The 115,343-nt window shown below is 54.8% G+C and carries 104 protein-coding genes and 1 pseudogene (2 of these 105 running past the window's edge); 35 read left to right on the top strand and 70 right to left on the bottom strand.

Annotated features, from left to right (window positions below; genetic code table 11):
• The 5 genes from BN3277_RS07435 to BN3277_RS07415 all read right to left on the bottom strand — a co-directional run.
• Positions 1–338, bottom strand: the start of a protein-coding gene (locus BN3277_RS07435) for a Ger(x)C family spore germination protein (protein WP_059041619.1). 868 nt of this gene lie to the left of the window's left edge; 338 of the gene's 1,206 nt are visible here — the first part of the coding sequence; its start codon is at positions 336–338; its stop codon lies beyond the left edge, outside the window.
• 6 nt (positions 339–344) lie between these two features.
• On the bottom strand, positions 345–1,868 hold the full coding sequence (locus BN3277_RS07430; RefSeq protein WP_059041618.1) for a spore germination protein: 1,524 nt from the start codon (positions 1,866–1,868) through the stop codon (positions 345–347).
• A 131-nt stretch (positions 1,869–1,999) separates the two neighbouring features.
• The gene (locus BN3277_RS07425; protein WP_059041617.1) at positions 2,000–3,250 is read right to left on the bottom strand and encodes a methyl-accepting chemotaxis protein; all 1,251 of its coding nucleotides are present in this window, start codon (positions 3,248–3,250) and stop codon (positions 2,000–2,002) included.
• Between the two features lie 135 nt (positions 3,251–3,385).
• On the bottom strand, positions 3,386–4,201 hold the full coding sequence (locus BN3277_RS07420; RefSeq protein WP_449289969.1) for a winged helix-turn-helix transcriptional regulator: 816 nt from the start codon (positions 4,199–4,201) through the stop codon (positions 3,386–3,388).
• Entirely contained in the window at positions 4,183–4,572 is a 390-nt protein-coding gene (locus BN3277_RS07415; RefSeq protein WP_059041616.1) for a Fur family transcriptional regulator, read from the bottom strand. The genes BN3277_RS07420 and BN3277_RS07415 overlap by 19 nt, the downstream gene beginning before the upstream one ends.
• A gap of 133 nt (positions 4,573–4,705) precedes the next feature.
• Here BN3277_RS07415 and BN3277_RS07410 point away from each other — a divergent pair, with 133 nt between their 5' ends.
• A complete protein-coding gene (locus tag BN3277_RS07410; RefSeq protein ID WP_059041615.1) occupies positions 4,706–5,098 on the top strand; it encodes a YczF family membrane protein in 393 nt (130 codons plus the stop codon).
• On the opposite strand, the gene BN3277_RS07405 is transcribed toward BN3277_RS07410, so the two are convergent.
• Genes BN3277_RS07405 through BN3277_RS07395 form a run of 3 tightly spaced genes read right to left on the bottom strand, consistent with a single transcriptional unit; the run spans position 5,015 to position 8,995 of the window.
• Positions 5,015–6,118 (bottom strand): GerAB/ArcD/ProY family transporter, encoded by a 1,104-nt coding sequence (locus tag BN3277_RS07405; protein WP_059041614.1) that lies wholly within the window; start codon positions 6,116–6,118, stop codon positions 5,015–5,017. The genes BN3277_RS07410 and BN3277_RS07405 overlap by 84 nt on opposite strands.
• Before the next feature lie 14 nt (positions 6,119–6,132).
• Positions 6,133–7,344, bottom strand: coding sequence for a Ger(x)C family spore germination protein (locus tag BN3277_RS07400; protein ID WP_059041613.1), 1,212 nt, complete (start codon positions 7,342–7,344; stop codon positions 6,133–6,135).
• The gene (locus tag BN3277_RS07395) at positions 7,331–8,995 is read right to left on the bottom strand and encodes a spore germination protein (protein WP_059041612.1); all 1,665 of its coding nucleotides are present in this window, start codon (positions 8,993–8,995) and stop codon (positions 7,331–7,333) included. Before BN3277_RS07395 ends, BN3277_RS07400 begins: the two co-directional genes overlap by 14 nt.
• Positions 8,996–9,178: 183 nt before the next feature.
• Here BN3277_RS07395 and BN3277_RS07390 point away from each other — a divergent pair, with 183 nt between their 5' ends.
• The 4 genes from BN3277_RS07390 (at position 9,179) to BN3277_RS07375 (ending at position 12,844) form a co-directional block, all read left to right on the top strand.
• Positions 9,179–10,747: an FAD-dependent oxidoreductase gene (locus tag BN3277_RS07390; RefSeq protein ID WP_059041611.1), complete on the top strand. Its 1,569-nt coding sequence runs from the start codon at positions 9,179–9,181 to the stop codon at positions 10,745–10,747.
• Between the two features lie 191 nt (positions 10,748–10,938).
• Complete coding sequence (locus BN3277_RS07385) at positions 10,939–11,265, top strand: PadR family transcriptional regulator (RefSeq protein ID WP_059041610.1); 327 nt, start codon at positions 10,939–10,941, stop codon at positions 11,263–11,265.
• Positions 11,262–11,897 (top strand): HAAS signaling domain-containing protein, encoded by a 636-nt coding sequence (locus BN3277_RS07380; RefSeq protein ID WP_059041609.1) that lies wholly within the window; start codon positions 11,262–11,264, stop codon positions 11,895–11,897. Before BN3277_RS07385 ends, BN3277_RS07380 begins: the two co-directional genes overlap by 4 nt.
• Positions 11,894–12,844: a DUF4097 family beta strand repeat-containing protein gene (locus tag BN3277_RS07375; RefSeq protein WP_059041608.1), complete on the top strand. Its 951-nt coding sequence runs from the start codon at positions 11,894–11,896 to the stop codon at positions 12,842–12,844. Before BN3277_RS07380 ends, BN3277_RS07375 begins: the two co-directional genes overlap by 4 nt.
• Positions 12,845–12,891: 47 nt before the next feature.
• On the opposite strand, the gene BN3277_RS07370 is transcribed toward BN3277_RS07375, so the two are convergent.
• The 3 genes from BN3277_RS07370 to BN3277_RS07360 form a co-directional block, all read right to left on the bottom strand.
• On the bottom strand, positions 12,892–13,647 hold the full coding sequence (locus BN3277_RS07370; protein WP_059041607.1) for an amino acid ABC transporter ATP-binding protein: 756 nt from the start codon (positions 13,645–13,647) through the stop codon (positions 12,892–12,894).
• Between the two features lie 15 nt (positions 13,648–13,662).
• Complete coding sequence (locus tag BN3277_RS07365; RefSeq protein ID WP_059041606.1) at positions 13,663–14,331, bottom strand: amino acid ABC transporter permease; 669 nt, start codon at positions 14,329–14,331, stop codon at positions 13,663–13,665.
• Positions 14,332–14,393: 62 nt separating this feature from the next.
• The gene (locus BN3277_RS07360) at positions 14,394–15,248 is read right to left on the bottom strand and encodes an amino acid ABC transporter substrate-binding protein (protein WP_059041605.1); all 855 of its coding nucleotides are present in this window, start codon (positions 15,246–15,248) and stop codon (positions 14,394–14,396) included.
• A gap of 435 nt (positions 15,249–15,683) precedes the next feature.
• On the opposite strand from BN3277_RS07360, the gene abc-f reads away from it, so the two are divergent.
• Positions 15,684–17,318: a ribosomal protection-like ABC-F family protein gene (abc-f, locus tag BN3277_RS07355; RefSeq protein ID WP_059041604.1), complete on the top strand. Its 1,635-nt coding sequence runs from the start codon at positions 15,684–15,686 to the stop codon at positions 17,316–17,318.
• Between the two features lie 95 nt (positions 17,319–17,413).
• On the opposite strand, the gene BN3277_RS25485 is transcribed toward abc-f, so the two are convergent.
• Complete coding sequence (locus tag BN3277_RS25485) at positions 17,414–17,596, bottom strand: hypothetical protein (RefSeq protein ID WP_148500996.1); 183 nt, start codon at positions 17,594–17,596, stop codon at positions 17,414–17,416.
• Here BN3277_RS25485 and BN3277_RS07350 point away from each other — a divergent pair.
• From BN3277_RS07350 to BN3277_RS07330, 5 genes are all read left to right on the top strand, one after another.
• Positions 17,595–18,275, top strand: a complete 681-nt coding sequence (locus BN3277_RS07350; RefSeq protein WP_059041603.1) for a DNA-3-methyladenine glycosylase family protein — start codon at positions 17,595–17,597, stop codon at positions 18,273–18,275. The genes BN3277_RS25485 and BN3277_RS07350 overlap by 2 nt on opposite strands.
• 93 nt (positions 18,276–18,368) lie before the next feature.
• A complete protein-coding gene (locus tag BN3277_RS07345; RefSeq protein WP_059041602.1) occupies positions 18,369–19,667 on the top strand; it encodes an ArnT family glycosyltransferase in 1,299 nt (432 codons plus the stop codon).
• Positions 19,664–20,389: a glycosyltransferase family 2 protein gene (locus BN3277_RS07340; protein WP_059041601.1), complete on the top strand. Its 726-nt coding sequence runs from the start codon at positions 19,664–19,666 to the stop codon at positions 20,387–20,389. Before BN3277_RS07345 ends, BN3277_RS07340 begins: the two co-directional genes overlap by 4 nt.
• Positions 20,389–20,742: a DUF2304 domain-containing protein gene (locus BN3277_RS07335; RefSeq protein WP_059041600.1), complete on the top strand. Its 354-nt coding sequence runs from the start codon at positions 20,389–20,391 to the stop codon at positions 20,740–20,742. Before BN3277_RS07340 ends, BN3277_RS07335 begins: the two co-directional genes overlap by 1 nt.
• The gene (locus BN3277_RS07330; RefSeq protein WP_059041599.1) at positions 20,726–21,073 is read left to right on the top strand and encodes an EamA family transporter; all 348 of its coding nucleotides are present in this window, start codon (positions 20,726–20,728) and stop codon (positions 21,071–21,073) included. The genes BN3277_RS07335 and BN3277_RS07330 overlap by 17 nt, the downstream gene beginning before the upstream one ends.
• 52 nt (positions 21,074–21,125) lie before the next feature.
• Here the strand turns inward: BN3277_RS07330 and BN3277_RS07325 are convergent, their stop codons facing one another.
• Together BN3277_RS07325 and BN3277_RS07320 are read right to left on the bottom strand one after the other, a co-directional pair.
• Positions 21,126–22,622 (bottom strand): methyl-accepting chemotaxis protein, encoded by a 1,497-nt coding sequence (locus BN3277_RS07325; protein WP_059041598.1) that lies wholly within the window; start codon positions 22,620–22,622, stop codon positions 21,126–21,128.
• Positions 22,623–22,777: 155 nt separating this feature from the next.
• A complete protein-coding gene (locus BN3277_RS07320; RefSeq protein WP_089153317.1) occupies positions 22,778–23,230 on the bottom strand; it encodes a V4R domain-containing protein in 453 nt (150 codons plus the stop codon).
• Between the two features lie 192 nt (positions 23,231–23,422).
• On the opposite strand from BN3277_RS07320, the gene BN3277_RS07315 reads away from it, so the two are divergent.
• Positions 23,423–24,133: a Crp/Fnr family transcriptional regulator gene (locus BN3277_RS07315; RefSeq protein ID WP_059041597.1), complete on the top strand. Its 711-nt coding sequence runs from the start codon at positions 23,423–23,425 to the stop codon at positions 24,131–24,133.
• 636 nt (positions 24,134–24,769) lie between these two features.
• On the opposite strand, the gene BN3277_RS07310 is transcribed toward BN3277_RS07315, so the two are convergent.
• The 6 genes from BN3277_RS07310 to cidR form a co-directional block, all read right to left on the bottom strand.
• Positions 24,770–26,671 carry an ABC transporter ATP-binding protein gene (locus BN3277_RS07310; protein ID WP_059041596.1) on the bottom strand — a complete coding sequence of 634 codons (1,902 nt, stop codon included), beginning with the start codon at positions 26,669–26,671 and terminating at the stop codon, positions 24,770–24,772.
• Positions 26,668–28,395, bottom strand: coding sequence for an ABC transporter ATP-binding protein (locus BN3277_RS07305; protein WP_059041831.1), 1,728 nt, complete (start codon positions 28,393–28,395; stop codon positions 26,668–26,670). Before BN3277_RS07305 ends, BN3277_RS07310 begins: the two co-directional genes overlap by 4 nt.
• 31 nt (positions 28,396–28,426) lie before the next feature.
• On the bottom strand, positions 28,427–28,894 hold the full coding sequence (locus BN3277_RS07300; RefSeq protein WP_059041595.1) for a MarR family winged helix-turn-helix transcriptional regulator: 468 nt from the start codon (positions 28,892–28,894) through the stop codon (positions 28,427–28,429).
• A gap of 174 nt (positions 28,895–29,068) precedes the next feature.
• Positions 29,069–29,812: a delta-lactam-biosynthetic de-N-acetylase gene (gene pdaA, locus BN3277_RS07295; protein ID WP_059041830.1), complete on the bottom strand. Its 744-nt coding sequence runs from the start codon at positions 29,810–29,812 to the stop codon at positions 29,069–29,071.
• 219 nt (positions 29,813–30,031) lie between these two features.
• On the bottom strand, positions 30,032–31,426 hold the full coding sequence (locus BN3277_RS07290; protein WP_059041594.1) for a branched-chain amino acid transporter BcaP: 1,395 nt from the start codon (positions 31,424–31,426) through the stop codon (positions 30,032–30,034).
• 120 nt (positions 31,427–31,546) lie between these two features.
• Entirely contained in the window at positions 31,547–32,440 is an 894-nt protein-coding gene (cidR, locus tag BN3277_RS07285; RefSeq protein ID WP_082691359.1) for a cidABC operon transcriptional activator CidR, read from the bottom strand.
• Positions 32,441–32,581: 141 nt separating this feature from the next.
• Here cidR and BN3277_RS07280 point away from each other — a divergent pair, with 141 nt between their 5' ends.
• Positions 32,582–32,953 carry a CidA/LrgA family protein gene (locus BN3277_RS07280; RefSeq protein WP_059041828.1) on the top strand — a complete coding sequence of 124 codons (372 nt, stop codon included), beginning with the start codon at positions 32,582–32,584 and terminating at the stop codon, positions 32,951–32,953.
• Positions 32,953–33,633, top strand: a complete 681-nt coding sequence (locus BN3277_RS07275; RefSeq protein ID WP_059041827.1) for a CidB/LrgB family autolysis modulator — start codon at positions 32,953–32,955, stop codon at positions 33,631–33,633. The genes BN3277_RS07280 and BN3277_RS07275 overlap by 1 nt, the downstream gene beginning before the upstream one ends.
• Before the next feature lie 175 nt (positions 33,634–33,808).
• Here the strand turns inward: BN3277_RS07275 and BN3277_RS07270 are convergent, their stop codons facing one another.
• From BN3277_RS07270 to BN3277_RS07260, 3 genes are all read right to left on the bottom strand, one after another.
• The gene (locus tag BN3277_RS07270) at positions 33,809–34,543 is read right to left on the bottom strand and encodes a Crp/Fnr family transcriptional regulator (protein ID WP_059041593.1); all 735 of its coding nucleotides are present in this window, start codon (positions 34,541–34,543) and stop codon (positions 33,809–33,811) included.
• A gap of 12 nt (positions 34,544–34,555) precedes the next feature.
• On the bottom strand, positions 34,556–36,865 hold the full coding sequence (locus BN3277_RS07265; RefSeq protein WP_059041592.1) for a nitric-oxide reductase large subunit: 2,310 nt from the start codon (positions 36,863–36,865) through the stop codon (positions 34,556–34,558).
• 133 nt (positions 36,866–36,998) lie between these two features.
• Positions 36,999–37,976, bottom strand: coding sequence for a Gfo/Idh/MocA family protein (locus tag BN3277_RS07260; RefSeq protein WP_059041591.1), 978 nt, complete (start codon positions 37,974–37,976; stop codon positions 36,999–37,001).
• Positions 37,977–38,158: 182 nt separating this feature from the next.
• Here BN3277_RS07260 and BN3277_RS07255 point away from each other — a divergent pair, with 182 nt between their 5' ends.
• Both BN3277_RS07255 and gdhA read left to right on the top strand, forming a co-directional pair.
• Positions 38,159–38,809 (top strand): nitroreductase family protein, encoded by a 651-nt coding sequence (locus tag BN3277_RS07255; RefSeq protein WP_059041590.1) that lies wholly within the window; start codon positions 38,159–38,161, stop codon positions 38,807–38,809.
• Positions 38,810–39,083: 274 nt separating this feature from the next.
• Positions 39,084–40,460, top strand: coding sequence for an NADP-specific glutamate dehydrogenase (gdhA, locus tag BN3277_RS07250; RefSeq protein WP_059041589.1), 1,377 nt, complete (start codon positions 39,084–39,086; stop codon positions 40,458–40,460).
• Positions 40,461–40,551: 91 nt separating this feature from the next.
• On the opposite strand, the gene BN3277_RS07245 is transcribed toward gdhA, so the two are convergent.
• The 11 genes from BN3277_RS07245 to BN3277_RS07195 all read right to left on the bottom strand — a co-directional run bounded on the left by BN3277_RS07245 (position 40,552) and on the right by BN3277_RS07195 (position 54,641).
• Complete coding sequence (locus BN3277_RS07245; RefSeq protein WP_059041588.1) at positions 40,552–41,730, bottom strand: NAD(P)/FAD-dependent oxidoreductase; 1,179 nt, start codon at positions 41,728–41,730, stop codon at positions 40,552–40,554.
• 15 nt (positions 41,731–41,745) lie between these two features.
• Positions 41,746–42,186, bottom strand: coding sequence for a DUF1641 domain-containing protein (locus BN3277_RS07240; RefSeq protein ID WP_059041587.1), 441 nt, complete (start codon positions 42,184–42,186; stop codon positions 41,746–41,748).
• Between the two features lie 218 nt (positions 42,187–42,404).
• Positions 42,405–43,304, bottom strand: a complete 900-nt coding sequence (locus tag BN3277_RS07235; protein ID WP_059041586.1) for a glutamate biosynthesis transcriptional regulator GltC — start codon at positions 43,302–43,304, stop codon at positions 42,405–42,407.
• Positions 43,305–44,561: 1,257 nt separating this feature from the next.
• Complete coding sequence (locus BN3277_RS07230) at positions 44,562–45,884, bottom strand: amino acid ABC transporter ATP-binding/permease protein (RefSeq protein ID WP_059041585.1); 1,323 nt, start codon at positions 45,882–45,884, stop codon at positions 44,562–44,564.
• A complete protein-coding gene (gene cydD / locus BN3277_RS07225) occupies positions 45,881–47,626 on the bottom strand; it encodes a thiol reductant ABC exporter subunit CydD (protein ID WP_059041584.1) in 1,746 nt (581 codons plus the stop codon). The genes BN3277_RS07230 and cydD overlap by 4 nt, the downstream gene beginning before the upstream one ends.
• Complete coding sequence (gene cydB, locus BN3277_RS07220) at positions 47,626–48,642, bottom strand: cytochrome d ubiquinol oxidase subunit II (protein WP_059041826.1); 1,017 nt, start codon at positions 48,640–48,642, stop codon at positions 47,626–47,628. The genes cydD and cydB overlap by 1 nt, the downstream gene beginning before the upstream one ends.
• Positions 48,629–50,038: a cytochrome ubiquinol oxidase subunit I gene (locus tag BN3277_RS07215; RefSeq protein ID WP_392396621.1), complete on the bottom strand. Its 1,410-nt coding sequence runs from the start codon at positions 50,036–50,038 to the stop codon at positions 48,629–48,631. Before BN3277_RS07215 ends, cydB begins: the two co-directional genes overlap by 14 nt.
• 181 nt (positions 50,039–50,219) lie before the next feature.
• Positions 50,220–50,594, bottom strand: coding sequence for a nitrous oxide-stimulated promoter family protein (locus BN3277_RS07210; RefSeq protein WP_059041583.1), 375 nt, complete (start codon positions 50,592–50,594; stop codon positions 50,220–50,222).
• Positions 50,584–52,251: a hypothetical protein gene (locus BN3277_RS07205; protein WP_059041582.1), complete on the bottom strand. Its 1,668-nt coding sequence runs from the start codon at positions 52,249–52,251 to the stop codon at positions 50,584–50,586. The genes BN3277_RS07210 and BN3277_RS07205 overlap by 11 nt, the downstream gene beginning before the upstream one ends.
• 3 nt (positions 52,252–52,254) lie before the next feature.
• Entirely contained in the window at positions 52,255–53,043 is a 789-nt protein-coding gene (locus BN3277_RS07200) for an ABC transporter ATP-binding protein (protein WP_059041581.1), read from the bottom strand.
• 134 nt (positions 53,044–53,177) lie between these two features.
• Entirely contained in the window at positions 53,178–54,641 is a 1,464-nt protein-coding gene (locus BN3277_RS07195; protein ID WP_059041580.1) for a catalase, read from the bottom strand.
• Positions 54,642–54,924: 283 nt separating this feature from the next.
• Between BN3277_RS07195 and BN3277_RS07190 the strand changes: the two genes are divergently transcribed.
• Positions 54,925–55,749 carry an aldo/keto reductase gene (locus tag BN3277_RS07190; RefSeq protein ID WP_059041579.1) on the top strand — a complete coding sequence of 275 codons (825 nt, stop codon included), beginning with the start codon at positions 54,925–54,927 and terminating at the stop codon, positions 55,747–55,749.
• Between the two features lie 287 nt (positions 55,750–56,036).
• Here BN3277_RS07190 and BN3277_RS07185 read toward each other — a convergent pair whose 3' ends face one another.
• The 5 genes from BN3277_RS07185 to BN3277_RS07165 form a co-directional block, all read right to left on the bottom strand.
• A complete protein-coding gene (locus BN3277_RS07185; protein WP_059041824.1) occupies positions 56,037–57,023 on the bottom strand; it encodes a siderophore ABC transporter substrate-binding protein in 987 nt (328 codons plus the stop codon).
• Positions 57,024–57,076: 53 nt separating this feature from the next.
• Positions 57,077–57,841 carry an iron ABC transporter ATP-binding protein gene (locus BN3277_RS07180; protein ID WP_059041578.1) on the bottom strand — a complete coding sequence of 255 codons (765 nt, stop codon included), beginning with the start codon at positions 57,839–57,841 and terminating at the stop codon, positions 57,077–57,079.
• Positions 57,835–58,785 carry an iron chelate uptake ABC transporter family permease subunit gene (locus BN3277_RS07175; RefSeq protein ID WP_059041577.1) on the bottom strand — a complete coding sequence of 317 codons (951 nt, stop codon included), beginning with the start codon at positions 58,783–58,785 and terminating at the stop codon, positions 57,835–57,837. Before BN3277_RS07175 ends, BN3277_RS07180 begins: the two co-directional genes overlap by 7 nt.
• Positions 58,775–59,728, bottom strand: coding sequence for an ABC transporter permease (locus tag BN3277_RS07170; RefSeq protein WP_059041576.1), 954 nt, complete (start codon positions 59,726–59,728; stop codon positions 58,775–58,777). The genes BN3277_RS07175 and BN3277_RS07170 overlap by 11 nt, the downstream gene beginning before the upstream one ends.
• Before the next feature lie 249 nt (positions 59,729–59,977).
• Positions 59,978–60,985, bottom strand: a complete 1,008-nt coding sequence (locus tag BN3277_RS07165) for a Gfo/Idh/MocA family protein (RefSeq protein WP_059041575.1) — start codon at positions 60,983–60,985, stop codon at positions 59,978–59,980.
• A 181-nt stretch (positions 60,986–61,166) separates the two neighbouring features.
• Here BN3277_RS07165 and BN3277_RS24990 point away from each other — a divergent pair, with 181 nt between their 5' ends.
• Entirely contained in the window at positions 61,167–61,295 is a 129-nt protein-coding gene (locus BN3277_RS24990) for a DUF4023 family protein (protein WP_082691358.1), read from the top strand.
• Positions 61,296–61,351: 56 nt separating this feature from the next.
• On the opposite strand, the gene BN3277_RS07160 is transcribed toward BN3277_RS24990, so the two are convergent.
• Complete coding sequence (locus tag BN3277_RS07160) at positions 61,352–61,537, bottom strand: hypothetical protein (RefSeq protein WP_059041574.1); 186 nt, start codon at positions 61,535–61,537, stop codon at positions 61,352–61,354.
• 208 nt (positions 61,538–61,745) lie between these two features.
• On the opposite strand from BN3277_RS07160, the gene BN3277_RS07155 reads away from it, so the two are divergent.
• From BN3277_RS07155 to BN3277_RS07145, 3 genes are all read left to right on the top strand, one after another.
• On the top strand, positions 61,746–62,255 hold the full coding sequence (locus tag BN3277_RS07155) for a hypothetical protein (protein WP_187380041.1): 510 nt from the start codon (positions 61,746–61,748) through the stop codon (positions 62,253–62,255).
• Between the two features lie 170 nt (positions 62,256–62,425).
• Complete coding sequence (locus BN3277_RS07150; protein WP_059041573.1) at positions 62,426–62,629, top strand: helix-turn-helix transcriptional regulator; 204 nt, start codon at positions 62,426–62,428, stop codon at positions 62,627–62,629.
• Positions 62,626–62,838, top strand: a complete 213-nt coding sequence (locus BN3277_RS07145; RefSeq protein ID WP_187380040.1) for a hypothetical protein — start codon at positions 62,626–62,628, stop codon at positions 62,836–62,838. The genes BN3277_RS07150 and BN3277_RS07145 overlap by 4 nt, the downstream gene beginning before the upstream one ends.
• A 1-nt stretch (position 62,839) precedes the next feature.
• Here BN3277_RS07145 and BN3277_RS07140 read toward each other — a convergent pair whose 3' ends face one another.
• Positions 62,840–63,961 (bottom strand): Gfo/Idh/MocA family protein, encoded by a 1,122-nt coding sequence (locus BN3277_RS07140; protein WP_232436353.1) that lies wholly within the window; start codon positions 63,959–63,961, stop codon positions 62,840–62,842.
• 28 nt (positions 63,962–63,989) lie between these two features.
• A complete protein-coding gene (gene menA / locus BN3277_RS07135) occupies positions 63,990–64,937 on the bottom strand; it encodes a 1,4-dihydroxy-2-naphthoate polyprenyltransferase (RefSeq protein ID WP_059041572.1) in 948 nt (315 codons plus the stop codon).
• Between the two features lie 255 nt (positions 64,938–65,192).
• On the opposite strand from menA, the gene BN3277_RS07130 reads away from it, so the two are divergent.
• A complete protein-coding gene (locus BN3277_RS07130; protein ID WP_059041571.1) occupies positions 65,193–65,486 on the top strand; it encodes a hypothetical protein in 294 nt (97 codons plus the stop codon).
• On the opposite strand, the gene BN3277_RS07125 is transcribed toward BN3277_RS07130, so the two are convergent.
• From BN3277_RS07125 to BN3277_RS07060, 15 genes are all read right to left on the bottom strand, one after another.
• Entirely contained in the window at positions 65,487–66,878 is a 1,392-nt protein-coding gene (locus BN3277_RS07125; RefSeq protein ID WP_059041570.1) for a sensor domain-containing diguanylate cyclase, read from the bottom strand.
• 201 nt (positions 66,879–67,079) lie between these two features.
• Positions 67,080–67,631: a hypothetical protein gene (locus BN3277_RS07120; RefSeq protein ID WP_059041569.1), complete on the bottom strand. Its 552-nt coding sequence runs from the start codon at positions 67,629–67,631 to the stop codon at positions 67,080–67,082.
• A 148-nt stretch (positions 67,632–67,779) separates the two neighbouring features.
• Positions 67,780–69,069, bottom strand: a complete 1,290-nt coding sequence (locus BN3277_RS07115; RefSeq protein WP_059041568.1) for an NCS2 family permease — start codon at positions 69,067–69,069, stop codon at positions 67,780–67,782.
• A gap of 107 nt (positions 69,070–69,176) precedes the next feature.
• Positions 69,177–70,193, bottom strand: a complete 1,017-nt coding sequence (hemH, locus tag BN3277_RS07110) for a ferrochelatase (protein WP_082691356.1) — start codon at positions 70,191–70,193, stop codon at positions 69,177–69,179.
• A gap of 248 nt (positions 70,194–70,441) precedes the next feature.
• Positions 70,442–71,953, bottom strand: coding sequence for an MDR family MFS transporter (locus BN3277_RS07105; protein WP_059041567.1), 1,512 nt, complete (start codon positions 71,951–71,953; stop codon positions 70,442–70,444).
• A gap of 196 nt (positions 71,954–72,149) precedes the next feature.
• The gene (locus BN3277_RS07100; RefSeq protein WP_059041566.1) at positions 72,150–72,719 is read right to left on the bottom strand and encodes a TetR/AcrR family transcriptional regulator; all 570 of its coding nucleotides are present in this window, start codon (positions 72,717–72,719) and stop codon (positions 72,150–72,152) included.
• Between the two features lie 101 nt (positions 72,720–72,820).
• Positions 72,821–73,678 carry a GNAT family N-acetyltransferase gene (locus BN3277_RS07095; protein ID WP_059041565.1) on the bottom strand — a complete coding sequence of 286 codons (858 nt, stop codon included), beginning with the start codon at positions 73,676–73,678 and terminating at the stop codon, positions 72,821–72,823.
• 27 nt (positions 73,679–73,705) lie between these two features.
• Positions 73,706–74,689, bottom strand: a complete 984-nt coding sequence (locus tag BN3277_RS07090; RefSeq protein WP_059041564.1) for an aldo/keto reductase — start codon at positions 74,687–74,689, stop codon at positions 73,706–73,708.
• A gap of 119 nt (positions 74,690–74,808) precedes the next feature.
• Complete coding sequence (locus tag BN3277_RS24985; RefSeq protein ID WP_082691376.1) at positions 74,809–75,036, bottom strand: CGNR zinc finger domain-containing protein; 228 nt, start codon at positions 75,034–75,036, stop codon at positions 74,809–74,811.
• A 226-nt stretch (positions 75,037–75,262) separates the two neighbouring features.
• The gene (locus tag BN3277_RS07085) at positions 75,263–75,646 is read right to left on the bottom strand and encodes an ArsR/SmtB family transcription factor (RefSeq protein WP_059041563.1); all 384 of its coding nucleotides are present in this window, start codon (positions 75,644–75,646) and stop codon (positions 75,263–75,265) included.
• A gap of 3 nt (positions 75,647–75,649) precedes the next feature.
• Positions 75,650–76,075, bottom strand: a complete 426-nt coding sequence (locus BN3277_RS07080) for an SRPBCC family protein (RefSeq protein ID WP_059041562.1) — start codon at positions 76,073–76,075, stop codon at positions 75,650–75,652.
• Positions 76,076–76,411: 336 nt separating this feature from the next.
• A complete protein-coding gene (locus tag BN3277_RS07075; protein WP_059041561.1) occupies positions 76,412–78,511 on the bottom strand; it encodes a glycoside hydrolase family 36 protein in 2,100 nt (699 codons plus the stop codon).
• Positions 78,512–78,615: 104 nt separating this feature from the next.
• Entirely contained in the window at positions 78,616–79,938 is a 1,323-nt protein-coding gene (locus tag BN3277_RS07070) for an extracellular solute-binding protein (RefSeq protein ID WP_059041560.1), read from the bottom strand.
• 125 nt (positions 79,939–80,063) lie between these two features.
• Positions 80,064–81,713 (bottom strand): response regulator transcription factor, encoded by a 1,650-nt coding sequence (locus BN3277_RS07065; RefSeq protein WP_059041559.1) that lies wholly within the window; start codon positions 81,711–81,713, stop codon positions 80,064–80,066.
• Positions 81,706–83,535 carry a sensor histidine kinase gene (locus tag BN3277_RS07060; RefSeq protein WP_059041558.1) on the bottom strand — a complete coding sequence of 610 codons (1,830 nt, stop codon included), beginning with the start codon at positions 83,533–83,535 and terminating at the stop codon, positions 81,706–81,708. Before BN3277_RS07060 ends, BN3277_RS07065 begins: the two co-directional genes overlap by 8 nt.
• A 186-nt stretch (positions 83,536–83,721) precedes the next feature.
• On the opposite strand from BN3277_RS07060, the gene BN3277_RS07055 reads away from it, so the two are divergent.
• On the top strand, positions 83,722–84,609 hold the full coding sequence (locus BN3277_RS07055; protein WP_059041557.1) for a carbohydrate ABC transporter permease: 888 nt from the start codon (positions 83,722–83,724) through the stop codon (positions 84,607–84,609).
• Complete coding sequence (locus BN3277_RS07050; RefSeq protein ID WP_059041556.1) at positions 84,609–85,439, top strand: carbohydrate ABC transporter permease; 831 nt, start codon at positions 84,609–84,611, stop codon at positions 85,437–85,439. Before BN3277_RS07055 ends, BN3277_RS07050 begins: the two co-directional genes overlap by 1 nt.
• Positions 85,440–86,493: 1,054 nt before the next feature.
• Here BN3277_RS07050 and BN3277_RS25480 read toward each other — a convergent pair.
• The 3 genes from BN3277_RS25480 to BN3277_RS07040 form a co-directional block, all read right to left on the bottom strand.
• Positions 86,494–86,649: a hypothetical protein gene (locus BN3277_RS25480; RefSeq protein WP_157688697.1), complete on the bottom strand. Its 156-nt coding sequence runs from the start codon at positions 86,647–86,649 to the stop codon at positions 86,494–86,496.
• 644 nt (positions 86,650–87,293) lie between these two features.
• Complete coding sequence (locus BN3277_RS07045; RefSeq protein WP_059041555.1) at positions 87,294–88,028, bottom strand: AAA family ATPase; 735 nt, start codon at positions 88,026–88,028, stop codon at positions 87,294–87,296.
• 15 nt (positions 88,029–88,043) lie between these two features.
• Positions 88,044–89,651 (bottom strand): glycoside hydrolase family 43 protein, encoded by a 1,608-nt coding sequence (locus tag BN3277_RS07040; RefSeq protein ID WP_059041554.1) that lies wholly within the window; start codon positions 89,649–89,651, stop codon positions 88,044–88,046.
• 124 nt (positions 89,652–89,775) lie between these two features.
• Here BN3277_RS07040 and BN3277_RS07035 point away from each other — a divergent pair, with 124 nt between their 5' ends.
• A complete protein-coding gene (locus BN3277_RS07035) occupies positions 89,776–90,843 on the top strand; it encodes an LLM class flavin-dependent oxidoreductase (protein ID WP_059041553.1) in 1,068 nt (355 codons plus the stop codon).
• Here BN3277_RS07035 and BN3277_RS07030 read toward each other — a convergent pair.
• A complete protein-coding gene (locus BN3277_RS07030) occupies positions 90,798–92,333 on the bottom strand; it encodes a response regulator transcription factor (protein ID WP_059041552.1) in 1,536 nt (511 codons plus the stop codon). The genes BN3277_RS07035 and BN3277_RS07030 overlap by 46 nt on opposite strands.
• Positions 92,334–92,349: 16 nt before the next feature.
• Positions 92,350–94,110: a sensor histidine kinase gene (locus BN3277_RS07025; protein WP_059041551.1), complete on the bottom strand. Its 1,761-nt coding sequence runs from the start codon at positions 94,108–94,110 to the stop codon at positions 92,350–92,352.
• A gap of 210 nt (positions 94,111–94,320) precedes the next feature.
• On the opposite strand from BN3277_RS07025, the gene BN3277_RS07020 reads away from it, so the two are divergent.
• The 3 genes from BN3277_RS07020 to BN3277_RS07010 all read left to right on the top strand — a co-directional run bounded on the left by BN3277_RS07020 (position 94,321) and on the right by BN3277_RS07010 (position 97,433).
• Positions 94,321–95,646 carry an ABC transporter substrate-binding protein gene (locus tag BN3277_RS07020; protein WP_082691355.1) on the top strand — a complete coding sequence of 442 codons (1,326 nt, stop codon included), beginning with the start codon at positions 94,321–94,323 and terminating at the stop codon, positions 95,644–95,646.
• Positions 95,647–95,721: 75 nt separating this feature from the next.
• Complete coding sequence (locus BN3277_RS07015) at positions 95,722–96,603, top strand: carbohydrate ABC transporter permease (RefSeq protein WP_059041550.1); 882 nt, start codon at positions 95,722–95,724, stop codon at positions 96,601–96,603.
• Positions 96,603–97,433, top strand: coding sequence for a carbohydrate ABC transporter permease (locus BN3277_RS07010; protein WP_059041549.1), 831 nt, complete (start codon positions 96,603–96,605; stop codon positions 97,431–97,433). The genes BN3277_RS07015 and BN3277_RS07010 overlap by 1 nt, the downstream gene beginning before the upstream one ends.
• A gap of 847 nt (positions 97,434–98,280) precedes the next feature.
• Here the strand turns inward: BN3277_RS07010 and BN3277_RS07005 are convergent.
• Positions 98,281–99,429 (bottom strand): family 8 glycosyl hydrolase, encoded by a 1,149-nt coding sequence (locus tag BN3277_RS07005; protein WP_089153315.1) that lies wholly within the window; start codon positions 99,427–99,429, stop codon positions 98,281–98,283.
• A gap of 362 nt (positions 99,430–99,791) precedes the next feature.
• Between BN3277_RS07005 and BN3277_RS07000 the strand changes: the two genes are divergently transcribed.
• From BN3277_RS07000 to BN3277_RS06985, 5 genes are all read left to right on the top strand, one after another.
• Positions 99,792–100,475 (top strand): GntR family transcriptional regulator, encoded by a 684-nt coding sequence (locus BN3277_RS07000; protein WP_059041548.1) that lies wholly within the window; start codon positions 99,792–99,794, stop codon positions 100,473–100,475.
• Positions 100,476–100,508: 33 nt separating this feature from the next.
• Positions 100,509–101,582, top strand: coding sequence for a mannonate dehydratase (gene uxuA / locus BN3277_RS06995; protein WP_059041547.1), 1,074 nt, complete (start codon positions 100,509–100,511; stop codon positions 101,580–101,582).
• A 47-nt stretch (positions 101,583–101,629) separates the two neighbouring features.
• Positions 101,630–102,484 carry an SDR family oxidoreductase gene (locus BN3277_RS06990; RefSeq protein ID WP_059041546.1) on the top strand — a complete coding sequence of 285 codons (855 nt, stop codon included), beginning with the start codon at positions 101,630–101,632 and terminating at the stop codon, positions 102,482–102,484.
• Positions 102,485–102,487: 3 nt separating this feature from the next.
• The gene (locus tag BN3277_RS25475) at positions 102,488–102,712 is read left to right on the top strand and encodes a hypothetical protein (protein WP_148500994.1); all 225 of its coding nucleotides are present in this window, start codon (positions 102,488–102,490) and stop codon (positions 102,710–102,712) included.
• Between the two features lie 156 nt (positions 102,713–102,868).
• The gene (locus BN3277_RS06985) at positions 102,869–103,501 is read left to right on the top strand and encodes a polysaccharide deacetylase family protein (protein ID WP_059041545.1); all 633 of its coding nucleotides are present in this window, start codon (positions 102,869–102,871) and stop codon (positions 103,499–103,501) included.
• 1,294 nt (positions 103,502–104,795) lie between these two features.
• Here BN3277_RS06985 and BN3277_RS26405 read toward each other — a convergent pair.
• From BN3277_RS26405 to nirB, 4 genes and pseudogenes are all read right to left on the bottom strand, one after another.
• Positions 104,796–105,640 (bottom strand): annotated as a pseudogene (locus tag BN3277_RS26405) (uroporphyrinogen-III C-methyltransferase); the annotation flags it as partial.
• The gene (locus tag BN3277_RS06970; protein ID WP_059041544.1) at positions 105,637–106,509 is read right to left on the bottom strand and encodes a formate/nitrite transporter family protein; all 873 of its coding nucleotides are present in this window, start codon (positions 106,507–106,509) and stop codon (positions 105,637–105,639) included. The gene BN3277_RS06970 and the pseudogene BN3277_RS26405, both read right to left, overlap by 4 nt.
• Before the next feature lie 39 nt (positions 106,510–106,548).
• Positions 106,549–106,863 carry a nitrite reductase small subunit NirD gene (gene nirD, locus BN3277_RS06965; RefSeq protein WP_082691354.1) on the bottom strand — a complete coding sequence of 105 codons (315 nt, stop codon included), beginning with the start codon at positions 106,861–106,863 and terminating at the stop codon, positions 106,549–106,551.
• A 21-nt stretch (positions 106,864–106,884) separates the two neighbouring features.
• Positions 106,885–109,323 (bottom strand): nitrite reductase large subunit NirB, encoded by a 2,439-nt coding sequence (gene nirB, locus BN3277_RS06960; protein ID WP_059041543.1) that lies wholly within the window; start codon positions 109,321–109,323, stop codon positions 106,885–106,887.
• Positions 109,324–109,824: 501 nt separating this feature from the next.
• Between nirB and BN3277_RS06955 the strand changes: the two genes are divergently transcribed.
• Positions 109,825–110,430, top strand: coding sequence for an ANTAR domain-containing response regulator (locus tag BN3277_RS06955; protein WP_059041542.1), 606 nt, complete (start codon positions 109,825–109,827; stop codon positions 110,428–110,430).
• A 42-nt stretch (positions 110,431–110,472) separates the two neighbouring features.
• Positions 110,473–111,552 (top strand): anthranilate phosphoribosyltransferase, encoded by a 1,080-nt coding sequence (locus BN3277_RS06950; protein ID WP_059041541.1) that lies wholly within the window; start codon positions 110,473–110,475, stop codon positions 111,550–111,552.
• Positions 111,553–111,804: 252 nt separating this feature from the next.
• Here the strand turns inward: BN3277_RS06950 and BN3277_RS06945 are convergent, their stop codons facing one another.
• The 3 genes from BN3277_RS06945 to BN3277_RS06935 form a co-directional block, all read right to left on the bottom strand.
• Positions 111,805–112,788 carry an aldo/keto reductase gene (locus BN3277_RS06945; protein WP_059041540.1) on the bottom strand — a complete coding sequence of 328 codons (984 nt, stop codon included), beginning with the start codon at positions 112,786–112,788 and terminating at the stop codon, positions 111,805–111,807.
• Between the two features lie 166 nt (positions 112,789–112,954).
• A complete protein-coding gene (locus BN3277_RS06940) occupies positions 112,955–115,039 on the bottom strand; it encodes an alpha-glucuronidase family glycosyl hydrolase (protein ID WP_059041539.1) in 2,085 nt (694 codons plus the stop codon).
• A gap of 2 nt (positions 115,040–115,041) precedes the next feature.
• A protein-coding gene (locus BN3277_RS06935) for an endo-1,4-beta-xylanase (RefSeq protein ID WP_059041538.1) crosses the window boundary here: on the bottom strand, positions 115,042–115,343 show its 3' portion. The gene runs 721 nt beyond the window's last position; 302 of the gene's 1,023 nt are visible here — the last part of the coding sequence; the start codon falls outside the window, past its right edge — the gene reads right to left on this strand; it ends in the stop codon at positions 115,042–115,044.

Below are 115,343 nucleotides of genomic sequence, written 5' to 3'. Positions count from 1 at the left end.
ATAATCGTGACCCTCCGGTGTGAGAAGTTGATGATCCGGGATAATTTAGCCTGAATCTGCTTATTGGCCTGATAAGGCGAAGGCGCCGTTTGGGAAACCATCAAGTAGGTTTTGCTGCCCGAGGTTCCGCCTCCGCCCCCTTGACTGCCGGCCCCGCCCAACGAGCTGGGCAATGCGATTTGAGCGGTTGAACGAATTTCACCTTGCTCCATGTCGGTGGCGGAAGCCAGAACAAAAGCAACATCGTTCACTTCGATACGGTCCCAACAGCCCGTTAAGAGTAGGGGAAGCAGCAGAACTACGCCAAGGGCCCGGGCTTGGATTAATTTCGCTTGCACGAGCGCTCACCATCCTTCATTGGAGTCGCTTCCCATCGGGCGGGTTTTGCCGATTCGGCGAACATTGCCGCGGGTTGCGTCGGAAGGCCGCTTGTTCATCTTCCACATCGGCACCCTGCTGAAAATGTCCTTCATATCCGTTGCGTCGTAGGGGGCCACCCCGTTCATGTAAGGGACGCCAAACGATTTCAACTGCGTCAGATGAACGACGATCCAAATCGCCCCGATCACGATGCCAAACAATCCAAACGCGCTGGCCAGCAGCATGATCGGAAAACGCAGCATCCGAACCGTCACCGCAAGACTAAACCGGGGAATGGTAAAGGATGCAATCCCGGTCAGCGAGACGACGATGACCATCGGCGCGGAGACGATTCCGGCCTGGACCGCCGCTTGGCCGATGACCAGTGCGCCCAGGATACTCACCGCCTGCCCCACAGTCTTCGGCAGCCGGATGCCGGCTTCCCGCAACGCTTCAAAGGAAATTTCCATGATGAAGGCCTCCACCAAAGCGGGGAACGGAATCGCTTCCCGGGAGGCCGCGATGCTTAAAATGAGGGTCGAAGGCAGCATATCCTGGTGGAATGTCGTCACCGCAATGTACAAGCTGGGCAGAAACAAGGCCAAGAATAGGAAAAAGATGCGAATCCAGCGGATCATATTGCTGATAAAAAACCGTTCGTAATAATCCTCGCTTGCCTGCAGCAGTTGCCATAACGTTACCGGTGCGATCAGGACAAACGGCGTCCCGTCCACAAAAATGGCGATCCTTCCCTCCAACAGCTGCGCGGCGACCGAGTCGGGCCGCTCGGAGTATTGCATCTGCGGAAACGGGGAGGACGGGTTATCCTCAATCCATTCCTCAATGTAGCCGGACTCCAAGATTCCGTCGATATCGATGCTCTCCAGCCGGTCCTTCACATCATTAATCAGCTTTTCCTCGGCTACACCGTCGATGTAAGCCATCGCAACATCCGTCTTGGTCATCTTTCCGATGACCATATCGATTAGCTTCAGCTTCTCTGTTTTGATTTTGAACCGGACCAAGGCGGTATTAATCCGCAGTGATTCGGTGAAGCCTTCGCGCGGACCTCGGATCACCGCTTCGGTCTGCGGTTCCTGGACGCTTCGCCGCGAACCGCCCTTTACGCTAAACAGAAGCACCTCTTCCATGCCTTCCATAAAGATGGCGACGTTTGCCGTCAGCACCCCGTTAATCACCGTTGGCCAATCGGTAGTGGCCTGCGCTTGGCTTAGGGAGACCCTTGTGAACGATAATGGATAAATGTCCTGGCCGACTTCTTTTTGTTGGTCCAGTCCCTCAATCAACGGACGCAGGATGTGCTGCTGAACGTCCTCGACTTTAATGATCCCTTCGATATACACAAGCAGACCGCGGATTTCCTCGGTTAATTGGATCTCACGGTAAACGACATCGGAGCAGTCCTGGAATACGCTTTTTACTTGCTTGACGTTCTCCGCCAGATCACGGCTAATTTTGTTCTCTTCTTTTCGTTCTTTGGTCTTCATGGGAACACTCCTTGCCGCTCTGCCACTTCATGGTTGATATGATGTAGAATGTACCATTTTGGAAAATCTATGTAGACAAAATAAGCTCCCCGGCGTCAAGCCGGAGAGCTGAAGAGAACTCAGGTATGAAGTTAGTTCCGGTCCACTTGAAACTTGTCCACGATGGCTTTCATTTGCTCGGCCATCCGGGAAAAATCGGCTGCGGAGGTCGCGATCTGCTCAATCGAAGCGAGCTGTTCTTCGGCTGCCGCGGATACCGTCTGCGTTTGGCTGACAAGTTCTTCGGATAACCGTTGATTTTCCTTAATGGAATTCATAACGAGTTCAGTCCCGTGGGTCATCCCCTTCGCACTCGCCACGATCCCCTCCATCTTCTCAGCGGCGCTGCGCACCGCCTTGCGAATCCGTGAGAAGGAACGGCCGGAAGTATCGACGGCGAGAATTCCTTCATGCACACCTTGCTTGGCGTCCTCCATAGAAACGACCGCCCGCTCGACCTCGGCCTGCACGCTGCTGATCAATTCGGCAATCTGCTTCGCGGATTGCTCGGATCCCTCCGCCAGCTTGCGCACCTCCGACGCTACCACCGCAAACCCCCGGCCTTCCTCGCCGGCCCGTGCCGCTTCGATCGAGGCATTTAACGCCAGTAGATTGGTTTGCTGGGCGATGCCTGTAATGACTTCGACGATCCCTCCGATATTCGCGGTATGCTCACCCAACGTCTGGATCACCTCTCCCAGCTCATCCACCGTTTGCTGAATGCGTTCCATTTTCTCAACGACGCTCAACACGGAAGAGTTCCCTTCCTCGGCAGCAACCGTCGTTTTCTCCATCGTTTCGCTAACGGTATCCATTTGCTCCGCCATGATGCTCGCATGTTGGGACACCTCGCCCATACTATCGGCTCCGGCTTCAAGCTCCGCATGCTGACGTTCGCTGCCCGCTGCGATCTCCTGGATGGCTGTCGTCACTTGCTCAAGTGTTTGGGTCGTTTGTTCCGTTCCGGCCGTCAGCTGCTTGGATGAGGTGACGACCTGGTTCGTTGTATCCCGAACACTCACGATCATGCCTCGAAGCTCGTCCGCCATCCGCTGAATCTGGCTCGCCAACGCACCGATTTCATCCGGTCGGTTTAAGCCGTCAACCCGTTGAGTCAAATCCCCTTCACGGATTTGGCGAGTCGTTTCCGTGATGCGGTCCAGCGGGACGGCGAACATCCGAATCAATACCCAGGCTGCCAAGCCCCCTATCCCCATGGATATGCCCGTCATCAGGTACCAGGTTGGTCCGACTTCACCCTTCAGTGCCCCTTCTAGAATGCAGGGGATCAACGCCACAATTACCGTAGTCACGATCAGGGTTAGCCTTACGCGCTTTTTCATAGCAGACCCTTCCTTCTTTTCATATAATAATAGGTTTATAGCCTAAATTATACTCGGTCCTCCAAGAATTGAATATAGATGCAAAAAACCGTTTGTCGTATAGACAAACGGTTTTCCTTCAGGTTAGGGCACGGATTAATCGGCCAGCCGATACCCCACACCGCGAACGGTGGTAATGTATGTTGGGTTGGCCGCGTTGTCCCCCAACTTCTTGCGCAGACTCTTAATATGAACATCAACGACATTGCTGCCGCCCAGGAACGAAGTCCCCCATACCTCGGATAACAACTCTTCCCGAGACAACACGGTTCCTTCCTGCTCCAAAAGCTTGATCAGCAGCTCGTATTCCGTTTTGGTCAGTTCAATTTTGACGCCGCTCCGGTACACCGCCATCTTCTTGCGGTCGATCCATAAATCTTTGAAGATGGCTGGTGAAGTGCCGGCGAGCAACCGGGATGACAATGGCCGAGGCCCGCTGTTCCGGATAATTCGTTGCGCATGGTAAACAATCTCCATTGGCCGAGCCGGCCAAACCAAGAGTTCTTGATTCATCAGGCCGTGATCCAGCTGGCCCAACATGGATTCCTTCACAAGCAGGAGCGAAGGCGTTCCGCCAGTTTCCTGTCCCACCAGCGAACGAATCGCCGCCGTCTCCTCGCCTTCCCGGTAGGAGGTCAGATCAAAGATCAGCAAGTCCGCGGCCAGAGCGTTGCGAATGCCTTGCTCCAAATGGTGGAACACGAGGACGTCAAAACAGCTCTCCGACAAGTCGCGTACCAGTTCATGAACATCGCTGGGGAATGGACTGATCAGAATCACCCGCTGCGTCACCGGACAGGCGATCCTTCCTGCTTCCAGCTCCTCGTGCTCGGCAACTTCTACGCCGGGCGGCCGGCGAAAAGGCACGGTTGTCCCGGAAACCCCTTCTCGGATCACTTCTTCTGCTGACAAGTTGGACACACCCCCCCGAATACGACATGAGCATGATGGACATCGTAGCCCGTTTCCTTCGCTACAGTCCGGTTCCACTCCTCAGGCACATGAGACATCACCTCATCCACCCGTCCGCAAACCTCGCATAAGATATGCTGGTGATCATCCAGCTTCGCGTCATATCGGCTGGCCGCCTCGCCCAGCTTCAATTCGCGAATCAGCTCCTTATCGGTCAAATACCGCAGCGAATTGTAGACCGTGCCGTAAGCGAAGTTGTATCCTTGTTCCACCAGGCGGTTCATCACTTCCGCCGCCGTCGGATGATCGTTAGCATTGCGAACGACATCGTAAACCGCTTGACGTTGCGTCGTCAAATTTAAAGATTTCATCTATCATCAATCCCTGCAGTTGTTTTTAGAATTAGTATAAGTCTTATTTTATTATCCGTCAATTCCTTGGCATCCCGATTCCCTGCATGTTCCATCCGCCTTTCCCCCATAATATAGCAAGGAGGCGATTCCTTTGCTGATCCAAAAATATCTGATTACCCTCTTCATCGCCGCGCTCGCCATCGGGTATAACGTTGGGGTGGATTTGCTGATCGGGCTCCCTTGGAATAATTTCATGATTAACTGGAATTATTCACTGACTGATCCCTCCGAACAGATTGCGGCTTATCTCCTGGTTCTGTTGCTGGTAGCACCGGATCTTCTGCATCTCCTAAGCCACAAATCGAAGGGGAACGGGCAAAACTCCGGTAAAGGGCAGGCCTCTCATGGGGGGGCTCTGTCAACCACGACCGATACAGATTCCTCCACGGCTCTTGATGAATCAGGCTCCGGCCTGCCGACGGGAGCGCAATCGGTAAATCAAGGCGGCAACAATCAGGGCGGCGGGCAGAACAACGTAAAATAGAGGATCCATCATATACAGCACCTGTCCGCCTTTTTTTACATGTTCACTATAGTTTCGGGCGATGGTGAGGGAAGAGAAGAGCACGATCAAAGCCAGCGGGTACAGAATTTTCCGATAGGGGATGTTCATGAGGTCAGAGACGCTGATCACGGCCGCATAGAAGTAGACCGATATTTTAAAAAAGTCGCCGATGATCAGCACCATCACCACCAAGATGTCCATCCGTTGAATAAAATCAGCGATAGAAGCTTTTCCGACCATCGTTAATAACGGAAAAATCGAACGTTCGGCAATCTCCGCACCAAGCACCGAAATCGTAATCGCCATCGCTGCCGATAAAATGAGGCCGGATAGCAATACGGACATCAAACCAGCCCGAGTCCCCGCTTTCTGATTGTTCAAATACGGCATGAGCGCGGTGAAGCAGATGATTTCCCCAAACGGAAATTGATAATTTTGGCGATAGACGGATGTGAGCACCGGCTGAAATCCATGGCTCAGCACCGGCAATAGCCGGGTGAAGTCCATGATACCGGAGAACACCACCAGCAGCAAAATAATGATTCCGATCAGGACCACAACCCAGAGAAGGATAAATGCCGTTCGAGCCAGCACCTCGATCCCTTTGTGCAGCACGTAAACGATCGTCAGCATCATCATCATGTTCGTAATGAACAGCGGAGTTTCCTTCAGGGTCGAGGCAAGAACGAGCAACCCCCCGTCCATTAAATCGCGGGTGGCTTTATTCATAAAAAATGCTGTATAGGCGAAGCCGATCGCCCCGCCGACATATTTGCCGTACAGAATCCGACTGTATTGGCTAGGCAGCTTATCCGGGAAGGTATTGTAGAGGAAGGCGTAGCCCAGGTAGAGCACCGCCCCGATCACCATCCCGGACAGAACGGCGATCCAGGCATCCTTGCCCGCCTCCATTCCCAAATTGACAACCAGGGCGGTCCCAAGCTGAAACAAGACAAGCAGGGAGAAAAATTGCAGCGGACTGAGCTTTGTCGTTTCCATGCGGATCTAGCCTCCTATTCCTTTTTCATATCGTATTTGAAGGAACGGTCTCTCATTTGGGAGTTGCGGATAATCGAGTCCACGTGATACTCGACCTCCAGCTTGGGAAAAAGGTCGGGCCATTTCCCTTTTAAATGCTTCCATGCCTTTGGATGCTGGCGTTCCAGCGTTTGTCCGAAACCAAAGATGTCGCAGTTCAGGGACTGCGCCTTCTTAACAGACGACTTCATCCGTTTGAGAATTTCCTCGTTGACGTAAACCTCCAGCTCATTTAAAGCTTTCGGGTCACGCAAGTCGATGGTGCTGTTCATTTCTCGAACCGACAGCTGGGCCGTCACCTTCACGACGACAACGGGATGCTCCGGATCTTTGAGCACCACCTGTGTCGAGGTTTTGCTTCTACGCACGTCCAGCGAGAGTTCTCCCAGATCGTCCGGTGTGATCACGATAGACGTCTTGTCGAGGATGCCTTTGATCCAGATCAGCCCTAAGCTTTCCTCCTCATTTAGCCACCCCTTCAGCCGATCCCCTTTAAACAAAGCCATATTGGACATGCGAACAAGCCCAAGGTTGTCCGTCTTTTCCAGGTTGCTTTTCTTCCGAACCTCCTCGACGCTCCCCAAAATCTCAACACCGTTAATAATCGGTCCCGAATTAGGGACAAGGATATCCCGAATCAAGTCATCCACTTCCACAGGATAGTTGGCGCCGAACTCCTGAGAGGTCATTTCGGTTTTTTGGGCCAACGTATAAGCTGAAATTTTGCCCATGGCGGATAGCCCAGCCAAGATATCGTGAGCCTTAACCCCATTTTTTGCTACATAGATTCTGGCCGTAAGCCGAATATCCGAATCGCGATCCAAAAAATCAAGGATATCGGAAATCCCTTGCCGGGCCAGTTCCTCGGACATGACCACGATCCGTACATGGGCCGTCGACATCAGCCGCGGGACCAAAAGCGAAGCTTTGCGGATCGCCTCTATAATTGACCGCCCCCGAGCGGAGTAAACCATCGTCGGGGTAGCTCCCCTCCCGCTTTTCCCGGAAATCTCGTCGGCAATAATGACTTGAAAGGACACCAGGTAATCCTTCTTGTCCGGGGACAGATCGATTCCGATTCCGGAAACGACAGCCCGCCGGTTTAATTCTTCCGCATCCCAGCAGCCGGACAGGGGCAGGATGGCGCATAGCATCGCCAGCAGCAACATCCCCTTAACTTTCTTCATTGGGTTCCGCCTTCTTTCCCTGACCGGATTTGCCCCCGCCGCTTTGCTCTTGGCCCTCCTGCCCCTCGACGGACTGCCCCTGTGCCGATGGACCGGCACCCATCGGTTCGATTTCCCCTGTTTTCCTCATATCCCGTTGGCTTGAGGACATCAGCGGTTTCCAGCCGTGCATCCAGATCGGTAACCGCAGGATCGCATCCTTTTGAGCCTGTGGCACGAACGGGCTAAACGGGGACAGATAAGGAACACCAAAGGAACGAATACTGTTCATATGCGCAATCAACATGATCAACCCCAGCGTGATCCCATAAAAGCCAAACAACCCGGCTAGAAACAAAAAGTAGAATCGAAACAACCTGCCGGCGATCGATAGGTTATACGAGGGTAAGGCAAAGCTCGCGATTCCCGTCAGCGCCACAACGATGACCATGATCGGCGTGATGATCCCCGCTTCGACAACCGCCTGCCCCAGGATCAACGCGCCAACGATCGAGACGGTTTGACCGATCGCCCGCGGCATTCGCACCCCTGCCTCGCGTAAAATCTCAAAAACAACCTCCATAATTATAGCCTCCACAAACGCAGGAAACGGTACCCCCTCGCGCTGCGCCATTAAGCTGACCAACAGCAGCGTGGGAATCATTTCATAATGGAAGGTGGTCAGTGCCACATAGACCGCCGGACCCAACAGCAAGATGACAAAGCAGATATAACGGATGATGCGCATCAGAATGCTGATGTCAAAGCGTTGGGCGTAATCCTCCGGCGATTGCAAGAATTGGGCAAATACCGTCGGCAGAATCAGCGTGTACGGCGTACCGTCAACGAGGACCACCACTCGCCCTTCCAGCAGGTTCCCGGCGGCCACATCGGGCCGTTCCGTATTATAGACTGTTGGAAAAGGGGTAATCGTCTTGTCCTGAATAAACTCCTCGATATAGGCGGACTCCAAAACGCCGTCGATTTGGATCCCTTTGAGTCGGCGGCGGATCTCCGCTACCAGTTCCGGATCCGCACTGCCTTTCATATACATCATCGCGACATGGGTGTGGGTCACAGAGCCGATTTTCATCGATTCCAGCCATAGATCGGGGGATTTAATGCGCCGCCGAATCAGCGAGATGTTGGTCGCGATCGATTCCACGAAGCTGTCTTTGGGCCCGCGCACCACCAATTGCGAGGTTGGCTCGTTGACCGCCCTCCATTCCCCGCCCGCTGTACCGGAGACGATCCCTTGGTCGCTGCCCTCGACTAGCAGCACGGTGTCCCCCGATAGAACCGCCATCATGATATCGTTCCATTCCTTCACGACGGAGGTCTCTCCCAGGCTTAAGGCATCCTCGAGGATATATTTCATCAGGCGGTCGGGAGGATACTTGTTGACCTTATCGGGATCCAGCCCGATTAAGGGCTTAATGACGAAATTATTGATCATTTGCTGGTTGCTGAGCGCATTCAGGTAAACGATCGCCGCCTTGACGGGAGCCGGAACGGGGCCGCCGAGTTTGAGATGGCGAATCACGATATCGGGACTATGACCGGATTCCGCGACGATGCGCTCCAGCATTTGCTGCAAATCGCCAGTCATCTGTGGTTGTCCATTGCTCTTCTTCTGCCGGTCAGAGCGGCCTCGGGATGATTGGCGCAGCATGTCAGCAACTCCTGTTCTGCAGTTCTTGTCCCCATTATTTGCTTTTCTTGCCTTTTTCATGCGACATGAATCGACATCACCGCAAACGACAATCTTGTGGTTTTTCTGGTCTGGAGCGGGAAATAATGTATCTGACACGGCTCCCTAGTTTAAGGAAAAAAATAGGACAGGAGGAAGCCTAAAATGGAGGACAACCCCTTTATGTCCGGCGGACTTCCAAGGTTTCCGGAATCGATGTGGCGTCAAACGACATCGTTGCCGAACTTTGGCAAGTTGAACGAGGACATGGAGACAGAAGTCGCCGTGGTGGGCGCCGGGATTACCGGAATCACCACCGCTTATTTGTTGGCGCAAGCCGGAGTGAAGGTCACGATCCTGGAGGCGGGTACCATCTTGGACGGCACGACCGGGTATACGACGGCTAAAATCACCGCTCAACATGGGCTGATTTACGACAAGCTGATGAACCATTTTGGCGAGGAAGGCGCAAAGTTATATTTTGAAGCCAATGAAGAAGCGCTGCGTTGGATCGCTGAGACGGTAAAGGAACGCAAAATCGAGTGCCAGTTCCAACCGGAGGATGCTTATCTGTATGCCGATTCGGATGAGCAACTCCACAAGCTGGAGGCCGAGTGGCGAGCTTATGAGCGATTGGGGCTTCCTGCGGAGTGGCGGGACTCCCTCGATTTGCCGCTGCAAGCCAAAGGAGCCATTTTGATGAAAAATCAGGCCCAATTCCACCCGCTTCACTTCGTGACCGAATTGCTGGCCTATGTTACATCTCACGGAGGCGCCGCCTACGAGAAAACGACGCTGCAGGATGCCGCCGAACCGGAGCCGGACGGACGGCTTCGCCTAACCACGGAAGATGGCCGCCATATCGTATGCCGCCACGCGGTATCCGCCTCCCATTATCCGTTTTTTGACGGAAGGGGATTGTTTTTCACCCGGCTGCATGCCGAACGTTCGTATGTCGTTGCGATCGAGCCGGAGAAGGAATACCCCGGAGGGATGTATATTAACAGCGGTTCCCCAACGCGCTCTCTCCGTTCGGCAGAACTGAACGGGAAACAGGTGGTCCTTGTCGGCGGCGAGTCGCATAAAACCGGCAAAAACGACTGCACAATTCAGTCTTACGAAACCCTGGAGAAATTCGGACGGAACGTGCTGGGGATCCGATCGATTCCGTTCCGCTGGTCGGCCCAGGACCTAGTCACCCTCGACGGAGTTCCTTATATCGGCCGGATTACGTCAAACCATCCGAATATCTACCTTGCTACAGGGTTCTACAAGTGGGGGATGACGACCAGCGCGTTGTCCGCGATGATGATCCGCGATCTCATCCTGGAGAAGGAAAACCGCTATACCGAGCTGTTTACGCCTTCCCGGTTTAAAGCGGACCCTTCGATCAAGCATTTCGTGACGCAGAACGCGGACGTAGCTAAGGAGTTCGTGACCGGCAAAATTGAACTCGTCCATCTAAAACCGGAGGATCTGGTCCCCGGCCAAGGTGGTGTGGTGAAGCACCAAGGCAAACGCGCCGGAGCTTACCGCGACGAGGACGGCCTGCTCTATCTGGTGGATACGACCTGCACCCATATGGGCTGTGAGGTCAAATGGAACGAAGCCGAGCGCTCGTGGGACTGCCCATGCCACGGGTCCAGATTCGATTACAAGGGCGAAGTGATCGAAGGACCGGCCACCGAGTCGCTTCCTCGTCTTCGTCGCCAACCCGAGCAAGCGCCAAGTTGAGCAAGTTATTTAAGCGCATCTGTCCAACCTTTTTCCTTAAACCCGAGGAAGCAAGCTGGAACAGATGCCTTTTTTCATTCACTACCTTGCTTTGATCAGTACTGTGTGATATGATGCTTTCATTGATACTAATTAATGTTCAGTACTAGTGAGAATGTACCCCATTCCAGAAGAAACGAGGCGAAGCATGTTTGGATATCAGCATCCAGTTTAAAAAAGGCGCCTTGGAGCTATGCGTGCTGGTGTTGATCCAAGGCCGCGACCGCTACGGCTACGAGCTGGCTCAGTCGGTATCGAAGCACATCGAGGTGGCCGAAGGGGCCCTGTATCCCCTGCTGCGCCGACTGGTCAACGAAGGTTATTGCACGACCTACCTGCAGGAATCCACGGGCGGTCCCCCGCGCAAATACTACAAATTAACACCCGAAGGCGAAGCGTACACCCAGAAACTTGTCGTTGAGTGGAAGCAGTTCGTGCACAATGTTTCGACATTAATCGAGAAAGGAAGCCGTTTATGAATAAAAGCGAGTTTTTGGCGAATCTCCGGGCCCATTTGTCGGTTCTCCCACCGGAGGAGCAAAACGAATTGCTTGAGGATTATGAAGCCCACTTCGCATTTGGGCTGGAGAGCGGACGAACGGAGGAAGATATCGTTCTGGAGCTGGGCGATCCGGCGGAGCTGGCCAAGGAGGCGATCGGTAACCGCTATGTGCCTCGGGAGCATGTGTACTGGTTTGGCGGCGCGGAGCCCGCTCCGGTGCCGGACGCTCCGGCCCCCTCTGCTGCTGCAGGAGTTTACGGGAGCGAAGGCGACATGCGACGGCGCAACAGTTTTGCCAGCGTGATGGTTTACATCGGCCTGTTCTTTCTTAACATTGTCATCATCCCGCCGTTGATCTCCCTCTGGTCGGTTGTCTTCAGCCTAGCTGTTAGTGCTGCCGCCGGAATCCTAAGTCCCCTGCTCCTTGGTCTGGAGTATTTGTGGCATGGGGAAATTTTCACGGCAAAGATATTCGCTTCGGTTGCTGCCGTCGGAATGGGCATTCTGCTCGCCGTCGTCACGCGATATGCATATAAAGGAATGCTCCGGCTGAGCGTTGCTTACTTGCGCTGGAATGTCCGGATGGCAAAAGGGGGTCACCAAGCATGAATACGAAAAAATGGTCGTTTATTGGGATCCTGCTAATATTGGCGGGGTTCGCCGGCATGGCCTACCAGCATTATGATTTCGGCGATCAGTTGCCCGCCCATCAGCAGAAATGGACGTTTGAGCAAGGCGCCTTGAAGCAACTGCTCGTTGACAGCAACTATGACGTTGAACTGGAATTGATCGACAGTCCGGATGGGACGAACTACGTGGAAATCAACGGGAAAATGAATCGGAAAACGATCGACACGCTGAAAGCGACGAAGATGTCGGGAGATACGCTAACGCTGGACCTGCAGGAGGAGTTCGATTGGTCCTTCTTCTCGGTGAGCTTTCAGTCCACCAAGCAGCAAATCACTGTCGCACTTAGCGACAAGGGGGCACTGAACCGCATCGCTTACAAGTCCAGTTCCAGCAACGGGACGTTCCGCGGTCTTCGTGCCGGAGATATCGATTTGGCCATCGACTCAGGGAATCTTCGTGTGGAGAATGCCAGCGCGGAACAATTAAAATTAACTTCTACGTCTGGAAATATTACGGCCGAGAATATTCAGGGGAATACGGAGATCCAGCTGACTTCAGGCGGCATCCGCATCAATACGCTACAAGGCGACTTGATCGCGAAATCGACCTCCGGCAACATCACCGCCAAACAGGTCAAAGGGACCGTCCAAGCTATGGTTAGCTCCGGGAATATCCGGTTTGAACAGTTTACGGGCGACGGAAGCTTTAAGTCCACCTCAGGGAATATTACCTTGGCCGATCAACGCTCTGATAACCTGGACATTTACGTAGGCTCCGGCAATGCAACGTTGTCGACCGATGCCGAGTTCAAGGGTTACTATGACCTGCATACGGCTAGCGGAAGCACTACCGCGCCGGATTCGCCGCGACAAACGCAGGATCTGATCAAGGTCCGGGCGACTTCCGGTAACATTCGCATTCGCTAATACCATAAGAGGGGCCGGAGTTCTTGTGAACTCCGGCCCCTCTTGATTTATTCGATTTCCCGTTGCGTAATCCGGTTCAGGAACGACCGGGCCCGCTCGCTGGACGGATGATTCAGCACCTGGTCCGGCGTCCCTGATTCGATGATCTTCCCTTCGTCCATAAGCACCACCCGATCGGCCACCTCGGCCGCGAACTTCATCTCATGGGTAACGACAACCATCGTCCGCCCCTCGAGGGCGATCTCCTTCATCACCTTCAGCACCTCGCCGACCAACTCGGGATCCAGCGCCGAGGTGGGCTCGTCAAAGAGCAACACGTCCGGGCTCATGGCCATGGCCCGCGCAATCCCGACCCGCTGTTGTTGCCCGCCTGACAGCTGATGCGGATAGAAATCGGCCCGGTCGCCAAGCCCCACCTTATTCAACAGCTCCAAAGCAATTTGTCGCGCGTCGGTCTTGCTCTTTTTCAACACCTGGACCTGGGCTTCCATCACGTTCTGAAGCGCCGTCATATGCGGGAATAAATAATACGCCTGAAACACCATACCGGTCTTTTTGCGCAGAGCCAGCACTTCGCTTGGCTTCGGCTTTCGCCCATCCCTAAATTCCAGCTGAACATCGCGAATCCGGAGCGTTCCACTCGTTGGGGTCTCCAGCAAGTTTAAGCAGCGCAGCAGGGTGGTCTTCCCCGAGCCGGAAGGCCCGATGATCACCATCACTCGGCCTTGCTCAACCTCAAGATCCACCCCTTTTAACACTTCTTGTGTGCCAAACGATTTATGCAGATTGTGAACTCGTATCATGAATGCCAATCCTCCTTATCGGGCGGTGAAGCGGTCTAGCCGCTTCTCCAGTCGATTTTGCAGCGCCGATAGGATGGTGCTGAAGAATAGATAAATCAGGCCTGCCTCGGTATAAACAATCAACGGTTCATAGGTCGTTGACGTGATTTGTTGGGCGGTACGGAACATCTCGGTATACGTCACGGTAGCGGCCAGCGAGGTATCCTTAACCAGACTGATAAAGGAGTTGGCTAACGGCGGCACTGAAACCCGCGAAGCCTGCGGCAGGATGATGCGCCGCAGCGCCTGCAGCCGGGTCATGCCCAACGAATAAGCCGCTTCCCATTGACCTTCGTGAATCGACAGAATCGCCGCACGCACGATTTCCGAGCCATACGCGCCAACGCTGAGCGTAAAACCGATAACCGCCGCCGGGAACGGATCCAGAATAATCCCGATGGACGGAAGGCCGTAAAAGATAATAAAAAGCTGCACCAGCAGCGGCGTCCCGCGAATGATCCATACGTAGAATCTGGCGAGCTGCCGCAGTGGCCCGATGCTCGATAACCGCGCAAGGGCGGTCAGAACCGCCACCGCCAGCCCCAGCGCAAATGAGATTAAGGTCAATGGAACTGTAAAAGCCACCCCCGCTTTTAGCAGGGGCAGAAAAGAGTCCACGATAATATTCCAAATGCGTTCATCCATCGCTCAAGCATCCTTTTCCGAAGGAAGCGGCCCTCCCGGGCCGCCTCCGATAGTTGAAGTGCTTATTTCGATACGTCTTCCCCGAAATATTTCTCCGAGATTTTCAAGTAGGTCCCGTCGGACTTCATTGCCGACAGCGCCTCGTTCACCGCTTGTACCAGCTCTTCGTTGCCTTTGTTAAACAAAGCTGCGCTCTCCGCCGCATCCGGCATTTCGTCTACGACCTTCAGCTTCACGTCCGGTCTTTGCTTCTTCAAATCCAGGAAGGACAAACCGTCGTTGACCGTCGCGTCAATCCGTTTGGACAATAACAGGTCGATCGCCTGGTTAAAGCCTTCCGTCGCAACGATTTCCGCCCCGTTCTCCTTAGCGATATCCGTCAGGTTGCTAGTCAGCGATTGTCCGGCTTTCTTGCCTTTCAGGTCCGCGAAGACCTTGATGTCCTCGTTGTCTTCCGGCACGATCAGCACCGCACGAGATACGATATAAGAATCCGAGAAGTCGTATTTCTCCTTGCGGTCATCGCGGATCGTCACTTCGTTGAATACCGCGTCAAACCGCTTGGCATCCAGTCCGGCAAAAATGCCGTCCCACGGCGTCTCGATAAATTCAGCCTCCACGCCCAGGCGCTTCGCAACCTCTTCTGCGATCTCCACGTCGAAGCCGGTCAGCTTGCCGTCCTTATCATGGAACGTAAACGGTGCGTACGTGCCTTCCGTCCCAATCCGCAGCTTGCCGCTGGCTTTCACGGATTCTAGCAAATTGGACTCCGCCGGCTGCTCGTTGGCTGCATTCCCAGCACTTCCTTGGTCAGCGCCTGCATTGCCCGTCGCCTGATTATTTGAATTATTGTTGCCGCAAGCTGCAACCAGTACAGTCAGCACCAGCGTCAACAGCAGTAAACTCCATTTTTTCATTGAATCCATCCCCCGTCTATCTAATTGTTTTTAATTCCCTATAAAATCACTAGGTTTAATTGAATATTACACAGATCGCCATGGATCGTCAAATGTTTTTTTGTTCCTTTAGTATGCTCAATAGAGCAACACTTGATTTCCCAGAAATTAACGCATATAATTGTCGTAATTATTTCGTGAAGGAGGTGGGTAGAGTGGATCGCAAATTTGCGTGGAGTCGAGTGAGCCAACTGCCGATGGCAATGTTTGGCAATGTTCATGCAGCAGCCGACAACGGGAGAAGTCTGTCCTTTTTCGGAAACTCGATATCCAAACCAATTTGCGAAATGCCGCTCCTACCTTAACCTCACTTACGCGTGAGCTTTGAAGGCAGCAGGATTTCCTGCTGCCTTCTTTTTTTGTAGGATTGGCATGGGACTAAAGGAGAACGAAACCATGATGATCCAGGGTCAAAATATACAGAAGTATTACGGTGCCGAATTGGTGCTGAGCGATGTCACCTTTGAAATTAAGCCGGGCGAGACGGTTGGGCTGATCGGCCGCAACGGCGCAGGCAAGTCCACTCTGATGAAGCTGCTGGCCGGTATCGAGCGGCCGGACCAAGGGCAACTCGCGATACCCAAAAGCGCCCGAATCGGCAACCTGGCGCAAATCCCCGACTATATCCGGGAAGAAACGGTCTATGATGTGCTGCTTGCGGCCTTCGCGGATTTGCGTAGCCATGAGGCGGAGATGCGGCGGCTGGAAGCGGAAATGGCAGGAACCAACGAGGCGGACACGCTGGATGCGCTGCTTCGGCAATATGGCCGACTGCAGGAGGCGTTCGAGCGCGGCGGCGGCTACGAAATTGAAGCATCAATCGCGAGGGTTACCGACGGTCTCGGCATTCCGGAGGAGCAATTCATCCGCCCGTTCGCCTCGTTGTCCGGGGGTGAAAAAACAAAGGTAGGTTTGGCGGTGATTTTGCTGCGGGAGCCGGACCTGTTGCTGCTCGACGAACCCACCAACCATCTGGACATGGCGGCGACGGAGTGGCTTGAGGGATATGTCCGCGCCTTCTCGGGAACCTGCGTGATCATCTCCCATGACCGATATTTCTTGGATGCCGTTGTTGGCAGAATCATTGAGCTGGAGGACGGAGAAGCGTTCACGTACCACGGCAACTACAGCTATTACAAGGAAGAAAAGGAACGCCGGTTGCTGCAGCAGTTCGCCGATTACGAGGAGCAACAGAAGAAGATTAAGAAGATGCAGGAGACCATTAAGCAGCTGATCGAATGGGGCAACCGTTCCAACCCGCCGAATCCCGGCTTTCACCGGCGGGCGGCTTCGATGCAGAAGGCGCTGGATCGTATGGTCAAGCTCAAAAGGCCGATACTGGAACGTAAACGCATCGGTTTGGAGCTCGACCACACGGATCGCTCCGGCAAGGACGCCATCGTCTTGAAAGAGGTGGGCGATGCTCGCGGCGGGCGCCTCTTGTACCGCAGCCTGACCCATACGCTGCGCTATGGTGAGGCAGCCGTGCTGATCGGCGACAACGGTGCCGGCAAGAGCACCCTGCTCAAAAATATCCTGGGCCACGAGCCGCCGCAGGAAGGGGAAGTCCGGCTCGGCTCGCGGATCGAACCGGGCTACTTGGCCCAGCAGGCCGCCCCAGCCGATCATAACGAGACGGTCCTGCAGTATTTCCGCGACGAGATCGGACTCGAAGCGGGCGAAGCCCGCGGGCAGCTGGCCCGCTTCCTGTTCTACGGCGCCGACGTGTTCAAGAAGGTGAGCAGCCTGTCGGGCGGCGAGTGGACGCGGCTTCGGCTGGCGGTGCTGATGCACCGGAAGCCGAACCTGCTAGTGCTTGACGAGCCGACCAACCACCTCGACATCGATTCGCGCGAAGCGCTGGAGGAGGCGCTCGAGGACTACCCGGGCACGCTGCTCGCGGTGTCCCATGACCGCTACTTCATTAATAAAGTAGCGGGGCAGGTGTGGGCGCTGGCGGGCGGCCGCCTGACCGTCACCCTCGGCGGGTACGAGGATTACCGGGCGGAGCTCCCCCCTTGTCTTTTATAAAATTCAGTGGGTGTTAAAGACCGGCCTAGCGGTATTCGGGAGGGTTGTGAGTAACGCGTTGTCCGCCTTTTTTTTCTTTCAGTTCGGGGAAGCCCTTATGTACTCGTTTGCTTCCCGGCACGTTCGCGGCGATGCAGGCACCGGAGGTGGCCTGTGACGCCGCGCGGCTCGCGGAGCTGCAGGAGCGGCGTGACGCCCTGCAGCTCCGCGCCGACGAACTCCTCCAGCAGTACGTCACCCTGCTGGAGGAGCATCCAAACTAAAGGAGGTTGTCCCATGAAACTCGGGAAACCCGTATTCGAGCTGCACCCGAATGAGCCTCGGGTTCAGGCACTGGCCAGCGCCGATCCCCGGATGAGCCGGCTGATCGCCCTGATTGGAAGCCTTGCGACCAAACCGCAAGGCCCCTTGTTCACCGAGCTGGCCCGCTCCATCATCAGCCAGCAGATTTCGGTCAAGGCCGCCTCTACCATTCGCGGCCGGGTGATCGAGTTGGCCGGGGAGCTCGCCCCGGCCGCCCTCTTGGCCCAAAGCGACGCCGACCTGCGGGCCGCCGGGCTGTCCACTTCCAAGGTCGCTTACCTGAAGGATTTAAGCGACAAGGTATTGTCCGGACAGCTGGACCTCGACCGGCTGCAGGAGCTTACCGATGAGGAAGTCATCGCGAAGCTGATTTCCGTCAAAGGCATCGGCCGTTGGTCGGCGGAGATGTTCCTGATCTTCGCCCTGGGCCGGGAGCATGTCGTGTCATACGGCGATGCCGGTCTGCAGCGGGCGGCAAAATGGGTATACGACATGGAGGAGCGGGCCGACCGCAAGTATTTGCAGCAAGCCGCTGCGGGCTGGCCCTCCTATGGCTCGATCGCTTCGCTATATTTGTGGGAGTCCATCAATCAGGGCCATGTCGATTCGGGTGAGACCTTTACCGAACGGGCGGATCGCCTCAAAATAGATTAAGCTTGTCACAGGAATATATTGGATATAATATAAAATGGAAGGAGCTAGTGCCTATTTTTAGATAAAATATCCATGGAGTGGGGTTGAATCGCTGTGTTGTCGTTATCCGAAGTCCGTCGCCCGGTCAAGTGGTACCTGTTCGGTCTGATGGTATTTGTGGGGATTATATCGAGTCTCATCGTCCTGATCTACAACGATTACTTCCTCTTGGGCGACCCGGTCCGCCCGAACAATGATGACGTGAAGTATATTCAGTCCTCTCGTCTTTTGCTGAACGAAGGCGTCCTTGCTTACAATACCAAGGAGGAGCCTTCCGCCTTTATCATGCCCGGGCTGCCGCTGATGCTGTCCGGGTTTATGGCCGTTTTCGGCCAAGAGCAGGGCGGCATCGTCGCCTTCCGCCTCTTCCAGTGTCTTCTGCAAGCATTATGCATCTATCTGATCTTCTGGATCGGCCGGCGAATCTTCAATACTCGTGCGGCATTAATCGCCTGTACGGTGTCCGCCTTATATCCACCCGATTACTTTTCCTCCGGGGTGATCCTCTCAGAAACAACCTTCCGCACGTTGTTGTTGCTGCTCGTCTGCTGTACGATCTTAGCCCAAGAGCGCGGAGGACAAGCCCTGTACATCCTGATCGGCGTCCTTACCGCCGCTGCGGCCTATTTGAAGCCGCACGCCTCTCTATATCCGGCTGTTCTTCTCGTAATCTGGTTGCGGATGAAGCTTCCATGGCGGACGATGCTCAAATATACCCTGCTGATGGGGGTTACTTATGCCCTGTTGCTGACGCCTTGGTGGATCCGCAACTGGGTGACGTTTCATGAATTTATCCTTTTTACCAATTCCGGCGGAAGTCCGTTCCTGCTTGGCACACGTATCCGTTGGCAGCTGCCGCCGGCCGGCTTCTTCGAAGCTTACCCCCAGTACGATCCCAAAACGATATTCGAAGGCGCCGACGCAGCGGCCATCCACAAAGGATTGGACATCCTACGTTACGGTTTTACGCATGAGCCGATGAAATACTTGTATTGGTATACGTTGGGGAGATGGGTGGAGCTGTATTTCCATCCGTTTTATTCGCGTCCGTTTTGGCCGGTCAGCCGCCCGGTGATGAACGTTGCCCAGCAAGTGCTGATGTACGTCAACATGGCTGGCATCTTATGGGCTGTGACAAAGCACCGCCTGAAGCTAGACCGTTTGCTTCCGCTCTTGTTGGCGCTGGCGTATTTCACGCTGATCTACATTCCGTTCGTAGCGTTTAACCGTTACGGTTATCCCAATATGACGCTGCTGATCCTATTCGGATCGTTTTTGCTTGGAGACTTGGCTGCTCGATTCCAGCGCCGACCGCAGGAGCAGTCGACACGAAAGGGGGCGGCCGCCTCATGAATCCGGATCGGTTAAGCATTCTTGTCATTATACCGGCCTATAACGAGGAGGCCAGCATCGGCTTCGTGATTCGGGATGTGCGGAAGTTCGCGCCGGAAGCCGATATCCTCGTGATTAACGACGGATCCTCCGACCGCACGGAGAGCTGTGCCCGGGAAGCTGGAGCCAAGGTGTTGACGCTGCCTTACAATGTAGGCATTGGGGGAGGCATGCAGACCGGTTATCTCTATGCCAAGCAAATGGGCTATGACATCGCCATCCAAATGGACGCCGACGGCCAGCATCCGGCAGAAGAATTGCGCAAGCTGATTGCCGGAGTCGCGGAGCAGGACCTCGTGATCGGCTCCCGATTCCTGGAGACAACGTCCTTCCGGTCTTCCGCGGCGAGGCGGATGGGAATCGCCTTCTTCTCCCGGCTTGTCTCCTGGGTGACCGGCGAACGCTTCACCGATACGACCAGCGGCTTTCGGGCCGCTGGCCGCAAAGTCATCGAGCTGTATGCCTGGTATTATCCAACCGATTATCCCGAAGTGGAATCCATCGTCTACTTGAAACGCCAAGGCTGCAGGATTGCCGAAATCCCGGTTGAAATGCGCCCCCGCACAACCGGACGATCGTCGATCACCCCGTGGCGGTCCGCTTACTATATGGTGAAGGTGACGTTATCCGTACTTATGAGTGCGCTGCGTCGCCCACTTCGCAGGACGGCGGTGACGGAGTAATGGCGATATATGTTTTATCCGTGTTTATTGCCGCCTTGTTCCTCATCTTCGTCCTGGAATTGGTGCGCCGTCAAAAACTTCGAGAGCAGTACTCCCTGCTCTGGATCCTATTCAGCGTAGTTTTGCTGGTCTGCTCGATCAACGTGCATCTCGTCGAGTGGCTTGCCTCCAAGCTGGGCGTAAAATATGCCCCGGCGGTGCTGTTCCTGTTCGGCCTGCTCTTCTGCTTTGCCTTTATTCTACACCTGACGATCGTGATTACCCGATTGACGGCCCAAGTACTGCGCTTAACCCAGGAAATCGTCATCCTTAAAGAACGGGAGGCAGCCGGCGAACATGGACAAAACCATTAGTTATCTGATGCTGCTTGGCAACATCCTGCTGCTCGTAACCGGCCAAGTCCTGTTTAAGATCGGCCTGGGTCGATCCGGAGGACTGCATTGGGGTAAGCTGTTGACCTCGCCGGCGGTGATAAGCGGCGTCGCCTTGTACGGACTAGCTACATTGCTGTGGTTTGCCGTTTTATCCCGCCTTCCGCTGAGTGTCGCTTATCCGCTTCAGGCGTTAGCTTACGTTCTGGCGCTGGTTCCGGCCTACTTCCTGTTCCACGAATCCATCACGCTAACCAAATTAGCGGGTGTTGCCGTCATTTTACTCGGCGTATATCTACTGGCAAAATCCTAAATCATAAAAGGCCTGGTCCCTTGGACCAAGCCTTTTTATTCTAGATATCCTCTTAGGACTTTGCCTGCAATTTCATATCAACCAACTGCTTGACGGCCTGATCGGTTTCTTCGATCCGGCGGACCATCGGCAGGTTCTGTGAAGTCAATGTATCAACGGTAGCCAACAGTTCCTGCAGCGTCGCTGAAGACTGCTCCACCACGGTAACAAAGTCATTCACCGCCTGCTCGATCTCATTGGTTTTCTCCTGTACCGAGCCAGCCACGTCGGTCATGTCAACCGCCCCTTGCGCCAGGTCCTCAACATTAGCGTTGATCGACATAAACGCACCTTCTGTCTGCTTCACCAGTGCCAGGCTCTGTTCCATATCTTTAACGTTTTCCTCTAGCCGCACCTGAGATAAATCCGCCTGACGCGTAGCTTGGCCGACATTATCCGTAATCCGTTTCGCGGATTCGTTCGTTAAATCCGCCAGCTTACGGATTTCATGAGCCACCACCTCGAAACCACGTCCCTGCTCGCCCGCTCTAGCGGCTTCAATGCTTGCGTTGAGCGACAGCAGGCTGGTTTGTTCGGCGATTTCGCGAATGGAGGCGGTCAATTCGGCGATCAGGTGGATATTTCCGATCAATGCTCCGATATCCTCCTTCATCGCATTCATGTTCATATGGAAACGGTCGATTGTTCCCATCAATTGACCGATAACCGCCGCGCCTTCTCCGGAAGCTGCTTTCGTTTCGGATACCGTCTCAACCAGATCGTCAAGGGCGGTCGTCATCCGGCGGATATACCCGTTTGAGGTCACGATATGATCCGAGATTCCGCCGATCGTTTCCGTCTGCGCGGCCGCACCGGAAGCCATCTCCTGAAAGGCCGTCGCCATTTCTTGAAACGCATGGTAGTTGTCCTGACTGTTGCCGCGGATTTCCCCGATGCTAACCGCAATCGTCCGGGTCGCTTCGGACGTAACGTTCTCTCGCTCCAGCTCACGCGCCAAGAGCTCCGTTGTTTCCTTATTCATTCTTGCCGAGTTATCCAGCATTTTGCGTCCCAGTGAGGATTGGGCCAGCAGCACCCATGCGGTCACGGCAAAGAAATACAGCAGTACCGCAATATTGGAGCCTTCGCCGGCCGGGTCATGAAACGCCGTATATTTGATCAGAATCACCACCAAAGCCGCGACGAGTCCGGTCATGACCACCTTGAAATCATTATACATGATGCCGACGCTTAGAACGAAGAAAGCCGAAACGGCGCCGAGCGGTCCCCCGCCTCCTTGAAGAACGGTAATTATCGAAGTAATAAATATGCCCACGATAGCGATATAAGGGATCCAATTTTCTTTCTTTCGGGTCACGTATCCCCCCCAAACCAGCGACAAGATCAGTGCGTTCGGGATCACGATCAGCAAGGTCACCATGGCGCTCGTATGTAACCCTAGCAGAATGGCGAGGCTCAGAATAACCGTGGTCGTTAGAGTCAAACAGATTAACAGGTTTCTCTTTCGAAAATCCTTGTACAGAAAATCACTTACCTCATGCCCTGCCATTTCCATGACCTCCTGTGAATTTCACAAAAATAGTGACGTATGAGATCAATATCGGCAGAACATGTCGATTTTTGTAGAATTATTTACTAATGATTAACTAATTTTTCGACAAATTTTCACCAAGCCTCTCTTCCTTTCTATCCCTAGGGGCAACCTTACCCGTAAATCCGAATTTCGTACTCGCAATGCTCGTCACCGCAAACATTGCATTTCGTCTCCCGTACGTTGACTTTACGGTTCCACATTTTACCCAGCGCCCCTTCCAAAATCGCCCCTTCCAGGTCGCACACCTTCTTTTCCTCGATTTCCGGCAACCCTTTACAAAAGCAATCATCCACAGCGATCCGGATCAGCCGTTCACTTTGCTCTAAAACCCGCGGTAAACCGATTCGCAATTCCTCGAATATGCCAAGCAGTTCTTCCAACGTGGTCACGGGCAAGCTCTCGCCGATCTTCCGACCGATCGAAGCGGTTGTTGCTTTTCCGTCCAAAGGCAGCCCCTGCTGCATCCCGATGAGGCGAATTGCCCGGAACAATTCCAGCGGCACCTCATTTCCCAGTCGGGAGCGGTCGATTTGCCGCAGATCATCAAATGTAAAACTGTTCATTCTACTTCCTCCTATCATGTCCATCTGAAATTTGTTGTCGATAGGATTAATTTGCCATACTGGCAAGCAAAGAACCTTGATCCGGATCAAGAATTGGACAGAAATATTGTGATAATAATCACCACCTCCAATTCCCCTGGCTGTTACGGTAAAAGTAAATAACTCCGTCATTCTAGAAAGGAAGGGTCTCTGATGAATTCTTGCGATTGTCATGCCCGAGAAACGGCCCATGGACCATCCTGTCTCGCTCGCGTCCCGGTCTTTGCACAGCTGCGCGAAGCGGAAGTCGAGCTGCTTCATTCTGTTATGCGAACCTCGCAATACTCTAAAGGCGAGATCATCTTCCGTGAAGGCGACCGTTCGGATGCGCTGTTTGTAGTCAATCGCGGAATCATTAAGCTGACCAAGCTGGAGGATAACGGCAAAGAGCATATCGTACGCCTGTTGTTTCCCGGGGACTTCTTCGGCCAGTTCGCCCTGCTGCAGGAAAAACCTCACTATGCCAGCGCTATTGCCGCCGAGGCGACCGGCATCTGCCGGATTCTCCGCAGCGACTTTCTTGATATTTTGCGCCGCGATCCCGATACGGCGGCCCGGTTTATGACCGCGCTCAGCGCCCAACTGGAGGAGGCCGACGCCTGGGCGTCCGTGCTCACCCTGCTCGAAACCGATCGACGCCTAGCCAAGATGCTGTTGTACTTCCGCCGCAAAGCCATGCCAAACTCCCAAAAATTCACGCTACCTGTATCCAAAAAAGAATTCGCCGGCCTCATCGGCGCAACGCCGGAAACGCTCAGCCGCAAGCTGCGTCAACTCAGCGATGACGGTGTGCTCACCGTCTCAGGTCGGCAGCTGTTCATCCGCGATGAAGTAGCGTTGCAACGCCTCGCCGGAGAGGGCTAGAGGGGCGAACCTCTACTCTCCGTGTGTGCCTTTGCACGATTATCCCGTTGGCTCAGGACAATACCGAGTAGACCGAGTTGCCCCCCCCCCTTACTCTGCTATGCCTCCCCGGGGCGACCTAGGGGCCGAGCCTCTGCTGTCCGTACGCCCCTTTGCACGATTATCCCGTTGGCTCAGGTCAACACCGAGTATCTTCGCTACTTGCTTGTTGCGAGTTTGCTAAGTATGGTCCAACCAGTTGCTTGATTTCTCCCGCCATCTTCTTATCTCCCCATTCCCTGATCAAAGGGGATAATGGTGAAAAGGAGCTCCGGAGATGACCTCCAGCTCCCACCTACTTACTCCCTGATCAAAGGGGATATTGGTGCAAAGGAGCTGGGGGGACTCCCCCACCTCCCCCACCTATCTACTCCCTGAACAAAAGGGATAATGGTGCAAGGGGCCACAGAGACTACTCTCCCTATTCACCTACCTTCCCTGACCGAAAGGGATCATGGTGCGAAGACGCTCGGGAGACAATCAGCAACTCCCCATTCCTGCGGACCGACTCATGCCAAAAAGCCCCCGTAAGTACGGGAGCTTTTCCGGTGGCGTTCATATTTAACGATAAGTAGCGAGTTGAAACTCGGCTTCCTTTTATACCGCTTCCGGCTCGAAACCGCCTTTGGTGAACTGGCTGTTGTACAGATCGGCGTAAAAGCCGCCCAGCGACAGCAGTTCCTCGTGCGTGCCTTTCTCGATTACGGTGCCGTGGTTCATCACGAGGATGAGGTCCGCGTCCCGAATCGTCGACAGCCGGTGGGCGATGACGAAGCTTGTTCTGCCCTTCATCAACTCGTTCATCGCTTTCTGGATATGCACTTCGGTCCGGGTATCGACGCTGCTCGTGGCTTCGTCGAGAATGAGGATCGCCGGATCGGCGAGGATTGCCCGAGCGATTGTTAAGAGCTGCTTCTGGCCTTGCGAAATATTCGAAGCTTCCTCGTTCAGCACGGTGTTGTACCCGCCCGGCAGGGTGCGGATAAAGTGATCGGCATACGCCGTTTTGGCGGCGTTCACCACTTCTTCTTCCGTGGCGCCTTCACGGCCGTAAGCGATGTTGTCGCGGATCGTGCCGTTAAACAGCCATGTATCCTGCAGCACCATGCCAAACAGGCTGCGCAAGTCGCCGCGTTTCATCTCAGCGATGTTGACCCCATCCACCGTGATCGAACCGCCATTCACTTCGTAGAAGCGCATCAACAGGTTGATCAGCGTTGTTTTGCCGGCACCGGTTGGTCCGACGATCGCGATCGTTTGCCCCTGTTTCACATCGATGTTCATATCTTCGATGAGCAGATGCTCCGGATCGTAACCGAACTGAACGTGATTAAACGCTACATCGCCGCGAGGTTGTTCCAAGACGACCGGTTTGGCCGCTTCCGGCACCTGTTCTTCCTCATCCAGAATTTCAAACACCCGCTCCGCCGAAGCAACGGTCGACTGGATGACGTTGGCGATATTTGCCGTTTGCGTAATCGGCATCGTAAACTGGCGGGCGTATTGAATAAACGCTTGCACGTCCCCGATTTCGATCGTTCTCTTGGTGACGAGAATCCCGCCGACTACCGACACCAGCACATACCCGATGTTCCCGATAAAGCTCATGATCGGCATGATCACGCCGGAGATAAACTGTGCCTTCCAGCCGGCTTCATACAGCCGTTCGTTGATATGATCAAACTGCTCCAACGACTTCGTTTCGCGGCCAAACGCCTTGATGACCTTGTGGCCGGTATACATTTCCTCGACGTGGCCGTTAAGCTGGCCGAGTTCTTTTTGCTGGCGAACGAACTGCTTCTGCGAACGTTTAGCAATCGAGGTGATCGCCACGATGCTAAGCGGCAGCGTCAGCACGGCGATCAAAGTCATCAATGGGCTGATGGACAACATCATCGCAATGACGCCGATGATCGTCAGGATCGACGTGATCAGCTGCGTTAAGCTTTGCTGTAGCGTGCCAGCAATGTTGTCGACGTCGTTGGTAACCCGGCTCAAGATCTCCCCGTGCGTCCGGGCGTCGAAATATTTAAGCGGCAGCTTATTCAGCTTGGCATTCACGTCCTTCCGCAGGTCGTAGACCGTCTTCTGGGCGACGCCAGCCATCAAATATTGTTGCACATAACCAAACAGCGCGCTAAGCACGTACAGTCCAATCAGAATCAGGATAATATGCCAGACGTACTGGAAATCGATCTCCGCCCCGGGAACCCCCTGAATTTTGCCCATAATGCCTTCAAACAGCTTGGTGGTCGCTTTCCCCATCACCTTTGGGCTAAAGATACTGAACACGGTACTTAAAATCGCCATAACCAATACGGCGGCCAGTTGGTATTTGTGCGGTCTCAAATAGCGGATCAACCGCTTTAAGGTTCCTTTGAAATCCTTCGCTTTCTCTACCGGCATGCCCATGCCCGGACCTCCGGGTCCACCTGGGCCGCCATGCCCGCGGCGAGGGCCGCCGAATCCGCGTTTTTTGTCTGTTTGTTCCCGGCTCATGCGATCTCCTCCTCCGAAAGCTGCGAATACACGATTTCTTTATAGACATCGCAGGTCTCCATCAATTCCTGATGTGTGCCGATCCCCGCGATTTGGCTCTCATTCATGACGATGATTTGGTCGGCATCAAGCACGGTGCTGACCCGCTGAGCCACGATGATTACGGTGGACTCCTTCGTTTCTTGCTTCAAGGCTGCCCGTAGCTTCGCATCGGTCTTGAAGTCAAGCGCGGAGAAGCTGTCGTCGAAGATATAAATCTTCGCCGGCCGTACCAGTGCACGGGCAATCGACAGCCGCTGCTTCTGACCGCCCGACACGTTAGTGCCGCCTTGAGCGATCGGGGACTCAAAGCCTTGCTCCATTTTGCCGATGAAGTCGGACGCTTGAGCAATTTCCGCCGCCCGCCGCACTTCCTCGTCGGTGGCATCTTCCTTGCCGTAACGGATGTTCTCGTTGATTGTTCCGGAGAACAGCACCGCCATTTGCGGGACAAAGCCGATTTTATTCCGCAGCTCCTCCTGCGTCATATCGCGGACATCCACGCCGTCAACCCGTATGCTGCCTTCCTGCACGTCGTAGAACCGCGGGATCAAGCTGATCATCGTCGATTTCCCGGACCCCGTTCCGCCGATAATCGCCGTAACTTGTCCCGGCTTGGCAGTAAATGAAATATCCTGAACCGCCGGCTGTTCTGCACCTGGATAGCTGAAGGAGACGTTTTGGAACTCGACGAGTCCCTTGGCTTCCGTTGCCTTGCTGCCCATTGCCGAATCCTTGATCACCGGCTCCATATCCAGCACTTCATTAATCCGAATCGCCGAAGCCGATGCCCGCGGAATCATCACGAACATCATCGATACCATGACAAGCGAGAACATGATTTGCATGGCATACTGCAGGAACGCCATCAGGTCGCCGACCTGCATATCTCCCGCATCAATCCGCAGCCCGCCGTACCAGATGATCGCCACGGAGGACAAGTTCATCACCAGCATCATGATCGGCATCATAAAGGCCATGATTTTATTCACCTTAATCGACGTATCCGTCAAATCCAGGTTCGCTGCGTCGAACCGTTTGCTTTCATAGCCGGTCCGGTTAAACGAACGGATTACGCGAATCCCGGTTAAGCTTTCGCGCATGACGAGATTGAGTTTATCGATTTTTTTCTGAATCGCTTTAAATAAAGGCAGCCCTTTACGTGCAATCAGGAAAATGGCTCCGGCCAATACCGGAAGGATGACAACCAGAACTAACGATAGGGTGGCGTCCTTCGAGACGGCCATAATAATGCCGCCCAGACACATCATCGGCGCCATGACCATCATTCGCAACATCATGATCAACACCTGCTGCACTTGGGTAATGTCGTTGGTCGTGCGGGTAATCAGCGAGGCGGTGCCAATCGTGTCAAACTCCTCCAGCGAGAAGTTCGAGACATGCTTAAACACCTTGCCGCGAAGCAGCTTCCCAAAGCCCGTTGCCGCCCGGGAGGAGTAATAGCTGGCAGCGATCGAACAGGCCATCCCGCCGAGCGCGACCAGCAGCATCAGCCCGCCGATTCTCCAAATATAAGGTGTGTCCCCGTTGACGACGCCCTTGTCTACGATGTCTGCCATCAGCGTTGGTAAATACAACTCGGATAACGTCTGAAAGAAGACGAATACGAGCACCGCGGCCACAAGCCAGCGGTATGGTTTCAAATTGCGGAAAAGTTTGATCAATTCCATCATCTCCACATGTTCAATTCTTTCATTACTCTTGGCTTTTCTTTGTATTTAATTGCTCTTCCACATACTCATACACCTGCTCCAGCAACTCAATCAGCTGCCGGCTCTTCTCTTCACCTAAATACTCAACCAGCTCTTGAATTTGGGCGGAGCGCTTCCGGGCGATCTCCCGGATCTGATCCAGACCTTGCTCCGTCAGCTTGACTCGAACGGCTCGGCGGTCCTCCTTATCGTTGTAGCGCAAGACCAACCCATGCTCCTCCAGACTACGGACAAGCGGCGTTACGGTCGGAGAAGCGACCTCCATCATCGCGCTAAGCTCGGAAACGGTCACTCCACGCTCATCCAACTCCATGCCGCGCAAGATGATAAACATCAACCGCACTTCGCTTGGTTTAAACGCCGATGGCGTTAGTTTGCTGAGATCCAACCTCCGAAAGCGGTGAAAAGCCTTCAGCAGCCTATGCGCCTGCGGGTTATCACCGATAAACAAACCAATCCCCCCCCTATTTATTTTCACTATTTAATTATTAGCACTACTATTAATTCGCATGCCTAATTATAAGAGCCTGCAATAAGGAAGTCAAGCGCCGTCAAAATTCAGACAAATGAAGCAAAAAAAGACCGCACCATGCGGCTGATTCCCCCGCCTGAAACGGTCTGAAATTTAAGGTTGTGGAAGCGGTTGTCCCGGTTTCAACTCATCTAAGCTTTTGAATTCATAGCCCTGCCGGCGCGCTTCATCGATGATAGCTCCCAAGGCCGCTGCATTGTCCTTGGAAACGGAGTGCAGCAGGATCACCGCACCGGGATGCAGCTGAGAGACAACCTTCTGGTAGGCATATTCCGACCCGCGCTGGTCGTTCACGTCCCAGTCCTTATAGGCAACGGACCAAAAGACGTTGGTATACCCCAGTCCCTTTGTGACCCGCAAGGTTCGGTCGCTGAAGATGCCGCGAGGCGGGCGGAGATAGTCCATTTTGGACTGGCCCGTAACCTGCGCGGTCGCACTTTTGACCTTCTCCAGTTCTTCCCGGATTTGTGCATCGGAAATCGTCGTCATATCCGGGTGGCTCCAAGAGTGATTGCCGATTAGATGGCCTTCGGCGGCCATGCGCTTCATCAGTTCCGGCTGATCTTTGATGTAGTGACCGGTGACGAAGAAGATGGCCGGAACCTTCTTTGCTTTCAGCGTATCGAGGATCGGAGCCGTATACCCGTTCTCATAACCGTTGTCGAACGTCAGAAACAATTCCTTGCGTGAGGAATCGCCAAAGAATATCGCACCGTGCTTATCGATGATGTCTTTGAACCCTTCCTCGTTGATCGAGGGAAGCTGGCCACCCACGCTCTTCTTAAAGCCGAAATGATGAGCGACGTCCGCTTGGGCCGCCGTAACGGGAACCCCCATTCCGAACAGCAAGCCGGCCAGCAATGAACAGATTAAGGCAAACTTCACAGCGGTCTCTCCTTCGTTGCTTGTGGTTTAACATGTTTCGACACGCCCTTTACTATCTGCCGAATTCCCGGGAAATATGCAAAATCCCCCTTGGAAGCCAGCACGGACACTCCGCTGGTCCAAAGGGGAATATATGAATGAACCTTATTGCGATGCAAGCCTATCGCCGCGTTACCTTGAAAGCTCGCTATGTTTATACCCATAGGCAAAATAAACGGCCAACCCGAGGGCCATCCAGATCAGGAAAGCAATCCAGGTCACGGCCGGCAAACTGGTCAACAAATACCCGCAAGTCAGCACCGCCAGTGCCGGGATCCAAGGAACCAAAGGCACTTTGAACGTTCGGTTCAGATCCGGGCGGGACTTGCGCAGAATAATAATGCCCAGCGATACGGAAATAAACGCAAACAGGGTCCCGATGCTAACCAGATCGGCGAGCCTTCCGAGCGGGATCAATCCGGCAAAAATCGCGACGACCACACCGGTCACCCACGTGCTGTTCGCCGGGACACCGGTTTTGGGGTTCAACCGGGCCAACGGCTTCGGCAGCAAACCGTCTCGCCCGATGGCGTAAAGCAACCGCGATTGCCCAAACAGCAATACGAACAATACGGTCGTGATCCCAACGATCGCCCCTAGTGAGATAAAGCCGGCAACCCAATTCTGGTTGATATATTGCAAAGCGAAGGCTACGGGATTCTTTACATTTAACTCGGCAAAAGGAACGATCCCCGTCAGCACGGCTGTCACAAGAACATATAACAGGGAGCAGGTGACGAGGGACCATAATATCCCGCGCGGCAAATCTCGCTGCGGGTTCTTGACCTCCTCCGCAGCCGTAGCCACCGCATCAAACCCGATATAGGAGAGAAACGCCGTCGCCGCTCCGGTTACGACCCCGCTGAAGCCAAACGGCATAAACGGCGTCCAATTGCCCGGCTTGACGTAAAACGCGCCAACCACGATGAAGAGAAGGATCACGGCGATTTTGACGAGAACCATCAGCGAGTTCAGCCGGGAGGACTCCTTGGAGCCGCGGGAGACAATAAACGTCAACACCAGCACGATCAAGATGGCCGGAAGATCGACGTATGTACCATTCGCCGGGTCAAAAGCGCTGCTTAGCGCGGTGGGCAACTGAATCCCCATGCCGGAGATCATGCCTTGGAAATATCCCGACCATCCGCTGGCGACCATGGAAGCGGCAAAGCCGTATTCCAGGACCAGATCCCAGCCAAGAATCCAGGCGATTAACTCACCGAAGGTCGCGTAGCTGTAGGTGTAGGCGCTTCCCGATACCGGGACCATGGAGGCGAATTCCGCATAACACAACGCGCAGAAGGCGCAGACAATGCCGGCTAAAATAAAGGATAAGATCAGGCCCGGTCCGGCGTGTTGGGCGGCAGCTACTCCCGTGAGCACGAAGATGCCCGTCCCAACGATACAGCCGATGCCTAGCATGGCCAGATCAAAGACACCCAGCTCCTTTTTCATCCCGCCAACCCCGGAACCGGTCACTTTTTCTTGTAACATCGAAGCAATTGATTTTTTTCGCAACAAACTCATCTAAGCCCTGTCCCCTAGTCTCAATTTGTGAATCATTTCGCTATTATAGGTAGGCTTAACCGGTTACACAAGTAGCCCAGAGACGCTAAATTTGTCAGAACTCAGACATTTAGGGGATTTTCATCCAATCCGGGGTGTCAGCACTTCTTGGGCAAATCGAATCCATTCGCGGGTGGCGAAGGACAAGTACCGGTCATCGCGCCATACGATCCCGAGCTTCCACGGAATAACGGGCTTGACGAGCGGAATGATCCGTACACCTTCATCGTCGATCTCGCGGCAGATTGTTTCCGGCAGCAGTGTGATGCCGAGGCCAACGGCAACCATTTCGCTGATGAGGTCCCATTGCGAGCTCTCGTAGATCACGTGCGGCTGAAACCCGGCTTTGGCGCATTCCCCGATAATGCGGTCATGCAGCGTGAAGTCCTCGCGGAACAACACGAAGCCGTCCTGAGCCAGCTCGGCCAATTCCGCCGATTCCCGCTCTGCGAGCGGATGCGTAGGGTGCACCACCAGATTCAGCTTCTCCTCCACAAAAGGAAAACAGCTCAGCTCCGCCTCCACCGTCGGCAGCACCACCACCCCAACGTCCAGTGCTCCGCTGGCGACGTCCTGCTCAACTTTTTTGGCCCCGTCCTCAAACAGTTGGATGGTAATATCGGGATAACGTTGATGAAACTCCCCAATCACCTTTGGAAAAAAGCTCGCCCCCACCATCGGCGGAAGCCCGATGCGAAGATGCCCCTTCTTTAAATTACGCAAATCGTCGAGCTCCGCCATCAGATTCTGAAAGGACGTTACGATCTGCTGCGCCTGCGTGACGATGATTTGCCCCGCATCGGTCAATTCAATCTTCTTGCCGACCCGGTCGAACAACACGACGCCAAGCTCCTCCTCCATCGCCTTGATCGTTTTGCTGATGCTTGGTTGTGTAATATACAGCGCCTCGGCCGCCTTAGTGAAGCTCCGCAGCCGCGCAACCTCAATTAAAACCTGCATTTGTCGGATATCCAACAGCCTGCTCTCCTTTTCAGCGAATTATCTATAACCAAATGGAATGATCTACATTCAGTATATTCATTTTACTCATGAAAACAATCGGTGTAAAATTTCATTACCAACCAAAAACAGAAAGGAGCTGCTCAGATGAACAAGATGAAAGAAGTCGGCATAGGGGTCGTTCAAGTAGCCATCCTGTTCTTCGCCGCAATGGCCCTGAATAAGGTCGCAGAGCTGCTCCATTTACCCATTCCAGGTTCGATTCTCGGCATTGCTCTCTTGTTTACGTTATTGAAAACAGGCGTCGTCAAGCTGAAATGGATTGAACGGGGAGCCAATTGGCTGTTGGCCGAGCTGCTGCTCTTCTTCGTTCCTGCTGCCGTCGGCGTTATGCAATATATTCCCTTGCTTGAAAGTGAAGGCGTGCGGATTCTGATCGTAGTCATCCTCAGCACCGTGATCGTCATGGTGAGTTCCGGGCTCATCGCCTCGCGTATCGAAAAACGAAAGGAGGGCCGAGTCTCATGATGATTGGCATACTTTGCTTAGCAGCTACCTTAATCATTTACGGATTAACCAAACGGCTGTATCGGATTCGGCCAAGAGTATATTTATCCCCGCTGCTGATCACTCCGTTGATTCTGGTCATCGGCTTGCTGTGGGCGCAAATCCCATATGAAGCTTATCATTCCGGCGGCAAGTGGCTGAGCAGCCTGCTGCAGCCGGCCACGATCGCGTTTGCGATTCCGCTGTACAAATACTACAACGTGCTGAAAAAACATGCGGTAGAAATTCTCATCAGCGTACTGAGCGGCTCGGTGGTCGCGATGTTCTCCTCCGCGTTTCTGGCGGAATGGCTGCATCTCGACAATCAGCTGATCTCCAGCTTAATCCCCCGCTCGGTTACCACGCCGATTGCGATGAACGTGTCGCAGGTGATCGGCGGTGTTCCGAATATTACCGCAGTTTTCGTTATTCTGACCGGTTTGCTTGGCGCCATGCTTGGGCCGCTGGTCATGAAGCTGTTCCGCATTGAAGGAGAGGTTGCCCGCGGCGTACTGTTTGGGACAAGTGCCCACGGGACCGGGACGTCCAAAGCGTTCGAGCTGAGCTCTTTGACCGGGACCATCTCCAGTATCTCGATGATCCTGGCTGCCCTGATTACGTTAGGGGTTGCTCCGATGCTGATCACCGTGCTGCATTTTTAAGCCCCGGGGGTTGGCACTATTTACTATGAGGTTCCTCCTAATTTTTTATATGGATTGCTTTGGGCTCCGCCTCGGCGGAGCTGTTTTTTTGTGGGTTAGAATGAAGAAGCCGCTCGCCTTACGGCGAGCGGCTTATCATAGCTTAAGCGGGACAGCAACGCTGGTTCAACCTTTTCTACCCTTGCCTTACACCCTTCAGACTGCGGCAATGCGGGCAATTTTCTTTGACGCACACCTTTTCCTTCAAAGCCTGAAGATCCCGAACGACAAAGCCTTTGCGGCTGACCTGAACGATGCCTTCCTTGCGGAGACTGGTCAGAAGGCGGCTCACCGTTTCCCGTGCAAATCCGATCGTGCTGGCGAGCTCCTGATGCGTGACCGGGATCGGAACAACCACTTCCTCCCCCCGTTCCACTCCGAAATGCTCCGCTAAGTAAATCAGGAACGAAATCCCTCGGTCTTCTACGCTCCGTTGATTGAAATTCAACAGTTTGTCTTGAAGCTCGCGGATTTTGCTGCTCATGAGCCCCATCATCTTAAACGCCAGTTCCGGCGAGCTGGCCAGAAGCTGCTCGAAGGTGCGAAGCGGGATGGCGAGCAAGCTGGTTTCGACGACGGTTGAGGCGGTTACCGGCGAGACTTCCGCATCAAAGCGGCCTGTCAGCGGGAACATGTCGCCTTGCTTCAGGAACGAGAAGATCTGTTCATTGCCTTTCTCGTCGGTCCGGCTTGTTTTGATCAAACCGTTCGCCACAAAATAAATCGACTCCACCTCATCCCCCTCCCGGAATACCGCCGCCCTCCGCGGCAGCAGCCGGGGGACGGTGAGCCGGGCGATCCGGGCGACCTCCTCTGCGGGGAGCCCTTGAAATAAGGGGAAGGAGCGCAACAACTCGATGGAATGCGCCATACTCCCCGCCTCCTACTCGAAGCTTTCTTCTTCGGCGACGTTGGGTTTACGCAGGTGGAACATCGAACGGACGACGACGTACACCAGCGGCACAATCCCCGCCACGATAAAGATCGTGTCCGGAATCATCCGCAGCCACAACAGCAGGCTTACCGTATCCTGTTGATAGAAGGAGAAATCGCGCGCTGACCAGAAGCCAAAGTCAAACGAATGCTTCAACTGGATAAAGCCGACCGGCAGGAGGGTGATCACGATCATCCCTGTTAACCCGATGTTCAATCCCCAGCAGGAGATCCGCAGCAGCTTGTCGTTCCATTGCTCCGGCTTCACGATGTTGCGCATCGTGTACAGCAGCACCGCGATCGCAAACATGCCGTACACGCCCATCATCGATCCGTGCGCATGCGCCGTCGTCAGCGTGGAGCCGTGCATGAAATAGTTGACTGCAGGCAGGTTGATCAAGTAGCCCAGCACCCCTGCGCCAACCAAGTTCCAAATCGCCGTCGACACCAGGAATCGGAAGGCGGAGGTGTACGGGAACGTTTGGCCGCCATCCTTCATCATTTTGTATTGGTCGTAAGCCTCTAAGATCAACAGCGTCAGCGGAATAACTTCCAGCGCCGAGAATACCGCGCCCAAGGCAATCCAAATCTCCGCCGATCCGTTGTAGTAGTAGTGGTGTCCGATCCCGATCACGCCGCTGCCCAGCAGCAAAATCAGCTGGAACAATAACGAGCGCACCGTGGATTCCTTCGTCACCAGCTTCATACGCACCATCAGGAAGCCGATAACAACAACGGCAAAGACCTCAAAGATCCCTTCGACCCACAAATGGATGATCCACCACCGCCAATAATCGGCGTAAGTGAACGATGTCGTTGGATTAAAGAAGAAGGCAAAGATATAGAAGAACGGCACCGCGATCGCTGAATAAAACAGCAAATGCGTTAACCCGCCCTTATCGGTTTCCTTCCGCAGCGCGCTGCGGATGGCGCGGTACACGATATACAGCCAGATCGCCATGCCGACCACCAGCAGGATTTGCCAGAAGCGACCTAACTCCAGGTACTCCCAGCCTTGATGACCTAACCAGAACCACAGGTTGCCGAGGTAGCCTTTGGCGCCAAGCCATTCCCCGATCGTACTCCCCGCCGTGAGCGCGACCAGTGCCCAGAACAGGATGTCGACCAGCAGCCCCTGGCGTTTCGGCTCCTTCCCGCCGACGAGCGGAGCCACGTAAATCCCCATACCCAGCCACGCTGTCGCGACCCAAAGGATAACCAGCTGCAAATGATACGATTTGGCGATATTAAACGGGAACAGCTTAACGATCCAATCCAATCCGAAGAAGCCGTTAGGTTCAACGTAATAATGCGCCAGCAACGCCCCGAAACCAACCTGGATCAGGAATAGAAGCACAACGACGAGAAAGTATTTCGCCGTTTTGACCTGGCTTGCCGTCACCGGCATGCGGTTTAGATCCAATACCGGGAATTTGCCCGGCTCATAAGCTTCCTGCATATACAGCCGGTAGCGGTTGTAGAAATACAAGATTAATCCCAGCACGAGTATCAAAACCGTCATACTGACGCCGCTCCATAAAATAGCGGAATAACTCATCGTATTGCCAGCATCTTCGAAATACGGCCAGTTGTTCGTGTACGTAATCGTGTCGCCCGGCCGCTGCGTCCCGGACAGCCATGCGGTCCAGAAGAAGAAATCGGCGATTTGCTTGCGCATATCCCCCGGCGCCACATATGCGCGGCTTTCCTCCGGCATCGTCTCGTTTCCGAACAAATCAGGCTGAATGCCACGCCCGTCGCCTTCCGTGAAGACCTGATCATAATAGGCGCGAACCCGCTCCAAACCTTCCGCCTGGCCGTCCGTCAGAACCAAGGTTTTGGCGTTTTTGTCGTAGCGGTTCTGCTTCATTTCCGCCTTGACCTTCTCAAAAATCAACGTCTGCTGCTCCGAAGCCAGGTTGGCATAATCCACCCCGTACTCCGCTTGCGCATGCGTATCATGCATGGCATCCGTGATGATTTTGAGCGCCTGCGCCGTGTAATCCGGCCCCAAATAAGAACCATGCCCTAGCACGGTGGCGTAGTCCATCAGGCCATACTTCTGAAATACTGCTTGCCCCCCGGTAATTTGCTCCTGGGTCGTCAACACTTCACCTGAGCTATTCACGACCTTCAGCGGCGTAGGTGCCTGCGATTTAAAAATCCAATATCCTCCGGCAATCAGTACCGTAAAGCTCAGCAAAAGGACACAGATCAGAATTCCCTTCAAAAATGAATTTTGGGCTTGATTTCCCTTCATTCCCTCGTCTCTCCTTTCCTCTAGACAGACTCAGGATAAGATTTCAGAAGGAAGGGAATTGTGATTCGGATTACAAATCTGGATTTCTTTATCTTTCCACAACGAAAAAGATCACATATATTTCAAATTTTCCTTATTCTCCAACGCGTACCGGGTTCCCCGTCCGAGCCGACTCCAAGGCGGCGCAGGTGATCTGCTGGGTTCGCATGGCATCGGCGTAGTCCGACAAGATCCGCGAGGTATCGCCAGTACGCAGGGCATGGATAAACGCCTCCGTCTCCGCGAGGTAGGGATTATCTTGTCCCGTATAAACCGTCTTCGTCCCCGGCAGGTTGATCTCCAGCCGCTCCGGGCTCCAGGCCAGAATGCCGCCATCAGTGTACAATTGCAGCCCAACTTCGGATATGCCGCCCGGCAAAATGCAGGTATTGGAGATGGTGGCCACCGCTCCGCTCTGCAGCTTCATCGTGACGGTACCCACGTCCGGGACGGTCACGTTCTCGAAGCGTTCCTGCACGACCCGGTTTCCGTAGGCGGCGTACACCTCGCTGACCTCGCCAACCGTATAACGAAGCAGGTCAACGATGTGGGTCGTCTGCTCCACGAACTGCCCGCCGGACCCCTCCAGGCTACGCCACCAGGCCACTTGCGGCATGTCGCCCATCCAAGCGCCCAGGGCCATGCCGATCGTCCGACCTTCCAGGGATTCCTTCAGCTTACGAATCGATTCTTTATAACGAAAATGATAGCCTACCGCATGAACCAACGGTTTTTGCTGTAACCGTGCGAGAATCCGTTGAGGCGTCTCCAGATCTGCAGCCAGCGGCTTCTCCACGAAAAAGGGAATGCCCCGTTCGATCAACTCGGCTTCAATCTCCCCATGCGCTGCTGGCGGGATACAGAGATACACGGCATCGAGCTTCTGCGAGTCCAGCATATCCGTTAAGCTGCCGAAGCCAATAGCCCCCGGATAGCGGTCCGCCAAGGCCTGCGCTTTCGCCGCCGTCGTCCCTGTAACCGCTGCCACTCGAACGCCGTCCAAGCCCGCCAATATATCGCCATGCACCTTGCTGAACCACCCCGTACCCACGATTCCGATCTGCAATGTCATGTGAATCCCTCCCTGTATTTGAAAAATCGAAGTCGTTCAACTCCCTCTTTAAGATACTGGTTATCCTAAGGAACCACAAGTTTTTAACTTCCTGTCCCCATTAACTGTACTTGTAATCGTAACAGTTGAGGATTATACTGGTCACATACAGAAAACGAAATAGAAAGGGTGGAGCTGTTAAAATGAGCACGTTAAATCAAGTGGATTTAAATGATTTTTATACCGTCCTGAAGGAAAGACATTCCGTCCGCGCCTACGACCCGACGGTAAAAATCCCCCGCGAGGAACTCAAAGAAATCGTGGAGCTGTCCTTGTCCGCTCCATCCTCATCCAATTTGCAGCCTTGGCGGTTCCTGATCATCGATGAGCCGCAGTTAAAGGAGAAGCTGCTCCCGATCGCCAACAATCAGCAACAGGTTGTGGATTCGGCAGCCGTGATTGCCGTGTTGGGCGATCTTCGCTCGTACGAGCGCGCCGAAGAGATTTATGCCGAGGCGGTTCGGATTGGCGCCATGACGGAAGAGGTCAAAGCTAACTTTGTTGAGCGCCTACAAAAAGGTTATGGCAGCATGGGAACGGATCGTTTGTATCAAATCAGTCTGTTGGACGCCGGCCTGGTGTCGATGCAGCTGATGCTGATCGCCAAAGCTAAAGGTTATGACACCGTGCCGATGGGTGGATATAACGCCGAGCAATTCGCCGAGGCTTTCGAGGTACCGGAAACCTTGAAGCCGATCCTGTTAATCGCCATCGGCAAGGCCGCGAAACCGGCTCATGCGACGCCACGTCTGTCGGCGGACCGGGTGACTTATTTTAACGCCTTCCAGAAATAATTACCAGACCCCAAAAGAACGGTCCAAACCGCATCCAACACGCTTGCGGAGTGGGCCGTTTTTTTTCGTCTGAACCGCCTATTCCCGGACATAATACTCCTGATCCACCTTACCGCAAGGCCGATCTCCACTCCAGTTCATCTCATTCGATCATCAACTTGATCTCAAATTAGCTTTGTTAATAGCTTACATCAATATTACAATAGAGGTCATAAATATCGTGAAATGGTGAACGTACTCAATCGATTACGACACAAGAAAGGTGGAGTGGATCATGGCTTTAACACAGCAGCGCGAAGCAGGCCAAGAGGCAGCTCGCAAGTATGTCAATCAGGTATACGAAACCGTCCAACAACGCAATCCGGGGGAGCTTGAATTTCACCAAGCCGTCAAGGAAATCCTTGACTCGCTGGTTCCCGTGTTCGCCAAACATCCGAAATACCAGGAGCAGGGAATTCTCGAGCGGATCGTTGAGCCGGAAAGAATGATCAGCTTCCGCGTGCCTTGGGTGGATGATCAAGGCAAGGTGCAAGTCAACCGCGGTTTCCGCGTTCAATTCAACAGTGCGATTGGTCCTTATAAAGGCGGCCTCCGCTTCCACCCTTCCGTGAACGGCAGCATCATCAAATTCCTTGGGTTCGAGCAAATCTTCAAGAACTCCTTGACAGGGCAACCGATCGGCGGCGGCAAAGGCGGATCCGATTTCGACCCGAAAGGCAAATCCGACCTCGAAGTCATGCGTTTTACACAAAGCTTCATGACGGAGCTGTCCAAATATATCGGTCCGGATACGGACGTCCCTGCAGGTGATATAGGTGTGGGTGCCCGAGAGATCGGCTACATGTTTGGCCAATACAAACGGCTGTACGGCAATGAAACTGGGGTATTAACCGGTAAAGGCCTCACTTACGGAGGCAGCTTAACTCGAACCGAAGCCACGGGCTACGGACTGGTCTACTTCACCAGTGAAATGCTGGCGAGCCGCGGTGACAGCTTCGCAGGAAAGACCGTCGTCGTCTCTGGTTCCGGGAACGTATCGATCTATGCCATTGAGAAAGCACAACAGCTTGGCGCGAAAGTCGTGGCTTGCAGTGATTCGAACGGTTATATCTACGACAAGAGCGGAATTAACCTTGAAACCGTGAAGCGCTTGAAGGAAGTGGAGCGCAAACGGATCAAGGAATACGTGAACGAACATCCTACTGCGGAATATGTGGAAGGCTGCCAGAACATCTGGAATATCCCTTGCGACATCGCTTTGCCTTGTGCGACGCAAAACGAAATCAACGAAGCCGCAGCGAAGCAAATGGTCGCAAACGGCGTTAAATACGTGGCCGAAGGCGCGAACATGCCGTCTACCTTGGAGGCCATCGAGGTTTACTTGAACAACGGAATCTACTTCGGACCGGCCAAAGCGGCTAACGCTGGTGGGGTCGCCGTCTCCGCGCTGGAAATGGCGCAAAACAGCGCAAGACTTGCTTGGACGTTCGAGGAAGTAGACGCGAAGCTCAAAGACATCATGCACAACATCTACCAAAGCAGCGTGAATGCGGCAGAGGAGTTCGGCTATACCGACAACCTGGTCGTAGGTTCGAATATCGCCGGTTTCCTGAAGGTTGCGGATGCCATGCTAGCTCACGGGATCGTGTAAATCAGATCTATAGTAAAAAGAGTCGCCGGGAGGTTGATCCTCCCGGCGACTCTTTTGTATTTACAGGCTTTTTAGTTAGTGGCTATCCCGATTAATAAGCCAAAGCATCAAGCCCTTTGATATGGGACAAATACCGGATGTTGCTTGCTTCCTTCATCATCGTTGCTGGCAGACCACGCAGTTGGGTATTGCTTGCGCCAATCGTCGCCACGGCATCCTTGCGTCCGAGGGAGGCCAGCGTACCGGAGTTAACCGGGCTGAAGGTGTTCATTGGCTTGCCGCCCAGGTAAGCAAATAGATTGTAGCCGATCAGCTCGCCCATTTGCCATGCGATTTGCGCGGTTGGCGGGTAAGGACGACCGTCCGGTCCCATGTAGACAGCGCTGTCGCCGGCCACAAACACGTCCGGATGAGATACAGACTGCAGGAACTCATTAACCGAAGCGCGGCCGCGATTGACTTCCAAGCCCGATTCACCAACCAGCGGATTGCCTTGCACGCCACCCGTCCAAACGAAGGTGTTCGCCACGAGCTTTTGCCCGTCCTTCAGGTCGATCGTGTTGCCTTCCACATTCGTCACCGGCAGACCGGTCAGGAACTTCACGCCGCGTTTCTCAAGGCTGGCGGTGGCACGTTCAATCAACACGTCCGGCAGCACCGGCAAAATCTTCGGTCCCGCCTCAACCAGCATCAGCTTGATGTCGCCTTGCGGTACGCCGTACTTCTTCGTCAGCTCCGGCAGTTTATCCGCGATTTCCCCAACGAGCTCGACACCGGTTAATCCGCCGCCGCCGATCACAATCGCAGCGTCCGCTTCGTTGCCGGAGTTCGCATATTCACGAATGCGCGCTTCGATATGCTCATGGATCCGGTTAGCGTCGTCTGCCGACTTCAGCACCATGCTGTACTTCTCCAAGCCCGGAATGCCGAAATAAGCGGTGATGCTGCCCAGACCTACAACGAGGGCGTCATAAGACAAGACGGTGCCGTCGGAAAGTTTGACCTCTTTTTTATCTACCGAAAAATTCTCAACCTTCGCGATCCGCAGGTCGATGTCTTTGCCTTTGAACAGCTTCTCCAACGGCAGCGACACCGCACGTTCGGAAATACTGCCCGCCGCCAAGCGATGCAGCTCGGTGATGATCTGATGTGTTGGATATTGGTTCACTACCGTAATCCGAGCTTGCGATTTATCCATATACTTACGAGCCGACAAAGCGCTAAGCACGCCGCCGTAGCCGGCACCCAAAATCAAAATATGTTTAGACATAATCGTTTTCCTCCGTTAGTTTTGATGACGATCCCGTTCACCGGAAACCTGAAGATAAGCGTTCACGAACCGAAGCAGCTTTTGGGTTTGCGGATCCTTTAGCATCTTCATCAACCCAAACACCCCGATCACCTCTTGGCTATCCTCGGCACGGTCCTTCGCTTCGATCACGTTGGCGGCCAGGTGCTTCACTTTCCCCACAACCGGTCCCGCAATTTCCGAGATGGCGCCAACGGTGTCGCTCTTCAGAGTTTCATCGGAAGCCACTGTTTTGGCAAAATCATACGTTTTCGTCAAAGCCCCAACGAGTTCGTTTAATTTGGGAAGCTGCTCAACCAGCGCGGTCAGCGATTGCTGCACCTCCGGCTTCAAGAGCTGCTCCAGGAGCTCCTGCTGCCCGCTTGCGGCCGGGGCCGCGGTTTGCTCCGCCTTCGTTTCAGTAACTGTTTCTGACATATACGATTCTCCTTTGCGATAATCTGAGGACTACCCTGCCGAACTTCAGTTCATGCATAGTGTTCCTCCTTTGGATGCCTCTAACCGCATTAAGTTAGTGAAAATTTGCACATCTTAACCTTGAACAATCCGAATAAATTGTAACACATTTTCAACAAAAAAGGACCGTGCAAGTGACAATTTTCACGGCCCTGATTGATATCAATTTTCGATGAATTCTAAATTCCGTAAGAGGACGGTAATGTCTCCTTCAGAAAGTCATAAAAGAGTTTTTCCGTTGGTGCAAGCTCCCGATTGGCCGGAACAATCACCCCAACGTCCCGAGTTACCTGCGGCTCCATCATCGGCAGCGACACGATCGTGGACGGAATATGCTCGCCCAACGCGATTTCTGGAAGCAGCGTTAAGCCCAACCCGGCAGCCACCAGCCCTTTGATCGCATCGAGATCATCCCCTTCAAACGAAACCTTGGGCTGGAACCCGATTTTGTCGCAGGCTTCCACGACGATTTCCCTGAGAACAAAACCTTTCGGAAACAGTACGAATACGTCCTCCCTCAAGTCATCCAGCCCCACCGACTGGCGACTGGCCAGCCGATGTCCGGCAGGCAGCAGCACCTTGAACTTCTCACGGAACAACGCCTCGCCCGTCACCTGCACTTCTCCTTGAGGCACCGGGCCAATCATGGCCAAATTCATTACGCCGCCGCCGACCCAATCCAGCAGCTCCCGGTACGATCCATGCTGCAGCTGAAAATGCACCTCCGGATACCGACGCCGGAACGCCGACACGACCGTTGGGACCAGGTTGGCAGCCAGGCTGCTTGGAAACCCGATGCGAACCGTCCCGCGCTCCGGATCAAGATATTCGTTGATCTCTTGACGCGCCTGCTCGATCACCTTCATCATCTGCTCCATGTGCTGCAGGAACTGCCGGCCGATGGGCGTCAGCTTCACCTTCCGGCCTTCATGGACAAACAGATCGACGCCCAGCTCCGCCTCCAGCTTAAAGATTTGGCGGCTGACCGCCGACTGCGATACATGCAGTGCATACGACGCTTCCGTCACATGCTCCAGCTTCGCCGCCTCAATAAAGTATTGGATTTGCCTGAGCTCCATCCCCTCACCCCGTTCGCTGCATTTTTGTGGCTAAACCCGATTGGGTCAAAGTTTATAGCTTACACCTCATGTAAATATATTAAAAACCATTATATCGGCTCCCCCGCGAAAACGGAAGCACGAAAGGTATTTTCCTTAGGAAAGTTGAGGTTTCCTGCTGCTATAATGCCCGAAGTGGGGGAGGATGAGCCAAAAAGAGCGGGGAGGGGTGAGCGAGAACGGCTGATATTCGTAAGGCGAGATCAGGGATGGTCGAAGTAAGACTAGGGATGGGCTAGCTGGAGATGAGTTAGGGATGAGAGTAAGGAATGATGAGTAAGGAACGATGAGTAAGCAAGGTCGAGGAAGGCCGAAGCGAAGCCGCTGAAGCGAAAAGTGTGTTAAAGATGAGCGAAGCAGACTGCAGATGGTTGATTGAGAGTGTTGATGAATAAGGAGAGGTTACGGATAGGCAGAGTTGGCGGCAGAAAGTAAAGTGGACTGTTGATGAACAAAGGTGTAAAGCATGGTTCTGGTGCTCGAAGTAAGGCGATAGATGGACAAAGGTAGACTGCGGTTGGCGGATGAGTAAAACGTTACTGCAGATGGAAGAGTGAGGCTGTGGATGAACATGGTGAGCTACCGATGAGCAAGCGCAGATGGTAATTTGTTAAGTACAGATGAGTAAAGTAAAACCACTGATGACCCAAATGGCCCGCTGACTCCCCCTGATGACCCAAATGGCTCGCTGACTCCCTCTTCAAATGTAAAAGTGCAGTTCAACTCGACCGTTTCCGCCCAAAAAACGCAACTGAGATGTAAAAGTGCAGTTCATTTCGCCAATTTCGTGGTTCTGGGGCAAGATCGACTGAAATCAACTGCACTTTTGCAGCTTAACCGCCTAAATAGCCGATTTCCGCGAAAATGAAATGTACTTTTGCAGTTCAGCAACTTTGGAGGTGTCCAGCTACTTTGTGTCGTTATTCCGCTACCTTAGGGTGTCCAGTTACCTTCTGTCGTTATTCCGCTACCTCAGGGTGTCCAGTTACCTTGTGTCGTCATTCTGCTACTTTAGGGTGTCCAGTTACCTTCTGTCGTCATTCTGCTACCTTAGGGTGTCCAGTTACCTTGTGTCGTCATTTTGCTACTTTGGAGGTGTCCGACTAGCAACCTTTCTGCTGTCCATACAGCCCATCCCTTCTTCCCCTCAACCCCCGTGCATACACAAAACGGCGATGCCGGTTTCCCAGGCATCGCCGTCTAGCTTCAGTATGCGTCTTACTCCTCGGGGCAATCCAACTGGTACAAGTTGCGGTACCGCGGCTCGCGGGCCAGCAGTTCCGCATGGCTGCCGCGCATCACGATCCGTCCGCGCTCCATGAACACGATCTCGTCCATGCGTTCGGCGCCAACGAGGTGATGCGTCACCCAGATCAGCGACTTGCCTTGCGTCGTGCGGAAGATCGTCGCCAGCAGCTCGCGTTCGGTACGCGGATCGAGGCCGACGGTGGGCTCATCGAGGATGAGCACCGGCGTGTCCTGCAGGAGGATCCGCGCCAGGGCTACGCGCTGCCGTTCGCCGCCGGAGAACCGCCGACCCGTTTCACGCATCGGCGTGTTCATCCCCTGCGGCAGCGGCGCGTCGCCCCCCTCGCCCGAGATCCGGGCGAGCCGATCCAGCGACACGCGATACTGCGGCGTGCGCTCCACCGCTTCGGACACGGGCAGAAACGCGTCCGACAGCGGGAACACGATCAGGACGAACGCCGCAATCAGCGTGGCGTCCATCCGTCCGGCCGCCGCTTCGCCGCCGGCCCAATACACCATCGAGACGACGACAAGGCCCACGACGAAGTGGCCGATCAAGCTGCGCCAGCGGGCCCAGCTCCGCAGCTTGCGGTCCTTGCGAGCCACCGCGGCCTCATCCTCCGCATAGGAGGCCAAGAACTCCGCGGTCCGGCCGCTGATGACCCAATCGCCGATGCCCATCACCGCATCGGTCAGCTTCTGATACAACCCGTTCCGCTCGCGCTTCACTTCTTCGTTTGTCGCGCGCGTCAACCGCAGCGACAGGTACGGCAGCACCGCGACGAGCACGAAGATGTACGCGGCCAACAGCAACGCAAACGTCACATCGAACACGCCCATGGCAACCACCGCTGCCGCGTACAGAATCAGCGCTACGACGCTCGGGAACACAGTGCGGATATAAACGTTCTGCAGTTGCTCGATATCGTCGGCAAGCGCGCCGAGAATATCCCCCGTCCGGAACCGGGAACGGATGAATAACGCTTGCGGCTCCAGGACGCGGTATAGACGCACGCGCATTTTGGCCAGGATCCGCAGTACCGTATCATGGCCCACCAACCGCTCGACATAATGAATAACCGCCCGGCCGATCCCAAAGGTGCGCACGCCAACGATCGGAACGTAGACCAATAATATATTGTAGGGCTGCAGCGCCGACTTGGAGATCAGAAATCCGGAAGTAAACATCAGCATCCCTGCGGCAAGCAGCGTAAGCACGCCCAAAATCAGATATAAGACAAACCTTCCACTATACAACCGAAAATAGGGACGAATCCAGGACCCTTGCTTCATGTGATCTCCCCCCGCTGCGCCGACGCCAGCCGATAATAAGCTCCCCGCTTGGCCATCAGCTCGGCATGTGTCCCGGCTTCCGCCACTCGGCCCTGTTCCATCACCACGACGCGGTCCATTTCCCGCATCCAGTGCAGCCGATGAGTTGCCAGAATCACCAACTTCCCTTCAAACAGAGGCAGCATCGTATTCTTGAGCTCGTATTCCGTCTCGATATCCAAATGCGCCGTGGGCTCATCGAGCAAAATAATCGGCCGCCGGCTGAGCAACGCCCGGGCCAGCGCCACGCGCTGCTCCTGCCCCCCGCTTAACGGCCGACCGCCGCCGCCGATAAGCTCGTCTAGCCCGCCCGGCAAGCTGCGCATAAGCCCGTCCAGCCCGGCGGCCGCCGCGGCTCGCTTCACCTCTTCCCGCGTGGCTTCCGGCGCGTTAAAGCGGATATTGTCCGCCAAGGATCCGCTGAAAATATACGGATTCTGCGGGATATAGGTGATCTGCTCCCGCCAGCCCTGCGCGGTCAAATCCCCCAACTCCGTACCGTTCAGCATCACTCGACCCGAGGTCGGCCGCAGAAAGCCGCCCAGCACATCGATCAGCGTCGATTTGCCGGCTCCGCTTTCACCGATAATGCCGATCTTACCCATGCCGCCCAGCGTCAGGTTCACCTCGGCTAAGGAAGGCTTATTCGCGGCATTTACCTCCTCGTGGACGACGCCAATCCCGCGTAAGCTTAACGTGCTGTCCGGGGTCCACATCCAGCTTGTTCCTGGCGGAATCGGCGCAGCTTTCGCCGCCTCCTCTTCCGCAGCGGCGATAATCTCGTTCATCGCTTCGCCGGCGGCCTTGCCGTCCTGGGTCGCGTGAAAATCCGCGCCAACCATGCGAACCGGCAGGAAATATTCCGGCGCCAGGATGAGCACGGTCAACGCCGGAAGCAGCACCATTTCCCCATTCACCAACCGCAGCCCCAGGCTAACCGCCACCGAAGCGACGGACAACATCGTAAAGAAATCCAGGGCAAACGAGGACAGGAACGCCACTCGCAGCGTTCGCATCGTAGCTGAGCGGTAGGCGTCACTGACCCGTTCGATCGAGGAGACATGCGACTTGCTGCGCCCTAAAAATTTCAGCGTCTCCAGCCCGCGAAGCGAATCGACGAAATGATTGGATAACGTGCGGTAGGATTTGAGCTGCCGCTCCGTCTGCTTCCGCGCCGCAAGCCCAACCAGGATCATGAAGGCGATCAGAATCGGCATGGTGATCGTTAAAATAATCCCGGAAGCCAGATCCAGCTTCAATACATAAGCTAAAATCAAAATCGGCGTTAGGCCCGTTGCCAACATGCGCGGAATAAACAACTCCAAATAATTGCGGTATTTCGTTACGCCTTCGAGCACTAAGGTCACCAAATTCCCGGTGCCTTCGGTCCCGGCAAAACGCGGTCCCAGTTGAAACAGCTTCTCCAGCACCCGTTCCCGCAGGCTCCGCCCCGTCTCATCGGCGAAGGCGTAAGCCGTCTTCTGCTGCAGCATGCCGCAGCCCTGTCGCACGATAAAAGCAAGCAGGAACAAGCCGGCCCCACCGGCTTGTTCCTGCAGCTTGGCTCCGGCAAACAGAGCGGAGACGACCTCCGCCAGCCATTTGGCCTGCCAGATGATGGCAAAGCTCTGAACCAGGGTCAGCAAGGCCATGATCGCCATGACCGGCTTGATCCCCGCGATTTTCATCAATCCGCGTCCCATTAATATTCCAAATGCTCCTTCTCGTGTACGCGTTTATGGAAAACGAAATAACTCCAAATTTGATAACCCAGTACGAACGGCAGCAGGCTTAATGCCACGATCGTCATGACCTTCAACGAGTAGTGGCCGGAAGCGGCGTTATCGATCGTTAAGGAGAAGGCTTCGCTAATCGAGCTGACCATCACCCGCGGGAACAAGCCGATAAACACCGCGGCGATCGACAGCGCGATCATCGTGCCGGTCATGCCAAACGCCCAGCCGTCCTTTTGCTTCGAGATAAACCAGCCGGACAACACAAATGCGGCTACGCCCAGCACCGCCACCAGGCCGATCAGCACGCCGCGCACTTCGAATACATCCGTTTCGAAGACCGTCAGCACGCCGAAGATCACGAACAAAGCGGCGAGCGGAATCAACAGCTTGCGGGCCAGCTTGCGCGCCCGTTCCTGCAAGCTTCCAGTCGTCCGTAAGGACGCGAACAGCAAGCCATGCACCAGGCACAACATCACGACCGTGATGCCGCCAGCCAAAGTATACAGGTTGACCATATCAAACAACCCGGCTCTCATTTCCATATCTTCGCCGATCGGCAAGCCCTTCAGCAAGCCGGAGAAGACGACGCCCAGCAGAAACGGAGGCAGCAGGCTGCCGATGAAGATCGCCCAGTCCCACGTCGTTTTCCATTTCTCATGGCCTACTTTCCCGCGGAACTCGAAAGCGACGCCGCGCGCAATTAAAGCCAGAAGCAGGACAACAAGCGGGGTATAATAACCGCTGAACAGCGTGGCGTACCAGTTCGGGAACGCGGCGAACATCGCGCCGCCGGCCGTCAACAACCACACCTCATTCGCATCCCAGAACGGGCCGATCGAATTGATTAGAACCCGGCGTTCCATATCATTTTTGGCTAAAAACTTGGTACTCATTCCCACCCCGAAGTCAAAGCCTTCCAGGAAGAAGAAGCCAACAAACAACACCGCGACAAGGACAAACCAAAGTTCATTAAGAGACATGATATCCCTCCTTACCAAATGGATCCGCCAACTGCTCCGAGCCGGTGCTGGTGATCTCATTGGGTCCTTTCTTGATCACTTTCACGAACAGGTAAACCAATACGGCCCCAAGAACCGTATAAATCGCCGTAAAGGCAATCAGCGAGAACAGAATCTGTCCACCCGTTACGCTTGGGGATACGCTGTCCTTCGTTTGCATCAGGCCAAATACCGTCCACGGCTGACGTCCGAATTCGGTCATAACCCAACCGGACGTGTTGGCGATAAACGGCAACGAAATCGACCACAACATCACGCGATAGAACCAGTTGTTGTTCGGTTTTTCGAGTTTTTTGCGCCAAGCCAAATACGTGCCGTACAAAGCGAATACGATCATCAAGCAACCGGCGGCGATCATGATGCGGAAGCTCCAGAAGGTCGTCCGAACCGGAGGAATGTAGTCCCCGGGACCGTAAGTTTGTTCATATTCGGCTTGCAGCTCGTGCATGCCTTTCACCTCGCCGGAGAACTTACTGTAAGACAGGAAGCTCAGCAGGTAAGGAATTTTGATCTCAAAATTGTTCTTCTCGTCGTTCGAATCAATATGTGCATACAACGTCCAAGGTGCAGGGTCGCCCGATTTGCCCCAAAGACCCTCGGAGGCGGCCATTTTCATCGGCTGCGTCTTCACCAAATATTGCGCTTGTTGGTGACCAAACATCGCCGTCCCAAACGAAGCAAGCAAAGCGACGATGACGGCGATCGTAAACGATTTTTTGAAGAAAGCGAGATCTTGGCGTTTCAACATTTTATACGCGCTGACCCCGGCGATTAAGAAGGCCCCGGTTGCAAAAGCCCCCAGCACGGTATGCGGGAATTCCACCCACAGCTGGCCATTGCCGATCAAGGCGAAGAAGTCGTTCATCTCCGCACGTCCGTTATTGATCTCGAAGCCGACCGGACGCTGCATAAACGAGTTCGCGGCCAAAATCCAGAAAGCCGAAACCGTCGTTCCCAAAGCAACCAACCAAATGCACAACAGGTGGACTTTCTTGGACAAACGGTCCCAACCGAAAATCCAAAGTCCGATAAACGTGGACTCCATAAAGAAGGCAAACAGCGCTTCAACCGCCAGCGGCGCACCAAAGACGTCCCCGACGAATCGGGAGTAATCCGACCAGTTCATGCCGAACTGGAACTCCTGGAGAATCCCCGTCACGACCCCTACCGCGAAATTGATAAGGAACAGTTTCCCCCAGAACTTCGCCATTCGTTTGTATTCTTCCTTCCCCTTGGTCACATACATCGTTTCCATGATCGCGATGAGCAGCACCAGACCGATGGATACAGGGACGAAGAAGAAATGGAAAATCGTTGTGACTGCAAACTGAAGGCGAGCAAGCAGAATCGGATCCAGCATTTCTTTTCCCTACTTTCTAATAATTATTATCTAATGTGAATTCTATCACCGGATCATGAAAACGAACGGGGAAAAAATAATAATTTTGTGACAGAAATCACATGAGAAATGTCACAAGTATGTACACAAGGACCAAACCCGCGGCAAATCAGCTTTTTTTGAGGGTCAAAAAAATATGACATTACTGTGAATGGGACTTCTTGATTCCGTCGAGCAGGTGCAGCATTGTGAGGACGGGGTAATGCCACAGCATTCGAGGTCCGGCAAAAGCCATCACCCGGCGGATCTGCTCCCGCTGGTCGGCCGCGTAACAATGCACGGGACACGTAAGGCAGGTGCTCTTCCCTTCACCGAACCGGCAGCGGTCCAGCCGCTGCTCAGCATATCGGTGAAGCTCGGCGCATTCGCCGCATAAGGGGGCTGCTGTGGAACGGTCCCCCGCCCTCCGGCGGGTCCGCTCCCTGTCGCCGTGAACCTTGCGGCAATACAACGCGATCATCCGGGCCACGGTGGCCTTCTCCCGGCGAATCCGCGGCCCATCGACGCTAGAGGCCATCCGGCGTCTCCTCCTTCCGCGTTCCGCGCGTCCGGAAAGCTAGTCTCCACGCAAGCCAAGTCCCTGCAATCAACAGAATCCCATACGCCACAATCCCAAACGGAAGGGTCGTCGCCAGCCAATGCAGCAAGCCAAACCCGCCAAGCAACAGCATCAACCCCATGATTACAAAGGTTTGATTTTGCTGTCCGGCCGCTTCAAACGGCTCGGAGAAGGGCAACCCCTTGCGTAAGCCCAGGAAACAGATAAGGGCATAAGCTTGCATTGCCAGCCCTGCCACAATCAAATCAGGGATAATGGAAGCTCCAAACAGCACGGCGAAAATCGCTGCCTCCACCCCATACAAAGGCAACATGAGCCGAACCAAACTTGCCAGCAGGACCCCTTTGTAAATGGGCGCTTCGCCGGAGATCGGGGCGGTCCGATAAATCCAGGCTGCTTTATATCGGCTGGAGTAACGCAGCATCATGATAAGCGTTGGCAGCATAATGCCGCTAGCATAAATGAACAAATACGAGCGGGAACCGGAGATTCCGTCCAAACCCTGATCCAGCCCGTTTGAGAATAAGAAAATGAAGGGAAACACGATGGAGAAACCTAAGGAAGGGTATACCTTTAGTTTAAACTCGCGTTCCGTCCCTATGATCGTCCAGGCAAACCGGAAAAAGGCGCGCTCCTGCGGCGTAGAGCAGAGCCAATCGGAGATTCGGCGCAGCGCTTTTCCCGAACCCTGGCCGCCCTTAACGCTAGGTTCCGCCAGCTTCTGCAGGTTGCGCTCCAGCGCCGGCATCAGCTTCAGGTACAGCAGGAAAGCGGCCAGCGGAACAACGATGGACAACGCCGCCAGCCCGGCATACGTGAGGCCTTCGCCTGGATGAAGCAGCGTTTGAAAGGAAGCGCCAACCCAGACCGGCGGTAACAGGTACTGCCACCACGCCGGCTTGAAGGCGATGTCCATCGCCGTAAAATCGAACAGCCGGACCAACACCTGATACCCCACCGCAATCGTGATCGTCATCCCGATCTGCACGTAATTGATCATATCCTTCAGCTTCTCGCCGTCAAAAAACCGCAGTACAACCAGATACAACAGCGCGGTCAGCACTACGATCAGCAAATCCATCAGGATCAGCTCCAGCAGCATCAAGGCAAAAAATCCGATCCCCTGCCGGAATAGCCCAACCGCCAGCGGAATCACCGCGATGGCTCCGGTCAGAAAGAATAAATAGATAAAGATATGTACCGTCTTCGCCATCGTGATCGTCCGGCGGTTGATCGGCTTGGTCGCCAGGATGCTTCGATCCCGAACATCCAGCAGCACCGAGGAGAAATCGGAGATCATCGAGGTCATGACCATAAACATCATAATCCCAAACAGGAGGCTCATCTGAAACAGCAGATGGTCCCCCATCAATACAAACATCGAGCTAAGTCCGCCAAAAATCACGTACAACCAGAGCGAACGCAGAAACTGGTTGCTATCCCCGGCATCCTCTTTCTGCCTCTTGTTCGAACCTTTGGTCAATGTAGGCACCCTTCTCGCATCCATCGCCAGTTTCACCTGTACGATTCGGCGCATCACCGGATAATCCACGCCCATCTTCTCGAATAATCCGCGGAATCGGTCCAACACCTGCAAGCTCTTCATCTCTTCCATCCGCTACACCTCTTGTACGATGGACACGAGCCGGCCGGCAATATCCAGATGCTCGTTAAACCCGGTCAATTGGTTGAAGATCTGTTCCAGCGACCCTTCATGGTTCTGGGCCTTCAACTCGTCAAAGCTGCCGTCGGCTACAATCCGGCCCCCGTCCAACAGGACGATCCGGCTGCTGATCTTCTCGACGACATCCATAATATGAGAGGAGTAAAAGATCGCTTTGCCCTGCGCCGCCAACAGCGCAAGCATTTCCTTGACGACCATGACGCTGTTGGCATCAAGCCCGCTGAGCGGCTCGTCCAGGAACAGCACGTCCGGATTGTGAAGCAGGCTGGAAATCAGCAGCACCTTTTGCTTCATTCCCTTGGAGAACGTAGAGATTCGGGCATGAATCACATCCCCCAACCCAAACTCCGTCATCATTCGGCGGGCTTTCATCTCCGCTTCATCGGCGGATAAGCCGTACAGCTCCCCGATAAATGTCAGGTACTCGCGAGCAGTCAGCGTATCGTAAAGCTCGGCAATCTCCGGAACGTATCCGATACGCTTCTTGTAATCAACGCCGCCATCGCTGGGATTTTGGCCAAAGACTTGTACCTCACCTTCATAACCCTCGACCAGGCCAAGCATGATTTTGACGGTTGTGCTTTTTCCCGCACCATTAGGCCCGATGTACCCGATAATCTGACCTGGATACACCTCCAAATCAACACCGTTCAAGACGGGGTTTCCTCCATAACTCATGCGTAAATCCTTCAGCTTAATCACCGGACTCGTTGTTGTCGTCATCGACTCAACTCCTTTCAACTGCCCTCAGTTTACCATAAATTTCCCATCGCTAGCGGAGGTTTTCCTCACACAAAAAGGCACCTCCCGAACCGCAAGCGGTACGAAAGATGCCCTCTTTATAGAAAAGGGATTGATTATCCCTGAGAATTGGATGGGATGAAGCCGCTGATATCCACGCCAAGCCCTTGCGCTAGTCGCATACCGTACTCCTTGTCGGCACGGAAGAAGTTGCATACGGCGCGCAGTTGAACCTGCTCCGGCGTCTGCTTCAGATCGTTCACCAGGTTGTGAATGAGATGATCCTTCTCCTCAGCGGTGAAGCTCCGGTACAGCTCGCCCGCTTGGGTGAAATCGTCGGTTTTGGCGATTTTCTCGCGACCAATCTGTCCGCTGACCGGTACTACGCTGTCACGATAAGCCGGATCTTCTTTCGGACTCGAATCAAAGCTGTTTGGCTCATAGTTAATTGGCGACGGATCCTGCTTCACGTTCATGAAGCCGTCCCGCTGGTGATTGCGCACCGGGGCATACGGACAGTTGACCGGGATTTGCAAGTAGTTGGCACCAAGACGGTAACGCTGGGTATCCGGGTAGGAGAACAAGCGACCCTGCAGCAGCTTATCTTCGGACGGTTCGATGCCGGGGACGAGCACGCTTGGCGAGAACGCCGATTGCTCCACTTCCGCGAAGAAGTTCTGCGGGTTGCGGTTCAGCGTCATCGTGCCGATTTTCACCAAAGGATAGCGGTCTTCCGGCCATACCTTCGTTGGATCCAGCGGGTCGAAGCTCCAGATATCCAAATCCTCTACCGGCATCAGCTGTACGTTCAGCTCCCACTGCGGGAAATTCCCGTCTTCGATGTGATCATACAGATCCCGCGTTGCGTGGTTAAAATCCCGGCCTTGCACCTCTTGGACTTCGGCGGCGGAGAGGGTTTTCACTCCCTGCTTCGATTTCCAGGTGTATTTAACGTATGTGATCTTGCCTTCGGCATTAATCCACTTAAAGGCATGAACGCCAAAGCCGTCCATCTGGCGGTAATTCGCCGGCGTCCCATGGTCCGAGAACACCCACGTCATCATATGCGTAGATTCGGTCGACAGGGTCATGAAATCCCAATACCGTGCCGGGTCTTGAATGTTTGTGTCCGGGGCCGGCTTCAGCGAGTGGACCATGTCCGGAAATTTGATCGCGTCACGGATGAAGAACACCGGGATATGGTTGCCCACCAGATCGTAGTTGCCTTCCTCGGTATAGAATTTCACGGCAAATCCCCGCGGATCCCGCGCCGTTTCCGGCGAGCCTTGCCCGTGAATCACCGTGGAGAAGCGAACGAACACCGGGGTTTCGCGTCCGGCCTCCTGCAGGAAATGGGCTTTCGTAAACTCCGCCATACTGCGCTCGGTAACGAAAACGCCATGGGCGCCTGCACCGCGCGCATGCACGACGCGTTCCGGAATCCGTTCACGGTCGAAATGCCCCAGCTTCTCGAGCAAATGGTAATCCTCCAACAGCGTAGGCCCACGCCCCCCCGCCGTCCGAGAATTTTGATTATCGCCTACCGGAGCGCCCTGATTCGTTGTCAACCGGTTATCCATCCTATCATTCCTTTCAATTTATTATTGCACTTAGACTTATTCTAAAATCTATAATAAATAGTACCACGTCCGCCTCTGGGCTGCATGAAGGTTCCATGAGGGCTTAATGAAGAAAGTTCAGCCTCCTCCTTTTTCTCCTTCGTTATTATGAGAATATGGGCGGAGCAACGCGAGTATGTCATCTTCCGCCTGGCCTGTTGGGATTGCAATTTGAAAATCGTACCTGGGAATGCTATACTCACCCTGAAATTAAGGAAGTAGACAAGAGAAGGAGCGACATCTCATGAATTTCGTCACTTTAAATAACGGATTACAAATGCCACAGCTGGGATTTGGTGTATGGCAAGTGCCCGACGAAGGGGCTACCGCCGCAGTAGCCAAGGCGCTGGAGGTAGGCTATACCTCGATTGATACGGCGATGATCTATCGCAACGAGGTTGGCGTCGGCAAAGCGATCAAGCAGTCCGGCATCTCCCGCGAGAAGCTGTTTATTACCACAAAAGTATGGAACAGCGATCAGGGTTATGACCGTACGCTCCGCGCCTATGACGAGAGCCTCGCGAGACTTGGACTGGATTATGTCGATTTGTACCTGATTCACTGGCCGATGCCGCAAGTGGATCAGTATGTAGAAACCTACAAAGCGCTAGAGAAACTGTACCGCGACGGTCGCGTCAAAGCGATTGGCGTATGTAATTTCGAGATCGAGCATCTGGAGCGCCTGTTGAAGGAAACGGAAATCAAGCCTGTGCTGAACCAAGTGGAATGCCACCCGCATCTGGCGCAAAACGAGCTGAAAGCCTTCTGCGCCCAGCACGACATCTTCGTTGAAGCTTGGAGCCCGCTGGAGCAAGGCGGCGAGGTACTCACTGATGCTGTTGTGAAATCCATTGCTGAAGCCCATGGCAAGACACCGGCTCAGGTTGTGCTTCGCTGGCATCTGCAGAACAATACGATCGTTATCCCGAAATCGGTCACCCCTGCGCGGATCGAAGAGAACTTCAACGTGTTCGACTTCAACTTAACCGACGCCGAAATGGAGCAGATCAACGGTTTGAACCTCAACCGTCGCAAAGGCTCGCATCCGAATGAGATGCACGTGCGTTAAGGACACGTTGCACGGGTCAATGGACTGGGATTGCTTGGCTAACGGACTCCACGGACCTTATCGGTTCATTTCCCGGAGATTTCCCGCTGTAACGGACTCCAATGACCTTATTGGACTCCTATGAAGGCAAATCCACCGTTGCAGGCCGGAATAAGGACTCCTGAGTCCGTTAGAAAAGTGAAACCTGGACTTGTACCCTAATAAGGGCTTCTGAGTCCGTTAGCATACCAAAAAGGCGGGTTGCCTGGGAGTTCCCAAGCAATCCGCCTTTTTCTAGCACAACTATATTACTGAATCCCTTCCTGTACTTCCTTGATCATTTCCGGAACGGAGATCAGTCCGCCGCCGGAAAGGTACCAGTAGCTCGGATCCAGATAGACGATCTTGCCGTCTTTATAGGCATTCGTCTTCTTCACAAGGTCATTCTCGACGATTTCCTTGGCCGATGTCGCCTGTTTGCCTTCTTCGGTGACGACCGCATCGCGGTCTACGACAAACAGGTAATCCGGATTCTTCTCGGCAACGAATTCGAAGGAGATCGAGTTCCCGTGCGTATCGACCTTAATGCTCTCATCCACCGGCGTGACGCCCAATACATCATGGATGATGCCAAAGCGCGAGCCTGGACCAAAGGCGCTGACTTTGCCGCCGGTCGTCAGGATGATCAGCCCTTTTTTGCCGCTTGCCGAGGTCAGATCGTTCACCGCTTTAACCGAATCATTGATGGCAGCCAGCTCCTGCTCGACTTCCGCTTCTTTGCCAAAGAGTTCACCCATCGTCTTTACATTCTCAGTGAAGGAAGCCATATAGTTTTGCGTATCTACCCCCATAAATATCGTAGGGGCGATTTTGTTCAATTCCTCATAAGCTTCGGACGAGCGTCCGGAGATGAAAATCACGTCCGGCTTCAACGCATTCAGCTTCTCGAAATCCGGTTCGAACAACGTGCCGGCATTCGTGTATTTACTGTCGTTGTACTTCTCCAGGTGGCTCGGCAAGTTACCCTGCGGTACCGCAGCGATCTCCACACCCAGCTTGTCGAGCGTTTCCAGCGTACCGTAGTCGAAGACGACAACCTTCGCCGGATTTTTCTTCAAGGTGGCTTCGCCAAGCTGGTGCTTGATCGTCATCTCTTCATTCTCAGCAGGCGCTGCGGCCACCGGCTCCGTCGTATTGGTGCTGGACGCGGCTTCCGTCCCCCCGCTTGTATTCCCGCTGCTACTGCTATTATTGCTCCCGCATGCGGCAAGCGCGAATACCAACATTAGACTCATGAACAGTAACGAAATTTTCTTTGCCTTCACTTTGAAAACTCCCCCTCATTTTGTCATATCGTATTAAAATACACGCAGATTTTGTTGCCGCCGATCTCCTGGACCGGAATGTCCATGTCATAAACCTCCCGCAACACGGACGGTTCGATGATTTCCGCGGTTGGCCCTTCCTTGACCACCTTGCCCTCCTTCAGCGCTACGATGTAATCGGAATAGCAGGAGGCAAAATTAATGTCGTGGATGACCAAAATCACCGTTTTCCCCAATTCGTCCACCAATCGGCGCAACACCTTCATGATTTGCACCGAATGGTTCATATCCAGATTGTTTAAGGGCTCATCGAGCAGCACATATTCGGTGTTCTGCGCGATCACCATAGCGATAAACGCCCGTTGCTTCTGCCCTCCGCTCAACTCATCCAGGAACTTGTGCTGCATGGCATCCAGGTGCATATAACGGAGCGCTTCCTCGACATACGCTTCGTCTTCTTTCGTCAGGCGCCCCTGCGAATACGGGAACCTCCCGAAATTGACGAGATCCCTTACCGTAAGCCGAATATTGATGTGATTGGACTGCTTCAGAATCGATATTTTCTTGGCAAGCTCCCCGCTTTTCCACTGGCCGATTTCCCGGTCCTCGATCCGAATTTCGCCCTCGTCCTTGGCAATCAGCCGGCTGATCATGGACATCAAGGTGCTCTTCCCCGCGCCGTTTGGTCCGATAAAGGATGTGATCTTGCCCTTGGCGATCTCCAACGACACGTTGTCGACGACCTTTTTGCCGCCATATAGTTTGGTTACTCCACTGACCTTTACCACGATTTATTCTCCTTTAGCAGCAGATAGATGAAATACACCCCGCCGGCAAAGTTGATGATGACACTAAGCGAAGTGGAGAAGGTAAACACTCTTTCAATGATCAGTTGACCGCCGACCAAGGCGATAAAGCCGATCAAGGAAGCACCGAGAATCAGGATTTTATGGCGGTAGGTATTCAGGAATTGATACGCCACATTGGCAACCAGCAAACCCAGGAACGTGATCGGCCCAACCAATGCCGTCGAAATGGAGATGAGAATCGCCACGACGACCAGCATCCTCTTGACGACGTACTCATAGCTGACGCCGAGGTTGACCGCATGATCCCGCCCTAAAGACAACACATCCAAATACTTGGCGAATTTCGTAAAATAAAGCGCCACCAGCAGCACCCCTGCCAGCGAAATCAACAGCAAATCGGAATTCACATTGTTAAAGCTGGCGAACATTTTATCCTGGATCACCAGGAATTCATTGGGATCGATCAGCTTCTGCAGAAAGGAGGTCACGCTGGAAAAAAACGTGCCGAAAATAATCCCGATCAGCAGCAGGTGGTTAATGTTGCGCCCCTCCTTGCGAAACAGCATCCGATACAGCACCATCGCAAACACAACCATAAGCCCCACCGCCATGACGAAACGCAGATTCCTGCTCATCAACGTCAGAGCCGTACCACCGATAAAGAAGACGATCACCGTCTGCAGCAGCATGTAGAGCGAATCCAGTCCAATGATGCTCGGCGTAAGAATCCGGTTGTTCGTAATGGTCTGAAACACAACCGTGGAAAAAGCGATGGCGGTACCTGTGAGAAGGATAGCGATCAGTTTCTTGCCACGCCGCGGCAATATGTAGTCCCACTGTCCTCCCGCATCGATCGTCATGAAGACGACCGCAAGCAGAACGGCGATGCCGGCAAGGGTCCAAAGTTTGGCTTTAAGGCTCATATGTCTTTCTCCTCATCAGCAGATACAGGAAAATCCCGCTTCCGATCACCCCAACCGTAAGTCCGATTGACACTTCGTACGGATAGATGATCACACGGCCCAAAATGTCGCAGGCCAGCACGAAAACCGCACCCAGCAAAGCCGTATGGGTTAAGTTGTCTTTCAAGTTATCACCGCGGAACAGGGTGACGAGGTTCGGGATGATCAGTCCGAGAAAAGGAATCGATCCGACCGTCAACACGACGACAGCGGTCACCAGTGCCACCAAGCCCAAGCCAATATTGACGACCTGCTTGTAGTTCAATCCGAGATTCACGGAAAATTCCTCGCCCATACCCGCCACGGTAAACTTATTGGCGTAGATGTAGGACAACACCACTAGCGGGACGCTGATATACAACAGCTCGTAACGCCCCTGCAGGATCATGGAGAAATCCCCGTACAGCCAGGCGGACATGCTCTGAATCAAATTGTATTTGTATGCAAAAAAAGTGGTTGCCGATGCAACGATACCGCCAAACATCAACCCGACCAGCGGGATGAAGATCGCATCTTTGTATTTCACCCGATTGAGAATTGCCATAAATAAATAAGTGCCAAGCAGGGCGAAAACGAAGGCGACGGACATTTTAACAAGCGGCCCCGCGGCCGTAAAAACAAGCAGCGACACCATAATGCCAAAGCTCGCGGAATCCATCGTACCCGCCGTTGTCGGGGATACGAATTTGTTGCGGGTCAGCTGCTGCATAATCAATCCAGCGATGCTCATGCTGACCCCGGCGATAAGGATGCTGATCAAACGGGGAACCCGGCTGATTCGCAGCAGCTCCCATTGCTCCGGATCAAAACGCAGCAGCGCCGCAAGCGATACCTCCCCGACGCCGATAAACAAGGAAACGAGGGATAATAGAACCAACAGCACTGCCATATAAGTTTTCTTCATAGTGTTCGTCCTTACTTTCCTTCCCCTGGCCAGGAGGAAGTTCAAGTTTCTCGCTGCCGGCAGGACAGACGATTTTATGATAATGATATTCATTATCAATTAGTTTGAATTATACCGTCTCATTTTTGGCACTGTCAACCATTTTAAAATGAAAATGATGCCTACCAAAAAGGCATCCCCTCTGGCCCAGCCCCCTGTCGGAGTATCCTGAGCCGAGCGAATGCCCGGTATTTCGAAGCTCTTCAAATCCTACAACTCGACCCGCCGTCTCTCTCTCGCCGAAATCAAGCACGCCTCCAGCACGGCCATGCCTTTAACGGCATCAGCTGGCGTAAAGCGCGGCGAACGTTCGCCAAAAGCCGCGGCGGCGAAATCATCCAGCTCGGCCACGTAAGGATTGGCCGCTTCCGGCACCACTGTGCGTTTCTCCCCGCGCACAGTGACGGTAAACGCGGCGTCCTCCCCGCCGGCGGTGAAGGCCAACGGCAGCTCGATCGTCCCCTCCGAGCCGACGATTTCCAGCAGTTGGCGGTGTTCGGTCCACATCCCGCAATCGAACGTCAGTCCGATGCCGCCGGGAAATTCCGCCAGCCCGGAGGCCATCATGTCGACGCCGCCGTGACGGTCGGAGAACTGGGCTAACACGGTAACCGCTTCCGGCTCTTGGCCGAGCAGGAACCGCGCCGCGCTGAGCGGATAGCAGCCGACGTCATACAGCGAGCCGCCGCCCCATTCCGGCTTCAGCCGGATGTTGACCAGATCCTCGGCGTTGTTAAACGTAAACGCCCCGCGAATGGCGCGGAGCTCCCCGATCTCGCCGCCGTCCAGGATCGCGCGAATCCGGCTCCATCGCGGATGATGGCGGTACATAAACGCTTCCGCCAGCACAACGCCGGCTTTGGCAGCAGCAGCCGCCATCTCTTCGGCTTCAGCGGCTGTTAGCGCGAGCGGCTTCTCGCACAATACGTGCTTGCCAGCTTCGGCCGCGCGAATCGCCCATTCTTTATGTAAATGGTTAGGCAGTGGAATATAGACGGCATCGATATCCGCGTCCGCCAGCAGCTCTTCGTAACTGCCGTAGGCTTTTGGGATATCAAACTGGCTGGCGACCTCCCGGCTTTTCTCCAGGCTGCGGCTGGCGACAGCGGCAAGGCTCCCCCTTGTGGATTGTTGAATGGCCGGCATCACTGCATTGATCGCGATCCCTGCGCAGCCAACAATACCCCATCGCAGCTGGCGGTTGTTCGTATGTTCCATGACATGCACCCTCTTTTCCCGTGATTGTCCCCTTCATTGTACCTGTCTTGTACGGACAAGTATAGATCACCTCGCCTGATGAAAATCGGGGGAACGGGGTATAGTAATCCCGAACCATCGTCTACAACCTCAACCACATCAACAAACCAACCATACTTCAGCCAAGGAGTCGATCGACCTCATGGAAAATCTGCACGAATTCGTCGAGAAGGTTCAGGATCAGCAGCAGAAGCAAGCCAAGAACAAAAAACGCGGCCACGGCAACCCGGCTGGCCAGCTTCCCACCAAGCAGCACAGCACGCAGAAATAAATCGCCGCAAAAAAGCCGCTCACAGTACGCTGTGCAGCGGCTTTTGGCTTTATCCTTTAACCCTCGTACTTATCTTGGCCGGTAATAAATTCGTTTAGCGTCTCTCCGCCTTCGGTGCGGTGGTTCTTGACCGTAGCCAAGCGTCCGTTATGCGCTTCTCCCCCGTTGCCGGTCGTTTGGTTCTGCTCGTTGCTGCTGCCGTTTCCCGTGCCCGGCTTCCGTTGCTGCTTGTTATTTTCCATATCGTTCTAACCTCCTGAGCGTTTCGTGATGGATGGAATGGTCGCTCTGCCTATTCCTTGGGTTAGCGTTTCTTCCCCGGGTTGTTTTTATTCTCGGCAATAGACTGGACTTAGGTCCAGTTTCACGGCTCCCCTAGAGACTGAAGTCATCCTTGCGGTTTTGTAGTATGCTGTTATCAGTTGAGTACATAGGCAAAGGAGATTGGATATGAATTTGAATAGAAAATCATGGATTGGTCCCGCGCTTGTCCTGCTCGGTATCTACCTCCTCTTCTTCCGCAAGGAAGCGATCAGCGCGGGAACGCTCTTCGGCACCTTCTGGCCTACCCTGTTCATCCTTCCGCTCGGACTGTTCTTCCACTGGATGTATTTTTCGGTCACCGATCGCAGAGCAACCGGCCTGTTGATTCCCGGGGGAATCCTCTTCACCGTCGGCCTGGTCTGCCAGCTAGCCACGTTGTTCAACAGTTGGGAGTATTTATGGCCGGGCTTTATTTTGGCCCCGGCTGTCGGCTTGTTTGAGTTCTATTGGTTTGGCAACCGCAACAAATACCTCTTGATCCCTATCAACATTCTGACGGTGCTTTCGCTGTTGTTCTTCGCCGTCTTCTCGCTGGGTTCGCTGTATAACCGCCTGGTCTTTGGCCAGCCGGTTCTAGCCATCGCATTGATTGCCATCGGTGCAGGCGTGATGATCGCTCCGAAGAAACGACTGTAACCTTTCGCTCAAGCCACAGAAATAGCAGGATGAAAGTGTTTAAATCACTTCAGCCTGCTTTTTCTATGATCGATTATGTAAAAGATATTTGACATTTTGATGAATACAACTATATAATGAGAAATGTAAAAAGCTCTTTACATTTTATATCCATTGGTTTAGGTGGTTGAATGAAAAATAACATTCGCGTGATTCGAAAAGGTTTAAAACTTTCCCAGGAAGAACTGGCTAAGCAATGCGGAGTGACCCGACAAACGATAAATGCCATTGAAAACAATAAATATGACCCTACGTTATCCTTGGCGTATAAGTTATCCAAGCACCTAAACACACCCATCGAGAAGTTATTTCATTATGAGGAGGAACCGATATGAAGCTGCGCAAGGCGGATGAAATGGAACAATATCAAAATGAGAAATCCACCAAATACGGATTTATCTTTTATACGATCGCCCTTTTAGCCTGGTCGTTATACGACTTTGTCATTAAGGGTGAAGCTGGATGGCAACTGACCATTTTATTAATCGGTTGTGCCGTTTATTTTTGGTCAAGAGTGGTTTATAACCGAAAAATGAACTCCTAAGCTAAAAAGCCCAAGGCTGACGCTTAGTTTGTACGGTCTGCCCGGAGCGAACCGCCTCCTCAAGCATCAGCGAGAGGTATTGGTCCTGGGCGGCTTCAGCCAAGCTGTAGAAGGAAGGGCCACCCTGCACATAACGCCCCATCCGTTCCAAACTGGTGGCGATGGCGATCTCTTCGTCACTTAACCGTCCGGGACGGAACGGGTTCTCGTACACCCACTCGGAGCCGGCCAGCACACCCTCGTGGTAATACCCCAAGAGGCTGCCGTCCTGGCCGGCATCCACCCGGCGCAGCTGCAGCTCGACCGGGGTGCGGAAGTCGCGGAGATAGCGGAGCTCGACGCCATCGATTTCACCCCGGGCCCCGCGCACCAGCACGCGGTGGCGGCGGATCGGCGAGAAATATTGGTCGTAGGTGAAATCGAACAAGGCCGTCCGCTCGCCGAAACGCAGCAGCGCGATCGTCTGGGCGGAGGAGACGATCCGTTCCTCTTCCGGCCAACCGCCGCGGCCGGGACCTTGCACCAGCGGGGAGGTGACCTGCTCCCCGCGAATTTCCGCTTCCTCGAATCCCACCCCGAGCAGTTGCCGGATCAAGCTGATACCGTGATAGCCATGCCCTGCGGACACCTGCACATGCGAAACTTCGCCCAGCAGGCCGGAGCGGGCAACGGCAAGGCGAGCCGTATGCATCGGCTGGAATAGGAACTGCTCGGCTACCTGGATTTGCGCAGCGGAGCCCACCGTCTCATACAACCGCAGCAGGCCTTCCATATCCGCTGCCGGCGGCGTCTCCGTCAGGACGGGGGTGCCCGCGGCCGAGAGCCGGATAAGGAACTCTGGCGTCACCACACGCGGCAGCGACATCACGGCAAAGTCGAAGTTTCGCCGCTCAAGGAACGCCTCCCAGCGCGAAGTGACCGGAACGCCCCAGGCTTGGGCGGCTTCCCGGCCTTTTGCTTCATCCCGCATATAGATTTCACTCACTTCAAACCGCTCCGGCAACGCGCGGGCAATCCGCAGATAAAACTCCGCCCGCCATCCGCCGCCGATTAAGCCAAACCGCACCTTGTCCATTTCGTCCTTCGCCTCCATCTGAACTCCAGCCAATCCAGCGGCTGGCATTCATCGCCTGATGCCCCGGCAACACGTTTCAGAAGGGGAGAACGATCGCAAGGCCCAGCACGATAATGCGCGCCGCATTAGTCAGCAGGAAATTTTGCACCGACAAACCAAACGTAAACTGCTTCGTTGGCTGTGCGGTGAACGTTTTGATATTTTTCGATACCGGGACCACCGTAAGGAGCACCAACAGCAGAATGATCGGGTGAACTCCAAGGAGAGCCAATACGATCACATCTACATAGGCCGCATAATACAGCAGCTTAAACAGGATCAGCGCCGGCCCTTTTCCGATGTACACCGGCAGGGTGTAGCGTTTATTTTCAATATCCTCTTCCATATCGCATATGTTGTTGGCCAGCATGATGTTCGCGATCCCAAGGATCGCCGGAATCGAGATCAGGAACACCAGCAACGTCTCCAGCAAATGAACTTGAAGCGTCACCGTGCCGCCCTCCAGCGACAGCGAGGCCAATCGGTCGCCTGCGTGAACATAAGCCGATACGAATATAATAACAAATCCCATAAACAAGCCGGAAAAAATTTCGCCCAGCGGCATCCGGGAAATCGGAATCGGCCCAAAGGAATACAGGATACCCACCCCAAACGACAACCCGCCGAGCAGCAGCAGCAGCCATCCGGTTTGAAGAAACAGCAAGATACCGGCAGTCACCGCGATGGTGAACAACACGATAATCAAAACCAGCACCGCAGCCGGATTCATGTTGTACTTCACGATAGCGTTGTGGTTTTCGTAGCCGTAACCATGCTTGCGAGTGGCTTTTTTGTAATCGTAATAATTGTTGATCGCCGTCGTCGTCATGTCGAAGCTTAGCAGGGAAATGAACATTAGGGCAAAATGCCAGGGCTCAAAAACATGGAACCGATAAACGGCATATATCGTGCCGAATAGCAGCGGAATCATGCTGGCCGCTTTGGTCTGGATTTCGACCAGCTTGAGAAATTTGGTGATCGCCATTCTCCATCATCCTCTTTTGTCTAGTTAAAAAGAAGATATCTTATTTTTGAAATAATGGCTGTTGGATATGTCCTTGACAAAGTGAAAAAGAGAACAATCTTAGGCTGAGGGCGCGGTTGAAGCATTGGAGCGAGGTGGAAAATGCGTAGGCAAGAAGCCGGAACTCCGGCTGGTTTGCCAGACCTGTTTGGTTAAGCTAAAATGCAAAGTAAGTTGTACCTATCCAAGTATTGAAGAGGGGTTCGCATATTGTCTATGTTCTCCAGAGAAGACCTGATCGGGTCATTGATTTTTCTTCTGATCCTTGCCGTCGTTGCCGTTTGGAATCTGCGGAAAATGAGTTCCGGGGCGTACGACCTCAAGGCGCTGCGCAAACGCGGTTTGATGTGGACCGAGGTGGCGGTCGCCCTATTCCTCCTGCAAATGCTGCTTCGCAAAGGGGACAACCGCTTTCTGCTGGTTCTCGGTTTGGTGGTGCTGTTTGCTGCTAGCCAGTGGCTGGGCGCCGTCTATTTGGAACGCAAGGAAAACAAGGGATCGAAAAAGTAGTCAGCTGGGCAGCGGCAGGTTCCGTTCGGTGGTCACCCGGATCGAGTCGCCGCCCCGTTTGACGTCGTACATCGTGGCATCGGCGAGCCGAAGCATGTCCTCCAAGCTGGCGTTCCCGTCCAGTGACATGCTGGTGCCGATGCTTGCCGAAACGCCGATGAGCGTTCCCCGGTACACATACCCCTCGGCCAGGCTGGAGCGAATCCGGTCCATGACCTTGATGACCCCGTCCTCATTTAAGTCCACCAGCAGAATCACAAACTCGTCTCCGCCCAAGCGGCAAACCATATCCTCGGCCCGTACCAAAGACACTAGTCGGCTGGCAATATGCTTCAGCAATTCATCCCCGGCTTCGTGCCCGAATGTATCGTTAACTTCCTTAAAATTGTCCAGATCCAGGAACATCAAAGCAATCGGCTGACCGTGGCCTTTCGTTTCCTCAAACTTCGCATTAAATTTGGTTCGGTTCGCCAGTCCGGTCAACTCGTCATGGAAGGCCAGGAAGTGAATCGTATCCTCCAATTGCTTCCGTTCGGTGATTTCGATAATGACGCCTTCCAGACGTACGAGATTTCCCAGCGCATTAAAATACGGTCGTCCCCGGCCTTGAATCCATCGGATCTCGCCGTCCGGCCGGACAATCCGATACTCCTTATTTGAGCTTCTTTTTTGGATGATCATCTCCTGCTGCACCTCGTAGAACAGGCCTAAATCATCAGGATAGATCATCTCTTGTACCCGGCTGATGTGCCCCTTCAAGGATTGGCGCGAATACCCGGTAATTTGTTCGAAGCTATCGGACACTTCCAGCTCCATCGTGGTGAAATCATACGTCCAGATCCCTACGGATGCGCTTTCAAGGATGTCGCGCAAGCGCTGTTCGCTGTCTTCGGCGCGCTGGGACAATCTTCTTGTAATTAGAATGTAGATTAAGCAAAACGAGAGGATCAACAGGCCATACACCAGAAAATAACTGGCGTCAGACCGGTCCAGTTCCCCGTTGAATAACGATTCTCGATAGACGAGTACAAAAAACAACATTGAGATGAGATGCAGCGTGCCTGCTACGGCAACGGCCACAACATTTTGATAGATCAAGCTGAGAAGCGGCAGCAACCCCAGGAAAATATAGCTTGTCACGGACATATCCGTTAATACCATGACGTTGAGATATATGAATAACATCACTAGCGTTAACATCATCGTAAAGCGCGGCCAACGGCGGCTTCCGACAAAACCGGCAAGAACCAGCAGCATGGAACCCCCCAAAATCGGTTGTGCCGCATCGATATTCCGGCTGGCGAGCACGTGAATCACGCTGGCAATGGCAAAAAAGCCGGCGAGCAGTCTCAGCATCCAGACGTTTTTGTTATGAATGTGATGGGCATCCATCTGTTCCATACCTCCTTGATCCGAGGCTATACCACAGCCCTGTCGCTGGGAATTTTTAGGTACAAAGTACTGCGTCTAAGGAATTATTATACTACAACCATAAAATAGTGCTACACGTTTTTATTGACAAACGTTCAAACAAAAAAAGCCGGCGTTCCCCTCCGGCTTTGGGTTTTATTCATTTGATCAGGCAGGTTTGGATTACGGCACGTATTGCTGCACAATCCGTACGACTTTCCCGTCCTGAAGTGTCACGTGGTAAGGAAATTGACTGAGGTCGAGCAGCTCTGTTCTTCCGAACAACTCGCCGAATTTCTGAAGGGATACCCCTTCATTCGCCACGATTTCAATATCCTCCGGCTGGCCGGTGCGGTCATAAATTTGCAGCCGAACCTCCGCATCCGGGGAAACCGGGTAAGTGACCGCTTCCTCTTCGTCATTCACGATATAATAACCGTTTGGCGGTCCGTCGATCCCGGCCTCCGGTTCGCGTTCCGCCATGATCGCCGCCGCTTCCTCTCCCTGATACCACAGGATCGGATCTGCGGACAGCGTTCCGCCGCCTGCTCCAAGATCCACCGCATTCAGATACACCGTGACCGTCTCCGGTACCCGGATCTCCGCCGTCCCGACAGCAGCCGTCTGGTTCCCCGCTCCCGCAAGAAATTCTACGGACTCTGGGGCCTTGGCGTCGAGCGCGGGAAGCATGACAACCAGCGCCAAGGGAAGCAGCGCTGCAAACCAATTTTTCATCTTAGGTCCGCCTTTCCATGTTAGCCCATCAGGCGAAATTATCGCCTCAGGATATCCATTGTATGGCTTACAGGTTCATTATATGACGGCCCGCTGAAAAAAGGGTCTCACCCTGGTTAAAACGGGTAACAAATTCTTCTTAATTTCCTTAATGCGCCGGGAAAAAGGCCAGTTGAACGATGAAGATCAGGCCAAAGACGTAAAGCAGCGGATGAACCTCCCGCCCTTTGCCGCTGACCAGCTTCATGACGGGATACGTGATGAACCCGACGGCGATGCCGGTAGCGATACTTGCCGTGAGCGGCATCATTAAGAGGATGGCGAAGGCGGGGAACGCCTCGTCAAACGATTTCCATTGAATGCGAGCCAGGCCTTCCATCATAAAGCATCCGACGATAATCAAGGCCGGTGCGGTGATGGCCGGAAGCCCCGAAATCGCCCCCACCAGCGGCGAGATAAACATCGACAGCAGGAACAGAACCGCAACGACGAGCGACGTTAGGCCGGTACGGCCGCCTGCGGCTACGCCGGTGGTCGACTCGATGTAAGCGGTCGTGGGGCTCGTGCCAAACATCGAGCCGACGGTGGTCGCCGTCGCATCCGCAAGCAGCGCAGCCTTTGCCCGAGGCAGCTCGCCATTCTTCATCGCGCCGGTTTGTTCGGTGACGCCGATTAACGTGCCGGTCGTATCGAAGAGCGTGACGAGCAGGAATGCGAATACCGTCGTGTACAGCCCTTGACTAAAGACGCCGGATAAATCCAAGTCAAAGAACACCGGAGCCGGCGGAACGGACACGAAGCCGTCCAATTTCAGTTGCCCGGTGAAATAGCCAAGCACCGCGGTCAGCGCCATGCCGATAAACAGTGCGCCGGGAATGCGGCGGGCCATCAACACCAGCGTGACAAATACGCCAAACAAAGTCAGCAAGGTCACCGAACGGTGCAGATCACCGAAAGTCACCAGGTTGTCGGGATTCGCCACGACGATGCCGGACATTTTGAGCCCCAGAAAAGCGATAAACAACCCGATGCCGGCGGTAATTCCGAACTTTAACGAATCGGGAATCGCGCGGATCAGCGCCTCCCGCAGACGGGTCAAGCTCAGCAGCAGAAACAGCACCCCGGCAAAGAACACCGTGCCGAGCACTGTCTGATAAGATAACCCCGTGCTGGCGACAACGCTCGTAAAGTAGGCGTTTAACCCCATCCCGGGGGCGATGGCGATCGGATGACCGGCGAACAACGCCATAAACAGCGTACCGGTGACGGCCGCGATGACCGTAGCCATAAACACCTGGTCAAACGGAACGCCGGCAGCACTCAGCACCGCGGGGTTGACCACCAGGATGTACGCCATTGCCAGAAACGTTGTTAATCCGGCAAGCAGCTCGGTTCGTATCGTCGTTCCATGTTCTTTTAGCTTAAAAAATCGTTCCATAAAAAACGAATACCCCTTCCTTATGTACACTACACTCTTGTTGTCAGTATAGCCATTCCGGGAGTTTGTCTTCCCTTAGAGGCTTGCGGCTTCTGGCCGCACATCGTCTAGCCGTTGATCCAGCCCTGGGTTTGGTCCCGAACCACCTCCGCGAGGACATCCAGCCAATCCGGCTGATCGTTTAAGCAGGGGGCGAGCGTAAACCCGTCAGCGTCCGAGGCACCGGCGCTGCGAGCGTTGAAATCCTCCCTCGCTTCAACGCCCAATTCGTACAACGTCTCCAGGCAGTCGCTCACGAATCCGGGAGCAAACACCAGCGGCCGCTTCACCCCACGGTCAGCCAAGCGCTGCAGCTGCTCCCCCGTGGAGGGGCCCAGCCACGTCTCCGGACCAAACCGCGATTGGAACGCGAGATCCCATTGCTCCGGCGGCCAGCCCATCGCCTCCGCTAAGCGGCGCGCGGTTTCGCGGCACTGCTCCGGGTACGGGTCGCCGCTGTCGGCGTACCGCTGCGGAATGCCGTGAAAGCTGAGCAGGACGTGGTCCGGCGGCTGCGGAAGGCGCTGCAGCAGCGCGGCCAGATGCGTCTGCATCGCGCGGATGTAGCCGGTATGGTCGAAGAAGGCGCCCGCCAGGCGAAGCTCCGGCACAAACCGCTTCGCAGACGGCCCCGACCGCCGGTTCTTGCCGAGGGCGGCAAAGCAAGCCGCATCATAGATGGCCGCGGTGGTTGTTGACGAGTACTGCGGGTAGAGCGGCAGGACGAGGATACGTTCCACCCCCGCCGCTTCTAAGCGGCTGATCGCCTGGGCGATGTCCGGCTCGCTGTAGGCGAAGCCCAGCTCGACCTTGTAGCGATCGCCGAGGCGCTGCTGCAGGCCGCTTTGCTGCCGGCGCGAGATCGCCAGCAGGGGCGAGCCCTCCTCGCCCCAAATGCGGGCATACAGCCGGGCCGAGCGCTTCGGGCGGACGGCCAGGATCACGCCGCGCAGCAGCGGCTGCCACAGCAGCGGCGGATAATCGATGACGCGCCGGTCGGATAGAAAACGGCGCAAAAAGGGCCGCACCGCCTTGGCGGTCGGCTCCGCCGGTGTGCCGACCTGCGCCAGCAGTACGCCGATCATGTGGGAGGGTCTAGTCACAAATGATTCACTCCGTTCAAATGGGATCTGGCTAGCTATCCATTCACGGGATGCAAAAACCTACTATGCCATCATCCCTGTTCACCGCCGGATGTTCAATCGAAATCGGCAAGTTTTCCATAATGTTCACATTTGTGAAAACGGAAAAAACCGGCCCGGTGGAAGTTTTCCACCGAACCGGCCCCTGTCCGCGACCGCTTGTAACCTAGACGGCCGCATTCTTCTTAAGCTTAACGTACTTCCGGTTTAACCTCCGGCTTGAACTCCGGATGGTTGCTCATCGCTCCCTGTGCCTCATCCGGCGCGTAGGTGCGTTTCAGGAACAAGCCGATCAGCAGCGCCACTACGCCGACGTACATCGAGATCGTAAAGGCATTTTGCATCCCGGACACCAGCGCGTTCCCCACTTCGGCCGGATCCTGCGGATTCGCCGAAGCTTTCAGGTAACGCTCCTGACCATGCGAGAAAATGCTGATGAACAATGCGGTGCCGATGGCACCAGACACCTGCTGCAGCGTGTTCATGATCGCGGTGCCATGCGGATACAAGCTGCGCGGCAGTTGGTTAAGCCCTGTCGTTTGGCCCGGCATCATCACCAGAGAGATGCCGATCAACAGCGTGATATGCAGGGCGATAATCTCGCCGGTCGAGCTGTCCGTCGACAAGCCGCGCATGAACCACAATGTGGCGATGACGATGATAAGTCCTGGTGCGATCAGTGCGCGCGGGCCAAATTTATCGAACAACCGGCCCGCCACCGGCGACATCAGACCGTTGATCACCCCGCCGGGAAGCAGCACGAGGCCGGCGGCGAACGGCGCTAACAGCAACGCACCTTGCAGGTACATCGGCAGGATAATCAGCGTCGAGAACAAGGTCATCATCATGACCATCAACAGCACCGCAGATAAAGCGAACATCGGGTATTTAAAGACGCGAACGTCCAAGGTCGGCTCGGAGACTTTTAATTGCCGCCAAACGAATAAGAGTAAAGAGATAAATCCAACGATCAGGCAGGCATAAACGACGGGACTCGACCAGCCCTCGCCTTCGCCTGCGTGGCTAAAGCCGTACACGATGCCGCCGAATCCGGCTGTCGACAACAGAATGGACAGCAGATCCACCCGGGGTCTCGTCAATTCCGAGACGTTCCGCAAATACAGCGCACCGTAGGCGATGGATAATACCGCGAGCGGGATCACCAGATAAAACAGCCAACGCCAATCCAACGCGTCCAGAATGAGACCGGACAAGGTTGGGCCAATCGCTGGTCCAAACATGATGACGAGGCCAATTGTCCCCATGGCCGCGCCTCTTTTTTCCGGAGGGTAGATGGTTAGAATGGTGTTCATCATTACCGGAAGCAGCAGTCCCGTCCCGATCGCTTGAATGATCCGGCCCAACAGCAGGACAGCAAATGAAGGGGCGATGCCGCAGACGACGGTTCCGACCAGGAACAGGATCATTGCTGACAGGAACATCTGTCGCGTCGTAAACCATTGAATCAATAGGGCCGTAATGGGCACCAGAATCCCAATAACCAACATATAAGAAGTAGAAAGCCATTGTATCGTTGAAGGCCCCACCTTCAGCTCTTGCATGAGGTCGGTGTAGGCTACGTTCAGCAAGGTTTCGTTCAGAATGGACACAAAGGCCCCGATGACCAGGGCAATCGTAATAGGCAGACGCCTGATCCCTTCCACACCGGCTCCTTGAGCCGATGCCGTTGTTGATGTATTCATTTGTAGGGTTACCTCCACATCTTCCTATTTTGGACTTTACGTCTCTGTTTAGGTTTTATATATATGAACAAGGCAAGGCTTGCCTTGGGGTTAGCTCTATCAACTGGAATAGACCATTCTATATATAAAATTTTAAATATAGGGTCGCGAATCTCTCCTCCCTCACCGCCCGTCAGGGCCCTCCAAGCAACAGCGCTCAGGAAGGAAAGAGCCGCGGAATCAGTCGGGCTGCCGTATGGAGCGGTCGACTGCTCTTCTGCGTTAAGCACATGATGATTGAGCCTTCCACAATTCCGTTAATCAGTACTGCTAAATCCGCCGATTCTTCCGCACTGTAGCCGGAGGCGATAAATTTCTTCTCGAATTCGGCGATCCAGGCGTTGTAGACTCCGCAGCAGGCCTGACGAATATTCTCGTTGCTGCGTGCGGTCTCGTGAGCGATGATGCCAATCGGCACCCCCAGTTCCGCATCCTCGCGGTCGTAATTGTTAGCAATGAGGAGCAACAGCGCTTGCACAGCCCCAACGGCATCCTCCGTGGAGTTCAGCACGGTGCGCAAGCTCACCAAAGTTACGTTTTTGGTATACCCAACGGCTTCACACGCCAGCTGTTCCTTGCCTTCCGGAAAATGATAATACAACGACCCCTTGGGCGCACCGCTGATTTGGGTGATTTGATTCAGCCCCGTGGCATTATAGCCTTGGCTCTGCAGCAGCTTTGCCGTTGTTTCGATGAGCAGTTGCCGGGTTTGATTCGGATTGGGCATGTATACCGGTACCTTTCCGCATAGATTAGACCGATCGGTCTACATGATGATAAACGAAATCCCAGGCCGGTGTCAACACTTTAGGTCTGGGATGCCGCATATTATAACCGAAGGTACATCTCATGCAGGCTGATCTTGTCGCGAACGAATCCACGCCGCTCCAGTAACCCTTCCAGCAGCGCATTATTCGGCGTAGAGGCCGTAAATTTGACGAACCCCAACTCCTCGCGGGCCGCGGCCAGCAGCCGGGTGGCGATCCCTTTTCCCCGATGGCGGTTGCTGACGATCAGCAGGTTGATTTTGCCGTTCGCACTGATGGAGAGGCCCCCCGCCCATTCGCCGTCTACCCGGACACCGTAATAGGCATTGGAAGGACTGCGCTCTTGATACTCCAAATCGTTTTGCCAATTGATGTGAAAATATTTCCACGGACCCACCATTTCGGCAAAGGACTCAAACTCAATCCGCGCTACCCCCGCTCCCGCAGAAGCCCCTGTTGGGGCTTCCAATCGGGAGGCATCGGGAAGCGTATAGAACGAGACGTCGTAAACGCGGCGGTATCCTCTTTTTAGATAAAAAGCAATCGCCCGGTCATTCCCGGCGATGACCTCCAAGAACAGCTGCTTGCAACCGGCCTGCAGCGCTTCCTCCCGGTGCAGGTCCATGAGGCCTGCACTTACGCCCTTGCCCCGGTATTCCGGGCTGACGGCCAGTGCGCCGCAGCGCATCGTTTGAACGGATTCGTAAACCTTATTGCCGCCAAGGACAACGCCCACGGCATCATCACCGTCGAGAGCCACGAAGGAATGCTCCCGCGCATTGCCTTCCGGGCCAAAGAAACGATCCGCAAACTCCGTTTCGGTCAAGTTAAATTGAATGATGTAATCGGCGAATCCGCGCTGAAACGCCTGATAAATCGTGCTCATTTCCAGGTCCGTGCCCCGTTCGTATCGAATCATCGTCTCGTTCCCCTTCCTCGTATGACCTTACCAGGCGTAGGCTTTAGGCGCGTCTCCGCCCGGACCCGGGAAGATCTCGTCGATCGCCTTAAGCGTCTCCTCGTTTAACTCGACGTCCACGACCCGCAGCGTTTCCTCGAACTGCTGCAGCGTTCGCGGTCCGATAATCGGGGCCGTAACGGCCGGATGAGCCAGCGTCCAAGCCAGCGCCACTGTAGCTTCCGACTCGCCTAGTTCTTTACACAGCCGGCTGAACCGCTCCAGCTGCGGGCGCAGCTTCTCGATCCGCTCGGTCTGTTTAGCCGACCGCGAGCCTGGCTGCGGATTCAGATTCCCGCCGAGAATCCCGCCGTCCAGCGGGCTCCATGGGATCACGCCGATCCCCAGTTCCTCGGCTGCAGGAAGAACCTCCAGCTCCGGCAAGCGGCACAACAGGCTGTATTTATGCTGTTCCGAAACCAGTCCCAGCGCTCCGCGAGCTTTGGCCTCATATTGCGCCTTCACCAGATCCCGCCCGGCAAAATTACTGGAGCCGACGTAGCCGATTTTCCCTTGTTTTTGCGCAACGTCAAAAGCGCTCCATAACTCATCCCAAGAGACGTTACGGTCGACATGATGCATCTGGTACAGTTCGATATGGTCCGTACCAAGCCGGCGCAGCGAATCCTCCAAATGGCGGCGGATTTTATAAGCCGATAGGCCGGGACCGCTTTCATTGGGATCGGCAGCAGCAGGTTCACTCATCGCCCCGTACACCTTCGTGGCCAGCACAACCTTCTCTCTCCGGCCGCCGCCCTGCGCGAACCAACGCCCGATGATCTCCTCGGTCCAGCCGCGATGCGACGTTCCACCGTAGACATTGGCCGTATCGAAGAAATTAACGCCGGCGTCAATCGCCGCGTCCATGATGCGAAACGCTTCCTTCTCGTCTGTCGTTGGCCCAAAATTCATCGTTCCTAGGCACAGACGGCTGACCTTCAATCCGGTTCTTCCCAAACTGACGTACTTCATGTCAACAACCTCCTTAGGGCGTTTTTTGGAAGTAGGCTTGCCATGATGAAAAAGTCCACACCCATTATATACCAGAGGAGGAACACGGGAAAGGTAGCTATCAAGGTAGGGACAGCTTCTTATGGAGAGGGTTGCGCCTTCTTGCGATGATAATGCTCATTCACCTTGACGCGATTGCCGCATTGGGTGACATCGCACCAACGGTGGGAGCCATTGCGGCTGTGATCATAGAAATGCAGAATACACTCAGGCTTGCTGTTCCTCGACTTCGAGGGCGGGCATGTTCTGCAACTGTCCGGTACGGCGGAGATTTTGTGGGAGGAAGAAGTGCAGGGGAGGGGCTCCATGATTTTCCCGGAGCGAACCGGCTTGTGCGGTATCGGATCGACGAAACGGTTCAAATCAATGAAGCTTTGAGATCGCGGTATCTCTTTCGATGCTTACTCCCCTTACAATCCCGGCGGAACCGGTGGGGAAGGAACGACCGGGTAATCCGCCGTTAACATAAGAAACCTCCGGCTTCCCACCTGTAGAGGTGTTGCCGGAGGCTTCATTTATTGGCCCGGAGGCTCGCTAACTTGTGCCGTCGGACGGGGGCTTCGGGACAGTGCGAAGACCCGTAGGTTCCGCGCCCGGCTCGGATTCGACATAGTGCTTGAGCAGGGACAGCTTGTTCTCCCAGAAACGCTCGTAATACGCCAGCCAGCGCTTCAGCTCCAGCAGCGGATCGGCGTCCAGGCGATAGCGCGTCTCCCGGCCGACTTTGCGTTCCTGCACCAGTCCCGCTTCGGCCAAAATACGCAGGTGCTTGGATACCGCCGTTCGGCTCATCGGGAACCGACCGCTGATGTCCTTCAACGGCAGCTCTCGCCCGCCTAGCAGCTGCAGGAGCTCCCGGCGCGTCGGGTCGGCGATCGCCTGGAATACGTCATGCTTTGCAGAAGCTGTCTCCGCCATAGTTTACACCCGTACGTATTCAGCCAGCTTGCCAACAATACCCGACCAGCCTTGATCCATGCGTCCGCGAACCAGCTCGTGCGTTTCGCCAAACTCGGTGACTTGGTCGGCGGTCCATCCGCCGTGAATCAACGTAAACTCGGTTTGATCGCCTTTTTCCTCCAGCTCGAACGTAAGCGTCCAGTCCCTGCCCCAATTAAACGATAACCGATTCGGCGGATCCAATTCCGTAACTTTACACGGGGAGTCTCCAAACGGGCCGGCATGCAGGACGAATTCATACCCTTCGATCGGCTGGAAGCTATTTGGCATAAACCAAGCGGCAATCCCCTCCGACGTGGCAACGGCCTCCCATACCCGGGAGATCGGTGCATTTAGCAGAATCGTGTGCCGGATGTCCGGCAGCATTTTCGTGTTATTCTGATCCATCATGGATTCTCCTCTTTCTCATCTTCAAGTTTATATGAAACCAAATGGTTTCCTAACTAAAGTGATTATATGACACCTTTTGGTTTCATGTCAACAAAGGATCAAACTTAGTAAGGCTGCTCCCTTTTAGCATCGCCCCCGCCACACTGTAACATGCTCTCCCGGTAGAAAAACATCCCTTGATGCCCAATTCCAGTCTAGCGGACCCCCTTCGAGTGTGATCTTCAAAAGGTTGGCGGACCACTTCACCCCGATTGTTGTATTTAGTGCAGCATTTCCCCTCCCACTAAAAAAGATCCGCATCCCCTGCGAACGCAGCGATGCGGATCTTGATGATCAAATCAGGCGGAGCTCAAACAAGCGGGCCGACGGCGCAGACGGCAGGGTCACCGTCAGCTCAGCCGCTGCGGCATCCCAGCTCCAGGCGCCATCCAAGTCCTGCGGGTAAGCACAGCGGATGTCCAGCGCCTTCCCTTGCAGGGACGGGAGCGGCAAGGTCTGGGACGACGCTTCGCCGCGGGTACGCCATACGGCGAGGTATACCGTATCGCTGCCCGGTCGGCGCAGGCCCAGGCTGACCCAGTCGTCCTGCTGCTTCGGCAGCCCCAGCGGCCAGAACGGTAACGCCTCCGGAATGTCCGCGCGGATCGTCTTGTAATAATCCAGCGCTTCCTTCACGAGCTCCCGGCGGCGCGGGCTTAATTCGGCCAGGTGGCCGCTTTGGTGCACGCGCAGCAGCAGGGCGTTGACCATGTTGAAGACGACCTCCTCGTCGTCGCCTTCCCGCAGCGGATACGACCAGATGGCAGACTGTTCCGGCGTCAGCGCGGACGGTGAAGCGGCGGCGATCGCCGCATAGTTCACGTAGTTCTCCTGATCGCTGGTCGACTGGATGCTATGACGGCTCAACATGGCGTAATCCATCCGCATCCCGCCGCTGGAGCAGTTCTCGATCACGAGCTCCGGATAACGTGCGAAGATGCGATCCAGCCATGCCAGATAAGCGCGGTTATGCTGCAGCAACCCGTCGCCGAAGCTGTCCGCATCCGTTTCCGTCCCGATCCCGGCGTTGATGTTGTAATCCATCTTAATATAACCGACCCCGTAATCCTCCACCAACCGGCGAATCACCTCATCTGCGTGGGCCACTACTTTCGGGTTGCGGTAATCCAGCTGGTACCGGCTGCGATCCATCACCCGTTTGCCATGCCGCAGGAAAAACCAGCTGTCATCCGTGTCCGCCAGCTTCGGACTGTTAATGCCCATAACCTCCAACTCGAGCCATAACCCCGGCACCATCCCTTTGCTCCGGATGTAGTCGAGAACATATTTGATTCCTTCCGGGAACCGTTCCGAAGACGGCAGCCATTCCCCAACGCCATCCCACCATTCTCCCGGTGCGTACCATCCAGCATCGATACAGAAGTATTCGCAGCCCACTTCGGCGGCGGCATCGATCAACGGCAGCAGCTTCGCTGTCGTTGGTGAACCAAATAAGCAATTCATATAGTCGTTAAAAATAATCCGCAGCTCCCGGTTATCGGCGTTCGGACGGCGAATTCGACGGCGGTACGCGGTCAACTGCCCAATCGCCTCCTCAAAGCCGCCGTTCACCGCGCCAAACGCAACGGGAACGCTGACGAACCGCTCTCCCGGCTGAAGCGATACCCACCAGTGGTTATCGTGTTCGGTTGGCCCGCTGAGGATCAGGGTTAAATGGTCCACTTGGTCGAAAATCTCCCAGTGCCAAGAGCCGTTATGTTCGATTTGCCAGAACAAGCTGTGATCCGTTTCCCGGTTCTCCAGCACGGCCATCGGAATATGCTCGGCAGCCGACCAGGAGCCGGTATTACTGCAGGAAATCCGCTTGGAGCTGCGGTCGGTCAAGTGGGATAACCCCAGCTCCGGCAACCGATAGGTGCGCCATTGCAGCTCGCTTTGCCATCCGGTATGAGGGAGGGACAAGACCATTTTATCGTCCCGATCTTGGCTGCCTTCCTTATCCAGGCCAGTCAACGCGAAGGAAGAAACGTACTCCAAGCCCACCGCTGCTGGCCCGGCATTGTACAATTCCACCCAAGCCCGGACCGTCTGCACTCCGCCGTAGAATTGCACGTGCTGCACCGCCTCCAACCCGGTCTTCGGATCGCGCAGCGCAACCTCCAGCTTCCGCCCGAATTCGTTGCGGCAGTTGGTATGTCCGGCGTATACCATCCGCAGCCCCGGGTACGAGGCCCGGTGGGTTCGTCCATGATATTCAGCCCGGTCCTCTCCGGTCAACTGCAGCTCCATTAAGCGAAAGCCCGGTTTGCGCTCCTCCCGGATTCGCGCCTCGTTCAGCGGGTTAGCCCCAAAATGAAGCAGCCGCACATCCTGCTCCTGGGTGACCTCCAATACCAGATGTAAGCCGTTTTCCCGAATCTCGATTCTGCTCATCACCCTCGCACTCCCCTTCACCAGTCCTAAGTAAAAACAAAACCCAGCACCAGAGGTGGTGCTGGGTTCATTTCCGTTTCAAGAACAACCGAGATTTTCGATGTTTATTCAGCCGAACCCAGTTGTACCCAAGCTTGTTCGATTTCGGTTACCGCTTGATCCTTCGACTTGCTGCCGCCGATGTAGGCTTGCATGATTTCACCGAATTTTTGATGGAACGTATCCAGCGAGTAGTTGATCGCCAGGTCACCCGATGGCTCGGATTTCAGGATTTCGTTCATTTGCTTCGGCATATCCAGATCCGGAAGCGGAGCGTCCTTGATCGGAGGAATTACCTTCGCTACACTAGAGAACCAGTTCTTGCCGTAGTCGGACGTGTACAGCCAGTTGAAGAACTCAATCGTTTCATTCACCACGGCGGAGTCCTTGTTAATGCGCAGCGCTTGGTCCGCACCGGTGATGATCGTTGCTTGATCCGCTTTGTCGCTGACCGGATACCCGGCGATACCGATTTGGATATCCGGGGTAATTTTCTTGATCGCTTCTTCGTCCCATGCGCCTTTACCGATCATGATCGCCGCTTTACCGGATGCAAAGTCACTGACTTGCGCGTTGCTGTCGCGTTCCAGAGGTTTATCGGTGCCATGTTCTACCGTCGTATCAATGAAGCTAAAGAAGTTGTTGTACAGAACAGGATAATCCTTAATTTTGGCATCCCCAGCAATAAAGCTGTTCACCAGGTCTTGCGTTGTTACACCGGCATCTTGTGCTGCCGCATTCACGAAATGCTGGAATACGTGCTTCCACACCCACCATTCCTTGTACGCATTCGCGAACGGTGTAATCCCTTTGGCATCCAGCTTGGCGATTGCATCGTCCAGTTCAGCCGTCGTTTTCGGGAATGTGGTGATTCCCGCTTCATCCAGCAGCTGCTTGTTGTAGATCAAGGAGAACAGATTGCCTTTCACCGGCAATCCCAGCACTTTGCCGTCGGAGGAGGTCATGTTGGCGCGAACGGCATCGGTCATCGCTGCTGCCAGCGGCTGATCCGTCAAATCGGCGCTGTATTCGGCAAAGGTGTCGATGTCCCCGCCTGCCGTTGTTTGGAATACGTCAGGCGTGCTGCCTGCCGCGATTCTCGACTTCAATACCGTGTTGTAGTCCGCTTGCATAATTTCCAAGTTGATCGTGACGTTAGGCTTCACTTTCTTATATTCCTCGATGTAGGCGTTAAACGCATCGGTGTATTCCGGAGAAGCTGTAAACATATTGATCGTTACCGGTTTGGAATCATCCGTCTCACCACCGTTACCAGCCCCTGCGTTATTCGCTCCGTTATTCGCTGCGTTATTGTTGCCTCCGCATGCGGATAACAGGCCCATGATCAGCACCAAGCTGAATGACAAGGCCAGGATTTTTTTCTTCATTACGAACGCCCCCAATTTCTTTTTTGGTTGAATTTGTTATGCCCCTATTCTAAAGAAAAGGGTCGGGTGAAAAAATGTAGATATGTGGTGAGTTAAGGGTAAAAAAGTGGAGTCCTCCCGCAAGTTCACTTTTTGACCCTTTCCTCCTGCTGTTGACGGTATTCGGACGGCGACAGGTCATAGTAATTTCGGAACGCCTTGCTGAAATAGTTTTTGTCTTTATAGCCCAGCATTTCGGAGATTTCCTGAATCTTGAGTGACGAATCATCCAGCAATTCCTTCGCTTTGTCCATACGAACCTTCTGCACATATTCGTGAATACCGCAGCCATATTGTTGCTTAAACAGCTTCATCAAATACTCGCGGCTCAAAAAATACTTCTCCGTGAACATTGAAATCTTGATATCTTCAAAATAGTGGTTGTCGATATACGCCTTGATATCCTCGACGCTGAAGGGACGTCCCGCCGCCACCGAGCGGCGAACTTGCTCGTGATAATATTCCGTCAAACCGAGCAGCAAGGCCTCAAATTGTTCAAATGTGGCCACATCGGTCCCGATGCCAAGCGCCTGCAGCGGACGATCTCCGCCGGACGCGGGGAGCTTGTCCGCGGGTACGCCAAGTTCCGATGCCGTATCATTGATCAGCACGACGATTTCCCGCAGCAACCGGTCAGCCGCACCGATGCTGCAGAAGCCAGAAGCCCGGATGCTCTTGGCGAATTCGGCCATCACCGATTTGGCATGGTTCAGATTGCCCGCCTCCAGGGCTCCCCGCAGAATCGGCATCCGGCTAGAGAAAGAGAACGTCTCCTTCAGCGCCGGCTTATCCGACTCTCCAATCACGGCATTCCCCTTGAGTTTCAAGAGGTCAATCCCTTGGATCCCGGCGACCGCCTCCTCATAGGAAACGGCCAAGTTCAAGACATCCTCGCAATATCGGCCGATCCCCCCGGCCGCCTGCACGTCAAATAAATCGCTTAGCGTGGAAACAACCTTCCGCATCAATTCCCCTGCTCGGAAGGCAATCTCTTGCGGATAGCCGCCCTGTGCGGTAAAGACCGCGATGATTTCCCGTTCCTGCTTCGGATTAGCGAAGCTGAAGCACTGCAGGTTGTTCACGGCCACCTCGTTGACGACGTTCGCCACAGCAAAATAAAGCAGCTCCCGGTCATGGTTAAACCGGCTGTCCCGTACGGCCTCCATATTCAAGATCCGCAGCACGAGCACCCCAAACCGATGATTCGGATCATCCGCGCCGATCAGCGGAAGAAATGCCTGACTGCTTTGCTTTTTAAAGCTGCGTTCAATAATGGATAGATATATTTTCTCTTTCAATTTCGGAAGCGAGAGATTAAAGGCAATATTCCGAGTAATCGACTCGCTTTGGATTTGACGTTTGGCATTCAGCACGTCGACTGCTTTGCGAAGCGCCTGGTTCAAGTCTTGTCGATTCACCGGTTTCAACAAGTAATCCACCACTCTGGCATGGATGGCCGGGCGGGTGAATTCGAAGTCGTTATATCCGCTGATGACGATCGTCAACAGCTCGGGATAGTCCTGCTCGACGATCCGCAAAAACTCGACCCCGTTCAGCTCGGGCATCTTCATATCCACCATCACGATATCCGGCTTATACTGCTCCAGCATCTGAAGGCCGGCCTTGCCGTCCGTGGCTTCCCATATTTCGTCAACTTCAAGGTCCTGCCAATTGCCCAGGATCCGAATCGCTTCCCGAAGCGGTTCCTCGTCGTCGATAATCAATACTTTATACATGACTGCTGCCCCCCCGAGGTATCAACATCCGCATCTCCGTACCGTGCTCATCGCTTTGGACGCTAAGCTCGGCTTCTTCCCCGTAGAGAAGCTTCAGGCGGGTATACAGGTTTTTGAGCCCGATGTTCTCTCCCTCCTGCTCCTCCCATTCCTGCCGGAACGACGCTCGAATTTGCTCCATCCGCTCCGGGGAGATCCCCGGTCCGTTATCCCGCACGGAAATCGTGGCATGGGTATCGTTCAGCTCGGCACGGATCCGTATGGAGATACCGCTCGACATTTTCTCGAGCCCGTGTTTGATGGAGTTTTCAACCAGGGATTGAATGGACAGCTTGGGAATTTGCAGCTCCTTGAGCGCCTCTTCCCACTCAATCGTTACCTCTAAGCGGCTGCCAAACCGGGCTTTTTGCAGCGCCAGATAACGCTCGATGTGCTTCAGCTCGTCCCTAGCGTTTACGATGTCTTTTCCACTTATGCAATATCGCAGCGTTAAGGCCAGAGCATCCACCATGTCCGCCACTTCGTCGTCCCCGCTCTTCAACGCTTTGGTCGAAATTGCCTGCAGCGCATTATACAGAAAATGCGGGTTAATCTCCGCCTCAAGCGCTTTGAGAATCGCGTTTTTCTCCACCAGCTTCATTTTGTAGCGCTCATTAATCAAATTGTTTGTCCGCCGCACCATCCGGTTGAAGTGCCGGGAGAGATAAGCGATCTCATCCCTCCCCTTTACCGGAATTTCCGCATCAAAGGTCCCTTCGCTAAAGCGGCGCATTTGGAGGGACAAATCTTTGAGCGGGCTCGTAATTTTGTTGGAAAACAACGTGACCAGAACAATCGAAATCAGCAGAAAAATCAACCCGATCAAATACCCCAGATTCCGCGTTGCTTTGGCCGCTGCGTAAATGTTGCTGTACGGGATCGGCTTGACCAGCTTCCAGCCCCCGTTAGCTTCTACGTTATAAACGATCAGGTAGCGGCGGCCCTCTTCGTCGCTCCAAGTCAGCGGCTTCATCGCCTTATCCTCCCCAAGCTGGGCCAGCCATGGCGCTTGGCTTACCTGATCGAGGAAGGCAGGTTCGTCCACATGAAAAGGCACGTTTTCCGGATCCAGATACAACAGGTGCTCGCCGTTCTCGAACGGCACGTCCCCCAAAATTTGATCCTTCACCGTTGGTTTTAAATAGAACGAGATTACCGCCTTCGGTTCGCGAGTCACCAAAGCCCGCAGCACGCGGTGATACCCCATAAAATCAGGTTCCTTCGCCATGCTGTACCCCGACTTCGCCCCCGGTACGATAAACGATTGGTAGGACTGGTTATGCCGGCTCGCCATCGCCTGCTTGTACCACGGCTGATCCGGAATCCCTTCCTGGTAGCTCGCCCGAACTGTAACGTTATAAGTTTCGCGTGTGATGGAGTAGTATTTGTGCTGATCGATCAGGTATAAATAAATGCTCTCCAGGTCGTTTCGCGAATAGAACAGCTCGCGCAGATAGTCCTCCAGGTACATTTTCGCGGCATAATCCGATTCTTCGCTCGTGATCGCCTGCAGGATCTCCTCATAGTGGATTTGCGGCAAAGACAGCTGTTCAACGCCGGCGAGGTAGTCCTCCAGCTTCTGATTGACCAGCTTCAGGTTGTTTGTCGTGCTGGCCATGCTGTGGTTCACCGATTCCCGCTCCAGCATCTGATAGGATATGACCGTCAGGAGTCCCACCACTAGAATAATAATCGTCGTAAACAACAAAATAAGCTTATTGACCAGTCGGCGCGAAACCCGGTCAGTAAGCGTCGTTAACAGGCTTAGGATGCGGTTGAACATGGCCCCTCATTTCTAGTACCTCGGGAAAAAAAGCGAGTTCACCTTTTTACCCTTAACTGTTTTCTTAAATCCATTTTGGCGGCAAAACCGCTGTTTTATAATCATTATAGCCGAAAAAGCAAAGGTGTGCAGGGAACCGGCATCACCCGATCTTTAACCAATACGTCACGAAAAAGAGGTGCCATTATGTTCAAACTAGGGAGAAAACGGGGCGAAAGAATAGAGTTTGGCGTGTTCACGCTGCCGATTCTGATTTCCATCATCGCCGTCTTCTATTATCCGTTTGTCATGACGATCCGTTATTCCCTGACCAAGTGGAACGGGATATCCAAACATCCGAAATTTATCGGACTCGACAACTTTAAGCAAATTTTCATGGGCGATGCGAACTTCTCGCAGGCCGCCTGGTTTACGATCAAATACGCCATTCTTTATATCGTACTGATCAACGTGCTGGCGATTTTGCTGGCGCTGGTGCTGGATATGAAGCTGAAAACGACCAATTGGCTGAGAGCGGCCTTCTTTATTCCGTACATTCTTAGCTTGGTCATCGTTGGCTTTATCTGGAAGTTCATCTTTATGCAAGGCTTCGAGTCGCTTGGCGAAAGCACAGGTTGGGGCGTGTTTGACTTAAGCTGGCTGGGTGAACCCGGACTCGCCTTCATCTCCGTGTTATTCGTATCCATCTGGCAATCGATCGGGTTTTACTTGGTGATCTACATCGCGGGCTTGCAATCTGTTCCGGACGATTTGAAGGAAGCGGCTACGGTGGACGGCGCCGGCCCGTTCCGCAGATTCTTTAATGTTACGCTGCCGCTGCTTGCTCCATCGATTACGATCTCCGTGTTTATGGCATTAACCAACTCGATCAAGGTTTTCGACGTCATCTTGTCCTTGACCGGCGGTGGTCCTGGCGGAACGACCTACAGTGTGGCATACGACATTTACCGCGACACGTTCCAGAACAACCTGTACGGCTACGGTACGGCCAAAGCGCTGATCCTGTTCGTCGCCGTGCTGATTATTACGGTGATTCAACTCACCATCTTCAAACGCAGGGAGGTTGAGGCGTAATGAAAAAGAATACGGCAGGCCGCATCGTCCTGGAAATCGCGATGGTGCTGCTCTCGATCCTGTTCCTGTATCCGTTGTTTCTAACGATCATCAACTCGCTGAAGAGCTTCTCCGAGGTCATGACTGACGTGATCGCTTTGCCAAAGAAACTGGCTTTCGAAAATTACAGCTATGTCTGGGAGTTTATCAACTATCCGCGGCTATTCCTGAATAATGCGGTTATTACCATCCTCGGCTTGGCCGGGATCGTACTGATCTCATCCATCGCCGCGTACAAGCTGGCCCGTACGAAATCCAAAGCCAGCTCGATCATCTACTTTATCTGTATCATGCCGATGCTGATTCCGTTCCAATCGATCATGCTGACGGTGCTGCAGATGGCGAAGAACTTTCATCTCTCCGACAGCACATGGGGTCTTGGCATTCTGTACTGGGGCTTTGGCGCTCCGCTCGCCTTGTTCATCTACCACGGCTTCGTGAAGGGGATTCCGAAGGAAATCGACGAAAGCGCCACGATCGACGGGGCCTCCGGCTTCCGGTTGTTCTTCAGCGTGATCTTCCCGCTGCTGAAATCGGTCACTACCACGATTATCATCATCGACGTGATGTGGATCTGGAACGACTTCCTGCTCCCGCTGCTCATGGTGAACGGCTCGCCGGCAACCAAAACGCTGACGCTGGCCGCGTACACCTTCGTCGGACAATATACCTCCGACTGGCAGTATGCGATGACAGCCATGGTGATGGCAGTATTGCCTTCGATCATCGTCTTTATCTTCCTGCAAAAATACATCGTCAAAGGCGTTGTCGCCGGCGCGGTGAAAGGATAACTAAACAGCCCCTGGTCCATTGGATCGGGGGCTGTTTTACGCTATTAGACAGCAACTGCAAACGTGTCAAAATTAGATTCTCAACGCCCCCGTGCAGCTCCGGCTAACGCTTGCCACAGCGCTTATCGGGGCCAAATGAGGGGGATTTCACTTCTAACGCTTGCCAACGGGCTTATTTGCACCAAAAGGCCCCGTTTCGAGGGTGAAATGGGCAAATAAGCTCGCTCCTAAGCGTTAGATTCTCAACGCCCCCGTTTTCGGCCCAATAGTGTTGCTGGCAAGCGTTAGAGCTCAGGTTCGCCATTGCGCCTAACTGCGCTCACCTGCTACTAACCCACCAGGCGACGTGTGCAGCTCCGGCTAACGCTTGCCAACGAGCTTATTTGCACCAAAAGGCCCCCTTTCGAGGGTGAAATGGGCAAATAAGCTCGCTCCTAAGCGTTAGATTCTCAACGCCCCCGCTTTGGGCCCAATAGCGTTGCTGGCAAGCGTTAGAGCTCAGGTTGCTGTTGCTGCAGGTGTCTCGGCTGTTGTTGCTGTTGTTGCTGTTGTTGCCACAGTCACTCTCTGCCATAGCCACTATCACTGTCACTTCCACTGTCACTGCCACCGCCACTGTCACTGCCACAGTCACTTCTGTCACTATTCCCGCAGTTCGACTGTTGTTGTTCCGCAGTGATTCCGGTGCCGCTAATTTAGTTACTCCGCGAGTTCCTTATTACCAACTATTAACGCTGCCGTCGCACAAGTTACTTTTAACTGTTCATAGTGACTCCTAACTGCGCTCACCTGCTACGAACCACCAGGCGACACGTGCAGCTCCGGCTAACGCTTGCCGTAGCGCTTATCGGGGCCAAACGAGGAGAGTTTCACTCCTAACGCTTGCCAACGAGCTTATTTGAACCAAAAGGCCCCGTTTCAAGGGTGAAACGGGCAAATAAGCTCGCTCCTAAGCGTTAGATTCTCAACGCCCCCGCTTTGGGCCCAATAGCGTTGCTGGCAAGCGTTAGAGCTCAGGTTGCTGTTGCTGCAGGTGTCTCGGCTGTCGCTGCTGTTAGTTGCTGCAGTTGCTGCAGTTGCTGCAGTTGCTGTTGTTGCTGTTGTTGCTGTTGTTGCTGTTGTTGCTGCAGATGTCTCGGCTGTTGTTGCCACAGTCTCTCTCTGCCATAGCCACTATCACTGTCACGGTCACGGTCACTGCCACTCTCACTGCCACAGTCACTTCTGTCACTATTCCTGCAGTTCGACTGTTGTTGTTCCGCAGTGATTCCGGTGCCGCTAATTTAGTTACTCCGCGAGTTCCTTATTACCAACTATTGACGCCGCCGTCGCACAAGTTACTTTTGACTGTTCATAGTGACTCCTAACTGCGCTCACCTGCTACGAACCACCAGGCGACACGTGCAGCTCCGGCTAACGCTTGCCACAGCGCTTATCGGGGCCAAATGAGGGGGATTTCACTTCTAACGCTTGCCAACGAGCTTATTTGCACCAAAAGACCCCATTTCGAGGGCGAAACGAGCAAATAAGCTCGCTCCTAAGCGTTAGATTCTCAACGCCCCCGTTTTGGGCCCATTAGCGTTGCTGGCAAGCGTTAGTGCGCAGGTTCGCCTCAACGGTGTTCGCCGGAGCCCATCAACGCCCACGAGTTCCCTCACCGAGTCAGCGGCCCACTCACCGCGAGATCGACTCACTCAAATGCTGTGACTCACTCAAATGCAGTGACTCGCTCAGGCTACAGTGGCTTGCTCATGTGGCAGCACTCGCTCACCGCAACAGCAAACCCGCACTGGGACTGACATGATTTTGTAACACGTAGATAACTCAACAATAGGAGAGGTCTCCCTCATTTGCTTAAACCAAGTCCCCTTCATGTTCGTCGTCATCCTCAAACAACGTGTGAATCACGCTATTCCGATTCTCGAGGAAACGTCGCGTGATTTGGTAATGATCCGTATCCTCGTATCGAACCGTATCCAGCTGATCACCATCAAAATTCAGGATATCCGCATCCGGATAACCCATCAGTATCGGCGAGTGGGTGGCGATGATGAACTGGGCGCGATCCGACAAATCGCGGATGATCCGCAGCAACGCCAGCTGTCGGGCTGGGGACAAAGCCGCCTCCGGTTCATCCAGCAGATAAATGCCCCGGCTGCCAAACCGATACTTAAACAAGCTAAGGAACGACTCTCCATGCGATTGACTATGCAAGGACAAGCCGCCGTAGGCCCGAGTTGCCGCAACGTCATCGATATGCGAGGCAAACGAATAAAACGATTCCGCCCGCAAAAAGAAGCCGTTTGTGACTTTCGGGTTCCAGGAGAGACGGAGGTAGTCGCCAAGTGCCGATTCCGACCGGTCCACCTCATAGACGTTATTTCTCCCGCCCCCGGCCGGATTAAACCCGCATTGGTAGGCGATCGCCTCCAGCAAAGTGGATTTGCCCGAACCATTCTCCCCGACAAAAAATGTGACCGGACGGCGGAGACGAAGCTTGTTCATCTTTCGGACCAGCGGGAGAGAGAAAGGATACTGATGAAATGAGGACATCTTCTCTTTCAATAGTGTTACCTCTCTTAAATACACCTCTCAGACTCCCCTTCAATTTGAGAATGAATCCAGCTCCTTATAAATAAAATAGTCGAAATCGGCAGGTTTGCGCATCCCGCTAAGGTCCTGGGCGCATACACCAACAAAGGTACCCGTGAAGCGTACCTTCTCCGCCGGATCGTCGGACAGATGGCTGACGTCAACGGCATCGCCGACGACTTGCCAGGTCTCCCCGTCGAGGCTGTAATAGAAACGCGCCAGTTCACGTTCGATAACAACCCGTAGCCAGCAGCGCGAAGCGCCCTCGATCGAGATGTCCTCGTCCAGCAGCTCGTCGTACACCCCATCTTTCGTCTGAATGAGGTTCAGGCTCTTCCCCTTCGTCTCATCTCGGGAGATCCGCAAATACACATGATCGTTCGTATCGTAAAAGACAGTAAGACCCGCCATCTGCTGGAACGTCTCCGGCTCAAATTCCACCACCGTCTCCGCCAGGCAATGGAACGATTGCTGCCGCCGTGCCACCAAACTCTGCCGGAACAGCGAGTTCATCGACTCGCGGCCATACAAGCGCAGGAAGCCGGGACGCTCACGCAGTGTCAGCCAATCGTCCGTTGCCGGGACGCGCAGCGTGCTCCAGTGGACCCCGAGCTGCTCCGCTTCGAAGTCGTCCCGCTCCGGCTCCGGCTCGAACGGATGCGGCGGCAAAGCGGGGGCGGGCACCTCCACCTGCGGATCGTTGACGCCGGTCTCCAGGCGGAACCAGCCGTCCTCGGTCCAGACGCCCCGCTGGATCGCCGTTTCCCGGCCGAGCGTGCAGTAGATGTCCTTCGTTGGCCGCCCGGTCAAGTGCACCATGTACCATTCGCCCGTCTGCGTTTCGACCAACGAGCCATGTCCCGCCTTTTGCAGGGTCAGATGCGGTTTGCCCGACGACGTCAGGATCGGATTGGTTGGATCGACCTCGTAGGGGCCGTCGATGCTGCGCGACCGGGCCATCGTGACCGCATGATCGTAATAGGTACCGCCTTCCGCCGTGAGAAGGTAATAATAGCCGTTTCTTTTATATAAATGCGGGCCTTCGGTTAACCTAAGCTCCGTACCCGTAAAAATATTTTTGACCGGACCAACCAGCTTCCGTTGTTGAGGATCGTATTCCTGCAACACGATCCCGGCAAAGTGGTTTTTCTCTTTCCGGTGATCCCACAGCATGTTGACCAGCCATTTGCGCCCGTCGTCGTCATGGAACAAGGAAGGGTCGAAGCCGCTGCTGTTCAGATAGATCGGTTCCGACCAAGGGCCGCGAATATCGGGAGCCGTGACTAAATAGTTCGGCGTATCTTTGAACGCGCCATGGCGGCTTTTGACATCGGTATAGATCAGGTAGAACAAGCCGTTATCATAGCTGAGGCAGGGAGCCCATACGCCGCAGGATCCGGGGTTGCCCAGCATATCCAGCTGAGACACTCTCGTCAGCGGATGACCGATCAGCTGCCAATGCACTAGATCTCGGGAATGATGGATCTGCACGCCCGGGAACCATTCGAAGGTTGAGGTCGCGATATAGTAGTCGTCTCCAACCCGCAGGATCGAAGGATCCGGGTTAAAGCCGCGTAATATCGGATTGGTGATCAACGGACGTTCGCTTAATTCGCTCATGTTTTTTCCTCCCATTTAAAACTGTTATCGGATTGGTGATTGTTTTTTCGCTCATTACTTAAAATTCGATTATAATAGAAATTAGGCTTTCACATTTCATTTATGCCTAAGGAGGCTCGATTATATGCCCGATTCACGGACATCCCACGATCCATCGCATCGTTTATCCCATATTCCCGTCTCCATTCTCGACCTGGCGCCAATCACCGCTGGCAGCACCGCCACGGAATCCTTGAGCAACTCGCTGGATCTGGCCCGACACGCCGAAGAATGGGGTTACCATCGATATTGGCTTGCGGAGCACCACGGCATGCCCGGCATCGCCAGCTCTGCGACCTCTGTCGTCATCGGCCATATCGCCGGCGGCACGAAGAAGATCCGCGTCGGCTCCGGCGGCATCATGCTGCCAAACCATGCACCGCTCGTCATCGCCGAGCAGTTTGGCACGCTGGAATCGCTGTACCCGGGGCGGATCGACCTCGGCCTTGGCCGGGCGCCGATCGACCTCGGCCTTGGCCGGGCGCCCGGCTCCGACCCGCTGACCTCGCACGCGCTGCGGCGCGGACCGGGCAGTGACGGGCAGGATTTTCCGGAGCGGCTCTCCGAGCTGCGGAATTATTTCCAGCCCGTCTCCGGCTCATCGATGCGCGTGCGGGCGATTCCCGGCGAAGGCCTGCACATCCCGATCTGGCTGCTCGGCTCCAGCGGCTTCAGCGCGCAGCTGTCAGCCCAGCTCGGTCTGCCGTTCGCCTTCGCCAGCCATTTCGCGCCGGATTACTTGCTCCCGGCGCTGGATCTCTACCGCACGCACTTCCGCCCGTCGGAGGAACTGGCGAAGCCATATGCGATGATCGGCGTCAACGTGATCGTCGCCGATACCGACGCGGAGGCTCGCCGTCTGGCGACCTCCCAGATCCAGCAGTTCCTCAACCTGATCCGCCGGCGCACCGCGCAGCTTAGCCCGCCGGTCGATCAGCTGGACTGGACGCCGCAGGAGCAAGCCCTGGTCGAACGTCAGCTCAGCTATTCGGCGATCGGCTCGCCGGAGACGGTGCGGAACCGGCTGGAGCACTTGCTGGCGGAGACTGAAGCCGATGAAATTATCGTCGCCGCCCAGGTCTATGACCACCAGGCCCGCTTGCGTTCCTACGAACTGCTGTCGGAGTTGTTTGGAGGAAATCGCTCCTTGTAATCCGAAGGACTATACCCCGTGTATTCCTTAAAGACTTTGGAGAAATAGTGCTGATCGCTGAACGACAAGGCGTCAGATACCTCTTTGATTCGCATTTCCGGCTTGCAGGCGATCAGCCTGCAGGCCTCTTTGATTTTCAAGCCCGTATAATACTGTACAAACGTACTTTGGGCGTATTTCTTCATCACCCGGCTGATATACGAGGGGCTGACATGAAACTTCAGCGCCACATCGGCAATCGAGAGATAGGAGTACAGGTTTACCCTGACATACTCCTCAATCTGCCGAAACAGCTCCTCTCCGCTCTTCCGGTTCTGCGCCTGCACCCGCTCAAAAGCCTGCTTGGCCCATTCCTCAAGCCCCTGGCAAAACCGCTCGAAGTCGTCTACCTCAAGTAAGCGCCGGGAAGAAGCTTCAAGCTCCAGACGGTGCCCGGTTCCCAGATCGCCCCCGGCCTGTGAAAAAGCATCCACCAGAAGCGCAACGAATCGTTCCAGCTCCGCGAGACGGATATTTTCTCCGGTCCATTTGATCAGCTGCTCGTTTAGCTTTAACAAGAACTGCTCTTTCCGCCGCCCTAGAATGAGCTCCGTAAAGGCTGCAGCGGTTGCCCGATCCAAATCCAGGTTGTCCGAGCCGCCTAGCGCCGGTGCCGGGGAAATCTCCGTATCGATAACTACGCCTTGGTGGATGCGCTGCCTTTCGTCCAGGATCCCCGACACGCGGTGATAGAGCTCGGGCAGCCGGTCCGGGTCGCCGGCCTGCTGCTGCCCGCCAACCGTGGCCGACAGCCCCGCCTTCTCCAGAGTACGCCGAATGGACTCAAGGCATTCATAGACCGAGGAGTATGACTCCACCGCCGTTTTTTGTACCAGGGCAAGGAACTGACCGGGCATTTGCGTCGGAAACACCCAGCATAAATGCGGAGCGAACAAAACATCCAACCTCTGCTGAATCCCCTCCGCACTCCACCGCTCCCGCCCGCCGACAAACGGCTGCCTTCGGATGAGGATCAGCATCTTCCCGTAATGGCGGAACTGGTCACCGAGCTGCAGCTCCTCGTAAAACCCCGGCTCCACAATCTCCTTAAACAGCTCCGCTTCGCTGGGAATCCGGCTTTGGAGCCGCTCGAGCGCCCGATCCATAACCTCTGCCAGCTGCTTGCGCTCGACAGGCTTTAACAAATAGTCAAAGACCTGCAAGTTGATAGCCTTACGTGTATATTCAAAATCGTTATACCCGCTGATTAAAATGAATAACAGCCGCGGGCGGAGCCGTTTAGCCTGTTCGATTAGCGCCAAGCCGTCCATCTTTGGCATGCGGATATCGGTCAGCACCACGTCAACCGGCTGTTGCCGGATCAGCTCCAGCGCTTCCTCCCCGTTCGCCGCCGTGGCCACGACCTGGACCGGGAGCTCCAAGGAACCCAGCAGCGTTCGAATGTTCCGCAAAATCGGTTTGCTGTCTTCCACAATCATCACGTTGTACATGCGGTGCCCTCCTCGTTCAGTAGAAGTCCTTCGTTTGCGATCCGATGATTTGCACTGTCGCACCCTTTTCCCCGTCCGCGTGGTTAAACACGTTGAAGAACAGCCGATTCTGGTACATCAGTTTTAACCGGCCCACGCTGTTCGCAATGCCCATGTTGCCGATCGACACGCCCCGTTCCTCTCCCTCACCGGCAGCGGCTTCGGCATTTCGCAGGTTGTCGATGATTTCATCGATTTTCCCGGGCGGAAACCCGTCTCCGTTATCCTTGATTTCCACCGCCCATAACCCGTTGAACTGCTTCACCGTAATGTCGATTCGCCAAGGCGGGTCGCTGCGGGTGAAGGCGTGCTCGATGCAGTTCTCTACGAAGGGCTGCAGCACCAGCCGAGGCAGCTGCACGTTTCGCGCCGATTCGTCCGCATGAATCTCCCAAACGAGATCCTCTTCGTATTTTTGCTGAACGAGGGACAAGTAATGCCGCGTATGCTCCAGCTCGTCCGCCAAGGACACGTGCGCATAAGGAGAGGATACGATGTAACGCAAGCTCTCCGATAAATGCTTGCACATATCGGAGACGACGTCGGTTTTCCCCTCTTGAGCGGCGATGCTGATCAAGTAGAGCACGTTATGGATGAAATGCGGCGCGATTTGCGCCTGGAGCGCAGAGTTCCGCGCCTTAACCTCCTCGTGCAGGGCGATTTTCTCCCGTTCGATCGATTCCTGAAGACGCTCCATCAGATCCTGAAACGCCTCATTCAGCAGAATCACCTCGTTATTTTGCGAGCGGTTATCCATTTTAATATTCATGTTACTGTAGCTAATTCGCCAAATCTGGCTACGCAGCTTACGAATGGGCAATAACAGATTTCGCGAGGAAAAATAAATATAGATGAAAGACAACAGCATCAACGAGGAAATCAGCAGAATGGACAGATACTTCACCGAGTTGACGGGCCCCAGCACATCCTGCTTCGGCGTCACGAGATAGGTCGTCCATCCGGTGCTTTCCGACCGGGCGTATGCCACGTAATTCTGGTAATCGTCCATATAAACCCCATCATCCGAACTTTTCGCAGCGAGCTCCGCATGCTCCACCTCCGGGATGGAAGCGGCCACGGGCCGGCCTTCCCGGTCCAGGATATACACCTCACCGGCACCCACGCCCTGCGTCATTCTTTGCAGAAGCGCCTCGTCCAATTGGATGCTGAGGTAGCCGAACACTTTGCCGTTCTGATTATTGATCGAGCGGATAAACGAGATGGCCTCTCCCTGCCGTTCCAGGACAAATCCGCTGCCGCTCCAGCTCCCGTCGATCAGACTCTTCTTCAGATAGCTTTCGAAAGAAGCTGCATCCCCTTGCTCCCCAATATAAGATACGATCGTACGGCCGGCCTTGTCGTAAATCACCATATCCTTGATATTCATTCTGGGGCCGATCGCCTGGAACATCAGATCCTTGAGCTTGCGGCTCTGATTTAACCGTTCGAGGTTCACATCGGTTTGATACCCTCGGTCGAGGATCGAGAAGATCTCCTTGCTGGACAGGATCCGCTGGGATAGTTGGTTTTGGCTGTCCACGTAATCGTCAAGCTGCTGGCTCACTTTGGTCGCTGCCGCCAGCTTGGCCTCCACCGTCTTCTCCTTCAACGGCTTGATCACGACCAGATTCACGTAGACGATAAAGCAGCCCAGTATAAATAAGAGCAAGGCCACAAAGGTTAAAAAGACTTTGTTCTGCAGGCTGAGCTGGTCTCTGCGGGGAAAGAAAGATCTCATGTCGTTGGTTTCGGCCTCCTTGTAGCTATGCCTTGTTTGCGTAATGGATGGTTTAACTGTACCATTTCGCTTCCCATCATGACAACGGTTACAAGTTCACAATTTTACACCTAATCAGTCACTCTCAGACATGTACCTTCGCCGCTCTGAAATCTATAATCAAATTGCAAGCGCATTCAAAGACACATCATACAGACGGGGGGATTTGCCTTGAATTACGCAATGAAAAGAACAACCACCGCGATCATCGCCGGTTTGCTGGCGGTATCGCTCGCAGCCTGCGGCTCCGGAGGCGCAAAATCCAACAATGCGGCGAAAGACGGCACGAACAGCGGCGCCGCGAAGGGCGACAAAGTCACCATCGAGTTAGCCATCTCCAAAAGCTCGCAAGACTCCGCCTTCATTCAGCAAGACCTGCTCGATGAGTTTGAGAAACAAACGAACATTAAAGTCAATCTTCAGTTGATTCCAGCTGAACAAACGACAACCGTCCTGCAAACCAAGCTGGCCGTTGAGGAGACACCGGACATCATTCAATACAATCTGGCCAGCGCCACCACGGACCTGAATCTGGAGCGCAACTTCGAGATTCTTGATAACGAGCCTTGGGCTAGCCGGATTCTGAACAAAGACGTCCTGTCCGCTTACGGACACGTCTACAGCTTCCATGTCAGCCAGGATACAGGGATGCAAGGTGTCGTGTACAACAAGGATATCTTTGATGATCTTGGCCTATCCATTCCGACGAACTTCGAAGAGTTCCTGGCAGTCTGCGAAAAGATCAAAGCCAGCGGAGTTACTCCGGTATTCATGCCGTACAAAGACAACTGGTCCGCAAATATTTGGCCGGCTGCCGCTTTTGCCAACTTCGTATCCAAAAGCGATCCAACCTTCTTTGACGACCTGAACAGCAACAAGAGAAAGTGGTCCGACATCCCGGAATTCCAAACATTCCTGCAGCAGCAGTACGACGTGTATAAACAAGGCTACACCAATACCGACGTCCTGAGCGACAGCTACGATATGGCAGTGGGTAAATTCCTGAACAAGGAAGTCGCGATGATGTTTATGGGCGACTGGTTGATCGAAGGCGTTCTCAAGCAGGATCCAAACATGCATCTCGGCGTCTTCCCGATCCCTTCCGAGCAGGATGCCAGCCTGGGAGCCAGCCCGCTGGGCGGACAGCTGTTCATCCCGAAGAAAGCCAAGCATTTGGCGGAAGCGAAGGAATTCCTGAACTTCTTAGGATCGAAAGAAATCGCGCAGCAAATCGTCGACTCTAAAGGCTATGTCTCCAACCTGAACGACGTCAATACACCGGAACTGCCGGCTTACAAGCAAGAGATCGTCGATAACTACATCACGCCGAAGAAAACCGTGCTGACAACCGACGCCTTCATGCTGGTTGACCGCAGCGAGCTGTACCGTCTGCTCCAGGATCAATTCGCCGGCGGCTTAACGCCGGAGGAAGTATTGAAAGCTTGGGACGAGAAGTTCAGCCAACTGATGAAAGATAAAGAAATCCCCGGTTTCTAAATCGGAAGAATGGCAGGCAGCATAAAGTCCCGTCCGGGGTTTTATGCTGCCCCAGTCTATAGTGGGGTGGAGAACATGAAATCAAAAGCATCGGTCAAAAATCTATATTCCTATTATCTCGTGTTGCCGGCGTTATTGATCTACTCGATCTTTTTCGTCATTCCGGCGTTTACGGGCTTTTATTATTCCTTTACCGATTGGCGGCTGGATCGCCTGACCATCAACTTCGTCGGATGGGAGAACTTCCAGCGAATCTTCTCCGATAAAACGCTGGTGTTAGCGCTCAAAAACACCCTGATCTTTGCGGTTGTCACCGTGGTCGGGAAAAACCTGATCGGCATCGTGCTGGCGGTTGCGCTCAACATGCGGCTCAAGACGCGGAATCTGCTGCGCGCGATCTTTTATTCCCCGTCCATCCTTAGCATCCTGGTCATCGGCATCGTGTTTACGCCGATTCTGCGCACGGAAGGCGCGATTAACCGGGTGTTTGATGCGGTGGGGCTGCACGGGTTAAGCCAGGCTTGGCTTACGAATCCGCACCTCGTCATTTGGACCATCGCCATCATTTCCATCTGGCAGCACGCCGGCTTTCAGATGGCGATTTACTTGGCCGGACTCCAATCAATCTCCCAGGAGTATTATGAAGCCGCGACCATTGACGGAGCTGGTTCCTGGAAGAAATTCACGAAAATTACGCTGCCGCTCCTGCTGCCAGCGATCAATATTAACCTGATGCTCACGCTCATCGGCGGCCTTAAGGTCTTCTCGGAGGTTTTCGTCCTAACAGGCGGAGGTCCGGGCAACGCTTCTCAGGTCGTGGGTACGATCATTTTGCGGTCCTTCGGCGAAGGCAGCTGGGGACTAGGTACCGCCATCAATACGCTGCTGTTCGTGGCAGTCACGATCATCGCCATCCCGCTCCTCATCTTCATGCGGCGTAAGGAGGTCACCGAATAATGGGATTCACACGCAAACTCGCCATCCGTAACTATATCGTCGAGGGCCTTCTGCTTCTGGCTTCGCTGCTGGTTATTTTGCCGGTCTTAATCATGATCTTCGGTTCATTTAAGACGAGCGCCGAAGTGCTCGACTTCTCGCTCAAGCTGCCCGAAAAGTGGATGTTCTCCAACTATGTGCGCGTCTTTGAAGAAGGTGGGCTCTCCCGGGCGTTCTGGAACAGCGTATTAATCACCGGCATTTCTTCGATCATCAACATTGTTGCTTCTTCAGCCGCCTCCTTTATTCTGGCGCGGCGGGAGACGAAGTTCGCCAATACGCTGTACATGTATTTCTTTATGGGCCTGATCGCCCCGATGTCGACCATCACGACGATTCGGATCGTACAGGCGCTGGGCTTCTACGGCAGCATCACCAGCGTTATTCTGATCTATGCTTCGCTGAACACCGCCTTTAGCGTGTTTCTGTACAGCGGGTTCATCAAAACGATCCCGAAAGCGCTCGACGAAGTGGCGTTCCTGGAAGGGGCCAGCGTGCTGGGCGTATTCTTCCGGATCGTGACGCCGCTGATCCTGCCGGTCAACGCTACGGTTGCGATCATGGTCTTCATGTCGGTGTGGAACGACATCACGATTCCGCTCTACTTCCTGACCGACAGCTCGACCTGGACGATGCCGTTGTCCATCTACAATTTCTACGGTAAGTACAGCCGAGAGTGGAACCTGATCTTCGCCAACCTCGTGCTGACGTCCTTGCCGGTATTTATCCTCTACTTGTTCGGCCAAAAATACATCGTCAGCGGCTTAACCGCCGGTGCAGTGAAGGGGTGAGCAAGGGGGGCCGCGAGGAGCCCGTTACTTTTTAGACTCACGGGGCTCCCGTGGCATCCGGGGCTCCCTCCACTCGCTCACGCGCACGAATTAGCTGTGCAAGCCCGCATGCTTGGGTACTTGGGTACTGGGCTACTTCCCACCGCCGACGCAGCGAAATGTTGTATTTGATGCAACATTTTGAGGTGGTCGGAGCGGGGATGAGCAGATATGTTGTACTTTGTACAACAATTTTCTCGCCAATGGCGAAAAACACCGCAAAATGTTGCAGTTTTTACAACATGATTTGAGAAATACCATTTTAGCCCCGCGAAAAGTTGCACTTTTTACAACATTTTGGGATACAGGCCGCTCCTGCCCGTTAACATGTTGTCACGTGATCCAACCTATCGCCGGGTGCACAAACTACGCGAGCCACGGAAGGAGTTCCGGGCTCGCGTTTTTGCGTATTATGCGTTTTCGGAAGCTGTAACGGACCTCACGGACGCTATCTCTCCATTTCCCGACGATTTCCCGGTTTAACGGACACGAAAGCCCTTATTTGCCCCTAACTGTGGATTATGAGGTAGAACGCGATGAAATAACGACTCCTGAGTCCGTTAGAATCCACTAACCTTCAAATCAGGCTAAATAGCGGCGCTGGAGTCCGTTAGGTTGCCGAGCCGTTCCTGGATTGCCTGCTGACGTTCCTGGCTAACCTGACGCTGTACCTGGATTGCCTGCTGACGTTCCTGGCTAACCTGACGCTGTACCTGGATTACCTGCTGACGTTCCTGGCTAACCTGACGCTGTACCTGGATTACCTGCCGTCATACCTGGCTTGCCTGCCGCCGTACCTGGCTTAGCCTTACGCCTCTCTCTGCGGCATCCAAATCCGGAAGTTCCCGCTCAGCGCCAACAGGGCAAACAAGTAGAGACAATTGTCGTAATAGCGACGTTTGCCGGTTCGGACCGGGGTGTTCCAGAACAGCTCAACGCTCGCTTTCGCTTGAGGGCCTTCGGCTGCCAACGAAGCCATCGCGTTGGTCGCCAGTAATCCAACCGGGTGCAACGCCGGTTCCTCGAACGGCTCGCCTGATATCGTATAACGGCGATAATCCTCCGGCTCCTTATCGGCGAAGAACGACTGGATTTTGCCCGCCGTCTCCCGCTGCCAAGGATCGGCGGCAAACCATTCCCAGTCGAGGCCAAGATTCGCCGCCACCCGATACGCATCGCTGTAGAAGTGACCAAACCCCCGCTCGTTATTGGGCGTTCCATCATAATACGCATACTCCGGCGCAAGGCCCGTAACGGGATGACAGGCCAGGTGGAGGTATTGACGGCTCGCCTCAGCCGCCTCTTTCCAGAACATACGGTCCTCCGGATAGGCCCACAGCGCAAACAACTCGTAGAAATGAGGCAAATGGTACGAAGGATCGGAAAACTCGCAATTCGGAATAAACTTGATCAACTTGTTGTCTGGATTCCACATCGGATAGCCTATGCCGTTTTCGCCTTGATGCAGACAGGTGCGCAGCAAATCCCGGGCTTGGGTACCGTAGTCGAACGGCGCTTCACGGTCCCCCCACCGATGGGACGCAAACAGCAGCGCCAGGGCAAAATACTCCTCCCCATCCGGCGCCGGCCCATTCGATAGGCGCTTTCCATCCGGTGCGCAGGACCAAGCAAAATACCCGGCATTCTCCCCTTCGGTCATGTACATGTAGGTCATCGTCCATTTCCAGAGCCGATCAAACACGTCCTGACGGTCATACTGAACAGCCATCATCATCCCGTACGACATCCCCTCCGTCCGCACGTCGAGGTTCCCCGTATCCAGCATATACCCCAAATCCTCGCCGACAGGGTAATAGAAGCGCGTCTCCTCGTCTCCCTCGAACAATTCCTTCCACACTTTGTCCAATCGGCGTTGAACCGTTTCCTCCCCATACCCGTATTCCGCCAACAAGTTTCGATACATCCCAGTATAGTAAGCCCCTTGGCGCTCCATCATGTCGTTACCGCCTCCCCCTTATTTTCAGCTGGTATTGTCGTAACATCAACGTAAACGTAACACGCACCCCCGCGGGATTCCATGTGCATTTCACGCTTTTATTTATCCAAATCAAGCCAATCTCCCCCTGTGATGTATGCGTATTCAGAAGTTTGCAGAGGCGATGATTTTTCACTTGCAAACACCTAGGTTCCATACTACCATACAAGTATGGTAGATGAGGTGGTTCAGCGTGAGGGTGAGGGTGAGAATGAGCGCGTATGAGAACATGAGCTTGAACTAGCGCGCGAACGTGCCGGAGATCAGATAGGAGTAAGAACAACACGAGCAAGAGTAAGCCTAACGTTAAAGGAGGTGACGGAATGAGCGACAAGTGGCTATCCCAGCCGGGGTCGGCAGGGAACGCGGTGTACGCCAAGTTGAAGGAGCAGATCGTTACGCTGGAGCTGCCGCCGGGAACAACGCTATCCGAAAAAGAAATGTCCCTCGCCTTCCAGGTGAGCCGCACCCCGGTTAGGGAGAGCTTCGTGCGACTGGCGCAGGAAGGGCTGGTGGTCGTCCTGCCGCAGCGCGGCACGCGGGTATCGCTGATTGATCCCGAGCTGGTGGAGGAAGCGCGGTTTATGCGGGAACAGCTGGAACGCGCCGTGATCCGGCTCGCCTGCGAAAAGTTCCCGGAGGATGCGCTAGCTGCGCTGGCCGATAATCTGGCCCGCCAGCAAGACAGCATCCGCCAGCACGACAACCACGCGATGTTTGCGTTGGATGAGGAATTCCATCGCATTCTTTTTGCCGGTTGTCGCAAGCTGGGCACCTGGGACGTCATCCAGCAGATGAACGCCCATCTCAACCGGACGCGGGTGCTGTGGCTGACGACCGATCCCCATTGGGAGAATCTTTACGAGCAGCATCAAGCCATGTACGAAGCGATCGCCAGCGGCGATGCCAACCGGGCCGACCGCTTGATGATGGAGCATTTGCAGCTCAGCATCTCCAATTTGCCGGTGCTGCAGGAGCGGTATCCGGACTATTTTAAGCAAGGTTAAAAGGTTCCCAAAACAAAGATAGGCGGTGAAGGTATGCGTATGACATTTCGCTGGTTCGGCGAGGGCAACGACACGGTCACGCTGGATCAGATCAAGCAAATCCCCGGTGTAGAGGGTCTCGTCTGGTCGCTGCACGACGTCCCTGCCGGAGAAGAATGGCCGATGGACAAAATCGAAGAGGTGAAGCGGCAAGCGGACCGTTACGGTTTTCACCTGGATGTCGTGGAAAGCATTAACGTGCATGAGGACATTAAGCTTGGTTTGCCGTCGCGCGACCGGTATATCGAAAACTACAAACGGACCATCGAAAAGGTGGCCCAGGTTGGCGTCAAAGTGATCTGCTACAACTTCATGCCGATCTTCGACTGGCTGCGGACGGATTTGCATCAACCGGGGGCGGACGGTTCGACGGCGTTATTTTATGAAAAAGCCCGTATTCATAATATCGATCCTTTTGAGCTGGTGAGGGTTATCAACCAAAACAGCGCGCTGACGATGCCCGGCTGGGAGCCAGAGCGGCTGGAGCAGCTAACCTCCCTGTTCGAGGCGTATCGGGGCGTTACGGAAGAGGATCTGTGGCGTAATCTGGAGTATTTCTTGAAGGAAATCGTACCGGTGGCCGAGCAGCACGGGATCCAAATGGCGATCCATCCGGACGATCCGCCGTGGTCGATCTTTGGTCTGCCGCGCATCATCACGAGTCAGCAAAATCTGCGCCGCTTCCTGAAGCTGGTTGACAGCCCTTCTAACGGAATCACGTTATGCAGCGGATCACTGGGGGCTAATCCGGACAACGATATCATCGCGATGATCCATGAATTCCATGACCGGATTCCGTTTGCCCATATTCGCAACGTGCGTGTGTTCGACAACGGCGATTTTATGGAAACGTCACATCGGACCCAGGACGGCACCGTCGATATCGCCGGCATCGTCAAGGCCTATTATGACACCGGTTTCACGGGGTATGCCCGCCCTGACCACGGTCGCCACATTTGGGGCGAAGAATGCCGTCCGGGGTACGGCCTTTATGACCGGGCGCTCGGCATTATGTATCTGTGGGGCTTGTGGGATGCGTATGCCAAACAAGCCGGTCAACTGAACTAATCTCGAATCATCCTTCATTAACGGTAAAAAAAGGAGTGGAGCAACCGATGAGCAACTTGCCAGTACATCCCGCATTGGCCGGCAAAACCGCCGTTATTACCGGCGGGGGCGGGGGTTTGTGCCGGGCGATGGCCCGTGAACTGGGCCGCCAGGGAGCGAAAGTGGCGATCTTGAACCGCACACTCGCCAAGGGCGAAGCTGTGGTGGACCAAATTCGCACCGACGGCGGTACGGCGGCCGCATTTGCCTGCGATGTGACGGACGTGGAAAGCGTAAAGGCGGCGGAGGCGGCCGTTCGGGAGCTTTTTGGCCCGTGCGATATTCTGGTCAACGGGGCCGGCGGCAACAATGCCAGCGCCAATACGAGCAACGAGATTTTTCGGCCGGAGGATGCCGCCAATCCCGAGGTCACCAGCTTCTTTGACCTTAGCATCCCCGGCGTTCGCGGTGTTCTCGACTTAAACTTCACGGGGACGTTGATCCCAACGCAAATATTTGCCAAAGAAATGATCGGGCGTCCTGGCGCAACGATCATCAACATCTCCTCCATGAGCTCCTATAGCCCGATGACAAAAGTTCCCGCTTATAGCGCGGCCAAGGCGGCGATCAACAACCTGACCCAGTGGCTGGCCGTGCATTTGGCTGAATCCGGGATCCGGGTGAATTCTGTGGCGCCGGGATTTTTTCTGACGGAACAAAATCGCAATTTGCTGAAAAACCCGGACGGATCCCTGACCGAACGCTCAAATAAAATCATCACCCATACCCCGATGCGCCGCTTTGGCGTGCCGGAGGATTTGCTGGGTACGCTGCTGTGGCTGGCGGATGCGGAGACATCCGGCTTCGTGACCGGTACGGTGATCCCGGTTGACGGCGGATTTATGGCGTATTCAGGAGTTTAAGCGATGCGGAGGGAAAACGATGTTTGGACCAAGCTATATCCGGCATCTCCCGGAGGAGGGTCAGGCCTTCCTCCAGCTGGTTTACCAAGGGGCGGCAGCCGATCTAATCTCTACGTGTCGTCCGATGATCACCCCGGCGTAATCCGGGCGGCTGGGGATTTGCAGGCCGATATTGACCGGGTTACCGGCGGCGGCCGCGGTCTGGAGGCGCTGGAACCGAGCGAATGAACCAGCCATACTGTACGTGCAGTCCGGACGGTACGCCCTAGGTGACCGGCGATGTGGGATAACACGTTTTATGAGGATTTTTGTGGAATGCGGAAGTGGCGGACCGGTACGTGAGTCTGAGTCCGCATGAACACTCAAAAAGGAGATGCATAGGTCATGTCTAATTTTCATGTGATCAATGAAGTTCCCGTCCGGGAAAAAGCCGTTGCCTTCACGTTCGACGACGGCCCCAATCCACTTTATACCCCGCAGGTCTTGGAGATCTTTCGGGAGGTGCAGGGGAAGGCAACCTTCTTTATGATTGGCACACAGATCGAGAAGAGCGTGGAAACCGCGAAAACCGTTCACGAGCAAGGCCATGAGATCGGCAACCACACCTATACACACCCGCACCTGCCTGAACTTAGCTCGGAGGAATGCCGCCGGGAGTTGCAGCTGACGGAGGCGCTGATCCAGCAAGTGACCGGGGCGAAACCGCGGGTCTTCCGCCCGCCTTATCTCGCTACCTCCGACGAGGTTGCCGCGATCACCGCCGGGGAATTTAACTATCCCGCGATCGGGGCCGTCAACGGCGCGGCAACGGACTGGGAAATGCCCGGCGTGGCGCACATCGTGGAAAAAACGCGGGAGCAGCTTCGCCCGGGCAGCATCCTGCTGTTCCATGACGGCTTCGACGATCGTTCCCAAACCGTTGAAGCCGTGCGGATCCTGGCCGCTGAACTGACGACTGCCGGGTATCGGTTGGTCACAGTCAGCGAACTGCTCGCGATGAGCGCTGCCAAATCGTAAGTTGCAATAGCTCTAGTAAAAAGGCCAAAAGGAACGCGTCGATTATACGCTCCTTCTGGCCTTTTTCGCATATTTTGCTTAGCTAACCTTTCGACGAACTGCAAAAGTGCAGGTGAATCTTGTCAAACGTACCTATTAACCGTCGCTGAAATGCAAAAGTACAGCTCATTTTTCCACCAACCCCCCATTTCCCCTCCAAACCCACTCATTCAACTGCACTTTTACACTTCACTCCACAAAAAAGCCGATTTTTCTCGAATTTAACTGCACTTTTGCAGTTGAGCGGAAAGCCCAGACGCAATTGAGCCGCAGGCGGTGCACGGAAAGCAACAGGTGGCGAGCGGAGGGCGGGAGGCTGCGGGCGGGAGGCTGCTGTGGTGTGCGGTGCGCGGTTTGCGGAGGGCGGAGGGCGAAGGGGAACTGAGCGATAGACGAAGAAGGCTAGTTAGACGTTGTTGAAAGTAGGCAAGGTAATTAAAATTAAGCGGTGTCAAACAGTACTTGAACAGAAGTTGGAAGGTAATTTTGGACGGCAGTTGAACCGTACTTGAGCGGTAAACGGTAATTAAGTGCTGGGTTGAACCGTAGGCGGAAGGGCATTGAGCATAAGGTAAGTGTATTTTAACGGTAATCCGAAAGAGCAACTATTGGCGAACTGCAAAAGTGCAGTTGAATCTTGTCAAAAGTACCTATTAAACGTCGCTGAAATGCAAAAGTGCAGCTCATTTTGCCACCAAGCCCCCATTTCCCCTCGAAACCCACTCATTCAACTGCACTTTTACACTTCATCCCGCAAAAAAGCCGATTTTTCTCGAATTTAACTGCACTTTTGCAGTTGAGCAACAGACGGTGTGCGAAGGGCGGAGGCTGCGAGGGTAGGGGGCGAAGAGCGACGGAGAGCTGAGCGATAGAACGGAGGACGGCAGCCAGGGCAGCAGGCTACATGCGGAGGACAGCAGGCGCCGCGCCGCGGGTGTGGGGGAGCTGCGCGATCAGTGAAGGTGCGCGGAGGACGGCAGGCAGCAGGTGGTGTGCGGAGAGCAGCAGGCGGTGTGCGGAGGACAGCAGGCGCCGCGCGGCGGGTGTGGAGGAGCTGCGCGATCAGTGAAGGTGCGCGGAGGACGGCAGACTGCTGCGGTGTGCAGACAGCAGCAAGTGGCGAGACAGCAGACACGAGTCGGCAGGCGCCATGCGACGGGTGTGGGGGAGGCTGCGCGATTGGTGAAGGTTAGTTGGCTGGCAGTCGAACGGTACTTACGTACCGCCCACCCACGCCCCCATCTCACGACCCGTAATACACCTCCGCCTGGTGCTCGAACAGCTGCAACTGCTCGCGGACGCGCACCACCTCGCCGACGAGGATCAGCGCTGGGTTGCTGAGCTTTACGGCGGCGGCGAGCTTGTGCATGTCGTCCAGGGTGCACGTGAACGTGCGCTGGCCGCGGGTTGTGCCGCTTTCGATCAACGCCACCGGCGTCGAGGCTGGCTTGCCATGGCGGAGCAGCTCGCCGCGGATGGCGGCGATTTGGCTGACGCCCATGTAGATCGCCAGCGTGTCGACGCCATGCGCCAGCAGGTCCCAGCGGACCGGCGCCTGATCGCCCGCGCCCCCCCAACACCACCCCCTTCCCCCACCCCCCCCCCCTCCGATCCCAATACGCGCCCCCCCCACCGCCACTTTTTGCCGCCCCCTCACTTTCAAGTCCATCGCCACCCCCACCCCCCGTCCTTTAATCAACTCTTAGGTGTATAAAAGAAGAAGCCCGCGCCCAGCGCCGACGTGATGCCGGAAATCACCTCATAGGGGATCCCCGCCGCCGCCAGCGCCAGCGCCTCCTCCCCGCCGCGCCCGAAGACGAACGGGTCGCCGCCTTTCAGGCGCACCACCCGCTTCCCGTCCAAGGCGTAGCGGATCAGCCGCCGCTCGATTTCCGCCTGCGGCATCGCATGGCGTCCCGGCGCCTTGCCGCAGTACACCAGCTCCGCGTAAGGCCCCACATACGCCAGCAGTTCTTCACTAACGAGCCGATCGTACAACACGAACTCAGCCTCGCGCAGCCGGTTCACCGCCTTAACCGTGATCAACTCGGGGTCGCCAGGGCCCGCTCCGACGATACTTACCGTCCCAGGCGCTTTCATAGGCGTTCCCCCGCCACGGACAACGCGCGCCCCTCCGGCTCAACCAATTCTGTTCCAACGCCCCGCGCTTCTGCTCCACGCCGCAAGGTCCCTTTTTGCGCCACATAGAACATCAAACCGGTAAACACGACGCCACCCAGGAAGTTGCCGATCAAAACGGGAATCTGGTTCCACAGCCACCAGTCCGCCAAGCTGACGTTCGCCCCCAGCAGCATCCCCGCCGGGATGACGAACATATTCACCACCGCATGCTCAAAGCCCTGCGCAAAAAAGATCAGAATCGGCAGCCACATCGCCACGATTTTGCCGGCCGTCGACTTCGAGGTCATCGCCATCACCACACCCAGCGTCACCATCCAGTTACACAGCACCGCTTTAATGATGACGAGCCCCAGCCCACTCCCGCCCATATGCTTGTATGCCAGCGTCTTCGCTTCACTTGTCTGGATCAGCACCTGCACGAGCGGGTGGGACAGGTCTGTGCCCATTTTCGTGATCGTTAACCCATACAGAATCGCATAAACCGCGCAGCCGATCAGGTGCCCCAGAATCACCCAACCGAAACTTGACAGCATCCGCATCAGCGACACGCGTCGTTCCAGCACGGCCAGCGGGATCAAGGCGAAGCTGCCTGTCACCAGCTCCAAGCCCAGCAGGACGATAATGACAAAGCCGACCGGGAAAATCACCGCCCCCACGATCCCCAGCGAGGTTTGCTGCGTTGCGGAGAAGGCCAAAGTAGTGGCAAAGGCGAGGATCGCCCCACCCAAAAAGCCTTTCACCAACAGCTGCAGAATGCTGAGGTTGGCTTTATTTTCTCCGGTCTCAATCATCGTTCCGAGTACTTCTCCTGGTTTGACGTAATCCATGATTCGTCCACTCCTTAATTGCAGCGTGATCTCTATGCGCTACAGCGAAATATAGATAGCTCCGGTTGCTTCATCCACTTCGGTTTCATAAACGGTAACTTCGCCATGATCGGGTTCTTGGACGCGCCCGTTGTGCAGGTTGATCTTCCAATCATGGAGGGGACAATGCACGGCCGAACCGCACACCATCCCTTCCGACAGCTTGCCGCCCTTATGCGGGCAGCGGTTTTCGATCGCATGAATGCTGCCGTCACTGAGGCGGAAGATGGCGACCTCCCTCCCCTCGACGATTACCGTACGCGAGCCAAGCCGATCTATATCGTCCAAACGAGCCACCTGAATTTTTGTAATCATTGTTTCTCCCCCCCAAAAAGATTACGAATTTTGCAATTGCACGTCTTGCAGCGGTTCGAAGTTTTTGCGCAGCTCCTGGTTGTCGATAATTTCCTTCCACGGGTCGATCGTCCGGCTCAAGGTATCCTCAATCCGTGCCGCCAGGGCCTTGCGTTCTTCGTCTTGTTCCAGCACCACCTTGATCGCGTCCAGCCCAACCCGTTCAACCCATTGCGCGGTGCGCTCGTTCCAGTTCGCTTGCTCGCGGTAATGCTGCAGGAACGCCGCCGTCCATTCGACCACCTCGTCTTCGGTTTTCACCACGCAGAGCAGATCCGCCGCCCGAACCTTCACCCCGCCGTTACCGCCGACATGGAGCTCCCATCCGCCGTCGATGGCGACGACGCCAAGGTCCTTGATTGTCGCTTCAGCGCAGTTCCGCGGGCAACCCGATACCGCCAGCTTGACTTTACCCGGCGTGTTCAGGCGCTCGAAGGCTTTTTCCAAGCGGATGCCCATCCCGATGGAATCTTGAGTGCCGAACCGGCAAAACGTCGAGCCCACGCAGGTCTTCACCGTCCGCAGCGCTTTGCCGTACGCATGGCCGGACGCCATGTCGAGTTCCTCCCATACCTTTGGCAAATCCTCCTTCTTCACGCCCAGCAGGTCTAGCCGCTGCCCGCCGGTGAACTTCACCATCGGCACATCGTATTTCTCCGCCACCGCCGCGATCCGTTTAAGTTCGGCTGGGGAGGTGACGCCGCCGTAAATCCGCGGCACGACGGAGAAGGTCCCGTCCTTCTGGATGTTCGCGTGATAACGCTCGTTGGCGAAGCGGGACTCTTTTTCGTCCACGTATTCAGCTGGCCACAACATCCCCAGATAGTAGTTCAGCGCCGGGCGGCATTTGGAGCAACCCTCCGGCTCGCGCCATTCCAGCACGTTCATAACCTCGCGCACGCTCTTGAGCCCCATCTCCTTAATGCTGGCGACGATCTCGTCACGGCCCAGCGGCGTGCAGCCACAGATCCCTTCCTTCACCGCCTTGACATCGCCTTCCGCGTAGAGGTGCAGCAGCCCCTCCACCAGCGGTTTGCACCCGCCGCAGGAGCCGGACGCCTTCGTGCACGCTTTGATCTCGCCCACGCTGGAGCAACCGCCCTTCACCGCTTCGACGATGGTGCCTTTGGTTACCCCGTTACACCCGCAGATGATTTCATCGTCGGCCATCGCTGCCAACCGGGCATTCGGGGACGCCGCTCCACCCCCGGCTTGACCTGGAGCATAGCCGAGCAGCAGCTCTTTCTCTTTCCCGACCACGGATTCACCGCTTTTGATCTTGGCAAATAACGAGGGGCCATCCGTCGTGTCGCCGAACAGTACCGCTCCGATCAGCCTGTCGTCTTGCAGGACGATTTTGCGGTACGTACCCTCCAATTCGTCCTGAATGCGCAGCGAGCGCGATCCTGGAGCATCATTGAAATACCCGGCGGAAAAGACATCCACTCCCGAGACCTTCAACTTCGTCGAAGTTACGGAACCTTCGTACCCGGCTGTAGCTGCGCCAGCCAGGCGCTTCGCCAGCACGCTGCCTTGCTCATAGAGCGGAGCCACCAGCCCGTAGGCGATGCCGCGATGCTCCGCGCATTCCCCAACAGCGTACACGCCTGGTGCGCTGGTCTCCAGATAGTCGTTTACGATGATGCCCCGCGCAACCTCCAGCCCGGCCTCTTTTGCCAGCTCAATGTTAGGTTTGATGCCGACGGCCATCACCACCAAATCCGCTTCTAGTCGGCTTCCATCCGCGAATTCCAGCCCTTCGGCCCGCCGTCCGCCGTAAATGCTGGCCGTTTGCTTCTGCAGCAGGAACTTCATCCCCTGCGCCTCCAGCTCGCGCTGCAGCATCTTCGACGCCGGCTCGTCAAGCTGGCGCTCCATCAAATAAGGATGGATGTGCACGACCGAGACATCCATGCCAAGATGCAACAAGCCCCGGGCCGCCTCAAGGCCCAGCAATCCGCCGCCGATGACTGCGGCTTTCTTATATTTGCGAGAGGCTTCCATCATCCGTTCGCAATCCTTGATGTCGCGGAACCCGATCACGCCTTCCTTGCGAGCGCCGGGAATCGGCAAGATAAACGGGTTTGAACCCGTGGCCATAATCAGCGCATCATAATCGGCTTCCACCCCGGATGCGGATACGACCTTACGCTTCTTCGTATCGACGCGGACGACTTCATCCCCCAGGTGCAACTTGATATGATTTTCCTCGTACCAAGGCAAGTCGTTAATCACGATCTCCTTCATGTCCGCTCCGCCCGCCAACACCGAGGACAACATAATGCGGTTATAGTTCGGATGCGGCTCCGCGCCAAAAACCGTAATCTCATACGCCTCCGGAGCCAGCTTCAGCACATGCTCCACCGTCCGCATTCCCGCCATCCCGTTTCCTATCAGCACCATTTTTTTCTTTTGGTTCATCTCCATCTCCCCTTTCTTGAATCGCCAAAAAACACAAAAAGCCCGCCTCGCCCCTAGAAACACGCAGCTACAGCTAGTGCGTTATTTCCACGGTTTGCGAAGACAGGCTCCATTGCCGCTTCTTGCGGGCACCCCATTGTACCCGGCATGGTCATGATCGAATTTTGAATTAAGCAAATTTAAATCAATCGTTTCGTTGCCATTTACTATATAATGAGGATGGCAGTGATGTCAATATACATTACATAAAATTGAGCTATCAAAAATTTTTATGTAAGTTTTTATAACATATGTATTGATTTTTCTGAAAAAAGGCGCGAAAATACATGTAACCATTAAAATTTGAAATGTGATGTTAGGTTTTCTTTCCTCTTCTCTCTTCGCAGTATCGCTTTACCATTTATAGCGTAACCCTTAGCCCTGATCCTTTATCGCTTTAAAGCTAAGAACCCGCTTGGATTCTAGAAACACATCGTTATGGATAGGAGGGATCACCTCTCGATGCGCTTCTTACTGGTCATTCGCGAAGCTGCAATCCCTGGGACTGCGCCGGCAGATCCCCTGAAGTCTTTGCCCTTGGCTGAACCCGAAACCCTCCTCAAAACGAGCGGGTATCAGGTCTTCGCCTCCTGTCAAGAGACCCAAATCCGCAAGCGGATCAAAGAGATAGACGCCGCGGTGCTGGATATGTCGATCGAAGGAATGCAGCGCTGGGGGACCGTGCTGCTCAAGTGGAAGGCGCTCCCGCTTCTATGGTGGTGCAGCCCCGAAACGGCTAGCTCCTCCCTGGAGGCATGCGAAACCGAGGTCCCCGTAGACGGCCTGCTTTCCCCGTCCATGACGGCATCGGAGCTGCATTGGGCGCTGCACTTCGGCGCCAATCATTTTTTTGAGCGCCAAACTTGGCAGAATGAACGGGCTCAATTGGTTTCTCGGTTAGAGGAACGGAAGTGGATCGACATGGCCAAGAGCATCTTGTGCGACGTCAACAAAGTGTCCGAAGCCGAGGCTTACGACCTGCTGCGCAAGCGAGCGATGAACGAACGCAAACGGATGGTGGATGTAGCGACCTCGGTCGTGAAGGCCCACCAGCAATTGAAATTTTGAGTAGCATCGTATTCCATGCTTACAAATAAAGGGGGGCTCCCGATGACGATGACAGAAATCCTGAAGGAAGTAGGCCGAGGCAAAAGAGGCGCCCGTGACCTGACTTACGAGGAGGCAAGCGAAGCTGCCGAGCTGATGATCGACGGCCAAGCGACTCCGGCCCAGATCGGCGCCTTCTTTATGGCGCAGCGGATCAAGCTGGAGAGCGTGGAGGAGCTGAAGGCGTTCGTGACGGTCTTCCGCAAGCACGCCCATCGCTCGCCCATTCCGCAGGGATTGGACTGTGCCGGACCTTATGACGGCCGAACCACCTCCTTTATGGCGACGTTCGCCACCTCCTTCCTGCTGGCAGCGGGAGGACTGCCTGTCACGCTGCACGGCACCCCTTCGCTTCCGCCCAAGTGGGGCGTGACCCTAACCGATCTGCTCAGCGAGTTAGGCGTCGACAGCCGGTTGATGGAATGGGCGCCCGCCGCCCGTCCGGCTGATTTTGCCGGAGTCCGATTCGTGCCGTCGGAGGTCTGGTGCCCGCCGCTGGCGAAGCTTCGCCCGATCCGCGAGGAGCTGGGCCTGCGGACGATTCTGAATACGATCGAGAAGCTGCTGGACTTCAGCGATTCGCCTTATTTGGTATACGGCGTATACCATAATACGGTGTTCGACCGGATGGCCCAGCTCATCGAGCAGCTGGATTACCGGAGAGCGTTGATCGTCCAAGGGGCCCAGGGTTCGGAGGACCTGTTTATCGATCGGCCGACGCGCACCTATGTGGTGGGAGACGGCGAAGCCAAGCTGCATGTCGTTAACCCGGAGGCCTACGGGTTGGACACCCCGCTGCCGGAGGAGGACGATACGGTCTGGACCGCAGCCAAACAGCTGCACGTCACCGAGCAGGTGCTGCAGGGCCGGGCGCACCCGGCTTACGTGAATCAGGTGCTGCTGAACGGGGCGGTCCGCCTGGAGCTTGCCGGGCGCGTCGATTCGGTCGAGGAGGGCATCTACACCTGCAAAGCGCTGCTGGACGACGGCGGTCCATGGGCGACTTACTGCAGCTGGCGCGATACGCTGCGCCTGGAACAGAGCGCCGCCGCAGAACGCGCAAAAGCCCCCCATCAGGCCTGATGTACATGGCCCTGTGGGAGGCTTTCTCACGATAGCATCGAAATAGCGGTAAAGATTCACCTTATTTCGTGTCACTTGGCCCGTTGGCCAAAAATAACGCCACTTTTTCACCTTATTCCCGGTTAAAACGCCAAAATGATGGCCTCAACCGGTGAATAAGGTGATTTTTTACCTCTATCTGGGCGTCCGGACGGGATTCGCGCGAAATAAGAACATTTTTTCACCTTATTTCGCCCCGGCGCGCCGTCAGAATCAATACGCCCCGCGAATGTGCTGCGCGACTTCGTTCTGATAGAAGTGTGCCAACCGCTTCAGCTCTTCCTCGCTAAAGGAAGGCACATCGATCGCGCCAAGGTTGTCCTCAACCTGGCGCACGTTGCGGAAGCCGGGGATCACGCAGGTGACCTGCGGCTGGTCGAGGATCCAGCGCATCGCCGCGCGGGCCATGTCCCCGCGGCCTTCGGCGATCCAGCCTAGCTGCGCCGCCAGCTCGACGCCCTTGGTGAACGGCAAGCCCGCAAACGTCTCGCCAACGTTAAACTGCTCGCCATTGGCGTTAAAGCTGCGGTGATCGTCCGCATCAAACGTCGTGTCCGGCTTGAACTTGCCGGTCAGCAGGCCGCTGGCCAGCGGCAACCGCACAAGAATGCCGACGCCGGCTTCCTGCGCCTTTGGCAGCAGCTCCGTCAGCGGCTTCTGGCGGAACAGGTTCAGGATGACCTGCAGCGCCTTCACCCCGGGAACGTCGAGGCAGAACAAGCCTTCTTCCACCGTTTCCACGCTGACGCCGTAATGGCGGATTTTGCCTTCCGCCTGCAGCTTGTCCAGCACCTCGAACACCCGCCCGTCCTTCAGCACAGACAACGGCGGACAATGGATCTGGTACAGGTCGATACGCTCGCGCTCCAGACGTTTCAGGCTGGCTTCGCAGTAAGCCCGCACCCGCGCTTCCGAATACGTCTCCAGATCGTGAATATCGCCGGCACGGCAAAACTTCGTCGCGATATAAATGTCGTCTTCCTTCCCTTTGGTCGCTTTGGCGAGCAGCTGCTCCGCATGTCCGTCGCCGTAAACGTCCGCCGTATCGAAGAAGTTGACGCCTTCGCCGATCGCCTTATCCAAGCCTTTTAAGGCTTCATCATCATTCGTGTTGCCCCAGCTGCCGCCGATGGCCCAAGTGCCGAAGCTGACCTCGCTGACGTGCAGCCCCGTATTTCCGAGCTCCCGATATTTCATCGGACTTCCCTCCTTAAGGTTTGCTATGCCTAAGTCTGTCTCCAACAGGTCCTGCATGCTTCAAAAAGAGGCCCCTCCAACCAGAAGGGCCTCTCCCTATTTTACACTAAATTAAAGCGTTTCCGCCATCGCGGTTTGCCGTCTATATTACCGTTTAAAATACCCTCTAGTAAATCGTTCTCCCCTGCTCATCCGGCACCCCGGATTTGCGGTAGAAATACGTGTTGATCACGTCGCGCCAATGCTTGGCATGCTCCGCCTGTTCCGCCAACCGATTCGCCACCGCCGTGTGCCGCAGCGGATCGATTCGATCCTGAAGCGCAGGCGCTCCCCAGGCCTGCTTCAGCTCCGCCGCCGCCTCGGCTCCGGCAAAGTGCGAATCATAGATATGCTGGATGACCGTCTTTCCCGAGTGCAGCCGATGGCTGTAAGGCACATGGTGAAAAAAAAGCAGCAGCTCATCCGGGCACTGCGCCAGCGATTCATATCTTTCCCGGTTCGGCGAAACATACTGCGACGTATATCCCGTCCCGGTGCTTACCGTTCGGTCGACCCCAATTCCGTCCCGATCGGCAAAATGATACGTCCCCCAGCGTGAGTATTCATATCCGTCGACGTCAGGGCCGTAGTGGGTATGCGGCACCACCATCCAGCCGACGCCTAACGGAGCGGTATAGCTTTCGTAAATCGGCCAGGAGGCCATTAACATGTCGCGGATCGGATCTGTAATCTCCGGATCGCTGCTAAAGGTCAAACCGGCCCATTCCTCGGCAATCGCCTCTGCAGAGAGCTCCGGGTTCCAGATCAGCCGGCCGTAGCCAAACAGGTTGGCCTGCGCCAGCGGATGTCCGGTCCAGCTCTCGTCGTCGCCGATGTTGGACACCGCCGCCACGCCGCTGTATGTTAGGCCAAACAACGTCCCGTCCACTACACGCTTCACCGCGGCCCCGCCGTCCGCCGCATGTGTGTCAAAGTCCAGCACCTGCTTCCACTGCGGGACCAAATAACACAGATGCCGTTGTTGTCCGGTGTATTCCTGGGTAATTTGGAATTCAATCATTTGATTGGTGTGCGGCATCGCGCCAAATAACGGGGAAACCGGCTCCCGTACCTGAAAATCCATCGGCCCGTTCTTGATCTGCAGCAGCACGTTGCCGCGGAAATTCCCGTCTAGCGGCTTGAAATGATCGTAGGCCGCGCGGGCCCGATCCGTCGAACGGTCACGCCAATCCTGCATGCAATTGTAGACAAAGCAGCGCCAGATCACCAGCCCGCCGTGCGGGGCCAAGGCGTCGGCCAGCATGTTCGCGCCGTCCGCATGGTCTCGCCCGTAGGCGAACGGACCTGGGCGATGCTCGGAATCGGCCTTTACCACAAAGCCGCCAAAATCCGGGATCTGCCGGTAGATCCGCTTCGCCGTCTCCGTCCACCATCGGCGTACACCGGGATCCAACGGATCGGCCGTTTCCAGATCGCCCAGCGACAACGGCGCCGCAAAGTTAATGCTAAGGAACACCCCAATGCCAAAAGCGCGGAACACTTCGGCTACGCGCGCAACCTCCGGAAGCACTGCCTCAGTGATCCACCGTGTCTCCCGTTCATGCACGTTTACGTTGTTAATCGATATCGCATTGATCCCCACCGAAGCAAGCAAACGCGCATAATCCCGGACGCGCTTCAGGTTCTGCACGATCTCGCCGTCCCGGTAAAAGATGGAGGCCCCCGCATATCCCCGTTCAATCGAACCGTCGGCGTTATCCCACTGATTGATCATCCGCAGTTGGTTTACCGGTTGTTCTCTGGCAGCCAGACGAGACGGTACCCAGCCCTGCGCGATTCCAAACAGCAGGCGAAAAACACCGTACAACACGCCGCGGGTCGATCCGCCCACCAATTCCAACCGCAGAGTCCCGTCCGCCGAAACCAACCTCAGCGTAAAAGCATCGCGCCCGGTGTCCCACCTTGCCGGTTCGGAGCCCTGCCGTTCGGGCACCAGCCCAATCACCGCTTTCCCCGCTGTCCGCAGGATCAGGCAGGAGCCTTCAAGCGGAGCCTCGTTTAGCACCACCGGTTGAATTCCCAGCATCGCCTGCAAACCGGCTTTTAGCTCGCCAACCGCTGTCGCGTATACCTCATCCTGCTCCCCCAAGATGACGATTTGCCCCAGCAGTTGGCGATAGGTGGCAAAGGGCTCGCCAGCCGGCTTGCTGCCATATTGAAGCCATGCTTTATATAACGTGCTTTCGTTCATGCTCATGGCCGCTTCTCGGCAGCCCATGCCGCAATGCGATCAAACGCCGCCTTCGGCCGATGTTGGGTATCGAACAGAAATGGCCAGTTCTTCCGGCCGCGAACCGGGAAACCGTCCAGCCAGGTGTAATCGTCCGCCGCTCCCCAGAAGGTAACCCCACTGATTACGTCACGGTACTCCAGTAACAACCGGAACACAGCTTCATAACGTTCAGCCTGCTGCTCCAGCATGCCCGGCTCCGGCTCGGTCAAGTCGGTTCGCCGGTCCTCGAAGCGGAACATCGACACATCCAGCTCCGTGAGTT

This window comes from Paenibacillus rubinfantis, from assembly GCF_001486505.1.
GTDB classification, from domain to species: domain Bacteria; phylum Bacillota; class Bacilli; order Paenibacillales; family Paenibacillaceae; genus Fontibacillus; species Fontibacillus rubinfantis.
Note: the sequence above shows the minus strand (reverse complement) of the source record. Positions and strands in the feature narration are given on the sequence as shown.

Excerpts from the sequence above, each read along its gene's own strand:
- BN3277_RS07335 (WP_059041600.1), top strand. The coding sequence starts at position 20,389 with ATGGCGATATATGTTTTATCCGTGTTTATTGCCGCCTTGTTCCTCATC.
- BN3277_RS07245 (WP_059041588.1), bottom strand. The coding sequence starts at position 41,730 with ATGTCTAAACATATTTTGATTTTGGGTGCCGGCTACGGCGGCGTGCTT.
- nirD (WP_082691354.1), bottom strand. The coding sequence starts at position 106,863 with ATGATTACAAAAATTCAGGTGGCTCGTTTGGACGATATAGATCGGCTT.
- BN3277_RS07370 (WP_059041607.1), bottom strand. The coding sequence starts at position 13,647 with ATGATACGAGTTCACAATCTGCATAAATCGTTTGGCACACAAGAAGTG.
- BN3277_RS07055 (WP_059041557.1), top strand. The coding sequence starts at position 83,722 with ATGTTCAAACTAGGGAGAAAACGGGGCGAAAGAATAGAGTTTGGCGTG.
- BN3277_RS07340 (WP_059041601.1), top strand. The coding sequence starts at position 19,664 with ATGAATCCGGATCGGTTAAGCATTCTTGTCATTATACCGGCCTATAAC.
- cydD (WP_059041584.1), bottom strand. The coding sequence starts at position 47,626 with ATGGGACGCGGATTGATGAAAATCGCGGGGATCAAGCCGGTCATGGCG.
- BN3277_RS07215 (WP_392396621.1), bottom strand. The coding sequence starts at position 50,038 with ATGCTGGATCCGATTCTGCTTGCTCGCCTTCAGTTTGCAGTCACAACG.
- BN3277_RS07065 (WP_059041559.1), bottom strand. The coding sequence starts at position 81,713 with ATGTATAAAGTATTGATTATCGACGACGAGGAACCGCTTCGGGAAGCG.
- BN3277_RS07240 (WP_059041587.1), bottom strand. The coding sequence starts at position 42,186 with ATGTCAGAAACAGTTACTGAAACGAAGGCGGAGCAAACCGCGGCCCCG.
- BN3277_RS24990 (WP_082691358.1), top strand. The coding sequence starts at position 61,167 with ATGGAAAATCTGCACGAATTCGTCGAGAAGGTTCAGGATCAGCAGCAG.
- BN3277_RS07280 (WP_059041828.1), top strand. The coding sequence starts at position 32,582 with ATGAAAGAAGTCGGCATAGGGGTCGTTCAAGTAGCCATCCTGTTCTTC.
- BN3277_RS07100 (WP_059041566.1), bottom strand. The coding sequence starts at position 72,719 with ATGCCCAATCCGAATCAAACCCGGCAACTGCTCATCGAAACAACGGCA.
- BN3277_RS07030 (WP_059041552.1), bottom strand. The coding sequence starts at position 92,333 with ATGTACAACGTGATGATTGTGGAAGACAGCAAACCGATTTTGCGGAAC.
- BN3277_RS06985 (WP_059041545.1), top strand. The coding sequence starts at position 102,869 with ATGTCTAATTTTCATGTGATCAATGAAGTTCCCGTCCGGGAAAAAGCC.
- BN3277_RS07105 (WP_059041567.1), bottom strand. The coding sequence starts at position 71,953 with ATGAATACATCAACAACGGCATCGGCTCAAGGAGCCGGTGTGGAAGGG.
- BN3277_RS06945 (WP_059041540.1), bottom strand. The coding sequence starts at position 112,788 with ATGAAATATCGGGAGCTCGGAAATACGGGGCTGCACGTCAGCGAGGTC.
- BN3277_RS07140 (WP_232436353.1), bottom strand. The coding sequence starts at position 63,961 with ATGCCAGCCGCTGGATTGGCTGGAGTTCAGATGGAGGCGAAGGACGAA.
- uxuA (WP_059041547.1), top strand. The coding sequence starts at position 100,509 with ATGCGTATGACATTTCGCTGGTTCGGCGAGGGCAACGACACGGTCACG.
- menA (WP_059041572.1), bottom strand. The coding sequence starts at position 64,937 with ATGGCGATCACCAAATTTCTCAAGCTGGTCGAAATCCAGACCAAAGCG.
- nirB (WP_059041543.1), bottom strand. The coding sequence starts at position 109,323 with ATGAACCAAAAGAAAAAAATGGTGCTGATAGGAAACGGGATGGCGGGA.
- BN3277_RS07185 (WP_059041824.1), bottom strand. The coding sequence starts at position 57,023 with ATGAGTCTAATGTTGGTATTCGCGCTTGCCGCATGCGGGAGCAATAAT.
- BN3277_RS07170 (WP_059041576.1), bottom strand. The coding sequence starts at position 59,728 with ATGAAGAAAACTTATATGGCAGTGCTGTTGGTTCTATTATCCCTCGTT.
- BN3277_RS07150 (WP_059041573.1), top strand. The coding sequence starts at position 62,426 with ATGAAAAATAACATTCGCGTGATTCGAAAAGGTTTAAAACTTTCCCAG.
- BN3277_RS07270 (WP_059041593.1), bottom strand. The coding sequence starts at position 34,543 with ATGGCGCATTCCATCGAGTTGTTGCGCTCCTTCCCCTTATTTCAAGGG.
- BN3277_RS07160 (WP_059041574.1), bottom strand. The coding sequence starts at position 61,537 with ATGGAAAATAACAAGCAGCAACGGAAGCCGGGCACGGGAAACGGCAGC.
- BN3277_RS07025 (WP_059041551.1), bottom strand. The coding sequence starts at position 94,110 with ATGAGATCTTTCTTTCCCCGCAGAGACCAGCTCAGCCTGCAGAACAAA.
- BN3277_RS06970 (WP_059041544.1), bottom strand. The coding sequence starts at position 106,509 with ATGGATTACGTCAAACCAGGAGAAGTACTCGGAACGATGATTGAGACC.
- BN3277_RS07365 (WP_059041606.1), bottom strand. The coding sequence starts at position 14,331 with ATGGATGAACGCATTTGGAATATTATCGTGGACTCTTTTCTGCCCCTG.
- BN3277_RS07230 (WP_059041585.1), bottom strand. The coding sequence starts at position 45,884 with ATGAAGCAAGGGTCCTGGATTCGTCCCTATTTTCGGTTGTATAGTGGA.
- BN3277_RS07085 (WP_059041563.1), bottom strand. The coding sequence starts at position 75,646 with ATGGCGGAGACAGCTTCTGCAAAGCATGACGTATTCCAGGCGATCGCC.
- BN3277_RS25485 (WP_148500996.1), bottom strand. The coding sequence starts at position 17,596 with ATGGGACAACCTCCTTTAGTTTGGATGCTCCTCCAGCAGGGTGACGTA.
- BN3277_RS07310 (WP_059041596.1), bottom strand. The coding sequence starts at position 26,671 with ATGAGCCGGGAACAAACAGACAAAAAACGCGGATTCGGCGGCCCTCGC.
- BN3277_RS07350 (WP_059041603.1), top strand. The coding sequence starts at position 17,595 with ATGAAACTCGGGAAACCCGTATTCGAGCTGCACCCGAATGAGCCTCGG.
- BN3277_RS07075 (WP_059041561.1), bottom strand. The coding sequence starts at position 78,511 with ATGAGCAGAATCGAGATTCGGGAAAACGGCTTACATCTGGTATTGGAG.
- BN3277_RS07200 (WP_059041581.1), bottom strand. The coding sequence starts at position 53,043 with ATGACGACAACAACGAGTCCGGTGATTAAGCTGAAGGATTTACGCATG.
- BN3277_RS25475 (WP_148500994.1), top strand. The coding sequence starts at position 102,488 with ATGCGGAGGGAAAACGATGTTTGGACCAAGCTATATCCGGCATCTCCC.
- BN3277_RS07080 (WP_059041562.1), bottom strand. The coding sequence starts at position 76,075 with ATGGATCAGAATAACACGAAAATGCTGCCGGACATCCGGCACACGATT.
- BN3277_RS06990 (WP_059041546.1), top strand. The coding sequence starts at position 101,630 with ATGAGCAACTTGCCAGTACATCCCGCATTGGCCGGCAAAACCGCCGTT.
- BN3277_RS07125 (WP_059041570.1), bottom strand. The coding sequence starts at position 66,878 with ATGGATGCCCATCACATTCATAACAAAAACGTCTGGATGCTGAGACTG.
- BN3277_RS07090 (WP_059041564.1), bottom strand. The coding sequence starts at position 74,689 with ATGAAGTACGTCAGTTTGGGAAGAACCGGATTGAAGGTCAGCCGTCTG.
- BN3277_RS07190 (WP_059041579.1), top strand. The coding sequence starts at position 54,925 with ATGAATTTCGTCACTTTAAATAACGGATTACAAATGCCACAGCTGGGA.
- BN3277_RS07265 (WP_059041592.1), bottom strand. The coding sequence starts at position 36,865 with ATGAAGGGAAATCAAGCCCAAAATTCATTTTTGAAGGGAATTCTGATC.
- BN3277_RS24985 (WP_082691376.1), bottom strand. The coding sequence starts at position 75,036 with ATGGAGCCCCTCCCCTGCACTTCTTCCTCCCACAAAATCTCCGCCGTA.
- abc-f (WP_059041604.1), top strand. The coding sequence starts at position 15,684 with ATGATGATCCAGGGTCAAAATATACAGAAGTATTACGGTGCCGAATTG.
- BN3277_RS07155 (WP_187380041.1), top strand. The coding sequence starts at position 61,746 with ATGAATTTGAATAGAAAATCATGGATTGGTCCCGCGCTTGTCCTGCTC.
- BN3277_RS07360 (WP_059041605.1), bottom strand. The coding sequence starts at position 15,248 with ATGAAAAAATGGAGTTTACTGCTGTTGACGCTGGTGCTGACTGTACTG.
- BN3277_RS07165 (WP_059041575.1), bottom strand. The coding sequence starts at position 60,985 with ATGGAACATACGAACAACCGCCAGCTGCGATGGGGTATTGTTGGCTGC.
- BN3277_RS07010 (WP_059041549.1), top strand. The coding sequence starts at position 96,603 with ATGGGATTCACACGCAAACTCGCCATCCGTAACTATATCGTCGAGGGC.
- BN3277_RS07210 (WP_059041583.1), bottom strand. The coding sequence starts at position 50,594 with ATGGCCTCTAGCGTCGATGGGCCGCGGATTCGCCGGGAGAAGGCCACC.
- BN3277_RS07375 (WP_059041608.1), top strand. The coding sequence starts at position 11,894 with ATGAATACGAAAAAATGGTCGTTTATTGGGATCCTGCTAATATTGGCG.
- BN3277_RS07130 (WP_059041571.1), top strand. The coding sequence starts at position 65,193 with ATGTTCTCCAGAGAAGACCTGATCGGGTCATTGATTTTTCTTCTGATC.
- BN3277_RS07315 (WP_059041597.1), top strand. The coding sequence starts at position 23,423 with ATGAATTCTTGCGATTGTCATGCCCGAGAAACGGCCCATGGACCATCC.
- pdaA (WP_059041830.1), bottom strand. The coding sequence starts at position 29,812 with ATGGGGGTTCCCGTTACGGCGGCCCAAGCGGACGTCGCTCATCATTTC.
- BN3277_RS07120 (WP_059041569.1), bottom strand. The coding sequence starts at position 67,631 with ATGAAAAATTGGTTTGCAGCGCTGCTTCCCTTGGCGCTGGTTGTCATG.
- BN3277_RS07320 (WP_089153317.1), bottom strand. The coding sequence starts at position 23,230 with ATGAACAGTTTTACATTTGATGATCTGCGGCAAATCGACCGCTCCCGA.
- BN3277_RS07175 (WP_059041577.1), bottom strand. The coding sequence starts at position 58,785 with ATGAGCCTTAAAGCCAAACTTTGGACCCTTGCCGGCATCGCCGTTCTG.
- BN3277_RS06940 (WP_059041539.1), bottom strand. The coding sequence starts at position 115,039 with ATGAACGAAAGCACGTTATATAAAGCATGGCTTCAATATGGCAGCAAG.
- BN3277_RS07290 (WP_059041594.1), bottom strand. The coding sequence starts at position 31,426 with ATGAGTTTGTTGCGAAAAAAATCAATTGCTTCGATGTTACAAGAAAAA.
- BN3277_RS07095 (WP_059041565.1), bottom strand. The coding sequence starts at position 73,678 with ATGATTCGATACGAACGGGGCACGGACCTGGAAATGAGCACGATTTAT.
- BN3277_RS07205 (WP_059041582.1), bottom strand. The coding sequence starts at position 52,251 with ATGGAAGAGATGAAGAGCTTGCAGGTGTTGGACCGATTCCGCGGATTA.
- BN3277_RS06950 (WP_059041541.1), top strand. The coding sequence starts at position 110,473 with ATGACGATGACAGAAATCCTGAAGGAAGTAGGCCGAGGCAAAAGAGGC.
- BN3277_RS07325 (WP_059041598.1), bottom strand. The coding sequence starts at position 22,622 with ATGGCAGGGCATGAGGTAAGTGATTTTCTGTACAAGGATTTTCGAAAG.
- gdhA (WP_059041589.1), top strand. The coding sequence starts at position 39,084 with ATGGCTTTAACACAGCAGCGCGAAGCAGGCCAAGAGGCAGCTCGCAAG.
- BN3277_RS07000 (WP_059041548.1), top strand. The coding sequence starts at position 99,792 with ATGAGCGACAAGTGGCTATCCCAGCCGGGGTCGGCAGGGAACGCGGTG.
- BN3277_RS07255 (WP_059041590.1), top strand. The coding sequence starts at position 38,159 with ATGAGCACGTTAAATCAAGTGGATTTAAATGATTTTTATACCGTCCTG.
- BN3277_RS07070 (WP_059041560.1), bottom strand. The coding sequence starts at position 79,938 with ATGAAGAAAAAAATCCTGGCCTTGTCATTCAGCTTGGTGCTGATCATG.
- BN3277_RS07390 (WP_059041611.1), top strand. The coding sequence starts at position 9,179 with ATGGAGGACAACCCCTTTATGTCCGGCGGACTTCCAAGGTTTCCGGAA.
- BN3277_RS07330 (WP_059041599.1), top strand. The coding sequence starts at position 20,726 with ATGGACAAAACCATTAGTTATCTGATGCTGCTTGGCAACATCCTGCTG.
- BN3277_RS07235 (WP_059041586.1), bottom strand. The coding sequence starts at position 43,304 with ATGGAGCTCAGGCAAATCCAATACTTTATTGAGGCGGCGAAGCTGGAG.
- BN3277_RS07430 (WP_059041618.1), bottom strand. The coding sequence starts at position 1,868 with ATGAAGACCAAAGAACGAAAAGAAGAGAACAAAATTAGCCGTGATCTG.
- BN3277_RS07275 (WP_059041827.1), top strand. The coding sequence starts at position 32,953 with ATGATTGGCATACTTTGCTTAGCAGCTACCTTAATCATTTACGGATTA.
- BN3277_RS07145 (WP_187380040.1), top strand. The coding sequence starts at position 62,626 with ATGAAGCTGCGCAAGGCGGATGAAATGGAACAATATCAAAATGAGAAA.
- BN3277_RS07115 (WP_059041568.1), bottom strand. The coding sequence starts at position 69,069 with ATGGAACGATTTTTTAAGCTAAAAGAACATGGAACGACGATACGAACC.
- BN3277_RS06955 (WP_059041542.1), top strand. The coding sequence starts at position 109,825 with ATGCGCTTCTTACTGGTCATTCGCGAAGCTGCAATCCCTGGGACTGCG.
- BN3277_RS07005 (WP_089153315.1), bottom strand. The coding sequence starts at position 99,429 with ATGATGGAGCGCCAAGGGGCTTACTATACTGGGATGTATCGAAACTTG.
- BN3277_RS07260 (WP_059041591.1), bottom strand. The coding sequence starts at position 37,976 with ATGACATTGCAGATCGGAATCGTGGGTACGGGGTGGTTCAGCAAGGTG.
- BN3277_RS07395 (WP_059041612.1), bottom strand. The coding sequence starts at position 8,995 with ATGCTGCGCCAATCATCCCGAGGCCGCTCTGACCGGCAGAAGAAGAGC.
- BN3277_RS07040 (WP_059041554.1), bottom strand. The coding sequence starts at position 89,651 with ATGAGCGAATTAAGCGAACGTCCGTTGATCACCAATCCGATATTACGC.
- BN3277_RS07400 (WP_059041613.1), bottom strand. The coding sequence starts at position 7,344 with ATGAAGAAAGTTAAGGGGATGTTGCTGCTGGCGATGCTATGCGCCATC.
- BN3277_RS07050 (WP_059041556.1), top strand. The coding sequence starts at position 84,609 with ATGAAAAAGAATACGGCAGGCCGCATCGTCCTGGAAATCGCGATGGTG.
- BN3277_RS07015 (WP_059041550.1), top strand. The coding sequence starts at position 95,722 with ATGAAATCAAAAGCATCGGTCAAAAATCTATATTCCTATTATCTCGTG.
- hemH (WP_082691356.1), bottom strand. The coding sequence starts at position 70,193 with ATGATCGGCGTACTGCTGGCGCAGGTCGGCACACCGGCGGAGCCGACC.
- BN3277_RS07380 (WP_059041609.1), top strand. The coding sequence starts at position 11,262 with ATGAATAAAAGCGAGTTTTTGGCGAATCTCCGGGCCCATTTGTCGGTT.
- BN3277_RS07425 (WP_059041617.1), bottom strand. The coding sequence starts at position 3,250 with ATGAAAAAGCGCGTAAGGCTAACCCTGATCGTGACTACGGTAATTGTG.
- BN3277_RS07405 (WP_059041614.1), bottom strand. The coding sequence starts at position 6,118 with ATGGAAACGACAAAGCTCAGTCCGCTGCAATTTTTCTCCCTGCTTGTC.
- BN3277_RS07195 (WP_059041580.1), bottom strand. The coding sequence starts at position 54,641 with ATGGATAACCGGTTGACAACGAATCAGGGCGCTCCGGTAGGCGATAAT.
- BN3277_RS07415 (WP_059041616.1), bottom strand. The coding sequence starts at position 4,572 with ATGAAATCTTTAAATTTGACGACGCAACGTCAAGCGGTTTACGATGTC.
- BN3277_RS07060 (WP_059041558.1), bottom strand. The coding sequence starts at position 83,535 with ATGTTCAACCGCATCCTAAGCCTGTTAACGACGCTTACTGACCGGGTT.
- BN3277_RS07035 (WP_059041553.1), top strand. The coding sequence starts at position 89,776 with ATGCCCGATTCACGGACATCCCACGATCCATCGCATCGTTTATCCCAT.